Annotated in this window: 106 protein-coding genes, 2 pseudogenes and 2 riboswitches (1 of these 110 running past the window's edge); of the genes and pseudogenes, 83 read left to right on the forward strand and 25 right to left on the reverse strand. The window is 38.5% G+C overall.

Features of this window, described 5'->3' with window-relative positions; all coding sequences use genetic code 11:
• The first annotated feature begins 332 nt into the window (after positions 1-332).
• The 6 genes from AC1D0Y_RS06760 to AC1D0Y_RS06785 all read left to right on the forward strand — a co-directional run bounded on the left by AC1D0Y_RS06760 (position 333) and on the right by AC1D0Y_RS06785 (position 6,699).
• Positions 333-839 (forward strand): CBO0543 family protein, encoded by a 507-nt coding sequence (locus AC1D0Y_RS06760; RefSeq protein ID WP_063611543.1) that lies wholly within the window; start codon positions 333-335, stop codon positions 837-839.
• A gap of 228 nt (positions 840-1,067) precedes the next feature.
• Positions 1,068-1,631: an ImmA/IrrE family metallo-endopeptidase gene (locus tag AC1D0Y_RS06765; protein WP_043980266.1), complete on the forward strand. Its 564-nt coding sequence runs from the start codon at positions 1,068-1,070 to the stop codon at positions 1,629-1,631.
• Positions 1,632-1,959: 328 nt separating this feature from the next.
• On the forward strand, positions 1,960-3,264 hold the full coding sequence (locus AC1D0Y_RS06770; protein ID WP_028407583.1) for a CitMHS family transporter: 1,305 nt from the start codon (positions 1,960-1,962) through the stop codon (positions 3,262-3,264).
• A gap of 153 nt (positions 3,265-3,417) precedes the next feature.
• Entirely contained in the window at positions 3,418-5,007 is a 1,590-nt protein-coding gene (locus AC1D0Y_RS06775; RefSeq protein WP_477707392.1) for an ATP-binding protein, read from the forward strand.
• A gap of 27 nt (positions 5,008-5,034) precedes the next feature.
• Positions 5,035-5,706, forward strand: coding sequence for a response regulator (locus AC1D0Y_RS06780; protein WP_028407585.1), 672 nt, complete (start codon positions 5,035-5,037; stop codon positions 5,704-5,706).
• Between the two features lie 24 nt (positions 5,707-5,730).
• On the forward strand, positions 5,731-6,699 hold the full coding sequence (locus tag AC1D0Y_RS06785; protein WP_025749762.1) for a tripartite tricarboxylate transporter substrate binding protein: 969 nt from the start codon (positions 5,731-5,733) through the stop codon (positions 6,697-6,699).
• Positions 6,700-6,737: 38 nt separating this feature from the next.
• On the opposite strand, the gene AC1D0Y_RS06790 is transcribed toward AC1D0Y_RS06785, so the two are convergent.
• On the reverse strand, positions 6,738-6,917 hold the full coding sequence (locus AC1D0Y_RS06790) for a hypothetical protein (RefSeq protein WP_081085189.1): 180 nt from the start codon (positions 6,915-6,917) through the stop codon (positions 6,738-6,740).
• 129 nt (positions 6,918-7,046) lie between these two features.
• Entirely contained in the window at positions 7,047-7,919 is an 873-nt protein-coding gene (locus tag AC1D0Y_RS06795; RefSeq protein WP_013055563.1) for a LysR family transcriptional regulator, read from the reverse strand.
• 140 nt (positions 7,920-8,059) lie between these two features.
• On the opposite strand from AC1D0Y_RS06795, the gene AC1D0Y_RS06800 reads away from it, so the two are divergent.
• Positions 8,060-9,178 carry an AbrB family transcriptional regulator gene (locus tag AC1D0Y_RS06800; RefSeq protein ID WP_098248634.1) on the forward strand — a complete coding sequence of 373 codons (1,119 nt, stop codon included), beginning with the start codon at positions 8,060-8,062 and terminating at the stop codon, positions 9,176-9,178.
• 65 nt (positions 9,179-9,243) lie between these two features.
• The gene (locus AC1D0Y_RS06805) at positions 9,244-10,017 is read left to right on the forward strand and encodes a class I SAM-dependent methyltransferase (RefSeq protein WP_477707393.1); all 774 of its coding nucleotides are present in this window, start codon (positions 9,244-9,246) and stop codon (positions 10,015-10,017) included.
• Positions 10,018-10,055: 38 nt separating this feature from the next.
• On the opposite strand, the gene AC1D0Y_RS06810 is transcribed toward AC1D0Y_RS06805, so the two are convergent.
• Genes AC1D0Y_RS06810 through AC1D0Y_RS06820 form a run of 3 tightly spaced genes read right to left on the reverse strand, consistent with a single transcriptional unit; the run spans position 10,056 to position 12,998 of the window.
• Complete coding sequence (locus AC1D0Y_RS06810; RefSeq protein ID WP_013081885.1) at positions 10,056-10,901, reverse strand: ABC transporter permease; 846 nt, start codon at positions 10,899-10,901, stop codon at positions 10,056-10,058.
• Positions 10,894-12,099 (reverse strand): quaternary amine ABC transporter ATP-binding protein, encoded by a 1,206-nt coding sequence (locus AC1D0Y_RS06815; protein WP_028407589.1) that lies wholly within the window; start codon positions 12,097-12,099, stop codon positions 10,894-10,896. Before AC1D0Y_RS06815 ends, AC1D0Y_RS06810 begins: the two co-directional genes overlap by 8 nt.
• A 35-nt stretch (positions 12,100-12,134) precedes the next feature.
• Positions 12,135-12,998 (reverse strand): glycine betaine ABC transporter substrate-binding protein, encoded by an 864-nt coding sequence (locus tag AC1D0Y_RS06820; RefSeq protein WP_477707394.1) that lies wholly within the window; start codon positions 12,996-12,998, stop codon positions 12,135-12,137.
• Positions 12,999-13,592: 594 nt separating this feature from the next.
• Here AC1D0Y_RS06820 and AC1D0Y_RS06825 point away from each other — a divergent pair.
• The 14 genes from AC1D0Y_RS06825 (at position 13,593) to AC1D0Y_RS06890 (ending at position 29,766) form a co-directional block, all read left to right on the forward strand.
• The gene (locus AC1D0Y_RS06825) at positions 13,593-14,180 is read left to right on the forward strand and encodes a TetR/AcrR family transcriptional regulator (protein ID WP_097824250.1); all 588 of its coding nucleotides are present in this window, start codon (positions 13,593-13,595) and stop codon (positions 14,178-14,180) included.
• Between the two features lie 135 nt (positions 14,181-14,315).
• Positions 14,316-15,803 carry an aldehyde dehydrogenase family protein gene (locus AC1D0Y_RS06830; RefSeq protein ID WP_060744883.1) on the forward strand — a complete coding sequence of 496 codons (1,488 nt, stop codon included), beginning with the start codon at positions 14,316-14,318 and terminating at the stop codon, positions 15,801-15,803.
• Between the two features lie 25 nt (positions 15,804-15,828).
• Positions 15,829-17,205, forward strand: a complete 1,377-nt coding sequence (locus AC1D0Y_RS06835; RefSeq protein ID WP_028407593.1) for a putrescine aminotransferase — start codon at positions 15,829-15,831, stop codon at positions 17,203-17,205.
• 122 nt (positions 17,206-17,327) lie between these two features.
• The gene (gene speB / locus AC1D0Y_RS06840) at positions 17,328-18,263 is read left to right on the forward strand and encodes an agmatinase (RefSeq protein WP_477707395.1); all 936 of its coding nucleotides are present in this window, start codon (positions 17,328-17,330) and stop codon (positions 18,261-18,263) included.
• Between the two features lie 320 nt (positions 18,264-18,583).
• On the forward strand, positions 18,584-19,963 hold the full coding sequence (locus tag AC1D0Y_RS06845; protein WP_028407595.1) for an APC family permease: 1,380 nt from the start codon (positions 18,584-18,586) through the stop codon (positions 19,961-19,963).
• A gap of 113 nt (positions 19,964-20,076) precedes the next feature.
• The gene (locus AC1D0Y_RS06850; RefSeq protein WP_477707396.1) at positions 20,077-20,736 is read left to right on the forward strand and encodes an HAD family hydrolase; all 660 of its coding nucleotides are present in this window, start codon (positions 20,077-20,079) and stop codon (positions 20,734-20,736) included.
• Positions 20,737-21,043: 307 nt separating this feature from the next.
• The gene (locus AC1D0Y_RS06855; RefSeq protein ID WP_477707397.1) at positions 21,044-22,429 is read left to right on the forward strand and encodes an LLM class flavin-dependent oxidoreductase; all 1,386 of its coding nucleotides are present in this window, start codon (positions 21,044-21,046) and stop codon (positions 22,427-22,429) included.
• Entirely contained in the window at positions 22,426-23,607 is a 1,182-nt protein-coding gene (locus AC1D0Y_RS06860) for an acyl-CoA dehydrogenase family protein (RefSeq protein ID WP_217598945.1), read from the forward strand. Before AC1D0Y_RS06855 ends, AC1D0Y_RS06860 begins: the two co-directional genes overlap by 4 nt.
• 107 nt (positions 23,608-23,714) lie before the next feature.
• A complete protein-coding gene (gene ssuD, locus AC1D0Y_RS06865) occupies positions 23,715-24,848 on the forward strand; it encodes an FMNH2-dependent alkanesulfonate monooxygenase (RefSeq protein ID WP_477707398.1) in 1,134 nt (377 codons plus the stop codon).
• A gap of 15 nt (positions 24,849-24,863) precedes the next feature.
• Positions 24,864-26,054 (forward strand): acyl-CoA dehydrogenase family protein, encoded by a 1,191-nt coding sequence (locus tag AC1D0Y_RS06870; RefSeq protein WP_477707399.1) that lies wholly within the window; start codon positions 24,864-24,866, stop codon positions 26,052-26,054.
• A 342-nt stretch (positions 26,055-26,396) separates the two neighbouring features.
• The gene (locus tag AC1D0Y_RS06875; protein WP_477707400.1) at positions 26,397-27,341 is read left to right on the forward strand and encodes an ABC transporter substrate-binding protein; all 945 of its coding nucleotides are present in this window, start codon (positions 26,397-26,399) and stop codon (positions 27,339-27,341) included.
• 79 nt (positions 27,342-27,420) lie between these two features.
• A complete protein-coding gene (locus AC1D0Y_RS06880) occupies positions 27,421-28,455 on the forward strand; it encodes a FecCD family ABC transporter permease (RefSeq protein ID WP_028407601.1) in 1,035 nt (344 codons plus the stop codon).
• Between the two features lie 5 nt (positions 28,456-28,460).
• Positions 28,461-29,477, forward strand: coding sequence for a FecCD family ABC transporter permease (locus tag AC1D0Y_RS06885; RefSeq protein WP_477707401.1), 1,017 nt, complete (start codon positions 28,461-28,463; stop codon positions 29,475-29,477).
• Positions 29,478-29,601: 124 nt separating this feature from the next.
• Entirely contained in the window at positions 29,602-29,766 is a 165-nt protein-coding gene (locus AC1D0Y_RS06890) for a hypothetical protein (protein WP_165918632.1), read from the forward strand.
• Between the two features lie 34 nt (positions 29,767-29,800).
• On the opposite strand, the gene AC1D0Y_RS06895 is transcribed toward AC1D0Y_RS06890, so the two are convergent.
• Entirely contained in the window at positions 29,801-30,802 is a 1,002-nt protein-coding gene (locus AC1D0Y_RS06895; protein ID WP_217598943.1) for a DUF3231 family protein, read from the reverse strand.
• A 249-nt stretch (positions 30,803-31,051) separates the two neighbouring features.
• On the opposite strand from AC1D0Y_RS06895, the gene nei reads away from it, so the two are divergent.
• The 13 genes from nei to AC1D0Y_RS06960 all read left to right on the forward strand — a co-directional run bounded on the left by nei (position 31,052) and on the right by AC1D0Y_RS06960 (position 43,563).
• On the forward strand, positions 31,052-31,870 hold the full coding sequence (gene nei, locus AC1D0Y_RS06900; RefSeq protein WP_477707402.1) for an endonuclease VIII: 819 nt from the start codon (positions 31,052-31,054) through the stop codon (positions 31,868-31,870).
• A 104-nt stretch (positions 31,871-31,974) separates the two neighbouring features.
• On the forward strand, positions 31,975-32,352 hold the full coding sequence (locus tag AC1D0Y_RS06905; RefSeq protein ID WP_013055587.1) for an FAS1-like dehydratase domain-containing protein: 378 nt from the start codon (positions 31,975-31,977) through the stop codon (positions 32,350-32,352).
• Positions 32,353-32,563: 211 nt separating this feature from the next.
• Positions 32,564-33,949 (forward strand): DUF6612 family protein, encoded by a 1,386-nt coding sequence (locus tag AC1D0Y_RS06910; protein ID WP_477707403.1) that lies wholly within the window; start codon positions 32,564-32,566, stop codon positions 33,947-33,949.
• A 157-nt stretch (positions 33,950-34,106) separates the two neighbouring features.
• Positions 34,107-35,012, forward strand: coding sequence for an N-acetylmuramic acid 6-phosphate etherase (gene murQ, locus AC1D0Y_RS06915; protein WP_477707404.1), 906 nt, complete (start codon positions 34,107-34,109; stop codon positions 35,010-35,012).
• 12 nt (positions 35,013-35,024) lie between these two features.
• Positions 35,025-35,879: a MurR/RpiR family transcriptional regulator gene (locus tag AC1D0Y_RS06920; RefSeq protein WP_013081906.1), complete on the forward strand. Its 855-nt coding sequence runs from the start codon at positions 35,025-35,027 to the stop codon at positions 35,877-35,879.
• Between the two features lie 88 nt (positions 35,880-35,967).
• Complete coding sequence (locus AC1D0Y_RS06925; RefSeq protein WP_050689257.1) at positions 35,968-37,329, forward strand: PTS transporter subunit EIIC; 1,362 nt, start codon at positions 35,968-35,970, stop codon at positions 37,327-37,329.
• Entirely contained in the window at positions 37,326-38,336 is a 1,011-nt protein-coding gene (locus AC1D0Y_RS06930; RefSeq protein ID WP_477707405.1) for a MupG family TIM beta-alpha barrel fold protein, read from the forward strand. Before AC1D0Y_RS06925 ends, AC1D0Y_RS06930 begins: the two co-directional genes overlap by 4 nt.
• Positions 38,337-38,555: 219 nt before the next feature.
• Positions 38,556-38,658: riboswitch (TPP riboswitch) on the forward strand.
• 114 nt (positions 38,659-38,772) lie between these two features.
• Positions 38,773-40,050 (forward strand): acetylornithine deacetylase, encoded by a 1,278-nt coding sequence (locus AC1D0Y_RS06935; protein WP_272767598.1) that lies wholly within the window; start codon positions 38,773-38,775, stop codon positions 40,048-40,050.
• 5 nt (positions 40,051-40,055) lie between these two features.
• Positions 40,056-40,727, forward strand: a complete 672-nt coding sequence (gene tenA / locus AC1D0Y_RS06940) for a thiaminase II (protein ID WP_060744898.1) — start codon at positions 40,056-40,058, stop codon at positions 40,725-40,727.
• A complete protein-coding gene (locus AC1D0Y_RS06945; RefSeq protein ID WP_060744899.1) occupies positions 40,720-41,484 on the forward strand; it encodes an ABC transporter ATP-binding protein in 765 nt (254 codons plus the stop codon). The genes tenA and AC1D0Y_RS06945 overlap by 8 nt, the downstream gene beginning before the upstream one ends.
• Complete coding sequence (locus AC1D0Y_RS06950) at positions 41,481-42,224, forward strand: ABC transporter permease (protein WP_028407613.1); 744 nt, start codon at positions 41,481-41,483, stop codon at positions 42,222-42,224. The genes AC1D0Y_RS06945 and AC1D0Y_RS06950 overlap by 4 nt, the downstream gene beginning before the upstream one ends.
• Positions 42,221-43,231 carry an ABC transporter substrate-binding protein gene (locus tag AC1D0Y_RS06955; RefSeq protein WP_060744901.1) on the forward strand — a complete coding sequence of 337 codons (1,011 nt, stop codon included), beginning with the start codon at positions 42,221-42,223 and terminating at the stop codon, positions 43,229-43,231. The genes AC1D0Y_RS06950 and AC1D0Y_RS06955 overlap by 4 nt, the downstream gene beginning before the upstream one ends.
• An 86-nt stretch (positions 43,232-43,317) precedes the next feature.
• Positions 43,318-43,563, forward strand: coding sequence for a ferredoxin (locus AC1D0Y_RS06960; protein WP_060744902.1), 246 nt, complete (start codon positions 43,318-43,320; stop codon positions 43,561-43,563).
• Between the two features lie 111 nt (positions 43,564-43,674).
• On the opposite strand, the gene hxlB is transcribed toward AC1D0Y_RS06960, so the two are convergent.
• The 3 genes from hxlB to hxlR form a co-directional block, all read right to left on the reverse strand.
• A complete protein-coding gene (gene hxlB / locus AC1D0Y_RS06965; RefSeq protein ID WP_217598938.1) occupies positions 43,675-44,232 on the reverse strand; it encodes a 6-phospho-3-hexuloisomerase in 558 nt (185 codons plus the stop codon).
• A gap of 10 nt (positions 44,233-44,242) precedes the next feature.
• Positions 44,243-44,872 (reverse strand): 3-hexulose-6-phosphate synthase, encoded by a 630-nt coding sequence (gene hxlA, locus AC1D0Y_RS06970; protein WP_028407617.1) that lies wholly within the window; start codon positions 44,870-44,872, stop codon positions 44,243-44,245.
• Positions 44,873-45,140: 268 nt separating this feature from the next.
• Positions 45,141-45,506: a transcriptional activator HxlR gene (gene hxlR, locus AC1D0Y_RS06975; RefSeq protein WP_028407618.1), complete on the reverse strand. Its 366-nt coding sequence runs from the start codon at positions 45,504-45,506 to the stop codon at positions 45,141-45,143.
• 252 nt (positions 45,507-45,758) lie between these two features.
• Here hxlR and AC1D0Y_RS06980 point away from each other — a divergent pair, with 252 nt between their 5' ends.
• Complete coding sequence (locus tag AC1D0Y_RS06980) at positions 45,759-46,340, forward strand: hypothetical protein (RefSeq protein ID WP_028407619.1); 582 nt, start codon at positions 45,759-45,761, stop codon at positions 46,338-46,340.
• Positions 46,341-46,356: 16 nt separating this feature from the next.
• On the forward strand, positions 46,357-46,680 hold the full coding sequence (locus AC1D0Y_RS06985; RefSeq protein WP_013055602.1) for a DUF3243 domain-containing protein: 324 nt from the start codon (positions 46,357-46,359) through the stop codon (positions 46,678-46,680).
• A gap of 43 nt (positions 46,681-46,723) precedes the next feature.
• On the opposite strand, the gene AC1D0Y_RS06990 is transcribed toward AC1D0Y_RS06985, so the two are convergent.
• From AC1D0Y_RS06990 to AC1D0Y_RS07000, 3 genes are read right to left on the reverse strand one after another with little or no spacing between them, the layout of a single operon-like run.
• Entirely contained in the window at positions 46,724-46,909 is a 186-nt protein-coding gene (locus AC1D0Y_RS06990; protein ID WP_013081918.1) for a FeoB-associated Cys-rich membrane protein, read from the reverse strand.
• A gap of 15 nt (positions 46,910-46,924) precedes the next feature.
• Complete coding sequence (feoB, locus tag AC1D0Y_RS06995) at positions 46,925-48,895, reverse strand: ferrous iron transport protein B (RefSeq protein WP_377254295.1); 1,971 nt, start codon at positions 48,893-48,895, stop codon at positions 46,925-46,927.
• A complete protein-coding gene (locus tag AC1D0Y_RS07000) occupies positions 48,892-49,122 on the reverse strand; it encodes a FeoA family protein (protein WP_013055605.1) in 231 nt (76 codons plus the stop codon). The genes feoB and AC1D0Y_RS07000 overlap by 4 nt, the downstream gene beginning before the upstream one ends.
• Before the next feature lie 175 nt (positions 49,123-49,297).
• Between AC1D0Y_RS07000 and AC1D0Y_RS07005 the strand changes: the two genes are divergently transcribed.
• The 3 genes from AC1D0Y_RS07005 to AC1D0Y_RS07015 all read left to right on the forward strand — a co-directional run bounded on the left by AC1D0Y_RS07005 (position 49,298) and on the right by AC1D0Y_RS07015 (position 53,337).
• Positions 49,298-49,783 (forward strand): GNAT family N-acetyltransferase, encoded by a 486-nt coding sequence (locus AC1D0Y_RS07005; protein ID WP_028407621.1) that lies wholly within the window; start codon positions 49,298-49,300, stop codon positions 49,781-49,783.
• 187 nt (positions 49,784-49,970) lie between these two features.
• The gene (locus tag AC1D0Y_RS07010) at positions 49,971-52,388 is read left to right on the forward strand and encodes a YhgE/Pip domain-containing protein (RefSeq protein WP_098525484.1); all 2,418 of its coding nucleotides are present in this window, start codon (positions 49,971-49,973) and stop codon (positions 52,386-52,388) included.
• Between the two features lie 97 nt (positions 52,389-52,485).
• Positions 52,486-53,337, forward strand: a complete 852-nt coding sequence (locus AC1D0Y_RS07015) for a class I SAM-dependent methyltransferase (RefSeq protein WP_477707406.1) — start codon at positions 52,486-52,488, stop codon at positions 53,335-53,337.
• Positions 53,338-53,394: 57 nt separating this feature from the next.
• Here the strand turns inward: AC1D0Y_RS07015 and rpoN are convergent, their stop codons facing one another.
• Together rpoN and AC1D0Y_RS07025 are read right to left on the reverse strand one after the other, a co-directional pair.
• Positions 53,395-54,732, reverse strand: a complete 1,338-nt coding sequence (gene rpoN / locus AC1D0Y_RS07020; RefSeq protein ID WP_477707407.1) for an RNA polymerase factor sigma-54 — start codon at positions 54,730-54,732, stop codon at positions 53,395-53,397.
• A 212-nt stretch (positions 54,733-54,944) separates the two neighbouring features.
• A complete protein-coding gene (locus tag AC1D0Y_RS07025; protein WP_034668472.1) occupies positions 54,945-55,292 on the reverse strand; it encodes a winged helix-turn-helix transcriptional regulator in 348 nt (115 codons plus the stop codon).
• A gap of 163 nt (positions 55,293-55,455) precedes the next feature.
• Between AC1D0Y_RS07025 and AC1D0Y_RS07030 the strand changes: the two are divergent.
• Positions 55,456-56,413 (forward strand): annotated as a pseudogene (locus AC1D0Y_RS07030) (zinc-binding dehydrogenase).
• A gap of 335 nt (positions 56,414-56,748) precedes the next feature.
• Here AC1D0Y_RS07030 and AC1D0Y_RS07035 read toward each other — a convergent pair.
• Both AC1D0Y_RS07035 and AC1D0Y_RS07040 read right to left on the reverse strand, forming a co-directional pair.
• Positions 56,749-58,533: an ABC transporter ATP-binding protein gene (locus AC1D0Y_RS07035; RefSeq protein WP_477707569.1), complete on the reverse strand. Its 1,785-nt coding sequence runs from the start codon at positions 58,531-58,533 to the stop codon at positions 56,749-56,751.
• A gap of 16 nt (positions 58,534-58,549) precedes the next feature.
• Positions 58,550-60,292: an ABC transporter ATP-binding protein gene (locus AC1D0Y_RS07040; protein WP_477707408.1), complete on the reverse strand. Its 1,743-nt coding sequence runs from the start codon at positions 60,290-60,292 to the stop codon at positions 58,550-58,552.
• A gap of 126 nt (positions 60,293-60,418) precedes the next feature.
• Between AC1D0Y_RS07040 and AC1D0Y_RS07045 the strand changes: the two genes are divergently transcribed.
• Positions 60,419-60,904: a DUF6985 domain-containing protein gene (locus AC1D0Y_RS07045; RefSeq protein ID WP_013055615.1), complete on the forward strand. Its 486-nt coding sequence runs from the start codon at positions 60,419-60,421 to the stop codon at positions 60,902-60,904.
• Between the two features lie 40 nt (positions 60,905-60,944).
• Here the strand turns inward: AC1D0Y_RS07045 and AC1D0Y_RS07050 are convergent, their stop codons facing one another.
• Positions 60,945-62,495 carry a solute symporter family protein gene (locus AC1D0Y_RS07050; RefSeq protein WP_098433448.1) on the reverse strand — a complete coding sequence of 517 codons (1,551 nt, stop codon included), beginning with the start codon at positions 62,493-62,495 and terminating at the stop codon, positions 60,945-60,947.
• Positions 62,496-62,511: 16 nt separating this feature from the next.
• Entirely contained in the window at positions 62,512-62,847 is a 336-nt protein-coding gene (locus tag AC1D0Y_RS07055; RefSeq protein WP_034275644.1) for a DUF485 domain-containing protein, read from the reverse strand.
• 496 nt (positions 62,848-63,343) lie between these two features.
• Here AC1D0Y_RS07055 and AC1D0Y_RS07060 point away from each other — a divergent pair, with 496 nt between their 5' ends.
• The 4 genes from AC1D0Y_RS07060 (at position 63,344) to AC1D0Y_RS07075 (ending at position 66,367) form a co-directional block, all read left to right on the forward strand.
• Entirely contained in the window at positions 63,344-63,652 is a 309-nt protein-coding gene (locus tag AC1D0Y_RS07060; RefSeq protein ID WP_013055618.1) for a hypothetical protein, read from the forward strand.
• Between the two features lie 216 nt (positions 63,653-63,868).
• Positions 63,869-64,624, forward strand: a complete 756-nt coding sequence (locus AC1D0Y_RS07065; protein WP_013081930.1) for an IclR family transcriptional regulator — start codon at positions 63,869-63,871, stop codon at positions 64,622-64,624.
• 32 nt (positions 64,625-64,656) lie between these two features.
• On the forward strand, positions 64,657-65,484 hold the full coding sequence (locus AC1D0Y_RS07070; protein WP_477707409.1) for an aldo/keto reductase: 828 nt from the start codon (positions 64,657-64,659) through the stop codon (positions 65,482-65,484).
• A 121-nt stretch (positions 65,485-65,605) separates the two neighbouring features.
• Positions 65,606-66,367, forward strand: coding sequence for an SDR family oxidoreductase (locus AC1D0Y_RS07075; RefSeq protein WP_028407631.1), 762 nt, complete (start codon positions 65,606-65,608; stop codon positions 66,365-66,367).
• Positions 66,368-66,460: 93 nt separating this feature from the next.
• Here the strand turns inward: AC1D0Y_RS07075 and AC1D0Y_RS07080 are convergent, their stop codons facing one another.
• On the reverse strand, positions 66,461-66,916 hold the full coding sequence (locus tag AC1D0Y_RS07080) for a MarR family winged helix-turn-helix transcriptional regulator (RefSeq protein WP_043980161.1): 456 nt from the start codon (positions 66,914-66,916) through the stop codon (positions 66,461-66,463).
• A gap of 352 nt (positions 66,917-67,268) precedes the next feature.
• Between AC1D0Y_RS07080 and AC1D0Y_RS07085 the strand changes: the two genes are divergently transcribed.
• The 17 genes from AC1D0Y_RS07085 to AC1D0Y_RS07165 all read left to right on the forward strand — a co-directional run bounded on the left by AC1D0Y_RS07085 (position 67,269) and on the right by AC1D0Y_RS07165 (position 83,850).
• Complete coding sequence (locus tag AC1D0Y_RS07085) at positions 67,269-67,907, forward strand: biotin/lipoyl-containing protein (protein WP_013055624.1); 639 nt, start codon at positions 67,269-67,271, stop codon at positions 67,905-67,907.
• A gap of 42 nt (positions 67,908-67,949) precedes the next feature.
• Positions 67,950-69,575 carry a DHA2 family efflux MFS transporter permease subunit gene (locus AC1D0Y_RS07090; protein WP_028407633.1) on the forward strand — a complete coding sequence of 542 codons (1,626 nt, stop codon included), beginning with the start codon at positions 67,950-67,952 and terminating at the stop codon, positions 69,573-69,575.
• An 18-nt stretch (positions 69,576-69,593) separates the two neighbouring features.
• Positions 69,594-70,124, forward strand: coding sequence for an NAD(P)H-dependent oxidoreductase (locus tag AC1D0Y_RS07095; RefSeq protein WP_014461382.1), 531 nt, complete (start codon positions 69,594-69,596; stop codon positions 70,122-70,124).
• An 8-nt stretch (positions 70,125-70,132) separates the two neighbouring features.
• Positions 70,133-70,555 carry a hypothetical protein gene (locus AC1D0Y_RS07100; protein ID WP_060744913.1) on the forward strand — a complete coding sequence of 141 codons (423 nt, stop codon included), beginning with the start codon at positions 70,133-70,135 and terminating at the stop codon, positions 70,553-70,555.
• A 163-nt stretch (positions 70,556-70,718) separates the two neighbouring features.
• Positions 70,719-71,144 carry a MarR family winged helix-turn-helix transcriptional regulator gene (locus AC1D0Y_RS07105; RefSeq protein ID WP_013055628.1) on the forward strand — a complete coding sequence of 142 codons (426 nt, stop codon included), beginning with the start codon at positions 70,719-70,721 and terminating at the stop codon, positions 71,142-71,144.
• 116 nt (positions 71,145-71,260) lie between these two features.
• Positions 71,261-72,250: a LacI family DNA-binding transcriptional regulator gene (locus AC1D0Y_RS07110; RefSeq protein WP_013081939.1), complete on the forward strand. Its 990-nt coding sequence runs from the start codon at positions 71,261-71,263 to the stop codon at positions 72,248-72,250.
• Complete coding sequence (rbsK, locus tag AC1D0Y_RS07115; protein WP_060744914.1) at positions 72,243-73,121, forward strand: ribokinase; 879 nt, start codon at positions 72,243-72,245, stop codon at positions 73,119-73,121. The genes AC1D0Y_RS07110 and rbsK overlap by 8 nt, the downstream gene beginning before the upstream one ends.
• Positions 73,122-73,511, forward strand: a complete 390-nt coding sequence (rbsD, locus tag AC1D0Y_RS07120; RefSeq protein WP_060744915.1) for a D-ribose pyranase — start codon at positions 73,122-73,124, stop codon at positions 73,509-73,511.
• A 14-nt stretch (positions 73,512-73,525) separates the two neighbouring features.
• Positions 73,526-75,007 (forward strand): sugar ABC transporter ATP-binding protein, encoded by a 1,482-nt coding sequence (locus AC1D0Y_RS07125; RefSeq protein WP_050689236.1) that lies wholly within the window; start codon positions 73,526-73,528, stop codon positions 75,005-75,007.
• A gap of 1 nt (position 75,008) precedes the next feature.
• Positions 75,009-75,968: a ribose ABC transporter permease RbsC gene (gene rbsC / locus AC1D0Y_RS07130; protein WP_025749709.1), complete on the forward strand. Its 960-nt coding sequence runs from the start codon at positions 75,009-75,011 to the stop codon at positions 75,966-75,968.
• 11 nt (positions 75,969-75,979) lie between these two features.
• On the forward strand, positions 75,980-76,900 hold the full coding sequence (gene rbsB, locus AC1D0Y_RS07135; protein ID WP_013055634.1) for a ribose ABC transporter substrate-binding protein RbsB: 921 nt from the start codon (positions 75,980-75,982) through the stop codon (positions 76,898-76,900).
• A 439-nt stretch (positions 76,901-77,339) separates the two neighbouring features.
• A complete protein-coding gene (locus AC1D0Y_RS07140) occupies positions 77,340-78,608 on the forward strand; it encodes a PcsB-like coiled-coil domain-containing protein (protein ID WP_477707410.1) in 1,269 nt (422 codons plus the stop codon).
• Between the two features lie 413 nt (positions 78,609-79,021).
• Positions 79,022-79,633, forward strand: coding sequence for a flavin reductase family protein (locus AC1D0Y_RS07145; RefSeq protein WP_060744916.1), 612 nt, complete (start codon positions 79,022-79,024; stop codon positions 79,631-79,633).
• Between the two features lie 351 nt (positions 79,634-79,984).
• Positions 79,985-81,262: an ABC transporter substrate-binding protein gene (locus AC1D0Y_RS07150; RefSeq protein ID WP_114324413.1), complete on the forward strand. Its 1,278-nt coding sequence runs from the start codon at positions 79,985-79,987 to the stop codon at positions 81,260-81,262.
• 72 nt (positions 81,263-81,334) lie between these two features.
• Entirely contained in the window at positions 81,335-82,189 is an 855-nt protein-coding gene (locus AC1D0Y_RS07155; RefSeq protein WP_014461372.1) for a carbohydrate ABC transporter permease, read from the forward strand.
• A 68-nt stretch (positions 82,190-82,257) separates the two neighbouring features.
• Positions 82,258-83,064 carry a carbohydrate ABC transporter permease gene (locus AC1D0Y_RS07160; RefSeq protein ID WP_013055640.1) on the forward strand — a complete coding sequence of 269 codons (807 nt, stop codon included), beginning with the start codon at positions 82,258-82,260 and terminating at the stop codon, positions 83,062-83,064.
• Between the two features lie 51 nt (positions 83,065-83,115).
• Positions 83,116-83,850 carry a sugar phosphate isomerase/epimerase family protein gene (locus tag AC1D0Y_RS07165; RefSeq protein ID WP_060744919.1) on the forward strand — a complete coding sequence of 245 codons (735 nt, stop codon included), beginning with the start codon at positions 83,116-83,118 and terminating at the stop codon, positions 83,848-83,850.
• Positions 83,851-83,880: 30 nt separating this feature from the next.
• Here the strand turns inward: AC1D0Y_RS07165 and AC1D0Y_RS07170 are convergent, their stop codons facing one another.
• Positions 83,881-84,396 carry a GNAT family protein gene (locus AC1D0Y_RS07170; protein WP_060744920.1) on the reverse strand — a complete coding sequence of 172 codons (516 nt, stop codon included), beginning with the start codon at positions 84,394-84,396 and terminating at the stop codon, positions 83,881-83,883.
• Between the two features lie 484 nt (positions 84,397-84,880).
• Between AC1D0Y_RS07170 and AC1D0Y_RS07175 the strand changes: the two genes are divergently transcribed.
• From AC1D0Y_RS07175 to AC1D0Y_RS07220, 10 genes are all read left to right on the forward strand, one after another.
• Positions 84,881-86,488: a response regulator gene (locus AC1D0Y_RS07175; RefSeq protein WP_060744921.1), complete on the forward strand. Its 1,608-nt coding sequence runs from the start codon at positions 84,881-84,883 to the stop codon at positions 86,486-86,488.
• Positions 86,489-87,538: a HEAT repeat domain-containing protein gene (locus AC1D0Y_RS07180; RefSeq protein WP_060744922.1), complete on the forward strand. Its 1,050-nt coding sequence runs from the start codon at positions 86,489-86,491 to the stop codon at positions 87,536-87,538.
• Positions 87,528-88,937, forward strand: a complete 1,410-nt coding sequence (locus AC1D0Y_RS07185) for a glycosyltransferase family 2 protein (RefSeq protein ID WP_034275527.1) — start codon at positions 87,528-87,530, stop codon at positions 88,935-88,937. Before AC1D0Y_RS07180 ends, AC1D0Y_RS07185 begins: the two co-directional genes overlap by 11 nt.
• Positions 88,934-92,182, forward strand: coding sequence for a hypothetical protein (locus tag AC1D0Y_RS07190; RefSeq protein ID WP_477707411.1), 3,249 nt, complete (start codon positions 88,934-88,936; stop codon positions 92,180-92,182). The genes AC1D0Y_RS07185 and AC1D0Y_RS07190 overlap by 4 nt, the downstream gene beginning before the upstream one ends.
• 2 nt (positions 92,183-92,184) lie before the next feature.
• Positions 92,185-92,553, forward strand: a complete 369-nt coding sequence (locus tag AC1D0Y_RS07195) for a response regulator transcription factor (protein WP_025749698.1) — start codon at positions 92,185-92,187, stop codon at positions 92,551-92,553.
• Positions 92,543-95,416 (forward strand): ATP-binding protein, encoded by a 2,874-nt coding sequence (locus tag AC1D0Y_RS07200; RefSeq protein WP_060744925.1) that lies wholly within the window; start codon positions 92,543-92,545, stop codon positions 95,414-95,416. Before AC1D0Y_RS07195 ends, AC1D0Y_RS07200 begins: the two co-directional genes overlap by 11 nt.
• Positions 95,417-95,870: 454 nt before the next feature.
• A complete protein-coding gene (locus AC1D0Y_RS07205; protein WP_028407648.1) occupies positions 95,871-96,245 on the forward strand; it encodes a DnaJ family domain-containing protein in 375 nt (124 codons plus the stop codon).
• A 36-nt stretch (positions 96,246-96,281) separates the two neighbouring features.
• The gene (locus tag AC1D0Y_RS07210; protein WP_013081956.1) at positions 96,282-97,088 is read left to right on the forward strand and encodes an alpha/beta fold hydrolase; all 807 of its coding nucleotides are present in this window, start codon (positions 96,282-96,284) and stop codon (positions 97,086-97,088) included.
• A gap of 12 nt (positions 97,089-97,100) precedes the next feature.
• Entirely contained in the window at positions 97,101-97,688 is a 588-nt protein-coding gene (locus tag AC1D0Y_RS07215) for a histidine phosphatase family protein (protein ID WP_028407650.1), read from the forward strand.
• A 360-nt stretch (positions 97,689-98,048) separates the two neighbouring features.
• Complete coding sequence (locus AC1D0Y_RS07220) at positions 98,049-99,368, forward strand: aspartate aminotransferase family protein (RefSeq protein WP_028407651.1); 1,320 nt, start codon at positions 98,049-98,051, stop codon at positions 99,366-99,368.
• A 168-nt stretch (positions 99,369-99,536) separates the two neighbouring features.
• Positions 99,537-99,636, forward strand: a riboswitch (SAM riboswitch).
• Positions 99,637-99,879: 243 nt separating this feature from the next.
• Here AC1D0Y_RS07220 and AC1D0Y_RS07225 read toward each other — a convergent pair.
• Positions 99,880-100,509 (reverse strand): hypothetical protein, encoded by a 630-nt coding sequence (locus AC1D0Y_RS07225; RefSeq protein ID WP_060746024.1) that lies wholly within the window; start codon positions 100,507-100,509, stop codon positions 99,880-99,882.
• A 53-nt stretch (positions 100,510-100,562) separates the two neighbouring features.
• Positions 100,563-101,132 carry a YkoF family thiamine/hydroxymethylpyrimidine-binding protein gene (locus tag AC1D0Y_RS07230; RefSeq protein WP_028407653.1) on the reverse strand — a complete coding sequence of 190 codons (570 nt, stop codon included), beginning with the start codon at positions 101,130-101,132 and terminating at the stop codon, positions 100,563-100,565.
• Between the two features lie 522 nt (positions 101,133-101,654).
• Between AC1D0Y_RS07230 and AC1D0Y_RS07235 the strand changes: the two genes are divergently transcribed.
• Both AC1D0Y_RS07235 and AC1D0Y_RS07240 read left to right on the forward strand, forming a co-directional pair.
• Positions 101,655-102,998: a 5'-deoxyadenosine deaminase gene (locus tag AC1D0Y_RS07235; protein WP_477707412.1), complete on the forward strand. Its 1,344-nt coding sequence runs from the start codon at positions 101,655-101,657 to the stop codon at positions 102,996-102,998.
• 433 nt (positions 102,999-103,431) lie between these two features.
• Complete coding sequence (locus tag AC1D0Y_RS07240) at positions 103,432-104,757, forward strand: NCS2 family permease (protein WP_028407655.1); 1,326 nt, start codon at positions 103,432-103,434, stop codon at positions 104,755-104,757.
• Between the two features lie 74 nt (positions 104,758-104,831).
• Here the strand turns inward: AC1D0Y_RS07240 and AC1D0Y_RS07245 are convergent, their stop codons facing one another.
• Together AC1D0Y_RS07245 and AC1D0Y_RS07250 are read right to left on the reverse strand one after the other, a co-directional pair.
• The gene (locus tag AC1D0Y_RS07245; protein ID WP_025749688.1) at positions 104,832-105,383 is read right to left on the reverse strand and encodes a shikimate kinase; all 552 of its coding nucleotides are present in this window, start codon (positions 105,381-105,383) and stop codon (positions 104,832-104,834) included.
• A 117-nt stretch (positions 105,384-105,500) separates the two neighbouring features.
• Positions 105,501-105,674, reverse strand: a pseudogene (locus AC1D0Y_RS07250) (YvzF family protein).
• A 199-nt stretch (positions 105,675-105,873) separates the two neighbouring features.
• Here AC1D0Y_RS07250 and treP point away from each other — a divergent pair.
• The 7 genes from treP to AC1D0Y_RS07285 all read left to right on the forward strand — a co-directional run bounded on the left by treP (position 105,874) and on the right by AC1D0Y_RS07285 (position 113,876).
• Complete coding sequence (gene treP / locus AC1D0Y_RS07255) at positions 105,874-107,337, forward strand: PTS system trehalose-specific EIIBC component (protein ID WP_028407660.1); 1,464 nt, start codon at positions 105,874-105,876, stop codon at positions 107,335-107,337.
• A gap of 15 nt (positions 107,338-107,352) precedes the next feature.
• The gene (gene treC, locus AC1D0Y_RS07260) at positions 107,353-109,038 is read left to right on the forward strand and encodes an alpha,alpha-phosphotrehalase (RefSeq protein ID WP_477707413.1); all 1,686 of its coding nucleotides are present in this window, start codon (positions 107,353-107,355) and stop codon (positions 109,036-109,038) included.
• 88 nt (positions 109,039-109,126) lie between these two features.
• A complete protein-coding gene (gene treR / locus AC1D0Y_RS07265; RefSeq protein WP_013055666.1) occupies positions 109,127-109,843 on the forward strand; it encodes a trehalose operon repressor in 717 nt (238 codons plus the stop codon).
• Between the two features lie 357 nt (positions 109,844-110,200).
• Positions 110,201-110,923 carry a 5-oxoprolinase subunit PxpB gene (pxpB, locus tag AC1D0Y_RS07270; RefSeq protein ID WP_028407662.1) on the forward strand — a complete coding sequence of 241 codons (723 nt, stop codon included), beginning with the start codon at positions 110,201-110,203 and terminating at the stop codon, positions 110,921-110,923.
• On the forward strand, positions 110,913-111,911 hold the full coding sequence (locus tag AC1D0Y_RS07275; RefSeq protein ID WP_477707414.1) for a 5-oxoprolinase subunit C family protein: 999 nt from the start codon (positions 110,913-110,915) through the stop codon (positions 111,909-111,911). The genes pxpB and AC1D0Y_RS07275 overlap by 11 nt, the downstream gene beginning before the upstream one ends.
• Before the next feature lie 12 nt (positions 111,912-111,923).
• Positions 111,924-112,679, forward strand: coding sequence for a LamB/YcsF family protein (locus AC1D0Y_RS07280; RefSeq protein ID WP_477707415.1), 756 nt, complete (start codon positions 111,924-111,926; stop codon positions 112,677-112,679).
• 9 nt (positions 112,680-112,688) lie between these two features.
• Positions 112,689-113,876: an NRAMP family divalent metal transporter gene (locus AC1D0Y_RS07285; RefSeq protein WP_028407665.1), complete on the forward strand. Its 1,188-nt coding sequence runs from the start codon at positions 112,689-112,691 to the stop codon at positions 113,874-113,876.
• 42 nt (positions 113,877-113,918) lie between these two features.
• On the opposite strand, the gene trhA is transcribed toward AC1D0Y_RS07285, so the two are convergent.
• Positions 113,919-114,569, reverse strand: a complete 651-nt coding sequence (gene trhA, locus AC1D0Y_RS07290) for a PAQR family membrane homeostasis protein TrhA (RefSeq protein WP_013055671.1) — start codon at positions 114,567-114,569, stop codon at positions 113,919-113,921.
• Between the two features lie 382 nt (positions 114,570-114,951).
• On the opposite strand from trhA, the gene AC1D0Y_RS07295 reads away from it, so the two are divergent.
• Positions 114,952-115,343 carry the 5' portion of a DUF1643 domain-containing protein gene (locus AC1D0Y_RS07295; RefSeq protein ID WP_225049547.1) on the forward strand. It continues 247 nt past the right edge of the window, so the window shows 392 of its 639 coding nt (coding positions 1-392); it begins with the start codon at positions 114,952-114,954; the stop codon falls past the right edge of the window.

The following is a 115,343-nucleotide window of genomic DNA, read 5'->3' on the forward strand; positions in this document are numbered from 1 at the left end:
AGTTGAAAGAAGATCCGAACGCTGAATTGAGATTCTTGATAGAGAATCCAACTCGTTCGGAACTTTTATTGTGATGGTGAACGTAGATTGTATATATTTGCTTCTAGCTGTTGATTAGAGGGTAAGGCGAAGACTCCGGGAGGAAAGTGGAGTGGCTGAGACCCCGCAGAAGGGTAAGTGAAGTTTTGCACGAAAATCAACAGCGGTGTACCACGCAGTCCAAATCATTTATCCTATTTGTTCGTATTTAGATTATCTTGACTTCGTTATGCTTCAATCTCTTTTTTTACGAAGTCTTAATTTTTTAGCCTTCAGAATGAATTTAATATCCAATGGGAAAGCTGTTTCTATCTCCTATAGAAAACGAGGTTCTCAGCGTGGTGCTCTTAATTCTTACAACGGTGATTTCTATTTTGAGTGTACTAGTTATGCCAAAGCGTATCAGCTGGATAGAAATGTATACAACTTCTTTGTTTGTCATGTTTTTAGGATCGGTAGCAGATATATATCTTGATGTTAAATATGATCTTTATGGATTCTTCACAAAAGGAGTAGATTTTGAATATCTTTTAATTTTTATTTTTGTTTATCCTGCAACGAATAGTGTATTTTTAAATTTTTATCCACAGAGCAAGAGTTTGGCTAAAAAAGCTTTATATATTACAGTGTGGGTAATTCTTACAACCCTGTTTGAATACATTTCTGCCCAAACAGAAGTGTTTTATTATAACGAATGGAAGACGCTATACTCGTTTTTTTGCTATCCTTTTCTTTATATAGCAATGGTTTTAAATTTAAAAATGATACGGAGGCTTCAGATTATCGATAAACAAAAATAGAAATAAAAAAAAGTAATGATAAATCATAAAAAAATGATATTTTATTAATGGCTACATATGTAATATAGTAAAAATAGAAAATAAACGAAGCAGCATATAAGCAGGGTTAAAAAACATCAAAACGGGAATCTTGACATTAACTTCATGTTTTTAACCATGTATTGTGAATGAATATACTTATTGCTAAATAATATGTTGTAGAAGGAATTTAGCAAAGGAGGCAAGAAGATGTTTAAGCGTAGTGAAAAAATCCAAATTCATGGCGTAACGTTTCATGGAGTCATGAGTGCGAAGCAAAAAGCCGCCCTGCAGGAAATTGCTAATGTAACAGACGAAAAAGACTGGGATGGGCTAAAAGGCGTGTATTGCTTAGGCAGTGTAAAAGTGCAAGGGAAAGATGTGCTAGGCGTGTACTATGGCCAATTTAATGATAACCTTCCAAAAGATAAGCGCAAACTTCAGTTTGAAATTGACTATATTAAATATACAGTAACGGAATGTCCTATTGTCTTTATCGATACAACAAAAAATAAAAAGCCTCATCAATTTGCTTTTATCATTCTGCATGAATTAGGCCATCATGTGGATCGTATGACAAATGGAACGCTTTTAAAAGAAGGAAATAGAACGCAAGAAATGTTTGCTAATACGTATGCTTTAGAGAAATATTCAAAAATAGAAAAGTTCCAAACAAAGAAGTTGAAAAACATTCCATTTTTAGAGGAGTCTCTTACTCAATGGAATAAAACTCCTCATTCTGGAGCTTATTCTCTTAGAGTTCAAATTGAATAATTCACGAGAATAGTTCCTCTCTCTCCGTTTTTTATTTTCCTATCTTTTTTCCTCTTCCTTTCTTTTATTCTTCCAATGAACAAAAAGGATTTAATTACCCATAAAGTTTTAAAAGTTTTTATAGTACGAATTATTTACACTATACCCTCCTGTAAATTATGATTATTTTAAGAAAAAACAGAAAATTTTAAAGTTTTAAGGTACAACTTAATAGTGAACAAGCGATGTTGTAATCGTATAGACGAACTGGCATACATATGCGAGTCATACATACAAACGAATCGCTTCCACTGTTATGAAAGCGGATTCAAAAATAGGAGGGGTAATAATGTTAGCTATTCTTGGGTTTTTGATGGTTTGTACATTTATGTTTCTAATTATGACAAAACGATTAACGCCGCTTATTGCTTTAATGGTTATTCCAGTATTGTTTGCAATCATAGGGGGATTCACAAGTGATATTGGAGAAATGGCTTTAAATGGTGTAAAAGAATTAGCACCTACAGGCGTTATGTTAATGTTTGCTATTTTATATTTTGGGATTATGATTGATGCTGGTTTGTTTGATCCAGTTGTAGGAAGAATTTTAAAAATCGTAAAAGGTGATCCACTAAAAATCACAATTGGTACAGCTATTTTAGTTCTTATTATCTCATTAGACGGAGACGGAACAACAACATATATGATTACGCTCTCAGCGATGCTTCCGCTTTATAAAAAGCTAAACATGAAGCCTATGATTTTAGCCTGTATCGCTATTATGGGCAGTGGAGTTATGAACTTAACGCCTTGGGGCGGACCTACTGCTCGTGTGATGAGCGCATTGAAGTTAGATGCTTCACAGGTGTTCACACCACTGATTCCAGCCATGATTGGTGGAGCTGTTTGGTTATTATTTACGGCTTACTATTTCGGGAAAAAAGAGCGCCAGCGCTTAGGTGTTATTGATATTCAAGACGTTACAAATGCTCAAGTAGCTTTTGCAGAAGCAGCCGCTGCTGAAGGAATCGAGTACAAGCGTCCGAAGCTTTTATGGGTAAACTTTGCTTTAACAGCTCTATTATTAGTAGGACTTATCACAGCAGTTATGCCGCTTCAAATCCTGTTTATGATTGGATTTGCAATCGCTATCATGATTAACTATCCAAATTTAGAAGTTCAAAAAGAGCGTATCACAGCACATGCCGGTAATGTACTTGCTGTTGTATCTCTTGTATTCGCAGCAGGCGTATTCACAGGCATTTTATCAGGTACAAAAATGGTAGATGCAATGGGTAATAGTTTAGTAGGATTAATTCCAGATGCGTTAGGGCCTTACATGTCTGTGATTACAGCCATCACAAGTATGCCATTTACGTTCTTTATGTCAAATGATGCTTACTACTATGGAATTTTACCAATTATTGCTCAAGCAGCTTCAGCATACGGTATTGATGCTGCAGAAATTGGCCGTGCTTCATTGATTGGTCAACCTGTTCACTTACTAAGTCCTTTAGTTGCTTCTACGTATCTATTGGTCGGTATGGCAAAAGTCGAGCTTGGTGAATTCCAGCGCTTTACTTTAAAGTGGACGATTGGAACAGCGATGGTGATGCTTTTAGTAGCTATTATTACAGGAGTTATTACGCTGTAAAGATCATGAACCTAAAAACTTATCAATTCCGCTTTTGGGATTGATAAGTTTTTTTGTCTAAAAAGCTTTTGGAATAAGGAGCGGATATACAAAAAATTTTGATAAAATAAAAGAGGAATAGAACTATAAGGTAAAGGCTAAAGGTGCGATGAAATGAAAAAATGGTTTCAAGTATCGCTGCAAACAAAAATCGTAGGTTTATCCGCAGCATTAATCATAACTGTTATTGTTCTTTTAGCGAGTATTTTCTCTTACATGCAGTTTGTAGAATCTAAAAGGCAAGCCGAGCAGCTGGCTCTTCAAGCAGCCAAATCAATATCATTTATGCCGGAAGTCAAAGCTGCTTTTCAAAAAAAACAGCCGAGTCGCTACATTCAGCCGCTTGCCGAGCAAGTGAGGGAACAAATCGGAGCAGCAAGTATTGTGGTTCAAAACCGTGAGCAACTCATCTATTCTCATTCTAATCAAAAATGGATAGGAAAGAAAAACAAAGAGGCGGTTAACGATAGAGCACTGCTGTTTGGCGGATATTATACGCTTGACGGAGAGGGAACCACAGGTCCTGCAATTATGGGGAAAGCGCCTATTGTTATCAGTCACGGAAAGTATACGGAGGTCGTGGGAGTAGTGACGGTTGAGTTTTTAAAGTCTCATGTTCATGCTCAGCTCATTACGCGTATTCAGCAAATTATCCTATTTTCACTAGCGGTTTTATTGCTTGGTATGATCGGGGGTATTTTTTTAGCTAAAAGTATTAAAAAAGATACTCTCGGTCTTGAGCCCCATGAAATCGCTTCTTTATACCGTGAACGAAATGCGATTTTACTGTCGATAAAAGAAGGAATTATTGCTATTGATCATCAAGGCTTTATTACGATGATGAATACATCAGCTAAAAATATGCTAGGACTACAGACGGAATATTTACATCATCATATCATTGAAGTATTTCCTTATACGAATATGATTGAAGTGCTAGATACGGGAATAGCCCGAAGCGACCAAGAGATTTTTTTGAATGAAAAAACGTTTATCTTAAACTTAACACCTATTATTGAACATCAGCGAATTGTAGGAGTGGTCGCTAGTTTTCGTGATAAGACAGAATTAAAAAGCTTAATCAATACGATTTCAGAAGTACGAAAGTATTCAGAGGATTTACGAGCTCAAACCCATGAGTTTACGAATAAGCTGTATGTTTTGTCGGGTTTGCTGCAGTTAGGGCAGTACAAAGATGCATTTGAGTTTATTCAAAAAGAATCGGCCGTACACCAAACACAAAATCGTATTCTATTTGATCAGATACTAGATTCTAAAGTCCAAGCAATATTGCTTGGGAAGATTGGAAAAGCATCTGAAAAGAAAATTCACTTTTCGGTTGATTCGGAGAGTACACTCGATACGCTCCCAGAACATATTGAAATTTCTCATCTCATTATCATTATTGGGAATTTAATTGATAATGCATTTGAAGCAGTGAGTAAGCAGTCTGAAAAAGAAGTGTCGTTTTTTATTACCGATATTGGTCATGATTTAATTATTGAAGTGATGGATAACGGACCTGGTATATCAGAAGAAGTACTAAATCAAATTTTCACAAAAGGTTTTTCAACCAAAGGTACAGACAGAGGATACGGACTGGCAAATATAAAGAAAATGGTAGATGAGCTTGGAGGATCTATTGAAGTATATAATCAGCCAGAAGGAGGAGCCATTTTTTCAGTTTACCTTCCAAAAAACTGAATCATGAGAAGTAAGGGGAGAGTCGAAATGTTAAGAGTCGCAATTGCAGAAGACGATTTTCGAATTGCTCAAGTTCAAGAGCGATTTTTATTAGAAGTAGATGGTGTGGAAGTTGTAGGTAAAGCGTTGAATGCAAAAGAGACGCTTGAAATGCTAAAGGAGAAGAAAGTTGATTTACTTCTTTTAGACATCTATATGCCAGATGAAATGGGAACAGATTTACTGCCAAAAATCAGAGCGCAGTTTCCACACGTTGACGTTATCGTGGTAACGGCTGCCACCGAAAAAAACATTGTAGAAATCTGTTTGAGAAACGGCGTCGTTAATTATTTGATTAAGCCGGTTATGATGGAATCCTTCATTAATGCTATTAAACAGTATCAAGAGAAAAAGGAACTGTTTAGTACGCGTGAAGAAGTTGATCAATCATTTATTGATGCGTACTTTGGACATGTCAGAACAAAGCCAAAAGCGGATAAATCTCTTCCTTCAGGTATTGATGGTATCACGTTACAAAAGTCAAAAGACATTTTAAAAAGCATCAAAGGAATTACGATCGAAGAGATGGGGCAACACATGGGAGTATCTAGAACGACAGCTAGACGATATTTAGAGTATCTAGTATCAACTGGTGAATGTCACGTTGAGTATGATTATGGGATTATTGGACGGCCGGAGCGCAAGTACTATTTAGCGTAGCATTAGCCTTGAAGGATGGTATATATGATCAAAAAGCTCATGATAGTGTTTATAAGTGTATTGCTTGTTAGCTGTTCTTCTCCCTCTAAAAAAGACCGTATTGATATGGGGGAAATTGAAATTGTGGCAGCCGGTGCAAAAGGCGGAGGAGCAGATGCAACAGTAAGAGCCATTCAACAAGTGCTAACGGAAAAGAAGATTGTGAAGGTACCCGTTTCTGTTAGTAATAAAATAGGCGGGCAAGGTGAAGAAGGATGGAAATATATTAAACAGAGAAAAGAAGGGAATATTGTTTCCGGAAATTCCAGTTTGCTGATTACAAATAATTTGCTAGGGCAAAGTCAATTAACCTATAAAGACTTTACTCCGCTCGCTATTTTAACATCTGAATGGGAGGTCATCGTAGTTCCTGCTAACTCTCCTATATATAATTTAAAACAGCTCATACGCACGTTAAATCAAAGTGAATCCAGCATGAAAGTAGGAATATCACCTCGCTTAGGAAACGACGATCATTTATCGTTCATGCAGCTGAATAAAAAAGCAGGCGTAGACTCTTCCAAGCTTGAGTTCTTCGTTTACAACAGCAGTCATAAAGTGATCGATGCGCTCGTTCATCATCAGCTAGATGTAGCACCTATGTCATTATCAGAAGTAAAAAAGCAGTATGAACAAGGGCAGGTAAGAATACTCGCCGTTTCTTCTCCCAGCAGGCTAGAAGAGTTAAAAGAGATCCCAACGTGGAAAGAAGCGGGAATTGACGTAACATTTAGCCATTGGAGAGGCCTAATGGGACCGCCTAATATGACCAAAGAGCAGGTAGCATATTGGAATAAGACAGTGTATGAAATGGTTCATACAAAAGAATGGGAACAGCTGCTTAAAGATAACGATTTAACCTCTTTTTATAAAAATAGCAGCGGTGCTAAAGTCTTTCTTGAACAGCAAAGCAAGCTGTATTCTGACTTAATGGGCGGAACAAATGACGAGTAGACATGATAAAGAAAAGGTTGAGGCATGACGAAATGAATCTAATCTAAAGATGAACAAATGGGATATATGAGCTGAACTGCTTGAGACACCGCAGTTGATTTCCGTGCAAGACTTCGCTTTCCGCGGGCGGGCGATGAGCCTCCTCGTCGCTTACGCTCCTGCGGGGTCTCACCTGTCCCGCTTTTCCCGCAGGAGTCTTCGTCTTGCCCTACAATCAACTGCTAGAAGGAACGAAACAGATGAAACCTATGTTTACTACAACAAAAAATGAACCACTAATCAAACATTTTGATTAATGGTTCATTTTTTCATCTCGGCTATACTACGTTTGTTTCAACCTCTTTCTATCAGTGTACATCTTTTAAATCCAAGTTTTGAATGAACTCAATAAAAGCTTTTACGATGTTAATTTTTAATGAATCCTCATGATAAAACATCCATGTACTGCGCGTTAAAGGCTGCTGGTCTTTTGTTTTTAACGTGTATCTGTAAATCTCTGCTGCGTCATCAAGCAGCATACTCGGCAAAATCGCATAACCGAGTCCGTTTACAACCATCTTTTTGCATGTTTCTGCTTTATCCACTTCAATACTGACAAGGGGAGGCTGAGAGTAATTTTCAGCCCACCAGTTATCAACAGATGTTTTTAAAAAACGATCTTGGTGATAGTCAATTCGAGGTATATTGGGAAGGTTGTTTATGTCAACAGGCTGTGCAGACGCAATGCAAATCGTTTCTTTAAAAAGCAGCTCTTTCTGATCCTGCCAGTTATAATCACCTTTTACAAACGCAATATGAACATCGTGCTTATAAAGTAAGTGAGCCATGTCACTGCTCCATCCGGTGGTGACTTTGAATTCAACGTCAGGAAATCGCTCTTTAAATAACCGTAATAGTCCAGGTAGCTTGTAGTCAGTGAAAAAGTTAGACACTCCTAGACGTAAAGTACCGGTTAATTGATCATCCATGTTTAACACATTTTCTTTTATTTTTTGAAGCGTGAGCAGCATTTCTTCTGCGCACTTCACTAAATATTCCCCCTGCGGTGTAAATTGAACGCCGCGGCGTCCTCTGTTCACAATCTGAACATGAAATTCCTTCTCCATCTGCTGCAGTCTATGCGTAAGCGCAGGCTGAGAGATAAACAGCTCCTTGGCTGCTTTTGTAATGTTTTTTTCTCGATACAACACTTGTAGAATAAGCCAATCTCGATCGTCCATACTACCCCTCCAGGAATAAAAAAAATGAATGGTTTATAATAAAATTTCGATATTTTAATTATCTCTAAAATTATACTATAGTTAAGAAGAAGAATGTTCGGTGTAAGAAAGAAAAGCCTTGTAGAAGGAAGGAAGTAGATATGAACGCAAGAATTATTTTTTTACAATCTATATTTTTTATTTTATTAACAAGCGTCGGAGGATTTCTTTTATCGTTAACAGGTTTATCCATTGGCTGGATGCTTGGGACCCTCATTTTAGCTGCTATTCTAGCTTTCCGAAAGCCGCGTTTTTTATCTCAAACAAGCAAAAAAGGTATTCCAAAATATTGGCTGTACGCAGGACAGTGTATTTTAGGGATTGAATTAGGTCAAAAGATTAACTTGTCTGTATTAACTACGTTTCAATCTCACTGGTCCACCATTACGATCATGCTTTTGCTGTCCGTTGTTTTTTCTCTTTTATCCGGTTATTTGCTATGGAAGTTCAGTTCCACAGACTTATTAACAAGCTTTTTCGGCACGACTCCTGGAGGAATGAGCGCAATGCCAGGCATGGCTGAAGAGGTAGGGGCTAATACGGCAGTTGTAAGCATCATTCAAACAATGCGCGTGTTTTTAGTTGTGCTTGCTGTTCCTTTATTTGTGGTCTATTGGGGAAGTAATACAGGTCGGCATGCAGTGGCAGCTACTCCAAGTATTTTTGGGTGGGAATCACTGCTATGGACAGGCGTTTTAATCGTTACAGCAGTAGTAGGCTATTATATAGGAAAAAAACTAAAATTTCCTGCTCCTTGGTTAGTAGGGGGAATGCTTACTGTTGCGATTGTTCAAACAGCTGCTTCATCGTACGCGGGCTATAATCTTCAAGCATACTGGCCTCATTCTGTGATGATTTTATCGCAAATTTTTATCGCGTCAAGCATTGGTTCTCGCTTTCATAAAGAAATGTTTATCGGCGTAAAAAAAATTATAGTTGTTGCGCTTATTAATACAATCGGCTTAATTGCTGCTATGTTTGTTTGTGCACTACTCGTCTCCAAAATAACTGGAATCGGGCTTATTACGTCTATTTTAGCGTTTGCTCCTGGAGGCATTGCAGAAATGGCGACTACATCAATTGTACTGCAAGCTGATTCGACGTTGGTAGTAGCCGTCCAAGTACTTCGAATTTTAACCATTTGGCTGCTTCTTCCTCCGCTGTTTCGCATGTTTCATCAATGGGGAGAAAGAAAAAGAATACATTCACACGTTTCCTAATAAATATGTGAATGCACTAGGCAAAGTAACAGAGAGTTTTAAAGAGGAAAATGGGGGGAGAATAGATGAGTAATAAAGAAATGGTGGTCAGTCAGTTCGGGGGGAATGCTGGAAAGTACGTCAAAAGTAAAGGTCATGCGAAAGGCAAAGATTTAGCTGTTTTAGCGGAAATTGCTGAAGAAAATAGAGGAGGAAAGCTGCTTGATGTAGCAACAGGAGGAGGACACGTGGCAAATAAGCTAGCACCTGTTTTTCAAGAAGTAACGGCTTTTGACTTAACTCCTCAAATGCTGCAAAGTGCTGAAGGCTTTATTAAAGAAAATGGTCATGAAAATGTATCGTTTGTTCAAGGAGATGCTGAAGATATGCCATTTCAAGATGACGAGTTTGATACGGTAACGTGCAGAATTGCACCTCACCATTTTCCTAATATTAAACAGTTCATCAAAGAGGTATACCGAGTGTTAAAGCCAGGCGGACAGTTCTTGCTTATTGATAATGTAGCACCGGAAGTGAATGCTTATGACGAGTTTTATAATCGAGTTGAAAAGACAAGAGATCCAAGCCATTATCGTGCTTATAAAAAAACAGAGTGGCTTTCTATGCTTGAAATGCAAGGGTTCCGTGCAGAAGTGCTGACAACTTTTCCAAAGCGCTTTTTATTTGATGACTGGTGCGGGATGATGAATGTTCCGGAAGAGACAAAGCATGAGCTTACTCAATATATGCTGAATATACCAAGGGGATTTAAGCAGTTTTTTGACATCAAAACGAATCAACAAAGAATTGAATCGTTTCAAGGGGAAGCAATCTTTGTAGCGTGTTACAAAAATAAATAAAAAGAAGCCAACTCACCGGAGTTGGCTTCTTTTTTTACTTATGCTCGTTGGTTTGAACGATTTCCAAAATATTGCGTAATACGATCTAAAATAATCGCTAATATAACGATTGAAATTCCAGCTTCAAAGCCCGTGCCGACTTCAAGTCGAGAAACTGCACGGTATACTTCCGCACCAAGTCCCGGAGCACCTACAAGAGAGGCAATAACAACCATTGAAAGAGATAGCATGATGCTTTGGTTAATTCCGGCCATGATGGTTTTTGTAGCTAATGGAAGCTGTACTTTAAATAATTTTTGTTTTGTTGTTGAACCGTAGGCATTTGCTGCTTCTACTAAGTCAGCGGGTACTTCGCGAATACCTAGGTTCGTTAAGCGAATCGTCGGAGGCATTGCAAAGATAACAGATGAGATAACACCTGGCACTACACCGATTCCAAAAAAGAAAAGTGCTGGAATCAAATAAACAAATGCGGGCATTGTTTGCATAAAGTCTAAGATTGGCGTAATAATTCGAGCCGTCTTTTCGCTTTGAGATGCCCAGATGCCAAGCGGAATTCCTACTATAATCGAAATCAGTACGCTTGTTAAAACGAGGGCTAGTGTGTCCATGGTTTCTTGCCAGTAGCCAAGATTAAGAATAAATAACAGGCCAATCATTGATAAAATAGTAAATGACCATTTTTTACTTGAAAACCAAGCAATGATTCCGACAATTAAGATTAAAATTAATGCTGGTGGAAAAGTTAACACTAGTACAATAAAACTTACAATACCATCGACAATAGCTGAAATAACATCAAAAAAACCTTTGATATTATCATTTAAAAACGTGACAAAATGGTCAATCCAATTGCCAACGGGAATTTTAGGAATACTATTCATTTACGTTCACCTCATTACTATCAGTACCGGCGAGTGCTTCAATCACTCGTTCTTTTTTAATGATGCCGCGCAGACGATGGTTTTCATCTACAACCGGTAGCGGAAAGCGGCTGATAACCATTTTGTCGTACAAGTTTTCTAGTAGCGTATCTGTTGTAACAGTTGGAATATCCGTATCTAATACGTCTGCTGTCAGTTTATCTTGTTTAATGGCACGGCTAATATCATCTGCAGTTACAACTCCTAGAAGAGTTTTTTTCTTGTCTACGACGTAGATGCTTGAATAACCAGCTTCTTGCATGATTTTAAGAGCCACGCGCGGACCTCGGTCTACGGTAATAGATTCGGCACGATTCATCACGCTTTCAGCTGTGTATACTTTAGCTACATTAACGTCTTCCACAAAGCGCTCAACATAATCATTGGCAGGGTTTGTCATAATTTCTTCAGGTGTTCCTACCTGAACAACACTGCCGTCTTTCATTAAAACGATGCGATCTCCGATCCGAAGAGCTTCATCAAGATCATGGGTAATAAAAATGATTGTACGTTCCATTTTTTCTTGAAGCTCCAGTAAGAAATCTTGCATGTCTTTACGAATAAGCGGATCTAGTGCACTGAATGCTTCATCCATTAATAAAATATCAGGGTCATTGGCAAGTGCTCGGGCCAGTCCGACACGCTGCTGCATACCGCCGCTCAGTTCACCAGGGTATTGATTTTCGTACCCTTTCAAACCTACTAATTCAAGCGCTTCTTTTGCTTTCTTTTCACGTTCGGCTTTTGGTGTACCTTGAACTTCTAGTCCGTATTCTGTGTTATCAAGAACCGTACGGTGAGGGAATAGGGCAAAGTTTTGAAAAACCATGCTCATTTTTTTTCGGCGCATGTCGCGGAGTTCATCTTTGTTCATTTTTACTACATCGTCACCGTCCAAAATAAGGGATCCAGATGTTGGTTCAACAAGGCGATTAAACATACGAACTAAAGTGGATTTACCACTTCCAGACAGGCCCATAATAACGAAGATTTCACCGGATTTGATTTCGAAGTTTGCTTGATTAACCCCTATTGTCATTCCTGTTTCTTCTAGAATTTCTTTTTTTGTTTTTCCTTTTTGAAGTAAATCAATCGCTTTTGACGGATTCTTACCAAACACTTTGGTTATATTTTGTACTTTTAATTTTACGTGTTCCATATGTCCACCTCAATTGTTGTTTTCTTTTACGTCCATTAATCTTTTGTCCAACTGTCAACTAGCTTTTTATGCTTTTTTACCCATTCTTGCGCTGCTTCTTCAGGATTCGAAGATTTTTCAACTTGTGATAGAAGAGGACTGATTAATTTATCATTCATCTGTGCATTATTCATCCATTTTATGACTTGAGGATTTGTCTTTTTAAATTCCTTGCTTGTCATTGTGTAAATGTTGTCAGGGTCTCCAAACGAATTTTTAGGATCTTTTAAGTATTTGATATCAAAGTCTGCAAAAGCCCAGTGAGGATTCCACATAGTAACAACAATTGGTTTTTTGGCATCATAGGCTTTGCGCAGTTCACTGAGCATAGCTGCCTCAGACGATTTTACAAGCGTATAGCTTTTAAGGTTATAATCTTTTAACGCCTGTTCGGCCAATCCATTAATACTGGAGCCTGGGTCAATTCCAATTACTTTGTTATCGACATCAGAACCAACCTTAGCAAGGTCTTCCGTTGTGTTCACATCTTTCATATAGGCGGGAACTGCGAATCCTAAGCGCGCGTTTTTAAGCCAAGGGTCTTCGATGTTCACTTGATCTTTATACTTTTTGTAAAAAGGCGCATCTGTTGTAGGCAGCCATGGTGCAAACGAAATATCAATGTCGTCATTGGCCGTTCCTACCCAAACACCGGCTTTCTCTAAGAAAACAGTTCTAACCTTATAACCTCGATCTTCTAAAATCTGTTTCCATACGTATGTGTAGGCGATGTTTTCAGTATAGTTATTCATGCCGATGGTAATGGTTTTTTTATCTTTAAATGCGCCATTACCGTTGCCGCAAGCCGAAGTAATAACTAGAAGAAAACAAATCATGCTGATTAACAATAGTTTCTTCATGTAATGTAACTCCTTTATAAAGTTTTAAATCAATCTGACTGATATGTAGAACGAGTGCTAAACACAACGAAGTGTATACCCGGTTTTTTTAGGTGGTAAACATAGAAAATATAAAATGTGAAATAGAGTGGTTGATTTTTCGGCGTTATAAAGTTATTTTTAGCTAAAAATGTACATCGTAGTTAAGAGAAATTATGGGAAATAAATGGATAAAATAAGTGACTGTAGAATCAGTTTTACATGTTACCACTCTTTTTTTTACTCCGTCAACTTCGAGTGAAGAGTAATTAAGCGATAAAGCTTTATAAATAAACGCAGAAAAGTATCTTTCTATTAAAGATACTTTTTCAGAAAAATAGTTGCTTAAAGAGCGTTGTATCAGCTTTTACTTTGGATGGTGAAAGGAAGAGAAATAACAGTGAGACATATAAAAAGAGCGAGGGTAAAATGATAAAATAAAAAAATATTTTGAAGGCGGCATGCGACCGATTTTTCAATTAAATTTAAAGATTCAGAAAATTTTATCTTGCATAATTTGTGTTACTTATAGTAAAATGAATGAAAGTCATTCATTTTATAGGTGGAGGGAAAGAGTTGGTTACAAGCACAAGTGAAAAATACGATAAAATCTTACAGGCAGCGATTGAAGTTATATCTGAAAAGGGGCTTGATAAAACGTCAATTTCAGACATTGTAAAGCGTGCAGGCGTAGCTCAAGGAACTTTTTATCTTTATTTCAGATCCAAAAATGCCCTTGTTCCTGCGATTGCAGAAAACTTACTTTCTTTGTCGCTTGAAAAAATTAAAGAAAGAGCTAAAACAGCAACGGATTTTTTAAGTACATTAGAGGTAATGATTGACGAAACGTATAAAACAACTGATGAATATAGAGATGTTCTTGTTTTATGCTATTCAGGGCTCGCTTTTGACTATTCATTAGAAACATGGGAAGCTATTTACTTACCTTATTACAACTGGTTTGAAGAGGTATTAAACGAGGCTGTTAGAAAAGAAGAAGTCATTAAGCAGCTTAACGTTAAATGGACAGCTAAAACGATGATCAATTTGATTGAAAATGCTGCGGAACTTTTTTATATCGGGCGAGAGCAAGATGTCACACTTGAACAATCGAAGGAAGAACTTTTTCAATTCTTAAAGCGTTCTCTTGTGCCATCCGTGTAATATTAGCACTGCTGATATTACACCTATCAAAATGACTGACATTCATTCAAAATATACAATTAATTATCAGAATTATAAGTTTTTTAAAGTTTAAAATGACTGACAATCAGTCGTTATTTAATAAGGAGGTATCTTATGGATCGTACAGCCGTTAAAACGTTAACTTTAAATATGTACATAAACGGAGAATGGAAAAAAGCAGAGAAGCAGCGTCCTACTGTTAATCCAGCGACAGGTGAAGTAATTGGATATGCTGCAGAAGGCAGCGCAGAAGATACGAAAGCAGCAATTAAAGCTGCACGGGAAGCCTTTGACAGCGGAATTTGGTCTGAGACTTCTGCATCTGAAAGAGCAGCTATCTTATTTAAAATTGCCGATAAGCTTGAAGAAGCGAAAGAGGAATTAGCAGCGCTAGAAACAATGGATAACGGAAAGCCCTATCGCGAAGCTGAGGCTGATGTGGAAGATGCAGCTGCTTGTTTTAGATATTACGCTGGATTAATTACAAAGCCAGACGGTCAAACGTACAGTGTTCCTGCACCTATGCAAGCAATGGCTATAAAAGAACCAATTGGAGTGTGCGGATTGATTGTACCTTGGAATTATCCGCTGTTGATGAGCGTGTGGAAAATTGCACCTGCTTTAGCTGCAGGAAATACGATTGTATTTAAACCTTCTGAAGTGACACCGGTTACTCCTACAAAACTTTTTGAGATCTTAGAAAGCGTAGGATTGCCAAAAGGAGTAGCAAACCTTGTTATGGGAGCCGGAGATACTGTAGGAAATACGCTTATTCAAGATAAGCGTGTTGATAAGATTTCCTTTACAGGCGGAACGGTAACTGGAAAACACATTATGCGTCAAGCAGCAGAGAATGTAACAAAAGTCTCTTTAGAACTTGGAGGAAAGTCACCGAACATTATATTTGCTGACGCTGATTTTGAAACAGCTGTAGATTATGCCTTATTCGGAATTTTTGCAGGTAGCGGCCAAATTTGCGCTGCAGGTTCTCGTATTTTAGTAGAAGAAAGCATCGCTGAGAGATTTATCGAACGTTTTGCAGAGCGCGCTCAAAAAATTAAAGTAGGAAATGGAATGGAACAAGAGATTGAAATGGGCCCTCTTGTAAGTGAAGAACATATGGAAAAAGTATTAAAGTACGTCGAAATTGGAAAGCAAGAAGGCGCTCACCTTGTATGCGGAGGCAATCGAATCACTAGCAGTGGATTGGAAAAAGGATTCTTTGTAGAACCTACGGTTTTTAGTAACGTTACGTCAAATATGAAAATTGTGCAAGATGAAATCTTTGGTCCGGTTGTTGTTATTCAAACGTTCAAAGATGAAAAAGAAGCTATTAAGCTTGCAAATGATACGGAATACGGTTTAGCAGGCAGTGTGTTTACAACCGACGGCGCAAAAGCTCTTCGAGTGATTAAAAAGCTGCGTGCGGGCATCACTTGGGTAAACACGTATCATTTTACATTTAACGAAGCGCCTTGGGGCGGATATAAGCAGAGCGGAATTGGCCGAGGACTGGGCACGTTTGGATTGGAAGAATTTCAAGAAGTAAAACAAATTAATATTAATTTACAAGTAGAGCCAATCGGCTGGTTTAAAAATTAAAAAGTAGAGAAGGAGCGATATTAAAATGAATACAGTGACGAAAAATCAAGAGGTAAACAAAGCATATGGTGAAGTAAACGAATATATCAACAAAGTGCTGGGGCTTATTGAAAAAAGCGAAGTGTCAGCTGAAGAAGCACAGTGGATTACGAAAGAAACAGTAGACGGATTTCGTGAGCATGTCAACCCAGGCTTTTTAGAATATCGCAAAACAGTAACGGTGGATACGCAGTTCGCAGCTGTTGAATGGTCAGATGAAGGCTCTTGTTTTACGGATGTAAACGGTAAAAAATACATTGATTGTTTGGGCGGATTTGGAATTTATAACGTGGGGCACCGCCATCCTAAAGTAGTCAAAGCTGTTCAAGATCAGCTCCAGCGTCAAGCGCTCCATAGCCAAGACTTATTAGATCCACTTCGTGCGATGCTTGCGAAAATTTTAGCAGATATTACACCGGGGGATTTGAAGTATTCCTTTTTCACAAACAGCGGAACAGAAAGTGTAGAAGCCGCTTTAAAATTAGCGAAAATGTATAGTGATCGAACAACGTTTATTTCCACAACACGTTCTTTTCATGGAAAAAGTCTAGGTTCTTTATCAGGTACGGCAAAAGGAATGTTCCGTAAACCATTTCTGCCGTTAATTCCAGGTTTCCGTCACGTACCGTTTGGTGATATTGACATGATGCGCAAAACATTTGAAACGTGCGCGCTTGTAGGGGAAGATGTGGCAGCTGTTTTATTAGAACCAATTCAAGGAGAAGGCGGCATTATTCTTCCTCCTGAAAATTATTTAAAAGAAGTGCGTGCACTATGTGATGAGTACGATGCTATCTTAATTTTTGATGAAGTTCAAACAGGTATGGGACGTACCGGTGAAATGTTTGCATCAGAACTATACGATGTTGTACCCGATATTTTATGTCTTGCTAAAGCGTTTGGAGGAGGGGTTATGCCTGCTGGGGCAGTCGTAGCAAAAGAAAAAGTGTTCTCAAGCTTCTTTGATAATCCTTTTATGCACACAACAACGTTTGGAGGCAACCCGCTTGCCTGCGCAGCCGCTATTGCAACCATTAACGTGTTGATTGAAGAACAGCTGCCAAACCGTGCGAAAGAGCTCGGAGAATATTTCCTTGCTGGTTTAAAGAAAGCAGCTGAAAAACATGGAGATAAAGTACTTGAAATCAGAGGGCAAGGTTTAATGATTGGAATTGAGTTTCACCAAGATGAAATTGGCTACGCGCTTTCTAAAGGTATGTTTGATGAAGGGATTCTAGTAGCCGGCACGCTTGTAAACTCTAAAACAATTCGTATTGAGCCACCGTTGACTATTTCAGCGGAAGAAGTAGATCAAGTCATTTCTACATTTGAAAAAGTATTAAATGAGCTGAACCACCAATAAATGTAACAAGGAGCAATGAATATGAGTCGGCAAACGTTTCTTATTCCCGTATTGCTTTCAATGATTTTAGTAGTGGAAATGCCTAGCCACTAACTGAAATCATTGAAACGGAGGAATAAATTATGAAATATCCATTGTCCCCAGATGTCAAACCAGAATTTTGTACAACGGGCTCATTTATGAGGCTGCCAGCGGAAAGAGAAAATGCAAAAGTAGGGCTAGTAGGGATGCCGTTTGATACGGCAGCATCTTTCAGAGTAGGTGCGCGCTTTGCCCCTCAGGCAATTCGGCAATCTTCCATGACGCTGTTTCCTTATCACCCGGTACACGACGTATATCCATTCGATGATACAAATGCTATCGATATTGGTGATGTGCCCGTTATTCCACATAATATTCACAGAAGCTATGAATTAATGGAAGAAGCGGTAGGCACTCTTATGGATAGAGGAATTGTTCCAATTGGAATTGGAGGAGATCATTCGATTACCTTAGCAAGCCTTCGTGCTGCTGCTAAAAGATATGGTCCAGTGGCTATGATTCATTTTGATTCTCATACAGACACGTGGGATACGTATTACGAGGAAAAATATTGGCACGGATCTCCTTTTATACGCGCATATGAAGAAGGGATAGTAGATCCAAAGAAGGTCTTTCAAATTGGTATCAGAGGAACATTAAACCACCCGGGAGATGTTCAAGAAAGCAAAGACCTCGGTTATCATGTAGTAACGGCAGGGGAGCTTGAACATCAAGGATTTTCAGTGGTTTTAGAGCAAATGAAGACAGCGATTGGAGATACGCCGTGCTTTTTAACGTTTGATATTGATTTTGTTGATCCTTCTTGCGCACCAGGAACAGGAACGCTTGAAGTAGGCGGATTCAGCAGCAGAGAAACGCTGCAAATGATTCGTTCTCTGACGGAATTTAACTATGTTGGATTTGACCTGGTGGAAGTGCTGCCTTCTTATGATCCAACTCAGATAACCTCGTTGCTTGCAGCTACAATCATTCATGATTTTGCTAGTTTAGTTGCAGTGAAAACGAAAAGAAAGTGATTGAATACTACGATTGAATAACGGCTTGTAAGCAGAAATCCCTCTTATTCAGAGGGTATTTCTGCGTTGATATAGCAGGAGATTAGGAACATATAGCTATTTAAAATAAAGCGCTTTCATAATATGATAAAAGAAAAAGATAGTTTGTTAGCAACCCTTACCAACTTAAAGAAATAAATCATATATTTGCTATAGTAAATGTAACCACTCTTTATATAAAAATGAATGAAAGTCATTCATTTTTATATAAAGAAATTAAATACAGGCATTTATGGATTTAATTGTCAGAATGTTCTTAATAAATAGAAGGGGGAAGATAAATGAAACATGAAACAGTAACATTAAAAAGGTCGTTGAAATTATGGCAGATTGTATTAATGGGGATCGGATATATGACTCCGATGGTAGTGTTTGATACGTTTGGGATTGCGTCTGATATGACGAATGGACACGTTCCCACGTCTTATATCATAGCCCTTGTCGGGATGCTTCTCACGGCAGTAAGCTACAAAAAGATGATTCAAGTGTTTCCAAATGCAGGGTCAGCTTATACATATACGCAAAAGACAATCAATCCACATTTAGGGTTCTTAGTTGGCTGGTCTGCACTAATGGATTATCTCTTTTTACCGATGGTTAACGCACTTATTTTTCAAATTTATTTATCATCTATTTTTCCTTCGGTACCATCGTGGATTTGGGTTGTCAGCTTCGTCATTATCGTTACGCTGCTAAATCTACGAAGCGTTAATTTCACCGCCAATTTCAATACGTTTCTTGTTGTATTTCAAATGACGATTTTAGTATTGTTTGTTGCTGTTTCAATCAAAGCCTTGCTAGGAGGAATGGGAGAAGGGACTCTTTTTTCTATGAAGCCTTTCTTTAATCAGAACATGACGTCATCAGGACTAATAGCAGGAGCTACACTTATGTGTTTTTCCTATTTAGGATTTGATGCAGTGGCTATGTTATCAGAAGAAACCCCTAACCCTAAAAAAACGATTCCGCGAGCTATTTTTTTAGTGGCGTTAATTGGAGGAGTCATGTTTACCGTGACATCTTATTTTATTCAAGCGGTTTTCCCGACGTTAGAAGGATTCAAGCATCCAGACGCTGCGGCTCCTGAAATTGCTATGTATGTGAGCGGTACGCTGTTTCAAATTGTCTTTTTAGCTGGAGGAATTGCAGGAACATTATCATCAGGCATGTCATCGCATGCAAGCGTTTCGCGTTTATTATACGTAATGGGACGCGATCGAATTTTACCTCAGTCATTTTTTGGTTATGTTCATCCTAAGCTGCGCACCCCTTCGCGAAATATTGTATTAGTCGGAGTTGTATCAGCAAGTGCCATTTTCTTCAGCCTGGCAACAGCTACATCATTTATTAATTTTGGAGCACTCATTGCGTTTTCTTTTGTTAATATTTCGGTTATTGCGCACTATGCTGTTCATCAAAAGCAGCACCGGTCGGCTAAGGGATTTTGGTCATACATTGTTATGCCACTATTAGGAGCAGCAGCGATTGGCGTTTTATGGCTTAACTTGGAGCGCAACTCCTTTTTACTTGGTATTGGCTGGGCGATTGCTGGTTTAGTTTATTTAGTGTATGCAACGAAAGGTTTTAGAAGGCAGCTGTCTTCCATTGAGTTTAAGGAAACAGAAGAAATGTCACCTTTGATGAAAGTCGGAGAAAAGTAAGGATAGAAACTACCTGTTTAAGCCTATCTTATTAAGGAAGCCACATTTATGGATTACGTATTTTGAACGTGTTACTATGTAAGGACGATAAGATAGAAAAAGGTAGGTAAATTATGATTAAAGCAGTTGTGTTTGATTTTGATGGATTAATTATTGATACAGAATCAGTGTGGTATAAGGTATACCGCGAAATGTTAGAAGACAGGGGAGTAGATCTACCGATTGCAACGTTTGCTTCTTATGTGGGAACGGATGCTACGGCACTTTACGATTATTTGCTTCAGCAGTTTAACAATGAGTTCACAAAAGAGGAACTAGCTCAAGAATCGTTAAGACGTCATCAAGAAAAAATGAAATCATTAGTAGCCCGAGAAGGTGTAGCGGAGTACTTGGCAGAAGCAAAAGAACTTGGATTAAAAATTGGTTTAGCAAGCAGCTCATATCGAGACTGGGTAACAGCATTTTTAAAAGAGCTAGATTTGCTGCACTATTTTGAAGTCATTCAAACGCGCGATGATGTAGAAAAAGTGAAGCCAGATCCGGCTCTTTACCGAAATGCAATTGAAAAGCTAGGAGTAGAGCCCTCTGAAGCTTTAGCATTTGAAGATTCTTCTAATGGAGCGAAAGCTGCTATGGCAGCAGGCTTGCGCTGTGTGATTGTACCAAATCCGTTAACTAAACATCTGTCATTCGAAAGATATCACTTACACATCGAATCGATGAAAGAGAAAAGTTTAAAAGAAGTGATTCAGTATCTTTGTATTGAAGACTAACGCTAAAAGCGCCACATTTTTTAAAAGAAAATGTGGCGCTTTTTTTATTGTTTTACTGCTTCCTCAGTCAAATAAAAAGGGTTATCTACAGGGGTATAGACGCTGTTGTAGTGTTTTTTTAGCTGTTGCAATAATAAGTCAATAACCTTTAAAGAAATCCTAATTCAGCATTAGTAATAGCTTCATTTATGTTTCATTATAAAGAAAGAAGTTTCGTTGACACCCTGGAAGAATATGTTTTAAGATTACTTCCAAACAGATTTAATTCTTAGTTATTTTATGTATTTAATTAGTTTTGGAGGTTTCTATGGGGAAACATATTTATTTAAATGCGTTTGATATGAATTGTGTTGTACATCAGACACCTGGTTTGTGGACGTACCCAAGTGATCAGGCGGCCGAATATAAAACGTTAGATTACTGGGTGAAGTTAGCTAAGCTATTGGAAAAAGGAAAGTTTGACGGTTTGTTTTTAGCCGATGTGTTAGGTATTTATGACGTTTATAGGAAAAGTAATGAAGGAGCTCTTAAACAAGCTGCTCAGCTTCCAGTGAATGAACCAACTGCACTTATTTCCGCTATGGCATATGCAACAAAGCATTTAGGGTTTGGGGTAACGGTCTCTACTACTTATGAGAAGCCTTATGCGTTTGCGCGAAAATTTTCGACGTTGGATCATTTAACAAATGGACGTATTGCATGGAATATTGTGACTTCATATCTTGAGAGCGGGTCAATTAATCTAGGATTAGAAGAACATTTTACGCATGAAACCCGCTATGATATTGCCGACGAATTTTTAGAAGTTTGCTATAAATTATGGGAAGGAAGTTGGGAGGAAAGAGCTGTTGTAAGAGATAAAGAAAAAGGGATCTTTACACTTCCAGACCGGGTTCATCCGATTAATCATAAAGGGAAGTGGTTTAGTGTTCCGGGTGTACATTTATCAGAACCTTCCCCGCAGCGAACTCCAGTTTTATTTCAAGCAGGAGCTTCTGCCCCAGGAAGAGCATTTGCCGCCAAACATGCTGAGTGTATCTTTACAAGTTTTCCTACCAAAAAAGTAGCCGCAGATTATGTGAAAAAAATGCGCGCTCAAATCGCCGCAGAAGGCAGAGACCCACAGAGCGTATTAATTTTTAATTTATTTACACCAATTGTTGGACGAACTGAAAAAGAGGCTGAGAAGAAGCTTGCTCAGTTTGAGAGCTATGTCAATTTTGAAGGAGCAGCTACGCTGTTTAGCGGCTGGACGGGAATCGATGTTTCTGCCTATGAACCAGAACAGCTCATTGAATTTATTGCGACGAATTCAGTTCGTTCAGCTTTAGAGAAATTTACAATAAGTGATCCCGATAGAAAGTGGACGGTAGAAGAGGTAGTGAAATTTGTCAGTATTGGAGGAATGGGACCTGTTACTGTGGGAAGTCCGGAACAAGTAGCTGATTTTATGGAAGAGTGGATAGACGATACAGGCATGGATGGATTTAATATAGCTTATGTGACCACGCCGGGAACGTTTGCTGATTTTATTGATTTAGTGATTCCTGTTTTGCAGGAAAGAGATTTATTCAAAACAGATTACAGTGAAGGAACTTATAGAGAAAAGCTATTTAAAAAATCACATTTCTTGCCTGATGAACACTATGGCGCTCAGTATCGAAAGACGAGCCAAAGGGAGAGTTTAACATGACTGCAACAACTGTAAAGGGAGAAATTTATCTTGATCAAGCAAAAAAGCTGTCCGTTTCTTTTGCGAAGGATGCAGCACAAAGAGATAAAGAAGGCGGAACACCTAAACAGCAAAAAGATGCTATTCGCCAAAGCGGGCTGTTAAATTTATTAATTCCTCAAAAATATGGCGGAGAAGGCGGGAAATGGTCAACGGCTTTAGCTATTGTTCGAGAGTTGGCGAAAGGCGATGCAGCATTGGGTCACTTATATGGCTATCACTCCTTGTTTGTCTCAGATATTCGAATCAAAGGCACAGAAGAACAGCAGGCCTATTTTTATCCTTTATCTGTTCAGCAGCAAGCTTTTTGGGGGAATGCCTCTAATCCTTTAGTAGAAAGCCTAAAAGGTGACAAGCAATCACAAGGTTATCTATTAAATGGAACGAAAGCGTTCGGTTCTGGTTCACCGGATTCTCAGTACTTATGGTTATCATTTAATGACAGAGAAACGGGGCAATATTTAAACGGAGTCGTGCCTACTGACAGAACAGGCATTACCGTCAAAGATGATTGGAATGCGATGGGACAAAGACAGACGGGAAGTGGAAATGTAGATTTTAAAAATGTACGAATAGAAGAACATGAAGTGATTCAAGATTTTGTTGAAAACCCTACTTCTTTTTCAACTATTGGAGCCTCGCTGTCGCAAATTATTTTAACGAATGTCTTTATAGGAAGCGCCTTTGGAGCAATTGAAGAAGCACAAAACTATACGGCTTCTAAAACAAGGCCTTGGTTAACATCAGGAGTAGAAAAAGCTTCGGATGATCCAGGTATACTGCGGAAATACGGTGAACTCTGGATTCAAGCGAAAGCAGCCAGTGCACTTGCAGATGAAGCAGCTCTCATATTGGATGAAGCGTGGGAAAAAGGCAGAAAATTAACGGAAGAAGAACGTGGAAACCTAGCAGTTCACGTAGCGGCTGCCAATGTTTTTGCTGGTAATGCTGCACTGGATATCACAAGTAAGATATTTGAAGTTATGGGAGCGCGTTCGGTTCATGCTGAATACGGATACGATCGATTCTGGCGTAATGTAAGAACTCATACTCTTCATAATCCAGCTGAATACAAGCTTCGAACGGTTGGGAACTGGGTGTTAAATCAGCAGTACCCTACACCTAATCCGTATGCTTGATTTAAAAATAGTAAAAAATGAAGCTATCAGACAACTGAGGCTCCTTATTGCAGTTTATTTGTAATAACGGAGTTTTTTTATGTAGCTTTAAAAAGGGGCGAATACAAGTGGAGTTATTTTGGTTTATTCCAACGTATGGAGATGGACGTTATTTAGGAAGCCATGAAGGAGCCAGGGCTGCAAGCTATTCTTATTGCAAACAAGTTGCACAAGCTGCGGATGAGCTAGGATATAGCGGGGTTTTGCTTCCAACGGGAAAATCATGTGAAGACGCGTGGATTGCTGCATCTACTTTAGTGCCAGTCACTGACAATCTGAAGTTTTTAGTAGCGGTACGCCCGGGTTTAATGTCGCCTACACAAGCCGCAAGAATGGCTGCAACATTTGACCGCTTTTCGAAAGGAAGGCTCCTTATTAATGTCGTAGCAGGAGGAGATCCCGTTGAGTTAGAAGGAGACGGAGTGTTTTTAAACCATCACGATCGCTATGAGCTGACAGATGAATTTTTAACGATATGGAGAAGGGTATTAAATGAATCCGATGTTCACTTTGACGGAGACTACTTGAGTGTTAAAGGTGGCAACGTACTTTATCCGCCAGTCCAAAAACCGTATCCTCCCCTTTATTTTGGAGGTTCTTCTCCTGTAGCGATGGACGTTGCCTCAAGGCATATAGACGTCTATTTGACTTGGGGAGAGCCTCCTGCACAAGTAAAAGAAAAAATTGAAGGCATGAAAGAAAAAGCAAAGCAGACAGGAAGAGAAATTCGATTTGGCATCAGGCTTCATGTCATTGTTCGTGAAACTGAAGAAGAAGCCTGGAAAGCTGCAGATGAACTGATTCAACATGTAGATGGAGAAGCTGTTAAATCAGCCCAAAAAGTATTTTCTCGAATGGATTCAGAAGGTCAAAAACGTATGAGCGCCTTGCATCAAGGTGACCGTTCAAACTTAGAAGTAAGCCCTAATCTATGGGCCGGTGTAGGGTTAGTTCGAGGAGGAGCAGGGACAGCTTTAGTAGGAGATGCTGATACGGTGGCACAACGAATCAAAGAATATGCAGAGTTAGGTATCGAAACATTTATTTTATCTGGATATCCCCATTTAGAAGAAGCATATCGAACAGCAGAGCTTTTGTTTCCAAGGCTTCCAGTTAAGCGTAAGCACGATGAGAACGAGCGCACATTTATCAGTCCATTTGGTGAAGTGAAAGTGAATGATAAAGCACCCGCTAAAAGGTGAGAAAGGAGGGTAATCATGAACAACACCCAAACGATTGCAGCGTCTCAAGAGAAGATCCTCAAATTGGCTAACCAGTTGGCTAAAGAGTTTTCCAAAACTGCTGCAAAAAGAGATAGAGAAGGTGGAACGCCTCTACATGAGCGTAATCTGCTTAGAAAAAGCGGTCTTTTAGCTCTCCCGATTCCTAAGGAATACGGGGGTTATGGAGCCAGCTGGCCGATTGTTTTTAAAGTCGTGAATATCATTGCGAAAGCAGATAGTTCACTTGCCCACTTGTTGGGGTATCATTATTTGACGGTTTGTTCGACGTTTCTATTTGGAAGTATTGAGCAGTACAAAACTTTTTACAAAGAAACAGCAGCTCACCAGCTATTTTGGGGCAATGCCTTTAACCCTAGAGATTCAGGACTAAAAGCAGTCCGAGAAAATGGGCGATTAATGCTTAGCGGAAGCAAGAGTTTTTGTTCCGGGGCAACCGATTCAGACCGTTTGTTAGTATCGGCTCAAGAAGAAGGAAGCGGTGAGGTATTGCTATGTGTACTTCCTACTCATAGAGCCGGAATCGTTACTGAAGATAATTGGGATGGATTTGGCCAGCGCCAAACGGATAGCGGAAGTGTAAAGTTTGAAGATGTTATCGTTTATGAAGAAGAAATGTTGCGTAAAGCAGCTGAAGAGCAAAAGGTTTTTCCTACGGTACGAACGCATTTGGCTCAGCTTATGCTCACTCACTTGTTGTACGGTATTGCTCAAGGCGCTTTGGAAGAATCAAAAGTTTACGTGAAGGCTCATACAAAGCCGTGGATAAGTTCAGACGTTGAAGCAGCAGAGCAAGATCCGTACATTATTCAGCAATACGGTGAAATGAGTTTAAACCTTCATGCTTGTTCAGCACTTATAGAAAAAGCTGTTGCAGAATTTGATCATGCATGGAAAAAAGAAGATGCGCTAACGAAACAGCAGCGGGGCGAGTCTGGAGTTGCGATTGCGTTGGCCAAAACATTTACTGTCAAAACGGCCTTACATATTACCTCTACTATATTTGATGGGATGGGAGCGAGAGCCACGTCTGATCAGTATAAATTTGATCGATACTGGCGCAACGCCCGGACAATTAGCTTACACGATCCTATTGCTTATAAGCTGCGTGACATAGGGAAATGGTGTCTTAGCAGTGAACTGCCGCCTATTACACCATATTCATAGAAAGTCTGCTAAAAAGAGGCTGGGAGAAAAATAATTTAGTTGAAGGAAGATCCGGACGATGAATCGTTCGGTTTTTTTATGGTGATGGTGAACGTAGGTTTCATATACTGAGTTTCTTCTAGCCGTGTCTTAAGCAGTTCAGCTCATATATCCCATTTGTTCGTCTTTAGATTGGAATGATGTAGCTATATCTCAATCTCTTTTTTGTAGAATAGATATAATTTTTTTAATTAAAAAATAACGAATCAGCTTGTTTAAATAGATAAAACTGATATAATGATAACGATTATCAGTTTCAAGAGTCGATTATCTACATAAAGATACAAGCAGGAGGAATGACATTTGAATAAGAAAAAAATAGGACTGCTGGCTTTTATTACAATGCTGGCAATCGGAATGCTTATCGGCTGCAGCAACACGAATAAGGAAAATTCAGCTGATGAAAAAAGTGAAAAAACAAGAGTGGTCAAGCATGAGCTTGGAGAGACAAAGGTAAAAGAGAATCCAAAGCGAGTAGTCGTATTAGAGTTAGGCTTTATTGATGCATTGTTAGATGCTGGTATCAAACCTGTAGGAGTAGCTGATGATGATAAAGCAGAACAGCTTATTGATAAAGATGTACTAAAAGAAATCAAAGGATACAAATCAGTTGGCACGCGAGCGCAGCCAAGCTTGGAATCGATTAAACTGCTGAAGCCCGATTTGATTATCGCCGATTCAGAACGTCATAAAAATGTATACAAAGAATTATCGAAAATTGCGCCAACGATTGAGTTGAAAAACTTAAATGCTAATTACGATGATTTACTAAATACAGAGTTAAAAGTAGGAGAAGCGGTTGGCAAGAAAGCAAAAGTTGAAAAAGTGGTAGAAGAGCATAAGCAAAAAATGAAGGATTTAAAAGCAAAAGCACCAAAAAATCCGGGCAATGTACTTGTTATCGCTGATGCAAATGGTAATATTAATGCTAGAACTTCAAATTTCTTTACAACGGGTGTTCTTGAGCAATTAGGCTTCAAAAATGCATTAACAGATCCTACAAAAGAGTACAGTGTAAAAATGACAATGGAACAGCTTGTAAAAGCAGATCCGGACAAACTCATTGTTATGCGAAATGAAAAAGGTCATACGCCTTTAGCAAAACAGCTATTATGGAAAGAGCTAAAAGCGGTTAAAAATAATCAAGTGTATGAAGTTGATGTATTTAAATGGTCTCTTCGCCGAAGTGTACAAGGTGCAAATGGTATTGCAGATGAAGCAGAAAAGTTATTATTTGAAGGCAAATAATAACGAAGAAAAGAACAATCCAGCGGGATTGTTTTTTTCTTTTTAATGAACTTTCAAATGAAAGGGGGCGCAGTCTACTATGAAAGCTGTTCACGGCTTATCCAAAAGAAACAAATCTCCGCTTCGTATAATAGCTATTTTTCTTGCGGTTATTATTCTTTTACTGATTTCAATGTTTTTATCTATTTCCATCGGTTCTATACATATTTCTTTTGGAACGATTAAGCAAGCTATACTAAATTTTGACGGATCAAAAGAACAGTCTATTATTCAAACTGTCCGCCTGCCTCGCTTACTGGTAACGGCATTTGTTGGCGCTAATTTGGCTGTCGCTGGAGCGTTGATGCAAGCATTAACTAGAAATCCATTAGCTTCTCCTGGTATTTTTGGTATTAATGCCGGCGCATCAGCGGCAATGGTATTTTTAACGGTTTTAGTGCCTGGTGTAAGCATGATTGGCGGGGTATTTGGTGCATTTTTAGGAGGCGCATTTGCTGCTGTTATTGTTTATGTCATGAGTTCGTTGATTAAAGGAGGCGACAGTGATGTAAAGCTTGCTTTAACAGGTGTTGCTATACAAGGTATGCTTATGTCTCTCACGCAAACGCTGCTGATTTTTAATGAAAGCAAAACAGAAGGCGTTATGTTCTGGCTCACCGGTTCAGTTATTGGGCGAGATTGGGGACATGTTCATGTATTGGTTCCTTTTAGCATCGTGGGCCTGCTTATTGCGTTTGGTCTGGGAAGAGCGTCTTCTTTATTGTCTTTAGGAGATGACGTAGCTAGAGGACTCGGGCAGCGAGTCTTTGCCATTAGAGCGTTCACTGCAGTTGTTGTGATTGTATTAGCAGGTGTTTCGGTGGCAATTGCGGGCCCCATTGGCTTTGTAGGGCTTGTTGTTCCTCATATGGTACGCTATTTAATAGGTGTAGATTACCGGGTCGTTTTGCCAATGAGCGCGCTGCTTGGTGCATCTTTATTGCTGTTAGCAGACGTATTATCACGATTTATTACATACCCGTATGAGACTCCTGTAGGTGCAGTAACAGCATTGCTCGGAACGCCGTACTTTATTTACTTAGCGAGACGCAAAAAAACAGAAAGGAAGGCATGAGTTATATGCAGACTGTCAATAAAACAAAAAAGCAGCCATCTCGATTCAAGTCTGTCGGCCTGTTTATCATTCTTTCTGTCTTAATTATAGCGCTGAGTGTGATAAGCCTTAGCTTAGGAGACATTAACATACCTCCTCTAGACATTATTACGTCTTTTATTGGTATTGGCGATCCTGACTTGACGTCCATTTTAGTAGAATTTCGTCTGCCTCGTATTTTGCTGGCTATTTTAACGGGAGTCGGCCTAGCTGTGTCCGGAGTCGTCGTACAGTCTATTATGAGAAATCCGCTCGCTAGTCCAGATACATTAGGTCTATCAAGCGGGTCAGGATTAGCAGCTGTTGCAGTCACTATTTTACTGCCTTTAGCAAGCCCATCTGTTTTATCCGTCGTTGCGTTTGCAGGAGGCTCGCTTGTCTTTGTCATCGTCTATTTGCTTGCTTATAAAAAAGGAGTAGAACCTATTCGATTTGCATTAATCGGTGTAGCAGTCAGCGCTTTTTGTTCATCCGGTATTCACTTGTTAATTTCAAAAGCAAATCCAAACGTAAATGCGGCACTGATTTGGCTGAGCGGCAGCTTATGGGGAAGAACATGGGATCAATTAATTGGTTTACTTCCCTGGATCGTTATATTAGTACCGATGATTTGGCTGTTAGCTGCCCGGTTAGATTTAATTCATTTAGGTGATGAAGTGGCTCGAGGACTAGGGGCTAGAGTAGAGTTAATTCGTCTAGTATTGCTGGCAAGCGCAGTGGCAATGACGGCTGCGGTTGTATCGGTGGTTGGGACAATTGGCTTTGTAGGGCTTATTATTCCTCACGTGGCCAAACGGTTAGTGGGACCGAGACACAAAAAATTGATTCCTACAGCCGCTTTGCTTGGCGCTTTGTTTGTACTAGCAGCAGATTTAATTGGGAGAGGAATTGCTCCTCCGATTGAAATTCCGGCCGGATTAATCATTGGCATTATCGGCGCTCCGTATTTTCTTTATTTACTGTGGAGAGAATCTAAAAAATGAGGCTGTGACAAAAGTAGTGTAGTTAAAGTTAAACACGAACTATCCATCAAAAATGGATGAATAGTTCGTGTTTTTTTGTAATTATGGTGAACGTAGGTTTCATATATGCAGGTACTTCTAGCTGTTGGTTGTAGAGCAAGGCGAAGACTCCTGCGGGAAAAGCGCAACAGGTGAGACCCCGCAGGAGCGCAAGCGACGAGGAGGCTCAGCAGGCGCCCGCGGAAAGCGAAGCCTTGCACGGAAATCAACAGCGGTGTCACAAGCAGTCCAACTCATTGCTCGTCTTTAGATTGGGTTCATTTCGTTATGCCCCAATCTCATTTTTATTCCAAATGAATTTTTGGGAATGGAATATGCGGAGGCTCTTCTAGCCATCCTTGCTCAATACTTATTCTTGATACTTCTTTGGCGTATTCCAAAATTTCATTCGTGAAGTTTGTATAGTTTAAAGCGAGATCTAAACGCGGGCTCGTTGACATCGCAAGCCCATATCCACGTACATTTTCAGTAATCATCGCAGCCAGGTGAAACATCATGAGTTTTTCTGAAAATGGAGGAACGGAAGACTTTTCTACTCCGTAATCCCACTTCATTGTGACCGGTATGTTTTCTACCATTAGCGGTTGTGACAGGGATTCAATGTGCTGCTGTACCTGCTCTCTACCCTTTAACAAAAAAGCTTGAATTTCCTGAGAAGGAGCTGTTTGAGCAAACCCTAAAATTAAATCCTTTGCAATTAAGTTCGTCTGTATGCTTGACACGATATGAGAAATTTCAATGACCGTTAACGGCCGCTTTTCATCAAAATAGCTCCCTAAGAAGAGCTCTTTGTCGTTCATATCAGATGAATCTGCAATAGGAATAGGAGGAAGCTCTATAAAAATTTGTTTTTCTAACAGCAAATCTGTAATCGTTTGGTTAAGCTTTTCCGCTTTTAGCAGTAAGCTGCGAAAAAAAGACCGTACATCATTCCTTGCGGCAACATCGACGCCCGTAGTTGCTGATAGCAGAAGGACATTTGAAATATGCTTCAAATAAAGCAAATAAAAAGAATCCGAAAATAATTTTGGAGCTTCAGTATCAAGGTCTTCTTCTCCGAAACCGAGCGGGATTGGCATATTTTCTTTTAAAAAGATAGCAGTGAGCGCATCACTGTTTCTTGTTGTGATGTGCAGTGTACCTTGAATCGCTTTTTGAATATCTAAATCGTCTACATGACACAGAAAATGGTTAAGCATACAAGAAATTGCTTTATCGTTCATATATTGCTTCCAAATAACAGCCATCTCGGCAGCTGATAGTGGAGAAAATGATTGATTGTTCATAATAAACTCCTCATATATAGATAATTAACAAGTTTCTAAAAGGTTATCAACTAGTATAAGTCAAAGGAAGTAAGATAAACACTATAGAAAGTAAAAAAAGGTATCAACATTTTACTATAAGAGTAACCGTCATGCATAATTTAAAGGTTCTTTTAGGAAAAGAAGAGTTCAACCGCTTCTTTCTTGCAAAGCAAAAATAAAACCGAAATAATAAATGAAGAAAGTCAGGAAAGAAAGGAGTTTCATTATATGCCAGAAGGTCCAGAAATTAGACGAGCAGCCGATGAAGTGGAAAAAGCGATTATCAGTCTTCCCGTTGGAGAGATATGGTTTGCTTTTCCATCTTTACAGCATTACGAAGAAGTATTAACGGGTGCTCGTATTAAAAGGGTAGATACAAAAGGGAAGGCTATGCTTATTCGTTTCGACAACGGCTATACCATTTATTCACATAATCAGCTTTATGGAAAATGGTATGTACGTTCATCTTACAATTATCCATCTACAAACAGACAGCTGCGTCTTGCTATTCATAATGAAAAGAAATCAGCGCTGCTCTATAGCGCTTCTGATATTGAAGTATTGCGTGATGAAGAAGTTTCTGCTCATTCTTTTGTATCAAGAGTAGGTCCGGATATTTTAAGTGAAAAAGTAATGGCAGATGAGCTTTTAGATCGCTTCTACTCTAAGCCATTTTACCGCAGAAAATGGGCGTCGCTGCTGCTAGACCAAAGCTTTATAGCGGGGATTGGAAATTATTTGCGCAGTGAAATCCTATTTGTAGCGGGAATTAATCCTGCAGCTCGTCCGGTAGACTGCACGGAAGAACAGCTTAAAAAGGCAGCTGAAGCAACCATTTCTCTTGTCAAACAGTCCTATGAAACAGGTGGCATTACAAATGATGTAAAGCTTGCTGAAACGTTAAAAAAGAAAGGCCAGAAGCGCTCTGAATACCGCCACTGGGTTTTTAACCGTGAAGGAGAAGCTTGCCGAATTGACGGCACCCCTATCTTAAAAGTGCAAGTTGCTTCTAGAAGGCTTTATTACTGTCCTACTTGTCAAAAATAGCAGGATATATTTATTCTGCTATTTTTTTGATGTGAAAATGAATGACTGTTCATTTTTGTGATATAGTTAAAAAGTAAAGTCATAATCTTAAGGGGATGGATAAGATGGAATGTAAAGCAGGAGATACATTTACGTGGCAAAGAACGTTTCAAGAGGAAGAAATCATGCAGTTTGCGGAGATGACTGGAGACCGGGGCAAACATCATATAGAACGTGACGAAAAAGGGCGGCTAATGGTGCATGGACTTATGACTGCTAGTATTGGAACGAAAATAGGAGGAGACTTAAACTACATTGCAAGAGAAATGGTGAGTGAATTTCTTCGTCCAGTTTTTGCAGGAGATACAGTTACCTGTGAATGCATATTAACTGAAGTAGAAAAAGCAGATGGTTTTCAAAAAGTGAAAATCAAATCAGTGTATCGAAATCAACAAGGTAAAGAAGTACTGATAGGGACAAGTAATGGAATTATTAGAGATTAAAATAAAAACGTTAACAAATAAGTATGAATGCTGTTAGAAAAGTCACGGATTCGTGACTTTTTTATTGTGCAATTTCCTTCTTTTGTTAGTTACTATTTAAATGTAAATATGGTAATTTAGTGAAGTTTGGTTTTGTGAATGGTAAAATTGTGTATTTACTAAGTACATAGATTCTTGTTTTTGGAAAAATATTTAAAAAGGAGTTTCTTATATGAAAAAAATAATGAATACCAGCTTAGCAATATCATTCGCTCTATTGCTTTCGGCATGTGGGATGCCGTCTTCAGAGGAATTAACGGGTGACGTGAAAGAAGCACAAGAAAAGGTGAAAAATGTTCAAGTGAAGGTCACTGGAAAAGAAGAAGGCTCCTCTGATTACCAAGTAAACGGAGTACAAGAGTTTGATTTTAAAAGTAAAGCAGGTTACATTAACACAAAAATGAACGGCGAAGAATTGAAGATGTATCATGATGGTGATGAAACGTTAGCTGTGGCTGGAGAAGAAAGCACAAAAGTACAGGGAGAAGAAAAAAAGTACGTTGCGGCTTTAATTAATAACGCTATGGAGCTTCAACAAAATCCAATACGCTACTATCAAAAATATGATAAAAATCTTCCAAATGAATTTGACGTCACCGAAAAAGACAAAGAGTATGTATTAACATTTAACGGAGGCAAGGACAAAAAGCAAAAAATTATAGCAGGTGATGCTAAAGCTTATTATAAAATAACAAATCAAGGCAGTGATACTGCTGTAGACCTTGACCAAATTAAAGGAAAAGATTTTTCGCTTGTTGTGACAATTGATAAAGAAACGAAGCAAATAAAGAAAGTAGTAAAAAATCAGTCGTATCCAGTTAAAGTAGACGGAAAAACAGAAAACTCAAAGTCTAAGCAAACGTATACGTATACGTATACATATAACCAATTAGACAATGTAACAAAACCAAAAGTGGAAGCAAAAGCCGCTGCTGCTTCTAAAGATAGCGGCAGTGAAAAGCCAAGTAAAGAAAAGCAAGCTGCTTATGCCAAGGAAGCGGGACAATACGTGGACGCTTTAATTCAAGCAACTGTTTATCAAAATACAGATCAATTTGTTGCTAAACATCCAAATCAGCAAGATAAGAAACAGGTAGAAGAAAAAGGGGAGTTCCAAAAGAGTTCGTTTGTAGAGTTTTTTGAAACGAATTTTAAAGGTGCTTTATCATCATTGAGCTCAAACATAACCGACGAGCAGTTAAACGAAGTAAGCAGCGCTTTTCTACAAGCTCTTTCATCTACAAAATATAAAATTAAAGATGCAGCGTATAGTGATGAAGATGATGCGTACGTCGTACAAGTCGAAATTCAAGGATTTAACGATGCAAGTGTATTAGCGGAAGTCATGACACCACTTGCAGAAAAATACCAGGCGGGTGAGCTGAGTAACGAGCAGTTAGTCAACGAACTTATTAACGGAGTAGCAAAACGCTATCGTGAGCCAGTTGAATTACTTCCAGCAAAAACAGTCCCTGTACACGTCGTAAGAAATGGTGAAAAAGATTACGAAGTTTTAATGCAAGATGAGTATCTGTTAACATTTGCTCAGCAATCATAGATAGACAAAAAAAGATTTCGGCTATATGCATGAAATCTTTTTTTTTATGTCTCTTTTAAAATATAATTTCAAATATAAAAATAAATTATTGAAATTATATTTCAATGGAATTATAATAACCATAAATTCACTACAAGATGAAAAAGGAGCCGAAAAGATGAATGAACAGCTTACGTTATTAACAACAGAGTCTCAAAATGAACAGACAACGAAGATCGATACAGCTAGTACAAAAGAAATTTTAAACATCATGAATAAAGAAGATCAAAAAGTGGCGCTGGCTGTACAAAAAGTACTTCCAGACGTAGAGGTGGCAGTTGAATTTGTAAGTGAATCGTTTCAAAAGGAAGGCCGGCTTATTTATGTTGGAGCAGGAACAAGCGGAAGGCTGGGAGTATTGGATGCTGTTGAATGCCCGCCTACTTTCAGTACCAATCCGGATCAAGTACAGGGATTGATGGCTGGAGGAGAAAAAGCATTTGTTAAAGCAGTTGAAGGTGCTGAAGATAAAGAAGAGTTGGGAGCAGCAGATTTACAAAAAATTTATTTGAATGAACGAGACACAGTCATTGGAATTGCTGCAAGCGGACGCACTCCTTATGTGATTGGTGCATTAAGATATGCAAAATCTGTAAAAGCTAAAACGGTGGCGCTGTCTTGCAATGGTAATTCTCTTATTGGAAAAGAAGCGGACCATAGTATTGAGGTGGTAGTAGGTCCGGAAGTGCTAACAGGTTCCACAAGGTTAAAAGCAGCAAGTGCTCATAAAATGATTCTCAACATGATTTCTACCGCGGCTATGATCAAAGTAGGAAAAGCGTATGAAAACTTAATGATAGATGTTCATGTGAGTAATGAAAAGCTTAAAGAACGAGCGATAGGTATTATTTGTAAAATTACAGGTGTTTCTTATGAACAAGCAAGCCAAACGCTTGAAGAAGCAAATAATGAGGTAAAAACAGCAGTGGTTATGATCAAAACAAATGAAAATTATGACACCGCGAAGATGTTGCTGAATAATGCGGGCGGTTATGTGAGAAAAGCGATTGAACATTACGTATAAAGGAGAGAAACGATGTCAACAGGCGGATTAACAATGATTAAAAACACGGTGGCTAAGCTTCCTGATTCGGAGAGGAAAATTGCTGAATATATTTTAAACAACCCGCATACTGTGGTAAACAGTACGGCTGGAGAATTAGGTAGACTAGCGAATGCGAGCAGTGCTGCTGTTATTCGTTTGTGTAAATCTATCGGGGTTAGCGGGTTTCAAGAATTAAAGGTAAGAGTAGCCGGTGATTTAGCTAGAGATACGGAGCAAGGATACCGCGATATTGAAACAAATGAAACGATTCAATCTATTGTCAAAAAAACGGCAAGCAACAGCATTCAAAGTCTAAGTGATACGGCCGAGCTTGTGAATTATAAAGAAGCAGAGCGGGCTGTTTTAGCGCTGATTGAAGCCAAAAATATTCATTTTTTTGGAATCGGTGCTTCACATATTATTGCGATGGATGCGCAGCAAAAATTTCTTCGAATTAATAAAAATGCCACGGCTTTTGCAGATAGCCATTTAGCAGCTACACTCATCGCAAATGCAAGTAAAGACGATGTAGTTGTGGGCATCTCTTTTTCAGGAGAGACTCCTGAAGTAAGCAACGTCTTATCTTTAGCTAAAAATCGCGGAGTAAAGACGATTAGCTTAACCAAATACGGACAGTCTACCGTTTCGTCTTTAGCAGATATCTGTTTGTATACGTCTTATTCTCAAGAAGCGCCGTTTCGAAGCGCAGCTACATCGTCTCGTTTAGCCCAGCTTTATGTGATTGATGTACTATTTTTAAGTATTGCAGCGCAGCAGTATGACCAAACGATTGAGTATATTGATAAAACAAGGGATGCCATTCAGTTTTTGAAAACTAAGAAATAAAAAAGAAAGCGATTACAAAAAGGGGATTTTGTGGTCTGTTTCCTCAGTACCGTATCCATCTAAGAGGAAAATACAAAGGGGGATTAACATGTCTTTAGATAATCATCAATTAGCAAAGGTTATTTTGGAGATGCTTGGGGGAGCATCAAATATTGAAGCGTATACGCATTGTATGACGCGGCTGCGCGTGACTGTAAAAGATGATTCAATTGTAAAAAAGGCAGATATACGAAAGCTTGAAGGCGTACTCGGATTAGTGGAAGAAGAAACGCTGCAAATCATTATTGGTCCTGGAAAAGTAAACAAAGTAACAGAGGAGTTTGAAAAGTTAATTGATGAATCTGGCGGTATTAATTTAGAAAACCGTGCGGCTCAGCGGAAATCGGAGCTGAAAGAAAAAAACGCAACTCCGTTTAAGCTCTTGCTTCGCCGAATTGCAAGTATTTTTATTCCGTTAATACCTGCTCTTGTAGCATCTGGACTTATCACCGGAGTGACAAAAGCAGCAGTTCAAGCGAAGTGGCTTCCTGCAGATTCACAGATTGCTATTCTTTTAACCGTTATCGGAAGCGGCTTATTTGCTTATCTGGGTATTTTAGTAGGTATTAATGCGGCAAAAGAATTTGGTGGTTCGCCGGCTTTAGGGGGCTTAGCAGGTATTTTAGTCATTAATCCTGCCGTAGCTGATATTAAACTTTTTGGTGAAGCACTTTTGCCGGGTCGGGGTGGCTTAATAGGAGTCTTGCTTGCAGCAATCTTTATGGCCGTAGTGGAAAAACGTGTGCGTAAATTTGTCCCTCAGTCACTGGATATTATTATTACACCAACCGTTACGGTGTTAATTACAGGCATTATTACGTATGTAGTATTCATGCCAATCGGCGGCTTGATTTCAGACGGAATCACAAAAGGCCTTTTAGGAGTTTTGGAGGTTGGAGGAGTTGTAGCAGGCTTTGTTTTAGGAGCAACATTTTTGCCGCTCGTCATTACAGGACTTCATCAAGGTCTTACTCCTGTTCATTTAGAGCTTATCAATTCAATTGGAGATGATCCGCTTCTTCCTATACTAGCAATGGGCGGAGCCGGTCAGGTCGGTGCAGCTTTTGCTATCTATATCAAAACAAAGAAAAAACGTTTAAAGCGAGCAATTGGAGGCGCTCTACCTTCAGGGCTGCTTGGAATTGGAGAGCCGCTTATTTTTGGAGTCACACTTCCTTTAGGACGCCCCTTTTTAACCGCTTGTCTTGGAGCTGGAATCGGCGGAGCGTTTCAGGCGCACTTTCATATTGCGACTGTAGCAGTGGGAGTCTCAGGTTTGCCGCTTACGTTTTTAGTTCATGCGCATCAAATTCTTCTTTATTTACTCGGGTTAGTTGTTGCTTACGCAGCCGGCTTTGTTTGTACGTATTTCTTTGGATTCAACGATGAAATGGCGAGAGAGTTTGAATGATTGGCATTTCGTTTTATTTAAATGATAGTGATGCTAAAAAAAGATTAATAGAAGCAAGTGAGTGCGGCGTCACACGTGCATTCACTTCGCTTCACATTCCAGAGGAAAAAGGAGATTTGGCTGAACGGGCAAAAGAACTGCTGTATGTGGCTAGAGATTGTGGAATAAGCGTGTATGCAGACGTATCCAAGCATACGCCGGTTCATTTAGGTATCGAAAGCCTTATGTCGCTATCTTCACTTGGCGTATCTGGTATTAGACTAGACGATGGGTTTAGCACAGCAGAAACTCTTTCGCTTGCGAATGAATTTTATATTGCCGTTAATGCAAGTACGTTATCCAAACAAGAAATTGAAGCACTCTTATGTGCAGGTCTTCATCATCATCAGCTGCTTGCATGGCATAATTTTTATCCGCGGCCTGAAACAGGGCTTGAAGAAACATTTTTTCAACAGCAGACAGATTTATTTAATGAACTTCGTATCCCAGTCTGCGCTTATATTCCCGGGGAAGGCGAAAAGAGAGGCCCTATTTATCAAGGTCTTCCTACTAGAGAAAAAGACCGTAATAGATGCCCTTTTACCTCTGCAGTAGATTTATACGGCTGCGGAGTAGCGGAGGTTTATATTGGAGATCCATATGCCGGTTCAAATTTATTAAAGCGTTTGGTTCAATATCAAGAAAGCAGCATTATTCCGCTGCGCATTCGTTCACCTCATATAGAGGGAACGTACAGCGTGCGTCCAGATGTATCAAGAGACGCTCTGCGTTTAGTTGATACACGATCTGTAAAACCGGTGCCGCCATTTCATACAGTCGAGCGCAGAATCGGAGCAATTACAATGGACAATGATGGCTACGGACGTTATAGAGGAGAGGTTCAAATAGCTAAAACGAATTTGCCTGCAAATGCGAATGTGAACGTGATTGGGTATGTGATAGAAGAAGATCATGAGCTGCTTTCGTTAGTGAAACCGGGGCAAAAACTTGAGCTTGTTCCTGTCTGAATGGAAAAACGGTGTATTTTTAAAGAAGCCGATAGCTAACTAGTAAGCTTATAAAAGTAAAGAGCACACACTGCTTAAAAAAAGTGTGTGCTTTTTATTTTACTAAAAAGGAAACTATTTTCATTGCTGAATCATGAACCTTTCTATTGAATAAAACGCTTTACTATGATAAAACTATTACAGGTAAACATATGATAATCGTTTAATTTTATAGAGATACAACGCCACTAGGGGTGCTTTCTAAGCTGAGAGAGACGAGAAGTCTTAACCCTTATAACCTGAACTAGGTAATACTAGCGTAGGAAAGAGGTATTGTAATGGATGTTTTGTATGGTATTTCCTTACGAACTCGTTATAATAATTTTTTGTATATAAACAAAAACACTTCTTTCCTGCGAAAGAAGTGTTTTTTTATGCGTAAAGGAAGGTGTCATACATGGAAGAAACAATTGATTTGCTTGTCAAACAGGTAGAGGAGCGCAAAGGGGAGCTAATCCAGTTAGTAAAAACGCTTGTTGCATATAAAACGCCAGCGCCTCCTGCACGAAATTCTAATGAAGCGCAGCGCTACGTAGCGGATTTCCTTGAAAACTGCGGTTTTTCCATCGATATGTGGGATTTATATTGCAACGATCCTATTGTAGTGGGCACGTTAAAAGGGAAAAAATCAGCTGACTATCAAAGCTTAATTATTAACGGGCATATGGATGTAGCTGAGGTACAAGAAAATGAAAAGTGGGAGACAAATCCGTTTGAAGCTGTGGTAAAAGACAACATGATAATCGGACGCGGAGTTGCTGATATGAAAGGCGGCTTGGCAGGAGCATTATTTGCAGTCCAGCTTTTAACAGAAGCAGGAATCGAACTGCCGGGAGACTTGATTTTTGAATCCGTTGTAGGAGAAGAAGTGGGAGAGGCAGGTACGCTGCAATGCTGTCAGAAAGGATATACAGCTGACTTTGCGCTTGTTGCTGATACGAGTGATTTACATATTCAAGGTCAAGGCGGAGTGATCACGGGATGGATTACGATAAAAAGCAGTAAAACCTATCATGACGGTACACGCCGAAGTATGATTCATGCTGGAGGAGGTCTGTTAGCTGCGAGTGCTATTGAGAAGATGGCAAAAGTGATCGGAGGGCTGCAAGAATTGGAGCGCCACTGGGCTGTTACAAAAAGCTATCCAGGATTTTTGCCGGGAACAAATACGATTAATCCAGCAGTAATCGAAGGGGGAAGACATGCTGCTTTTATTGCAGATGAATGCAGGCTGTGGGTCACCGTTCACTATTATCCCAATGAATCATACGGCCAAGTATCAAAAGAAGTGGAAGAATACATTTTAGCTATTGCAAAAGCAGATCCATGGTTAAAAGATAACCTGCCAACCTTTGAATGGGGAGGCACATCAATGATTGAAGACAGAGGAGAAATCTTCCCGTCATTAGAAATTGATGAAAATCATGCTGGAGTCCAGCTGCTTGCACATACTCATGAACAACTTGAAGGGAAAAAGCCCCCAATCGATGTGTCAACTAGCGTAACAGACGGGGGATGGCTAGCTGATGCGGGGATTCCGGCCGCTATTTATGGTCCGGGAAATTTAGCAAATGCACATGCTGTGAACGAACAATTAGATATAAATCAGCTTGTTCAATATACAAAAGTGATGTTGCAGTTCATTTATACGTGGCTGCATACGCATAAGGAGTGATCATCATGAAATTTAGTGAACGATTATACGAAAAGCTGCAGCCTATTTGGCGTCAAAATCATAATCATCCCTTTGTACAGGGAATGGGAGACGGAACGCTTGAAAAGGAGAAGTTTCGCTTTTACATGATTCAAGATTACCTTTACCTAATTGATTATGCAAAATTATTTGCGATTGGAGCCATGAAAGCTACTGATGTTCAAACGATGGGGAAATTTGCTGCACTTTTGGATTCTACATTAAACGAAGAAATGAGCCTGCACCGTGAGTATGCCAAGAAATTTGAAATCAGCGAAAAAGAATTAGAAAAAGCGCAGCCATCTCCTACAACGCTTGCATACACACACTATATGCTGCACGTTGGTCAAAGCGGCACATTAGCTGAATTAGTGGCGGCTCTTTTGCCTTGTATGTGGAGCTATTGGGAAATAGGAAAAGAACTCAGTGAAAAGCCTGGAGCTAACAATGAGTTTTATCGTGAGTGGATTGAAATGTACAGCTCAGAAGAATTTGGAGAACTAGCGACATGGTGTATTAATTTATTCGACTCACTTACTGAAGACAAATCAGAAGCGGAGTTAGAAAAGCTCGAAGAAATTTTCTTGAATACAACGCGTTTTGAGTATATGTTCTGGGATATGGCTTATAACGAAGCGATGTGGCCAATTCATGAATAAGTCTGTGTTATCTTTTCAAAACGTCAGTTTTACGTACAAAAACGGTGATCAACCGATTTTAACATCATTAAACTTAGACGTAAAAGAAGGCGAGTTTGTCAGTATCGTTGGAGCGAGCGGTTCTGGGAAAAGTACGTTGTTTCGTCTCATTACAGGTCTTGAACAGCAGAGTGAAGGCGATATCGTGATTAACGGACAGTCTTATGAAAAACGGCTTGGAAAAGTAGGCTACATGCCGCAGCAAGATTTGCTTCTTCCGTGGCGCACGATTTTAGACAATGCAGCTCTGCCGCTTGAGCTTCACAATGTGTCAAAAGCAAGTGCTCATAGGCAAGTATCTCAGCTGCTCGAAGAGTTTGGTTTAAAAGGGTATGAAAATCGTTTTCCAAGTGATTTATCCGGAGGGATGAAGCAGCGTGTTTCTTTTCTGCGAACGATATTAAGCGGTTCTAACGTACTGCTTTTAGATGAGCCTTTTAGTGCGCTTGATGCCATTACGCGTTTATCAATGCAGGAATGGCTGCTTGAACAATGGCAAAAGCGTAAACATAGCATCTTATTTATCACTCATGACGTAAACGAAGCCCTGTTTTTATCAGATCGTATTTTTATCTTTTCAGACAAGCCGGTAAGTCATCTTGAAGAGATTAAAGTACCGCTTAGCAGGCCTCGAACGCAAAAAGATTTGAATCAACAGCGTGTGCTTGATGTGAAAGATTATTTAATTGAACAGCTAAGATCGAAGGTGAACACATGAAAAAATACGGGGCTTCAGTTATTTTAGTCGTCATTTTGCTGGCTGCTTGGGAAATTGGAGCACGCATTGTAAACTATCCGTTTATTTTACCAACGCCCACTGGTATTTTAACGAAGCTTTGGGAGCTGCGAATGGATTTATTGTTTAAGCATTTACCAGCTACGCTATCTATTGTTGTAATTGGGCTGGTTATATCCGTGGTGCTGGGAGTTATGCTGGCTGTATGGATGAATTGGAGTCCGCTTATTGAGCGTGCTTTCTATCCGCTTATTATTGCGTCGCAAATGATTCCCACCATTGCCATAGCTCCTGTATTTGTTCTGTGGTTTGGCTACTCCATTTGGAGCAAAGTGATTGTGACCGTATTAATTACTTTTTTTCCTATTACGGTTAGCACATTTGACGGGCTTCGTTCGACCAATAAAGAGTTAAAAGAACTCATGCTGACCATGGGAGCAACAAAAAAAGATATTTTCTTTAAGTTGAACATTCCTTCTGCACTGCCTCATTTTTATTCAGGGCTCAAAGTAGCGGTTACCTTTAGTATAATAGGTGCTGCCATTGGCGAATGGTTAGGTGCACAAGCAGGCTTAGGATATTTCAGTCGTCGTATGATGACACAGTTTGATGCAGCTGGTGTATTTGCACCAATTGTGATTTTATCCGCGCTTGGTATTTTATTCTTTATTATTGTAGTAGGTTTCGAAAAACGTTCATTAAAGTGGAGGAAAACAGAATGAAAAAATGGTTTGTAATTGGTTTAAGCCTGATGCTTGTTTTGATGCTCGCTGCTTGCGGCCAGGACAAGGAAAATAAAGCTGGTGACAGTAAAAAATTAAAAGACGTTACAATTATGCTTGATTGGTACCCAAATGCAGTGCACAGCTTCATTTATGCTGCACAAGAAAAAGGATATTTCAAAAAAGAAGGGCTGAATGTGAAAGTACAGTTTCCTGCTAATCCAACAGACTCGCTTAATTTAGCAGCTGCGGGGAAAGTTACACTCGGCCTTTATTATCAGCCTGATGTAGCAATGGCACGAGCAAATGAAGATGTGCCGGTAAAGTCGGTAGGAGCAATCGTAAGGTCTCCATTGAACCGAGTTGTGGCGTTGAAAGATAGCGGTATTAAGCGTCCTAAAGATTTAGAAGGAAAAGTAGTAGGATACAGCGGAACACCATTAAGTGAATCTGTTCTAAAGAAAATGGTGAAAAGCGATGGAGGAGATCCGAATAAAGTAAAACTAGTAGACGTAGGATTTGAGTTAAATTCATCGCTGATTAGCAAAAAAGTAGATGCCGTAATAGGTGCATATATTAACCACGAAGTACCATTACTTCATAAAAAAGGATATAAAACAGTTGACATTGATCCTTCAGATTACGGCGTGCCATCTTATTATGAGCTAGTGGCAGTTACTGGGGATCAAACATGGGCAAAAGATTCTGATACGATTAAAGCGTTTTGGCGTGCCGCTACAAAAGGGTATGAGTACACAGAGAAACATCCAAAAGAATCACTTCAAATTCTATTAGATAACCAAGATAAATCAAACTTCCCCCTTGAAAAAGACGTGGAAACAAAAAGTTTAAATATTTTACTTCCGAAAATGAAGTCTGAACAAGGATTTGGCAGTCAAACGAAAGAATCATGGCAGTCAAATGTAGACTGGTTAAAAGAGTCAGGATTAATTAAGAAAAAGCCAAATGTAGATGAAATGTTTGAGAATATCGGAGAATCCAAGTAAATAATTTAAGACAAATTTAAAAAAACCTTCTTATACTGAACGTAACTTTCTGAACGAGAAAGTGAAAAGGTAAAGGAGGTTTTTTTATGGCTTTTACAATAGTAGATAAGGAAACATGTATTGCTTGCGGAGCATGTGGAGGGAGCGCACCAGGTCTTTATGATTATGATTCAGAAGGTCTTGCTTATGCGGTGTTAGATAACAACGAAGGAACAAAAGAGGTTCCTGAAGATCAGCAAGATGAGATGATGGAAGCGTATGAAGGATGCCCAACAGAATCCATTAAAATCGCAGAGCAGCCGTTTTATGGAGATGCAACAAAATTCGAATAAGTTTTTTAAAAAAGTTAACGATAAAGTACATTTAGTTATGACATAAGTGAATATTTGGTGAAATAGAAAGTTTCAAAATAAAAAAGGTCTTGCCTAGAGCAAGACCTTTTTTTATTCTAAATTTGCATGCTTTCCGTACATTGTATGGGTATCAAGTTCTTTCTTCTCCATGAAGCGAAGAATCAGCGCATCGTAAAAGAGAAGAAGCGTTTGCTCAAACAGCGACGCCATAGGCTGTACTGTTTGATAACTGCTTTGTTCTTGATCCTTAGGAGCACCAGGCAGCTTCACGATAAAGTCAGCCAGCTTGCCAAGCGTGGAGTCGGGAGAAATTGTGACTACTCCAACTTTTCCTCCAAGTTCTTTTGCTTTTTGAGCGATAGGAATCAAGCTCTTCGTCTCGCCAGAACCTGATCCGATGATTAATAAATCATCCTTTGTGAAAGTAGAAGTCACGGTTTCTCCAATGACATAAGCATCAATGCCCATATGCATCATACGCATAGCAAACGACTTGCCCATAAGACCTGAACGGCCTGCTCCAGTGACAAACACTTTTTTAGATGAGATGATGCCATTTACAAGCTGCTCAGCTTCATCATCAGCGATTAGAGCTGTTGTTTGTAAAAGCTCATTCATAATTGTTTTTAAATGTTCGCTTGTCTGCATAGAAAGCTCCTTAATTTGTAATAAGCTCTTTCATTTGAGAAGCAACTGATTTTTTATCATCTTGGCTCGTGATTCCTCCACCAACAATAACAAGATCAGGCTGTGCTTTTACTACTTCAGGTAAAGATTCTAATTTAATGCCGCCAGCAACGGCTGTTTTTGCATTTTTTACAACGCTTTTGATTGTTACTAAATCTTCAAAAGAGTTTTGACCAACTGCTTGAAGATCGTATCCTGTGTGTACACAGATATAGTCAACGCCAAATTCGTCTAGCTCTTTTGCGCGTCCTTTAATATCTTTTACCCCAATCATATCGACAAGAATTTTTTTACCTTGTTTTTTTGCTTCTTCTACAGCACCTTTGATTGACATATCTTCAGCAACACCTAAGATGGTAATGATGTCTGCTCCGGCTTGAGAAGCTTGCTGTACTTCATAGCCAGCCGCATCCATAATTTTTAGGTCAGCTAATACTTTTAAGTTAGGAAATGCTTCTTTAATTTCTTTAACGGCGCGAAGCCCTTCATTGATTACAACTGGCGTACCGATTTCTACGATATCAATATGTTCTTCAACTTCTTTTACTACCTCTTTTGCTTGAGCGATATTAACAAGATCTAATGCTAATTGTAATTCCATTCTACTCCACTCCTTAGAAAAATCTATAGATACCTTTTGTGCTTTTTTACGTAAAAAGCAGCTGGTTTAGTTATTGTACCCGCAGTTTGAGGTTCTTAAAAGTACGCACTTTTCCCGCAAATAGTGTGGGAAATGATAGTATACAGAAGTATACTAATGGACATATCAGTCTTGTAACCGCTTAATTTTCATTAAAAATGCGGATGATGTTGAGTAACATCATCCGCATAAAAAAATAAAAACTATGGAATAGAAGGAGTGGTTTCCATCATTTAATTAACGTTTCCGCCTTTTGTTCTTGATTAGCGAGCACTGTATCACGGTAATTTTTACCCCAATCGTACATAGCTGTCAAAATCGGCATTAAACTTTCTCCTTCTTTCGTAAGTGAGTATTCGACTTTAGGTGGTACGACAGGATAGACTTTACGATTAACAATCAGATCTTCTTCCAGTTCCCGCAGCTGATTAACCAGCATGCGCGGCGTAATATCAGGAATAAGCGATTTTAATTCCCCGAACCGTTTTGTTCCTTCACGTCCTAAGTGCCATAGTATCAGCATCTTCCATTTTCCACCGATAATAGCAAGCGTCAATTCTTTTTCACAGTTAAATTCCTTATTAAGCTGGCTCAATTGCTTCACCCCTATGACCAATAGTATAAAATTTATTTTAAAGTACTTCTTATTATACCGGTGCTGACAATCCTTTTACAAAAATCCGGCTTGCGCTTTTCCGTTAAAAAAGGGGAGCTTTTTTATTACATAGTTATTCTTGACTAGTGGGAGCAAAAAGGTGGCCTTTAGTCATGTTTTTTGTGTTCAATTGTTTAAATATAAAAAAAGATGGGAAATCACTCAATAACAATGCTAAAGGAGGCAGTAAAAATGGAAAGAAGTCGATCTGAATTACAAAACCCTGCTGTAAGCAACAGCGCAGGCATTAACAACGATATAGGAATCAATAACAATCCACAGACAGCTAATAGCCCTACTGCTGTTAGCAACGGAAAAAGCTGCAGCAGCAAGCTCGTAAAAGGTGTTGTTGTCGGAGCAGTTGTGGGTGGATGTATAACACTACTCGATAGCAAAACTCGTTCGTCTGTTAAAAGAAGAGCTGTTACGTTAAAGGACTCTTCTACAAACATGATTAATCAAGTAAAAGAAAATCCTCAAGAAACAAAAGAAAAAATGGTGCAGCAAATGAAAAACGCATCGAATCTTTTAAAAGATGCAATTAATGATGCTAAACATTTGTACGAGCGTGTAAATGAAGATTTCTTTAAGCAAGCAGAAGATGTGAAAAGCGTTACGCATGATGCAAAATCGACGGTAGAAGATGCTAAAAGTGATTTACAGCAAATTGGTGAAAAAGTGAAAGATGCAACTTCTGAAATAAGTAAGGAAAAGATGACGCCAGACGAAAAACCAGAAGCTGAGCGTGAAAGAACATACCAGTCTATTCACTAAAAGGGAGATGTTAACTGTGAGTCAAATGAATGAAGGAACTACAAAAGACATGAACAAAATTGAAGAAACGGCAGATAATTTAGGGACGGAGAAAAAAGAAGCAATTTTGCAGAACTTTGATACGTTTACCGATTATTTAAGTCAAAAAGTTCATGTCGGTAAAAAGCTCGGGTTAAGTGAGGAACAATTAACGGCCGCTACAAAAAAAGTGGCTAGCTATTTAGCCAAAAATGAGGAGCCTCGAAACCGAGAAGAAAAAGTCCTTCATGAGTTATGGAAAGTCAGCAGTGAAGAGGAAAAGGAAGTCCTTTCTCATCTCATTTTAAAACTAGTTGCGTAACATTAAAAAAGCATCCCATCTATCAGGATGCTTTTTTAATGTATTAAGATGATTGATTTTGAGCCTCTTGAATCGTTTTATCCCAGTCAATACCGCAATCATCCGTTGCACAAGAAGATTGCTGTGCGCAGCTTGCACATTTTCCCTGAGTACTCTTGCGGAAGAATTTTGTCATATGATAAAGAGCATATCCAAATATCAAAACCCCAATTAAAATGTTAATAATCAATGTTATTCACTCCTTTTAAGAAAAACCAAGTACTTTTCCAATAGTGTGTACAAGCAAAGCTACGAGATAAGCGACAACCAAAGGGTAGGCCACAGCAAATGCTGTCCATTTCAATGAGCCGGTTTCTCGTCGAATAACAGCGACGGTTGCTAGACACGGAACATAAAGAAGAACAAACACCATAAACGTATAGGCTGTTAGCGGTGTAAAGAATGTCTTCATTGTGTCGCCAAGCTGTCCTTCTTGTACTTTATAGATGATGCTCATAGTCGAAACAACCACTTCTTTTGCTAGGAAGCCTGTAATCAGTGATGCTACAGCTTGCCATGTGGCAAAACCTAAAGGGATAAATAGCGGAGCGATAGCACCTCCAATAATAGCCATAAAGCTATTTTCCATATCTACTCCAAAACCGCCGGGGCCAGCGTAAGATGATAGCCAGATAAATACAGAGCCAGCTAAAATAACCGTACCTGCTTTTCGGACGAAATTTCGACCTTTTTCCCACGTGCTTCTCCAAAGAGTCTTGGCTTGCGGTACGCGGTAAGGAGGAAGTTCAACAATAAAAGTTGATTGTTCGTCTTTAAGAAGCGTTACTGATAAAATTTTCGTTACAACAAGTGCTAAAATAATGCCAAGCAAGTACATAGAAAACACCACAGCTGCTCCGTTTTGTACAAAAAACGCACCTACAAACAAAGCGTATACAGGAAGGCGTGCTGAGCAGCTCATAAATGGATTTACTAAAATGGTCATAAGGCGCTCTTTTCGCTGTTCAATTGTACGCGCGGCCATGATCCCTGGTACGTTACATCCAAAGCTAATAATCATCGGAATAAATGCTTTTCCGTTCAAACCGAAAAATTCCATGATACGATCCATTACTACAGCAATTCGAGCCATGTATCCTGAATCTTCAAGCAGTGAAATGAAAAAGAACAGGACAAAAATTTGTGGTACAAATACTAGTACGCCGCCTACGCCTGCGATGATGCCGTCCACAATTAAATCATGAATAAATGGAGCGGCACCTGCTGCATTTAGAAGAGAATCAGCGCCTTTACTAAGCGTTCCGCCAAAAAAACCGTCTAGTTTATCAGAAAGAGGAACGCCTATCCAAGTAAACGTAATATTAAAAATCAAATACATTAAGCCAAGAAAAATAGGGAGACCAAGCCACTTATGCGTCACAATTCGATCGATTCGATCTGTGAAGGTTAGAGGTGTTTCGCTGCCCTTTATGATACACTCGCTGGAAATGCGCTCAATAAATGCTGTACGCACGTCGAAGAAATGCTCGCTAAGCGGCTTGGTTAATTTTTGTGCAGCCGCTTTTCGAAGTTCAAGCAGCTCTGAGTAACTCGTTTTTTCTTTTAATGTTGATTCGATTACGCTATTTTCCGCTAAAAATTGAATGGCAATCCATCTGCTGACATCCGCTTTTGTTTGAATCATACGAATTGCTTGTTCAGTGGTTTCCCCGTAATTTAATTGAAATGAAGGGGCTTTTAAATCCTGCTTCAAAGTGGAGAGAAGCTCATTAATTCCTTTTCCATTGCGGGCAATAATTGCAGAAACCGGAATATGTAATGATTTGCTAAGCTTCTCCAAATGAAAAGTCAATCCGCGTTTTTCTGCTACATCAATCATATTTAAGCCGATTACTAATGGTTTTCCATATTCCAATGCTTGAATAGTGAGATGCATGCTTCTTTCAAACTGAGAAGCGTCTACGATATTCAGCATACTGTTAAATTCTCCGGTTAACAAAAAGTTAGTTACCACTGCTTCATCTGAAGAAAGAGGAGTAAAATCATACACACCCGGCAAATCAACCAGCTGGCTGTTTTGCTTTTTAATAGACCCAACTTTCTTTTCAACGGTTACACCGCTCCAGTTTCCTACGTATTCATAGGAATCTGTTAATATATTGAATAAAGAAGTTTTTCCTGTGTTTGGATTTCCTAAAAGTGCAATTGTACTCATGCTGTCTCAACCTCAATTTTAGCCGCATCCCTTTTTCGGATGCTAATCATTTGACCTTGACATTCAATAATACAAGGTCCTCCTAAGATGGTTTTTTGCTTCATGCATAGTTCACAGCCTTTTTTTACTCCAAAAGAAAGAAGGCGGCGTTCTAGTGATCTATCTAAAAATTCAATGTTTTTAACTTTTACTTTGTCGCCAATACTCACGGTAGTTAAATTCATCATTCAGCACTCCTGTTAATGATAATCATTTTCAATTTGTATCTATCTCGATTATACATAAGGTTCTAAAATCAATCAATGCTTCTAGAGCGTTACAATTAAAAATATATATTTATAACTATATTTTTCAGATGAAATTATGTACGATTTTAGCAGCAAATTGTCAGGAGGGATGTGAGTGGAGGTAATCATTCGCAAAATGAGAAAAGAAGATATTACGTCTGTTCAATACGTCGCAAAGATGAGCTGGTATGATACATATGAAGGAATTATTCCTAGAAGCGTTCAGAATCGGTTTCTTTCAGAAGCATACTCCAATAAAAGGATGCTGTGGCGCTTGCGTAATTCGTTCATTTATGTAGCAACTATTGATGAGAAAATCGTAGGATACGCTAACTTTTTCCGATTACAAAACAGAGGGGAAATAGAACTAGGATCTATCTATATACTGCCTGCTTATCAAGGAAAAGGAATCGGTTCGCAATTGTTAGAAAAAGGAATGAAGCGCTCGAAGGAACTAAAAATCGTTTACATTAATGTAGAAAGGGAAAACGGAATAGGCCGTGCTTTTTATCAATCAAAAGGTTTCCAGCTCGTGGATGAATTTGATGATGAATTTGAAGGGCATTTGTTAAAAACGATGCGGATGAAGTTAATGATTTAAGCCTATAGCATGAATGTTATCTTAAAAAAGCTGATTTTAAACTTTCTGTTAAAATCAGCTTTTAATTACAGAATAACGATTGACCTTATTCTTGTGAATATGGTAACATTAATCAGAACTTAATGACCGAAAATGTTTTTCGGTCAAACAGTCAGGCGGAAGTAAGGATTATTGGAGGCTAAAAAACATGAATATGATTAAAGGAGAATGGAAAAAAATCTTTTCCAAACCAATGACTATTGTTGTGATTTGCGGATTGTTATTTGTTCCATTACTTTATAATGTCATCTTTTTATCTGCTTACTGGGATCCATATGGAAAAACAGATCAAATTCCAGTTGCAGTGGTAAATGAAGATAAAGGTGCTACGTTAGATGGAAAGAAATTGAATGTCGGTCGTGATTTTGTTGATGATTTAAAGAAAAATGATAAATTTGACTGGAAATTTACGAACAAAGAAAAAGCGTTAGAAGGCCTAAAAAATGAGGACTACTATTTAGTTTTAGAAATTCCAAAGAATTTCTCCAAAAATGCAACAACATTAATGGATAAAGATCCTAAAAAAATGAAATTTATCTATCATACAAATGCCGGAAAGAACTATTCAGGCGCTCAAATTAGCTCAAATGCAGTGGCTAAAATCAATGATCAGATTAAAGAAGCAGTCACAAAGCAGTATGCTGAAACGGTATTTGACAGCTTTAAGCAAGTAGCGGACGGTCTTCAAAAAGCAAGTGACGGTGCAGGAGAGCTCGAAAATGGCTCAAAAACGCTGCGAGATAACATGAAGAAATTAGCAGACAGCACGGTTACATTCGAAGACGGTACAGCTAAATTGGCAAACGGGTTAACGGATGCACGAAAAGGAGCAACAGATTTAAATGCAGGTGCAGCTAAGCTCCTAAACGGTGCGGACACAATTAATGAAAACTTAGGCAGCCTAAACAGCGGTTTAGGGAAGCTAGAAAGTGGGAGCGGGCAGCTTTATGCGGCTTCTAAAGAACTTGAAACAGGTGCCGGAAAGCTTAGCACTGGGTTAGGAAAACTACAAGATGGAACTGAAAAACTGCAAGGTGGGACCAAAAAACTCCAGGATGCTACCAAGCAACTTAATGAAGGAACAAAAACACTTCAAGGGAAACTACCCCAGTTCACAAGCGGCTTAAACCAAGTGGACGCTGAAGTGAGCAGCGTTACGCAGCAAATTAATCAAGCAGAACAGGAAATTACGCAGATTAAACAGCAGGTCGATTCAAAAAAAGCAGAGTTTGAACAGCAGCAGCAAGCTCTCATTGACAGCATTAACAGCAACGAGTCCATTCCGGATGAGCAAAAACAAACGCTGATTGCAGGAATTAAAAAACTCACGTCTCAGCAGTTTATGGATGAACAGCAGCAAAAAGCAGAGCAGCTAAAAGCAAAAGTAGATAAAGTGCAAGAGTTATCAGCAGCGCTGCAAAAGCTTTCTAAAGGCGGAGAAGACATTCAAAGCGCTATTGATAAAATTGCTGATGGGCAAAGTCAGCTGTATAATGGCCAAACTCAGTTATACAACGCACAAACTCAATTGTATAATGGTCAAACTCAACTATACAACGGTGCTGTTAAACTAGCAGACGGAGAAAAGCAGTTCAACAGCAAATTTGCGGAACTAAACAGCGGTATAGCTGACGCTCATACAGGAGCTGGAAAGCTTGCTGACGGGCAGCAGCAACTTGTGAATGGACTTAAAAAGTCTGAACAAGGAAGCGCAGCGCTAGCAAATGGCTTAACGCAGCTAGAAAACGGGGCCACCAAGTTAGCAAATGGTTCTAAAGAGTTAACAAATGGTTCGTCCAAACTATATGATGGTTCATCTAAATTATCAGATGGAACAAGCGAGCTTCATTCATCTTTAGCAGATGGTGCAAAAGATGCAAAAGATGTTAAAGCGGATGATAAAACATATAGCATGTTTTCAAATCCAACGGATTTAAAATCAGATAAACAAAACAACGTAGATAAGTACGGTGTCGGATTAGCTCCATACATCTTATGTATTGGCTTGTTTGCGGGAACGTTAATGTTCTCAGCGGTATATCCAATGAAAGAGCCATCAATTCGACCGACATCAGGCATTTCGTGGTTCTTAAGTAAGTTTAGTGTCATCACTATTGTAGGTATGCTGCAGGCAGCGATTGCTGTTACAGCTCTTCTATGGGGCTTGCATTTAAACGTAACAAGCATTTGGCACTTCTATATCTTTACCATGATTACAGGTGTGACGTTCTTTACACTTATCTTGTTCTTAACAACAGGGTTAGGAAAAGTAGGGCAGTATTTAGCCTTCATTATTCTGCTGCTTCAAATTGGCGGCAGTGCAGGTACATTCCCTAAAGCACTTGTACCGGAATTTTTCCAGGCAATTAATCCGTACTTGCCTATGACCTATGCAATTCGCGGTTTCCGTGAAATCATTTCCATTGGTGATGATTTCGGCTACGTATGGCATCAGGCTGGCGTACTTGGAATCTTTGCAGCAATCTTCATCACTCTTTCATTGATAATGTTTTATATCAATGCCAGAAAAGAGAAGCATCACAAAGAGGAACAGGCAGCAGCATAATTTAACTAATATAAAAAGAGAGTTCCAGTTTAAAAAGGAACTCTCTTTTTCTTTATGATAGTATAGGTTTACGTATAAAAGAGGGGAACGTGAATACATGCAGCTTACAAAAATTTCGGTATATGAAAGTGATCGTGTGAAAAAGTGGCAGGAAGGGCTGAAAGAATGGGACGGTTCAATATCGGAACGGATGATAAATGACCGAGCTGAAGATGAGTTTTGGCAGCGGTATGTAGAAAAAATGTCTTTTAATTCAGCAAATGACCCTGTAGTAAAACAGCTTCAACAAGAACTTCTTGCTTTTTTGAATCCAACTGACTCTGTTATGGAAATTGGCCCTGGCTGGGGAAATTATACGTTTTCGATTGCTGATTATGTAAAAGAACTTACGTGTATGGATTGTTCGCCAAGCATTATTCGCTACTTACAAACGCAATCAGAGGACCGCTCTAATCTAAAGTTCATAGAAGGTAAATGGGAGTATGAGCGTCTAACAGATAAGTACGATGCCGTAGTAGGAATAAACTGTTTTTACCGTATGCATAATATTATCGATGGTCTCTTAAATATGAATGATTCGGCTAATCGTTTGGCGGTTATAGGCATGTCAACGGGTCCAGAAAAGCCTCACTACGTAGAGTTACATAGAAAGCTTGGGTACGAGATTAAATGGCGCCGTAAGGAATATATTGACTTACTAAATATTTTATATGAACTGGGTATTTACGCGGATTGTAAGCTGGTTCCTATAACCAAAACGGTAACCTATGAGACGTACGAAGATCTCATCAAGAAGAACTCGACAAAGGTGCTTTCTAAAGATATTGACAAGTTAGAAACTGAGAAGATTATTTTACAGCATGTAAAGAAAATAAATGGCACATATGAATATACGTATCAATATCATATGGCTTTTATTTATTGGAAACCGATAAAAAGAACCCGTTGAGTAAAATCAACGGGTTCTTTTTAGTAGGGATAAAGCTGTAATTTAGGATAAGCAATATTAAAATCGTCGCCGCTTAGAAGAACTTTCAATTCCTGCTTCTTCACGGTATTTAGCTACTGTTCTTCTTGAAATCTGAATTCCTTCGCTGGAAAGAAGAGACATGAGCTTTTGATCTGAAAGAGGTTTTAATTTATTTTCTTCGGCAATTAATGTTTTAATTTTTTCTTTTATAAAGGCAGTAGAATTGCTTTGTTCGCCATCAGTTCGCTCTAAAGAATTGGTGAAAAAGTATTTTAACTCAAACAGCCCGCGTGGCGTTTGAATATACTTTCCGTTAGTCGCACGGCTTACCGTTGATTCGTGACAGTCTACTTTTTGAGCAATATCTTTTAAGGTAAGCGGCTTTAGCCCCGAAATACCCATTTCAAAAAAATCTTGCTGATGTTCCACAATGGCTTTGGACACGTTGTAAATCGTCGCATTACGCTGCTCAATACTATTGATTAGCCAAGTAACTTCATGAATTTTTTCCTGTACGTATCGATCGGTTGTTACGCATGCAGAGCGATGAACCAGCTTTTGGTAGGTACTGTTAATTTCGATGGACGGAAGCAGCTCGCTATGAAGAATAACATGATAGCGGCCGTCAATTTTTTGTACCGTTACATCAGGCGAGATGTACTTCGTAAGCGGGACGTGGAAATCTCCTGCTGGCCGAGGATTTAATGTCCGCAAGCAGTCAACAATTTCTTGTACTTCACGCATCGAAATAGAGTATTTTTTTGAAATGTTCCGATATTTTTTGTTAGCAATATCTTCAATATCGTGTTTTACCACGTCGTATAAAAGAGGAGGCTTTGACTTTTTGGCCTTAATTTGAATAAGCAGTGAATCGACAAAATTTTGAGCGCCCACGCCAATCGGATCAAAGCTTTGTAAAACGTGAATCATATCGTTGACTTCGTTAAATGAAACATTCAGCAGTTCGGCTGCCAATTTTGGCTCAATTGCTAAAAAGCCGTTTTTATTTAAGTTTCCAATTAGAAATTGAACGATGTGTTTTTGGTGTGTGTGTAAATGATTTAGCATAGACAGCTGCTCTAATAAATGACTCTCTAATGTCACAGTTTGATCAGATATATAATTAAACGGATTATACTCGTCATCGGTATAACCTTTTGAATATGAACGCTGTTCTCTAGTATCAAATGAATCTTTTTGCTGAGAGTCGCTAGCAGACAGTTTAATTACAGGATTTTCATTGACTTGCTGATGAAGATAATGAACTAAATCGGCCGTAGAATAATTTAAAATGTTGATAGACTGACGTAATTCAGGTGTCATGGCCAATTTTAATAGTTGTTTTTGGGATAAATCTAAACCTAATTGCATCATTGAATCACCTATCATTCTTGAGTTTTATTTCGACAATTCTGGCTGCATCGTTCGACATCATCATAGCTGAAAATGCGAAAGAATTCTATAGTGTTGTCAGATGTTCTTACACAGGGACTGATAGCAAGAAAGAGTAGGAGAATAGATAAAACAAAAACGAATAGCTCCTGGCAATAGCTATTCGTTTGTTTTAACAGAGCCGCTAGGAGAACTTAGCTGCAATTTGGGGTGTTTCCCATTCTTCTATCTCCCCATGCGCACATCATATTTAAAATTTCTCGTAAGGTTTCGCCTTCTTCACTGAGTGAGTACTCTACTTTAGGAGGAACTTCATTGTATACTTTTCTATTAACCACACCGTCTTTTTCTAATTCTTTTAGCTGTTGAGACAGCATTTTTTTGGTAATAGCAGGCATAGCTCGCTGAAGTTCACTAAAACGTTTTTCACCTTCTTTTAATAAGCATAAAATAACGACTTTCCATTTCCCGCCGATTACTTCAAGCGTTGCTTCAACAGGTACATTATAGTGGGGTGCTTTCACCGTTAATCCTCCATTCATAAACAGATATGAAATATGGATATAATAATTTAATATCCATAGACCTAGGTTACCGGGAAGGTACCTGGTTACATGAAAGTGCCGTCTTTTGTAAACAACATGTATTTATTATACTGAAAAAGAACTTTTAATTGAAGGAAGAAATGTAAAAGGGGAGATCTTGATGAAAGCTTTACTGCTAGAAGGCAAAGGGAAAGTAAGTGAGATGAAAGTCGGAAATATCCAAAAGCCGCGTCCGTCTAAAGGTGAAATTTTAGTTAAAATTAAAGCTACTGCCCTGAACCCTGTAGATTATAAAACAGGAAACGGCGGTAATCCTAGTTGGACATATCCTCACGTATTAGGACTTGATTCAGCGGGCGTTGTCGAGGAAGTGGGAGAAGAAGTCACTATATCATAGCGATTTATCAAAAAAAGGCGGGTTTGCACAATACGGGGTGACAACAGCCCACACAGTTTCTCTTATTCCGCAAGGGGTTTCATTCGAAGACGCTGCGGCTATTCCATGTGCGGGATATACAGCATATCAAGCATTGTTTCACAAAATGAACGCTTCAAAAGGACAAACAATTTTAATTCACGCAGGTGCTGGAGGGGTTGGAGGGTTTGCCATTCAGCTTGCTAAAAATGCAGGCCTTACAGTGCTCACAACCGCATCTTCTGCCAATCATGAGTTTGTAAAAAGTTTAGGTGCTGATTATGTAATCGACTACCGTAAAGAAGACTTTGTGAAAAAAGTGCTGGAGCTTACCGATGGAATCGGTGTGGATTTAGTCTTGGATACCGTTGGACGAGACAATGCAGACGAGTCGGTAAAGGCTCTTGCTTTTAATGGTCAAATTGCATTCATCGCAGGACCGCCTAATGTAAACGATGCGATTTCGTTTGCGCACCCACTATCATTTCATCAAGTTGCATTAGGGAGTGTACATCAGTCTAATAACGTAAAAGAACAGCAAAAACTTGCTGAGATGGGAAATAAAATGCTTTTGCTTTTACAAGAAAATACGCTACATGCACTCGTGGAAAAAGTCATTTCACTAGAAGAAGTGCCAGCAGCATTAGATGAACTGGCGACTCGTCGAGTAAAAGGGAAAATTGTAGCTGTAATAGATAAATGATAGAACGAAAAAAAGATTGAGACATAACTACATCAATTCAATCTAAAGACAAACAAATGGAAGAAAGGAGCTCGTATCGACCATTTATTACACCGCTGTTGATTTCCGTGCAAGGCTTCGCTTTCCGCGGCCGGCTGATGGGCCTCCTCGTTGCTTGCGCTCCTGGGGGTCTCATCCCTTCCGCTGTTCCCGCAAGAGTCTTCGCTTTGCCCTCCAATCAACAGCTAGAAGCAGCTAACTGGATGAACCCTACGTTTACCAGCACAATGAAAAGGTCCGAACGATTACTCGTTCAGACCTTACTTAAACTACCATACTTTTTGTTTTAGCCTCTTTTAAATCGTAAACTGCTGCGTATAGAGTTGGTGATAAAACCCTTGTTTTTCTAGCAGCTCGCGATGATTTCCTTCTTCAATAATTTGTCCGTCTTTTAAGACAAGAATTTGATCTGCATTTTCAATCGTTTTAAGGCGGTGGGCAATGACAAAGCTTGTTTTTCCTTTTAATAGATTACTCATTCCTCGTTGAATATCAATTTCTGTTTTTGTATCAATGTTGGAAGTAGCTTCGTCTAAAATTAAAATATCACAGTCAGAAAGCATGGCTCGAGCAATCGATAAAAGCTGCTTTTGACCTTCACTTAAATTTCCTCCGCCAGCTGAAATCGCGGTATTGTATTGCTGCGGCAAATGTTTGATAAACGAATGAGCATTGGCCATTTTAGCTGCGCTTTTCACTTCTTCGTCGCTGGCATCTAACCGGCCAAATCGAATGTTATCCGCAATCGTACCGGAAAATAAATAGGTATCTTGAAGAACAATGCCGATTCGGTTTCGTAAATCATGGATGTTATAGTCACTGATGGAACGTCCGTCAATTTTAATGTCTCCGTTTGAGATGTCATAAAATCGTGTGAGCAAGTTAATGATGGTTGTTTTACCAGAACCTGTGGGACCGACCAAAGCAACCATTTCACCTTTTTTTGCTGTCAGTGTAACATTTTTTAAAATCATTTTTTCATCGTTATAGCCAAATGATACGTTCTCAAAAGCAACGTCTCCTGCAAATTTTGTAACAGAAAGAGCGTTTGGCTTGTTTGTGACGTCCGGCTGCTCATCCATAATCGCAAACACGCGCTCTGCGCCGGCAATAGCCGAAAGAATGGTGTTTACTAAGTTTGCCATTTGACTGATTGGGCGAGAGAACTGACGTGAGTAGTTAACAAATGAAGCGATCATCCCAACTGTAACGCTACCTTGAACAGCCATAAATGCGCCCGCTCCGATCACTAGTGCTAAGCCTAAGTTGTTAATAAAGTTTGTAACAGGACCTAAAAAGCCTGAAAATGTTTCCGCTTTTGTTGCTGAACTTCTCAGCTGTTCATTTCGTTCATTAAAAACAGTTAAAAAGTCTTTTTCTTTACTAAAAAGCGTAACAACTTCTCCTCCAGAGATTGCTTCTTCTACAAAGCCGTTTAGCTCACCTAAGTCTTTTTGGCGTTTGACAAAATTTTCACTGCTTCGTTTTAATATTTGTCGAACGATTATAACCATCAAGGGAATAACAATCAGCGTGATAATGGCAAGAATCCAGTTGAGCGAGAACATCGCAATGGTAATGCCGACTAAAGACAAAATAGAGGACAAAGCCTGAATAACGCTTTGACTCAGAGCGCTGTTTAGATTATCAATATCATTTGTGACTCTGCTCATTAACTCTCCGTGAGCTCGTTTGTCAAAAAAGCGAAGGGAGAGAGTCTGAAGCTTTGCAAATAAATCTTGTCGAAGCATTCCAATAGTCGTAAACGAAACGTTCACCATTAAATAGGTTTGTAGCCATGTTAACAAAGATGTCGTAATATAAATTCCTGCAAGAATAAGGGACATTCGTATCGTTCCGCTGATATCTTTAGGGATAATATGCTCATCAATAATAACCCCAATTAAATAAGGGCCTAATAAATTAAGCAGGGAAGTCACAATAACTAAGATTATCGCAGCCGTAAGCGGAGGTTTTCGTTTCCCCATATATGACCAGATTCTGTACAGTGTTTTTTTCGCATTTTTTGGCTTAACTACAGGGCCTTTCATCATTCCTCTAGGGCCGCGAATAGAGCTCATTTGATTTTTACCTTGGTTATTCACTAGGCAACACCTCTTTTCCGCCTTGTGCAAGGTAAATGTCGTAATAAAGAGAGGGATAACGAAGCAATTCTTCATGAGTCCCTTGTTCAGCAATTTTGCCTTCATCCATGACGATAATGTGATCAGCGTGGAGAAGAGACGAAATTTTAGAAGCAATAATGATAACGGTCGCATCAGCAAACTCTTCTTTTAAATGTTTTAGTACCTGCGCTTCTGAGACAGCGTCTAATGCCGAAGTTGCATCATCGATGACCAGGATAGCGGGCTTTCTAACAAATGCACGCGCGATTGAAAGACGCTGCTTTTGCCCTCCTGATAAATTGGTTGCTCCTCGCGTTAAAGGATACTCATATCTTTCTGGAAGTTTTTCAATAAACTCCGTTGCGCATGCAAAATCCGCAGCATCTTCAATTTCTGAGGAAGAAGCCTGATCTTTTCCCATTCGAATATTCATATCAATCGTGCCGGTAAACAGCGTAGCTTTTTGAGGAATAAATCCAATGGATGAGCGAAGCACTTTTACGTCATAGTCCTTAAGGTTTTTTCCATCTACGAAGATTTCGCCGTCATCAGGATCATATAAGCGGGAAATAAGTTTTGCAAGCGTCGACTTCCCGCTTCCAGTAGAGCCGATAATGCCAATGGTTTCCCCGTGTCTAGCAGTGAACGAAATATCTTTTAATACGTTTTCGCCATTTTTACTATAGCTGTATGTAACGTTTTGAAACGATAGATCACCTTTAAGTCTGTTGATTTGAGCAGCAGAGTTTGCTGGAGGGATGTCTATTTTTGTTTTTAAAACAGAATCGATTCGTTCAGCTGAAGGGAATGCGCGTGTAATTTGCATCAGCACCATGCTGCTTGACATAAGTCCGTTTAAAATAATCGTTAAGTAATTAATAAAAGCTAAAATCACACCTGCTTCAATTTTTCCTGCTTCGACTTGAAGTCCTCCCAGCCATAGAGTAGCTACCATGCCGATATTTACGACAAATAAAATAACGGGCATTAACAGCGAAATAAGCTGAACAGCACTCATATTAGCTCGCGTCAAGGAGCTGTTTGCTTCTTTAAACTGATTGATTTCATAAGATTCTCTTACATACGCTTTTACTACACGCATCCCTGATAAATTTTCTTGGACTTTTGTATTTACACGATCAACGCTTTGCTGAACTTTTTTAAAAAGTTTTCCAGCTTTCGTGATCACAAACCAAATGCATAAAAATAAAATAGGGACGACCACAACGATAATAGGAAACAAAGAACGAGCGGTTAATAACACGATCACAATACTTCCTGCAAAAAGTAAAGGACCTCTAACTAATACTTTTAACGTCATATTCAATGCGTTTTGAACACTCGTTACATCATTTGTCATGACGGTAATTAAGTGACCAGTCCCTAGTTTGTCTCTGTTGCTGTTTGAGAGGTTTTCAATTTTTTCAAAAAGCGATTTCCGAATATCGGTAGAAAAATTTACTGCCGCTTTTGTGCTAAGGATGGCGCAGACGATACCGGCAGCTAAGCCAATGACTGCTAACATGAGCATAAGGATACTTCGCGTGATAACATATGTCTGATCGTTGTTTGCAATGCCATAATCAATGATATGCTGCATAATAGTAGGCTGAAGAAGGTCAGCTAACACTTCAATTACCATCAATAGCGGGGCAAACAGCGCGAGCCATTTGTAAGGTTTTAAGTAAGGGTACAAAGATTTAATTGTATTCACACATTCTGGCACTCCTTTCTGTAAAAAATATGGTAACATAGAATAAGTTTAGAAGTTTGTTTCAAGCACCATTTATTATACGCCAATGCAAGCAGAAATCCACTTTTTGAGAGGGTCAGGTATGCAATGAATCAAACATTACGAGTACATCATCCGCTTTTTGGATCTTTGTTATATGACTCGGCCTGGGTTGGAGAAAAACAGGTCACTTTCTTTGGACAAAAACAACAGGTGTTGCTGACAATTGATGGAGATAAAGAGAAGCCATTTCAAAAACGACAAGAAGAGGCCTTTCAAGCATTTTGGCTTCAAGGTGAATTATTGTTAAAGAGGACGGAAAAAGCTCTTTTTGATTATTATCAGCAGGTGCGAGATGAATACAGAACTCAAGTTGAAAAAGACGTAGTAGACTTATTAGTTCCGAATGTAAAAAAGCGAAAAGACATCGGTTTTTTAGTTGAGTGTATTCAAATCTTTGTTCCTGAAGCACCTCATGATACAAGAGAACTTGGTTTGTTTTTTGAATGTACGTGGGAAGAAGAGCATATGTTAGCTGTAAAGTTTAGAAATGAACAAATTTCCGCTATTGGTTTACAAGAAGATTTATTCTAGTAAAAAGCCTTGAAGCAACCTGCTTCAAGGCTTTTTGGCATTAATGTTTGACAGGCTCTTCGATTCCCATACCTGTATTTGCTTTTACTAAAATCTCATCAAATTTCTTTTCGTCTGCTTTTTTAGACGAAAGAAGTGTTCCTACAAAAGCAGCTAAGAAGCCTAGAGGAATAGAGATAATACCAGGGTTTGTTAGCGTGATGAGCGGTTCGCCTACGAAGATAGCAGCTCCCGGCTCAGGTGCCCACACGTTTGGACTAATGGCAACTAAAAATAGTGAGCTGAATAGCCCAACCAGCATGCCAGTGACTGCTCCTGCTGTATTAAAACGTTTCCAAAAAATAGTGAGAAGAATAATTGGCAAGTTAGCGCTCGCAGCTACCGCAAACGCAAGTGCCACTAAAAATGCCACGTTCATGTTTTGAGCAAATAATGCAAGAATAATAGATAAAATGGATACCCCAATAGAAGCCCATCGTGCAGCCACTACCTGTTCTTTTTCGGTAGCATCTCCTTTACGCAGAATATGACTATAGAAGTCGTGCGCGAATGCTGAAGCTGCTGAGAGCACCAGTCCAGCTACAACAGCTAAAATTGTAGCAAATGCTACAGCTGAAACGAACGCAAAAAGAAAGTCTCCGCCAAGAACTTGAGCGAGCAGAGGAGCCGCCATATTTCCTGCTGCATTTGCTTTGATAATATCATCATATCCTACAAAAGCAGCAGCACCGAATCCTAAAAAGATTGTCATAATGTAAAAAACGCCAATGATCCACGTTGCATAAATAACAGACTTTCTTGCGGTGATGGCATCTTTTACTGTGAAGAAACGAATAAGGATATGAGGCAGGCCTGCTGTACCAAGAACAAGAGCTAAATTCAACGAAATCATGTCCAGCGGATTTTTGAATTTATTTCCTGGATTTAAAAAGCCGTCACCAAGAGGAGTTGCAGTTTTCATCTCGGAAAACATTTTAGCTAAGCTAAAATCAAATTTTGAAAATACGATAATGGAAATAATGAACGTACCAATCATCAGAAGCAAGGCTTTGACAATCTGCACCCAGCTAGTCGCTGTCATTCCTCCAAATACAACGTAAACCGTCATCAAGACGCCGACAATCAAGACAGAGTACACGTAATCTAGACCAAGTAGTAAATGAATTAATGCTCCTGCTCCAACAAGCTGCGCAATCATGTAAAAAATGGAAATGGTGATCGTGTTTAACGCAGCAACTCCCCGCACTTTCTTTTCGTTAAAACGAGCTGCTATCATATCTGCCATCGTGTACTTTCCTAAGTTGCGAAGGGGTTCAGCTACAATGTATAACACAACCAGGTAGGCAACTAAAAAGCCGATGCTGTAAAAAAAACCGTCAAATCCAGAAAGCGCTACCATTCCAGCTATGCCTAAAAATGATGCAGCAGACATATAATCTCCGGCAATTGCCATACCGTTTTGCCAGCCGGTTAAACTTCCATCTGCTGTATAAAAGTCACTGGTCGTTTTTGTCCGCTTGGATGCCGCATACGTAATGATTAGCGTAAGACCTACAATGGCTAAAAAAAGTGAAAAAGCTAGTACGTTCATTGATTTAACCCCCTATTTAATTTGCAGCTTCTTTTTTAATCGTGTCAACAAGTTCATCGAATTTCGAGGCTCTTTTTGTGTATAGAATGCATAGGGTCCAGGTCATCACAAACTGTGCAAAAGCAAATACCCACGCCCAGGTCATAGAAGCAAAAGCTGGTTTGTTTAGGACGGTTGTGTAAGCCGTTAAGATAGGCAAGGTAAAATAAAAAGCAAGAAAAAACAGAGAGAGCGGTAAAATAAAATTGCGTTTTTGTTTCAAAAGCTTTTGAAATGAAGCAGACTGTACAATTTCTGTGTAATCAGGAGAGGAAGAAGCATTGTTTACCTTCTTTAAAGAATTTTCATTCATCGCCAAGCAGAATTCCCCCTTTAATAATAAATAGATGAAGCGAAAAGCTTCATATCACTTGAATTATATTATTTTCGGAATAAAAAGTAAATTCTGTCTTTTTGTGAGAATGGTAACTGTGTAGGTTTTTTAATATACTGAAGGTTCGTAATAAATGCATACTGACATAATAAAAAAAGAACAACATTTAATACAAAGGAAAAATCATTCGCAAAAGAAATGTTGAAATTAATCCTTAGTTTCTTATATATAAGGCTTTTCTTTATTATTTAAACGTTATTTGTTTGTTTGATCTTTTGAAAAAGAAAAGAAGATGATGATAGAATCATAAGCACACAATAATGCTTAGAGAGGAAACAGGTTGAGAAAATAAGCTATTATTTAGAGATGGTTATAAATAGACAAGATATTATGAAAGATTTCTATATGAATGATATTTTTTCTTTATAGTAAACAAATAATGTAACTACTTATATAAAAGAGAAAAGGTGAAAGAATGGCATTTGGAATTAAACGCCCGGAACTAAACGCATGGAAAGCAGCTGTTAAGCGAGGAGAGATCGCGTTTTTAACTCATTATTGGCTTGATGAGCGTTTTCCACATGCAACTACCGTAACAAAAGTAGGTTGCAGTGACTTAAATAAGCTGATTAAGTGGGGAAAAAAGTACGGTATTCCCGCTAAGTATATTGATAATCGATCCGGCTATCCTCATTTCGATTTACTAGGTGAGCGTCAGAAAGAAATTATGAAAAAGGAAAATCAGCTGGAGCAGCTGAAGCGATTTGAAGAAGTTAACGAGTGAAAAGCAAAACTAATTTCAAAAAATGTAAAAAAATTCTATTGTTAAGACTTTTTTTATGTTTAAATAGAAAAAACAGTGGAATAGATTAAGAAGAACAATCACGTTATGTATTCTCTTATATAGGGAAAATAGCTTAGTGTAGTTTCCTTATTTGATACGATAAAGAGCTTTGTTTTATAATAAAATTGTTGTTCGGATAAAAGGAGGAAGAAGGGCATGTCCGAGGTTGGAACTTTAAAAAAAGGATTAGATATCTTCTCTTTGCTTTTAAACCGTCCGAATATGACTATTCCAGAAATGATGGAAGCGCTCGGTTTTAATAAGAGTACGATGTATCGTCTTGTGAGCACGCTTGAGCAAAACGGATTTATTGTAAGAAACCCGTCTAACCGCTATACGGTTTCACCGCAACTGGTGCTGGCACTCGTGCAAAATACGATGCATACGAACTATGAAATGAATTGGCTCTCTGTTCCTGCTATGCAGAAGCTGAGTGAAGAGACCAAAGAGACCATTTATGCGGGAATTCTCCATCATAAACAAATGGTTACAACTCAGGTGGTTAACGGGCAATATAGCACTCGTACGCATTCTGAAGTAGGAAATAAAAAGCCGCTTCATGCAAATGCTATTGGAAAGTGTATTCTTGCTTATCAAGAGGACAGCGTACAAAAATCTATTCTTCATGAACTTTCGCTTGAAGCTTATACAGATCGAACGATCACCGAGCTGGACGAGCTTGAAGCTGATTTAGCTTTAAGTAAGGAAAGAGGATATGCTGTCGACGATGAAGAACGGGAGCCGGGCGTTCGCTGTATTGCAGCCCCTATTTTCAGAAAAGGAAAAATAATGGCGGCTATTGCTTTATCAGGTCCATCCTTTCGTATTTCACAAGAGAAAGACGAAGAACATGCTGCACTTGTTAAACAGTGCGCAGAACAAATTTCACAAGCAATTACTCTTTACGAATAATTCAATAGTAAAAAAAGGGGATGAACGGCAACATGGAAAACTTACAGTCAACTACGACCTTAGCAAACGGCGTTAAAATGCCTTGGTTAGGTTTAGGTGTTTATAAAGTAGAAGATGGTCAAGAAGTGGTAGATTCAGTTAAATATGCAATCAAAGCTGGATATAAAAGCATTGATACGGCTAAAATTTACGAAAATGAAGAAGGCGTGGGACAAGCGATCAAAGAATCAGGAGCTTCTCGCGAAGAACTGTTTGTTACATCAAAAGTGTGGAATGCAGATCAAGGATATGACACAACTCTTCAAGCGTTTGAAACAAGCTTAAACAAGCTAGGTCTTGAATATTTAGATTTATACTTAATTCACTGGCCAGTTGAAGGTAAGTATAAAGATACGTGGAAAGCACTTGAAAAGCTTTATAAAGACGGGAAAATTCGTGCAATCGGCGTATCAAATTTCCAAGTTCATCATTTAGAAGACTTAATTGCAGATGCAGAAGTTAAGCCGATGGTAAACCAAATCGAATTTCATCCACTTTTAACGCAAACAGAAGTGCGTGAATACTGCAAACAACAAGGAATCCAAGTGGAAGCATGGTCACCGCTTGCACAAGGTGAGCTGCTTGATAACGAAGTGTTAACTCAAATTGCTGAAAAGCACGGAAAATCAACTGCTCAAGTTATCTTACGTTGGGACTTGCAAAACGAAGTAGTAACTATTCCTAAGTCAACAAAAGAACATCGTATTATCCAAAATGCAGACGTATTTGATTTTGAATTAAATGCAGATGAAGTTGAAAAAATTAACGCATTAAATCAAAATCATCGCGTAGGTCCTGATCCGGATAACTTTGACTTTTAATTTTAAAGCAAGACTAAAACGTCTTGTAAGATAAATAATAAACAAAGCGCTATTGTCATTCATGCAGTAGCGCTTTGTTTATTAAAGAGTAAATGCGATGGTTGAACGAGGAGGAAAAGTAATGAAGATGTCAGAAAACACTATTTTAATTACGGGCGGAGCATCAGGAATTGGGTTGTCGCTTGCAGAACGGTTTTTAAATGAAGGAAATGAAGTTATTATTTGTGGAAGAAGGGAGTCAAAGCTGCAAGAAGCAAAAGAAAAATTCCCTTCATTACATACAAAAGTGTGCGATGTATCAATAGAAGAAAGCAGAGTAGAGCTAGTAAAATGGGCGACTGAAAGATTCCCGAAATTAAATGTTATTGTGAATAATGCAGGCATTCAGCAGCGCGTAAATCTTTTACACATGCACAAAGAGTGGCAGTATTACGAAAAAGAACTAATGAGTAATGTAAGTGCTCCTATTCATTTAACGTCGTTATTGATTCCTCATTTCGTTCAGCAAGAAGGTGCTGCGGTTATTAACGTTACTTCCGGGCTGTCTTTAACACCTGGAGCATGGGTGCCAATCTACAGCGCAACAAAAGCGGCATTAAGGTCGTTTACGATTAGTCTAAGACATCAATTAGAAGAAACAAATACCGAAGTGATAGAAATTCTTCCTCCAGCCGTGAACACGGATTTGGGAGGACCGGGACTTCATACATTTGGAGCACCGCTTGATGACTTTGCCGATTCGATATTTGAAGAATTGAAAAAAGGTAAAATCGAAATTGGCTATGGAGACAGCGCTAAGAGGCTTCATGCTTCCAAAGAAGAAATTGAGAAAGCTACAGCACAGGCTTGGAGTGGATTTTTGAAAAATAATCCTGAATTTTAAAGACAGCAAACAAAAAGCTTACTAAACTCGTCAATAGTAGCGGGTCATAAAAAGCGTGTGTCCATAAAATAAATGAACACACGTTTTTTAGCATTAACGATCTACAGTTTGTCTAATTCGTTTTTCCATTTTTTCAAGCATGCGGAGGTACTCATCCTGTTCTTCAGGAGTTAGAGCAAAAAGCATGTCTTGCCAAAATAAATTCCGCTGCTCAATTACATAGTTCACTAATGTTTCGCCAGCCTCTGTTAAGGATATCCATACAATTCGGCGGTCTTTTTGGTCACGTACGCGCTTAATGAGTGCATCAGCTTCTAATTGATTTAATAAAATGGTAGTAGCCCCGGAGGTTAGCTTTAGATTTGAAGAAATTTCGGCTACCATACGTTTAGAGCTGACTCCAATGAATTTTAGAATTAAAAATTTCGTAATGGTCAAATTATAGGGCTGCTCACTGATTTTATCTTCCAAGAGCTTTCGCTTGAGTTCAAATAATGAGGTTTTAACTTGGTCAAGTTTTTCTAGTTTATCTATTAACTGCTGATCCATTATAATCACCTTTTCTTTATCATTATAGGTGTTAAACAATTGCTGCTAGTTACCTATTGTGGTTTATGTATATAGGGAGTTTGTTCCAAAAAAAGAAGCTGTTTTTGTGTATAACCCTATGCTTATATATCTAACTTTAAAGTAAAGTAAAGTACTTGTAAAGAAACCAAAACTTTTAAGTTGTATTTCAGTTAAAGATGTAGTAAAGTATTCAGTCGGGAAAACTTTATGAAACATAAATGTTTAGTTTTAAAAATAAATTAAAATCAAAGTTATTTACAACTAAATATCTTTGTGATAAAGTTATCTAGCGTAATACTTAACTGAATGAAATATTAAGGAGGTAAAATAAATGTCAAGAGGGCGTTTAATTTTAATGAACTTTATCGGAATTATTGTAGTATTAGCTTTAATTATTGGTGGGGGATACTATTATATTCAAAAATCTAATTATGTATCCACAGACAATGCAAAAGTGTCCGGCGACCTTTATACAGTAGTAGCGCCAGCAGCAGGTAAAGTAGCAAGCTGGAACGTTGAAGAAGGTAAAGATGTTTCAAAAGATGATGAGGTAGCTAAAATCCAATCAGAAGATGGAGAAAAAACAGTTACAGTACCAGAAGACGGTAAAATCATCAAAACACAGGTAAAAGAAAATCAAATGGTTCAAGCTGGTCAACAAATTGCTAGCGAAGTAGATATGAATAACTTATTCATCATTGCAAACATTAAAGAAGACAAATTAAAAGATATTGAAGCTGGCGATGACGTTGATGTAACAGTTGACGGAGATACTAAAACAACAATCGATGGAAAAGTAGAAGAAATCGGTTATGCAACAAACTCAATTTTCTCATTAATGCCAAGTTCTAATTCAGACGGCAACTATACGAAAGTATCACAAACAGTTCCTGTTAAAATCTCTATTTCTAACTACTCTGAAAACGTACTACCAGGTATGAACGCAGAAGTTAAAATCTCTAAAAACTAAGAACGTACATGATTAAGAAGAGAAGAAAGGAGGAAGGAACTGATGTCAGCAAACACGATACAACCAGAGGAAAGCTCAGTTAAAAAGCATATTCCGCTGCTAGTCGTACTTATGCTTGGATTGTTCTTAGCAATTTTAAACCAAACGCTGCTAAATGTTGCGATCCCGCATCTGATTACAGAGTTTGGCGTTACAGCTAATACGGCACAGTGGTTGCTTACAGGATACATGCTTGTAAATGGTGCACTTATTCCATTATCAGCCTATTTAATTGAACGTTTTGGAGTTCGTCGCTTATTCTTATTTGCAATGGCCTGCTTTACAATAGGGGCACTTGTCTGCGGAATTGCGCCGACTTTCTCGATTATGCTAATCGGACGTCTTGTTCAAGCAGTCGGAGGCGGAGTGCTAGCACCTCTAGTTATGACCATTATCGTATTTATTTTCCCTCCTCATATGCGCGGAAAAGGAATGGGTATCTTTGGTTTAGCCATGATGTTCGCTCCGGCAATTGGACCGACGCTTTCAGGATGGGTTATTCAAAACTATGACTGGCACATTTTATTTACGGGAATGGTGCCACTAGGTGCGCTCGTATTTATTATTGCAGCTTTTAAATTAAAAGATATTAAACCACCTCAAAATGTAAAAGTAGATCTAATTTCTGTGTTTACATCTCTTGCAGGTATGGCTTTACTTCTATACGGCTTCAGTGAAGCTGGAAACGATGGCTGGACGGATTCAGTTGTATTGTCAACGATGATTGGCGGTATTGTCTTATTAATCATCTTTGTCGTGCAGCAGCTTCGACTTAAGAGTCCATTACTTGATGTGAGAGTATTTAAATACAGTATTTTCTCATTATCTAATATCATTAGTATTGCCATTACAATTAGTATGTATGCTGGTATGTTCTTATTGCCAATTTACTTGCAAAACATTCGTGGCTATTCAGCATTTGATTCAGGTTTATTAATCTTGCCCGGTGCACTTGTTATGTTAGTTATGTCACCAATTTCTGGTACGCTGTTTGATAAATTAGGACCGCGTCCACTAGGGATTGTCGGGATGTTGATTACGGTTGTAACAACATTTGAATTTACAAAATTAACGCTTGAAACACCGTTTAGTCATATTGTTATTATTTATATGATCCGTGCATTCGGTATGTCATTATTGATGATGCCAATTATGACGGCTGGTTTAAATCAGCTGCCGGCAAAATTAAGCAGCCATGGTACATCAATGGCGAACACGCTTCGTCAGGTGAGTGGTTCAATCGGTATCAGTTTAATGACTACAATCTTTACAAATCGCACAACATATCATGTGAATGAAATGAGCAGTTCCATGACTACATCCGATCCATTCTTTATGAATAACTTCCAGGCATTTGTGCAAAAAATTGCTCAAACGCTTCACCTTTCTCAAACAGAGGCGCAAAAACAAGCTTTAACAACATTAGCTGGAAAAGTTCAAGCGCAAGCAACTGTGCAAGGAATTAACGACGCGTTTTATTGGACAGTTATTATTGCCATTATTGGATTGATTTTAAGTTTCTTCCTACGTGATGTTCGTAAAGATGCAGTAGTAGAAGTAGAAGAGACAGAAAAAGAAACAACAGACGATATTCGTATGTTACCGGCACCAAAAGATATGAACTCATAAGCAACGGAGGGATAAAGGATGAAAATTTGTATCGTATATGATAGTGAAGGCGGACATACAGAAGCATTAGCAAAAGCGATTGCTTCTGGCGCCGAGCTGTCTGGAGAAGCAACTGTATATGTAAAGCATGTAGAAGAAGCAGATGTACGTGAACTGCCTGAAATGGATGCTATTATTTGGGGCTGCCCAGGGCATTTTGGAACAATCAGTTCAGGGTTAAAAACGTGGATTGATAAATTAGGTTATTTATGGGCAGAAGGTAAATTAATTGATAAAGTAGGTGCGGTGTTCTGTACAACAGCTACAACGCACGGTGGCTTAGAAGCAACGCTTTTAAATTTAATCACACCGATGCTTCATCAAGGAATGGTTATCGCTGGCTTACCAGGTAACATTCCAGAAAATGCGCTGTACGGTACTTATTACGGTGTGGGAATTACTTGTCCAATCGAAGGTGACGAATTATTAACAGAGAACGACCAAGCGCTAGGTAAAGCGTTAGGAGAACGTGTTGTTCAAGTGACTAAACGAATGACACAAGGACAGTAGGTGACAGTATGTTAGGTATTTTACTGATCGTTGTAGCTGTGATTCTGGTTGTACTAATTATTACAATGAATGCTAAAGCATCATCTTCTAAGCGCCAGCGTACAGTTCCACCTAAAAAAGAAGCGGCTGCTTCAAATGCTCCTAAAGAGCCAAAAGTAGAAGAGAAAAAAGTGGCAGAAAAAAAACCTGCAACACCAAAAGAAGCACCAAAAGAAGAGCCAAAAGAGCCACAGGCCAAGACGGAAACGAGAACATCTAGACATAAGAAAGAAAAAGATGTCATGAACGATGATATGTATCGTCAAGTGCTGCAAAAGTTTAGAGAAGGCGAAAAAGACGACACGGTTTTTACAAAAGAAGAACGTGACGTTATGAATGATGACGCTTTTCGTAAGGCTTTAAGATCGTTTAAGAAAAACGATAGTGAATGAGTTTCTTCTATTATAATAGTACGGAATAAAATAGATAGAAAATAGGTTATAAGCATTCCGCGAAACCAGCCGCTCTCCCCAGGCTAGGTTTTGCTTGGAGTGCAGCAGGGGGCTGACATGTTAACCATCGACTCCCTGATTATAAGAAAGGGGACGTCAAAACATGGAACAGCTCACATTTATTGAAGAGGTCCAGAGAATTTCGATATCCCTTAACAAAAAGGTAATGACAGAGATAAAAGAAAGGTTACTTTCACAAGGGATTACACCTTTTCAATATCATATCTTATTAATTATCGGTAAGTGCAGTCACATTGGAGTAACCAAGCTGGCAGAAGAGATGCGCGTCAAGCCTAGTGCAATTACTCCTGTTATTAATCGTTTAATAGACTTAGAGTTAGTTTCACGCTATCACTCTAAAGAGGATCGCCGCAAAGTAAACATTGAGTTAACAGCTAAAGGTGAACAAGTGATTGAAGAAGCAAATGAAATTGTGCAAAAGATGATTGCTCATTTCTTTTCTTGCTATGAACCGAAAGATCAAGAGCAATTTTTGAAATTATTTAAGAAACTAGACGCTAATATCTAATGAAAGAAAAATCACTTCTTAATGAAGTGATTTTTTTTAATAAAAAGATTGTCAACTTCACTTTTCCATGTTATCATTTGTGTAAACGGTTACATATATGAAGGGAGGGAAATAAAGTGGTAACAATTCGCGATGTAGCAAAAGAAGCAGGCGTGTCCGTTGCGACCGTTTCGCGCGTTTTAAACAGTACAGGATATGTAAAAGAAGACACGCGTGTGCGAGTAATGAATACAATTCAAAAATTAAACTACAGCCCTAACGAGGTAGCCCGTTCGCTTTATACACGTGAATCTCGTTTGATTGGTCTCTTGCTTCCAGACATTACAAACCCTTTTTTCCCTCAGCTTGCACGAGGAATAGAAGATGAAGTACATAGCCATGGATTTCGTTTAATTCTTGGCAATAGTGATGAGCAGTTAGAGAAAGAATTAACTTATCTCCAAACGTTTACGCAAAACCATGTAGTAGGGATGATCACGGCAACAACAAGTCTAGCTCAGAAACTATATGAAGGTCTTACATTTCCCGTCGTGTTTTTAGATAGAAGTTCTGATCAGTATCCATCCGTTTATGCTGATGGTTTTGAGGGTGGAAAACTTGCTGCAGAAGAAATAATCAAAAGAGGAAGTAAAAGAATTACACTTATCAAAGGTCCAGTAAATGTAAAGCCTGCTCAGGAACGTTTTCAAGGCTCTCTGTCTGTTTTGAGTCAGTCTGATGCAGACTTTTACGTATTAAATACAAATTCTCTAGCGTTTGACGATGCGCAGAAATGGGCAAAGGAAATCTTTCAAAAGTACCCGGAAACGGACGGGATTATTGCAAGTAATGACATTGTAGCCACAGCCGTTTTACACGAGGCGTTTCGATTAGAAAAAAGCGTTCCTGACGATCTGCAAGTAATTGGTTTTGATGATATTCCGCAAAGCCGCTTTTCGTTTCCAGCGCTGTCTACAATTCGTCAGCCTGCTTATGAAATGGGCAAGCAAGCAGCAGGTCTGTTAATGAAATGCATTAAGAAAGAACCTTTAATTCAAAAGCAAGTACAACTACCCGTTACGTTTATTGAACGAAATACGACACGAAAGGTTGAGGAACATGGCTAAAGTAACTGTGATTGGAAGTTCATCAATGGATTTAGTAGTAACATCAAATATTCGTCCTGGAGCTGGAGAAACAGTATTAGGAGAATCATTCAAAACCGTTCCGGGAGGAAAAGGAGCGAACCAAGCTGTTGCAGCAGCCCGTCTTGGAGCTGATGTGAGTATGATTGGGTGTGTGGGCGAAGATCATTACGGAAAAGCAATCCTGGAGAATTTCAAATCAAACGGTGTATCTGTGGAAAATGTGAAACCGGTTACAGATTCAGATAGCGGAACAGCGCACATTATACTCGCTGAAGGAGATAACAGCATTGTAGTCGTCAAAGGAGCAAACGATTATATTACTCCAGACTACGTGGAAAAAGCAAAAGAAAAAATTAAAGAAGCGGATATCGTACTTATTCAGCAAGAGATTCCAGAAGAAACGGTTGAATATGTTGCTGAGCTTTGTCAGGAACTTAAAGTACCGCTTTTGTTAAATCCGGCGCCTGCAAGACCATTAAAAGCAGAAGTGATTGAACAAGTTTCTTACATCACTCCAAATGAACATGAAGCAGAGCTTTTATTTGAAGGAAAAGAAAAAGAAGAAGTATTAAAACAGTATCCAAATAAATTGTTTATTACAGAAGGAAAACAAGGCGTGCGCTATTTTAACGGCAAGAAAGAAGTATTGGTTGCTTCTTATCAAGTAGAAACGATTGATACAACAGGAGCAGGAGATACATTTAACGCAGCGCTTGCTGTGGCACTTGCCGAAGGAATGGGTTTTGAAAAAGGAATTCAGTTTGCTAATCGCGCAGCTTCGCTATCCGTCACTAAGTTTGGTGCACAAGGCGGTATGCCGACTCGCAAAGAAGTGGAGGAGAGTCTGTAAATGAAACGTCACGGAATGATTAACAGTCATATTACGAAAATACTAACAGATCTAGGTCATACAGACACTATTGTCATTGCAGATGCAGGGTTACCTGTTCCGAGTGATGTGCCTAAAATTGATTTATCTTTAAAGCTAGGAGTGCCTAGCTTTGAAGATGTAGTAGTAGCTGTGTTAGAAGATATGGCTACAGAAAGAATAGTGATTGCTTCTGAGATGAAAGACAGAAATCAAAAGGCTTACGAGTTGATGGAAAAGCAAAACATCTTAGTAGAAGAAGTATCGCATGAACAATTAAAAATGCTGACAAGCAAAGCGAAAGTTGTGATTCGTACAGGAGAAGCAACTCCTTATGCAAACTGTATTTTACAAGCGGGAGTTATTTTTTAAAAGAGGTGAACAGCATGCATATTGCAATGAGAGGGATTCATAAAGCCTTTGGAGCAAACCGTGTACTAAGAGGCGTGGATTTTGAATTACATGAAGGTGAAGTTCACGCACTAATGGGGGAAAATGGAGCGGGGAAATCTACGCTGATGAATATTTTAACCGGCCTTCATAAAAAAGATGAAGGGCAGATTCTGATTGATGGCAAAGAGACGTATTTTCAAAATCCAAAAGAAGCAGAACAAAACGGAATTACCTTTATTCATCAAGAGCTGAACGTTTGGCCTGAAATGACGGTGCTTGAGAACTTATTTATCGGCAAAGAATTAAAAACGCCTTTAGGTTTTTTAAAAACAAAAGAAATGAAAGCGTTAGCAAAGAAGCAGTTTGAAAAATTAGCTGTGACCATTCCTCTTGATCAAGAAGCGGGACTTTGTTCTGTCGGACAGCAGCAAATGATTGAAATAGCCAAAGCGCTGATGACGAATGCAAAAGTCATTATCATGGATGAGCCAACCGCAGCGCTTACTGAAAGAGAGATTCAAAAGTTATTTGACGTAATTAATGCGCTGCGAAAACAAGGTGTATCGATTGTGTATATTTCACATCGTATGGAAGAGATTTTTGCTATTTGTGATTCCATTACGGTCATGCGTGACGGACAGACGGTAGACAAAAAGCCGATTCCAGAAACCAGCTTCGATGACGTGGTTCGCAAAATGGTAGGAAGAGAGCTAACCGATCGATTTCCTGCTAGGACATCTCCTAAAGGAGATGTTGTATTTGAAGCAAAAGGCTTGGAGAGAAAAGGTGTATTTCATGACGTTCATTTTTCAGTGCGATCAGGAGAAATTGTCGGTGTTGCGGGGCTAATGGGAGCTGGCAGAACCGAAATTATGCGCGCTATCTTCGGGCTTGATCCATTAGAAAAAGGCGAAATTATATTAAATGGCAAACGGGTCAGTATCACAAAGCCCGACCAAGCCATTAAATTAGGTCTCGGGTTCATTACAGAAGATCGTAAAACAGAAGGGCTCGTCCTGGATTTTTCTATTCGAGAAAATATTGCGCTTCCAAGTCTATTCAGCTTTTCGCCAAAAGGCTTTATTGAACAAAAAAGCGAGCAGCAATTTGTAGATTTACTTATTAAACGTTTAACGATCAAAACCGAGTCGTCTGAGACGAGTGCGGGTAACTTATCGGGAGGCAATCAGCAAAAAGTAGTGATTGCCAAGTGGATTGGCATTGGACCAAAAGTGCTGATTTTAGATGAACCAACTCGAGGAGTTGACGTCGGGGCAAAGCGTGAAATTTATCAGCTTATGAATGAACTGACAGACAGAGGCGTGGCTATTATCATGGTGTCTTCAGAGCTTCCGGAAGTGCTCGGCATGAGCGATCGCATTTTGGTTGTGCATGAAGGGAAAATAACGGGTGAACTGACAAGTGAAGAAGCAACTCAAGAAAAAATTATGACATTTGCAACAGGAGGTCAGTAAAATGAAAGCAAACACAGCTATAAAAGAAAATCGCGTTGATAACGTGATGCAAAAGCTAGGTCCGTTACTAGGTCTATTTATTCTTATTGTCATTGTATCAATTTTAAATCCAAGCTTTTTAGAACCTTTAAATATTTTAAACTTGCTGCGTCAAGTAGCCATTAATGCCTTAATTGCATTCGGTATGACGTTTGTCATTTTAACAGGCGGAATTGATTTATCGGTTGGCTCTATACTTGCTTTATCAAGTGCGTTAATGGCAGGTATGATTGTGTCAGGTGTAGATCCTATTTTAGCTATTTTAATAGGATGTGTGTTAGGAGCTGTAATGGGTATGATTAACGGCTTGCTTATTACAAAAGGAAAAATGGCGCCGTTTATTGCAACGCTAGCGACGATGACAATTTTTAGAGGGTTAACGCTTGTTTATACAGATGGAAATCCGATTACGGGCTTAGGCGAAAACTATTACTTCCAGTTATTTGGCCGCGGCTATTTTCTAGGTATTCCTGTTCCAGCGATTACGATGGTACTAGCGTTTGCTGTCCTATGGGTGATTTTGCATAAAACGCCGTTTGGCCGCAGAACATATGCAATCGGTGGAAATGAAAAAGCAGCATTTATTTCAGGAATTAAAGTACCAAAAGTTAAGGTTATGATTTACTCACTAGCAGGATTATTGGCAGCGCTATCAGGAGCGATTTTGACTTCTCGCTTGAACTCTGCTCAGCCAACGGCAGGTACGTCTTATGAGTTAGATGCTATCGCTGCAGTAGTACTGGGGGGAACAAGCCTTTCTGGAGGACGTGGACGCATTGTTGGAACGTTAATTGGTGCGTTGATTATCGGAACGTTAAACAACGGTTTGAACTTACTCGGCGTTTCGTCATTTTACCAAATGGTTGTAAAAGGAATTGTTATTTTAATCGCGGTATTAATTGATCGCAAAAAGTCAGCTTAGGAGGGAAAAACATGAAGAAAATTTGGCTCGTGCTATTATCATTTTCATTATTACTGTTAGGGGCTTGTTCACTTCAGCCTCCTGAGTGGGCGAAACCATCTGAAAGTAAAAATTTAAAAGATATTAAAATTGGTTTATCCGTTTCTACATTAAACAATCCGTTCTTTGTTTCGTTAAAAGAAGGGGTACAAAAAGAAGCAAAAAAACTGGGCATGGAAGTAGTTGTAGTAGATGCTCAAAATGATTCAGCAAAACAAATTAACGATGTAGAAGATTTAATGCAGCAAGGTGTTAACATTCTGCTTATTAACCCAACGGATTCAGCTGCTATTTCAACAGCTGTACAATCGGCTAATAATGTAGGAATTCCAGTTATTACGCTAGATCGTTCAGCAGAAAAAGGAAAAGTAGAAACACTGGTAGCTTCAGATAATGTAAAAGGTGGTCAAATGGCTGCTGATTACATTGTGAAAAAAGTAGGGGAAAAAGCTCAAGTAGCAGAACTTGAAGGCGTGCCGGGAGCTTCAGCAACTCGTGAACGAGGAAAAGGGTTCCACAACGTTGCGGATCAAAAGCTAGATATTACGGCTAAACAGTCGGCTGATTTTGACCGTACAAAAGGCTTAAACGTTATGGAGAATGTTCTTCAAGGAAATCCTGGGATCAAAGCCGTATTTGCTCATAATGATGAAATGGCATTAGGAGCTATTCAAGCGATTAACAGCTCAGGAAAAGATGTGCTAGTAGTAGGGTTTGATGGAAACGACGATGCAATTAAAGCGGTAAAAGAAGGGAAGCTAGGAGCAACTGTAGCTCAGCAGCCTGTTTTAATCGGTAAACTTGCTGTAAAGTCTGCTAAAAATGTTCTTCAAGGCAAAAAGGTAGATAAGCAAATTCCAGTGCCTTTAAAACTAGTAACCTCTGACAAATAATGGTTTTATACGTGTGTAGAAAAAAGACGCTCAATTGATTTATGGGCGTCTTTTTATGTATGTAAAGTGTAAAAAAGAAGTGAAAAAGTCACAACTTTATAAATAGTGTAGGAATTATGTAGGTGGAATTTATGTAATAAAAAGTAAAAAACACCGAAAAAAGACGGTAAAACACATAATTTTCTGTGAAAAATTTGTAATATACCTGTAATAATAAGCGTTTATTTCTATTTTTAAAGAGCAATTTTGCCCTGTTTATGACAAAAATATATCTTTTTTAATAAACAGTAAACCTCTCTATCAAGGGATTCTGGTGATGAATTCCCAGAAAGAGATTCTTGGTTATACAGATTATGGGAAACTTTTAACTGTATTGTAACATAAACAGATAGTTTTTTATGGTATAACTATGTCTATGAGGAAAGGGGACTATTACTTTATGAAAATTTTTAAGCGTATGACTCTTGCAGCAGTCACAGGAATTTTCTTCATGACCGGCATCACAGAGACTCACGCCCAATCGAATGAAGAAGCGCTCCAGAGTACTGAAAATAAAATTAAAGAAACAGAAAAGGCTGTTCAACAAAAAGAGAAAGAGAAACAGTCTATCAATTCAGATGTTCAAAACATTCAATCACAATTAAATTCATTACATACAGTAATCTCTAGCAATAAAAAAGAGTTAGCATCGACTGAAAAGCAGATTTCAGAAGCGAACAAAATGATTGAGAAAAAGAAAAAAGAAATTGTTTTGCTTCAGGAAAAAGTGTTAAGTCGTAAAGATATTATTGAAAATCGATTAGTTGCTTTGCAGCAAGACGATAAAACAAGTGTTGTTATTGATACATTAATGAATGCTGATAACTTTGGAGATTTTGTTGCACGTATGGGTGCTGTCACAACGTTATTGTCAGCAGATAATGATATTTTAAAGCAGCATCAAAATGATTTAGATCAAATTGAAAAAGATAAAAAAGAAATTGATAAGCAAGAAAAAGTATTAGAAGCAGCAAAAGGTAGCTTAGCGGCTAAACAAGCTGAATTAGATAAAAACGTTGCCAAACAAACAACAACGTTAACAACTATGCAAGAAAAGTACAGCACGGTCGTAAATGAAATTGATGCAGCTTCTTCAGAAAAAGCAAACCTTCAGTCTGAATTAACAGGCATTCAAGATAAGATTGCAAAAGAAAAAGAAGCAGCTCAAAAGCAAGCTGAGCAAGTGGCAAAACAGCAGGCAGCTGAAAAGGCTGAGGCTGATGCAGAAGCAAAGCGTCAAGCTGAACTGGCAACGGCTAAACAAGAAGTAAAAACAGAGCCAAAACAAGAAGTAAAAACAGCTGCTGCTACAGAGAAGAAAGCAGCCGTTTCTTCAGAAGCAAAAGAAACGAAAAAAGAAGAAAGCACACAAAAGCATTCTGGAAAAGAAATGTATGTAGAAGCAACAGCTTATACAGCTAATTGTGCAGGATGTAGCGGCGTAACAGCGACTGGACAAAATGTAAGTTCAGGCACTCATAAAATTATTGCGGTAGATCCATCCGTTATTCCATTAGGTTCAAAAGTATATGTAGAAGGATACGGAGTGGCAACAGCAGGTGATACGGGCGGTGCGATTAAAGGATATCGAATTGATGTATTAGTACCTTCTGAGTCAGCTGCAAAAGCATTCGGACGTCGTACAGTGAAAATCACGGTGTTAAATTAAAGAAAAAGGCTGAAAATATTTTAGTTGCAGGAAAATCCGAACGATGAATCGTTCGGATTTTTTCATTGTTGTAGTGAACGTAGGTTTCATCTAGTTAGTTGCTTCTAGCTGTTGATTGGAGAGGAAGGCGAAGACTCCTGAGGGAAAAACAGAAGTGATGAGACCCCGCAGGCCCGTAATCGACGAGGAGGCTCATCGGTCGCCCGCGGAAAGCGAAGCCTTCTATGGAAATCAACAGTGGTGTCACAAGTGATCGATACCAGCTCATTACTCCCATTTGTTTGTCTTCGGATTAGGTGGATGGAGGTATGTCTCAATCTCTTTTTTGCATATTTGGTGAGCAAGTTGCTAGCTAATCTATACTCTTTTCGTTACCATACAATAAAGTAAATGGAAGAAAAGGAGTGTGTAAAATGAAGATAGTCGATCCAGCGGTACAAAGTGCAAAAGACAATTATCATTTGTTAACAGGGGTCGTCATTCCCCGGCCGATTGCGTTTGTTACAAGTCAAAATGATGACGGTGTAGTGAATGCCGCACCGTTTAGTTTCTTTAATGTAGTTGCGGCAGAGCCTCCGCTGATTGCCGTTTCGGTTTCGAGAAGTGAAGGTCAAATGACGAAAGATACGGCAAAAAATATTAGTGCATCTAAAGAATTTGTAGTTCATCTTGTAGAAGAAAACTTAGTGGAACAAGTGAATCAAGCGGCATCTTCTTATCCTTCTTCCGTGAGTGAAGTCGAAGAAACAGGGTTAACACTAGCACCGAGCAAAAAAGTGCAGGTTCCCGGAATTCAAGAAGCCAGCATTCGGATGGAGTGTAAGCTTCACCAAATTGTTCCATTAGGAACGGATGAGGCATACAGCTCAGATTTGTTTATCGGTGAAGTTGTGATGTTTCATATTAGTGAAAAAGTGATAGAAAACGATCGCGTTTCTGCAGAACGTGTGAAGCCAGTCAGCCGACTTGCGGGTTCTAACTATAGTAAATTGGGGCAATTATTTTCCTTAGAACGTCCCAAATAAGCAAGAAAGTGTTACTTATGTAGCAAAAAAATAGTATACATTGGATTTTTTTAAATAAGCGATTGTGTTCTGTTTCAACAACGACAGTACATTCGCTTTTTTTCATGAACGAAAAAGTTAATAGAAACCATAATAACAAAATCAATTTAGAAAAAGGCAAAAATGTAAGGTTTTTGCCTTTTATATTTACCATTGAGGAAAAGGGTATTCATTCATATAATTTAGATTAAGTAAATTGTATACGCTTTCAATATACAGAATTATTTTTCAATAATTCTCTTGAGAAAGAGTCATGAGCGTTTACAAAAAAACTTGCCACACTAGGAGACGAGATTATAGGAGGGGTATTCATTGAAACGTTGGTTTAGTTTAATCAGTTTTGCACTCATTTTAACCCTAGTACTTGCAGGATGCGGAGGAAAGTCCGCTAATGAAACAAGTGGTAGCGGTGGAAAAGAAGTTGTTGCATGGGCTTGGAATATTAACGTACCGGTATTAAAGAAAGCAGCAGCAGAATACCAAAAAGAGAATCCAGGATTTAAATTAAAAGTAGTGGATATGGGACGTGAAGACGTTTATTCAAAATTAACAACAGGATTGCAAGCTGGCGGAAAAGGCCTTCCTGATATTGTATTAGTAGAAGACGATCGTTTCCAAGGATACTTGGATGCATTTCCAAAAGCATTTTTAAACCTATCTAAAAAAGGATTTGATAAGCAAGAAGATAAGTTTCCAGAGTTTAAGAAAACTCTTTTATCAAAGGATGGGGACATGTACGGCTTCCCGTTTGATGCAGGTCCAACAGGCGTTTTCTATCGCACAGATTATTTTGAAAAAGCAGGCGTAGATCCAAACAGTATCAAAACATGGGATGATTACATTGCGGCTGGTAAGAAAATTAAAGAAAAAGTTGGCGTTGATTTACTAGGTTTAGATTTTAATAATGACGATGGCTTATTCCGAATGACGCTGACACAGCAAGGTACGTTCTATTTTAATAACAAAGGAAAGCTAAATTTAACTTCTAAAGAAGCGAAAAAAGCAATGGAGTTAAATAAGAAGTTAAAAGAAGCAGGCATTGTTAAAAATACAGTGGGCTGGGATGCTTCAATCAGTGCTTTAGCAGAAGGTAAAGTAGCAAGTTCACCATCTGGTGCTTGGCTATCAGGTTCTATTACGCAGCAGGCTCCAGATTTAAAAGGAAAATGGGGAGTGTTTTTATTACCTTCGTTTGAAGAAGGAGGCAACCGTGCTTCTAACTTAGGCGGAAGCAACTATGTGATTTCAGCAACTAGTCAAAAAGCAGATGAAGCGTACAAATTTATGGAGTATTTCTCAACAACGGATAAAGTTCAAGAAGAAGCGATGAAGGGCGGATTATTCCCATCATTAAATACCGTATATTCTTCAAAATTATTCACTGCACAAGATGAGTACTTTAGCAATCAAACGATTTGGAAAACATTCGCAGATGAAATGAAAGATATTAAGCCGGTTAACTTTACGGGCAATTACTCAGTTGCAAACAGTGAAGCAGTCAAAGCTGTGTCAGAAGTAACAAATGGTAAAGGCGTTAAAGACTCGCTTGAAGCAGCTCAAAAACGCTTAGAAAACCGAATTCAAAAATAATCAAGAAGCATAGAAGGTGATTTTTAGAAAATTGCCTTCTATCTCTTCTTCTTGCGGTACTAGGAGGTCATCATGAAGACAAATAAATCGTTGCCTTACTTATTTATTGCTCCAGCACTTTTGCTGTTTGCGCTGTTTACCATCTACCCTATTTTTTCATCTTTTATTCTAAGCTTTCAGAGCATGGAAGGCGGAAAGTATGTATTTACCGGGTTATCAAACTATACACGATTGCTCGGAGATGATATTTTCTGGAAAGCGCTTGGAAATACCGGCATTATTTTAATCGTTCAAGTGCCCGTAATGATTTTATTAGCACTTGTACTAGCTAACGCGTTAAACAGTCAGCTTTTAAGACTAAAAGGTTTTTTCCGAGTTTCATTTTTCTTGCCTGCAGTAACGTCACTAGTTGCCTATTCTATTTTGTTTTCAATCATTCTTCAAGATGAAGGAATAATGAATACTATTTTAGGGTTTTTTGGTATTGATGCCATTCAGTGGCTGGGAGATCCATTCTGGGCTAAAGTCTCAATCATCGTTGCGATGACTTGGAGATGGACAGGTTATAACATGGTTATTTTTCTAGCAGCTCTTCAAAGTTTATCTCATGAAGTTTACGAAGCAGCTGATTTAGACGGGGCAAACCGAATTCAAAAGTTTTTCCACGTAACGGTTCCACAATTAAAACCCGTTATCTTATTTGCTACTATTTTATCAACAATTGGCACGCTTCAATTGTTTGACGAACCTTTTAACTTAACAAAAGGCGGCCCTGCTGATTCCACGATGACGCTAGGCTTGTATATTTATCAAAATGGCTTTAAATACTTTGATTTTGGATATGCTTCAGCCATTGCGTACGTTGTTGTATTATTAGTTGGTATTTTAACGTTCTTCCAATTTAAATTTACGGGTGATAAATCATGAGTGTATTAGAGAGAGTAGAAGCAACCGCAGTAGCTACCGTGCCTAAAGTTAAAAAGAAAAGTAACATCATGCGCAAAATAGGATTATACAGCATGCTTGGGCTGTTCACGATTATTTCTATTTTTCCTTTTTACTGGATGATTATCGGCGCTACGAATGAATCAGGAAAAATGTTTACAAACCCTCCAACGCTGAAGCCTGGCGATCAATTTATGACAAATCTACAAAATTTAAATGCTTCAATTGATTTAGGGCGCGTCTTTTTTAACTCAGTATTTGTTTCAGTCGTGTATGTGATTGTAGCTTTAATGGTCTGTTCTACAGCTGCATATGCGCTGTCTAAATTTGAATTTAAAGGCCGAAACGCAATTTTTACCACGCTTTTATTGTCTATGATGATTCCATATCAAGCAACGCTCATTCCGCTTTTTCAGCTGATGTCGAATTTTAATTTGCTTGATACGTATTTTGCTCTTATTGTTCCGCAGCTGTGCTTTCCGTTTGCTATCTTTTTATTACGTCAGAACTTTTTAGCTTTTCCAACGGAACTTATTGAAGCAGCTCGTTTAGACGGAGCTGGAGAGATGAGAATCTTTTTAACTATTGTGCTTCCTTCTATGAAGCCTGCTATGGCTGCAGCAGCTATTTTCTTATTTATGACACAGTGGAATAACTTTATGTGGCCTCTAGTTGCGACTACATCAAACGAAATGGCTACATTGCCAGTTGCTCTTTCAAGCTTAATTGGCTTATCGATTATTGATTACGGTCAAGTAATGATGGGGGTAACGATTGCAACCATTCCAATCATTGTCTTCTTCCTAGCACTTCAGCGTCATTTTATTTCAGGAATGCTTGGAAGTGCAGTAAAATAAAAGAAGAAGATCCTATTATAGGAGCTTTCTCAATGAACAGGGGGAGAGAAGATGGGAGAAATACCTGTAGGAGTTCAGCTTTATACGCTGCGTGAAGAAACGAAAAAAGATTTTAAAGGAACGCTTCAAAAAGTAGCTGCTTTAGGATATCAAGGGGTAGAATTTGCAGGGTACGAAGGATATACAGCAAAAGAAGTAAAAGTATGGTTAACGGATTTACAGTTGAAGCCGGCTTCTAGTCATGTGCCGCTTGAACAATTAGAATCTAATTTAGAACAAGTGATTCACTTTGAACAGCAAGTTGGAAATTCACATATTGTTTGTCCTTATTTAATGCCTGAACGTCAAACGGAAAAAGGGTATTATGAACTTATTGATTCTTTAAATTCTATTTACATGTATTGTAAAAAAGAAGGCATGTCGTTTAGCTATCATCATCATGATTTTGAGCTGAAGAAATTGTCAACTGGAAAGTCAGCTCTCCAAACGATTCTAGAAGAAACTGAGGTAAACGTAGAGCTGGACATTTATTGGCTCACTAAAGCAGGCGAAGATCCAGTTGAGTGGATGAAGCACTATCGAAATCGTACGCCTTTTATCCATTTAAAAGATATGACAACAGACGGCGAGCAATTCTTTGCTCCTCTTGGTACTGGAGGGGTAGATGTAAAGGCTGTCATGGAAGAAGGCACTAGAGCAGGAGTAAAATGGTGGATTGTTGAACAAGACCAATGCAAAGAAAATCCTCTTAGCAGCATAAAAAAAAGCTTAGCATATATCAAATAAAAAAACGAACAGACGCTGTCTGTTCGTTTTTTATTGATAAGCCGGAGTCCACTCAATTTCTCCGCACTTATTCGTATAATCAATATTTACCTCAAAATTATGTTTTTCGTAAAAATGAATCAATCTTTCGAGATGATCCCAGTCGCGCTCAGCGATATCTCCTTTTATGACATGAACATTTTGATCCACTGCGACTTCTTTTAAATAGTTCATGCATACCGAGCCATATCCTTTATTAGCAGGTCCTTTAATGTCACCAATAAAAATCGTGTGATTATCTTCATATACGCCATCGATGGCAAAATCCCAAGCCCCTCTATAAGCTTTTGTGCATTCGTTTAGCATAATTTTACATGCGCTTCCGTCATTTTGTGCCGATACAATAACTAACTGATTATCTTCAGGCTGATCGACACCAATAACTTCATACTTTTTAGCAATTTCTTTTAAATTATCCTGCATGCGAAATAGCTGAAACTCTAAATCATCAAGTGTTTCTTTTAGTTCTTCTGCATTCTGGTTTTTTTCTGTAAGCTGAGTAAACATTTTATACTCCTTTCCGTCTGTTTTCGGTCTAAGTGCGCCTATGACAAAGAGGACACGGTGTATAAAGCGAAACTTTATTTGGCAAAGTATCTACCTTAGTAAAAATATAAAAAGGAAAGAACCTGATTTGATTGATCGTTCATCAAAACGGCTGCTTTCCTTAACATTCACTTTTAAATTTTTCACAACGTGTATAAGGGTAACAAAGACTCATTAATTTTGTCAATAAGGTTGCAGGTCTATTTATAAAGAAGGTAACAGGTCATTTTACTTATGGGGAGGAAAAATAATAGGTGAAAAAAGAATCATTTTAAAGTAAAATCATTGGAGGAAAAGTATGGTTAAAGAGTAATTACTTTTCATTTAGAAAAAACATACTTAAAATAAAAGTAAGAAAATATTTCATTTACTTACAAAATATTATAAAAAATGGATGGAGTAATATGGGGTAAGTGTTAACTATATCGAACAAAGGGTGTATAAGATGGATAAATATCAAATTACATTATTAGCTAATGTCCGCAAACAGCTGCAAGAGTGGACTGATCAAACTGAAGAAATACCTCATGAAGAGGTGTATCGCTTTTTGCATTCAATTTCTGGGACGTCCGCGACCATTGGACTGCATTATTTAGGAGACCGCTCCCGCGAGTTAATGGAAGCTTTGGAAAAAAAACAGAAAAAAACCTGGGATTACGCGGAGTTAAATGCTTTTTTATTAGATATTATTAAAATTTCTTATCAAGATGAAATTCAATCGGTAGAAGATATAAATAAACCGCTAGAAATCAATGAAAAAACAGCTAATATTTTACTTGTGGACGACGATCTTTCAATGCTGATGTATTTAAAAGAACATTTTGAAAAACAAGGCTGGTACGTATTAGCAACTGCATCTAAAGAAAAAGCTATTACGGCATTTTACGAATGGAAGCCTGATTGTTTTGTTGTAGATGTACATATGAAAGACGGTACGGGTTTTGACATTCTTTCATTTTTGCGTGATAAAACAAAGCAAATGTTCATTCCAATTGTCATGATGAGTGTTGATAATCAAAGAAAGACGCGCTTGCAGGCCTTTAGATTAGGAGCTGATGACTTCTTTGTTAAACCTCTGGATATGGAAGAAAGTGTACTTCGAATTGGGCACCATATTGAGCGAAAGAAGCTGCTTAACTCTTTTTCAATGGTTGATGAATTAACAGGAGCCTATAACCGAACGTATTTAAAAGAAATTTATAGTCAACAGTTATCTAGCTACGCCCGCTCAAAAGAGCCTTTTTGTTTAGCTCTTTTGGATCTAGATTTATTTAAGAGAGTAAATGATCAATACGGACACCTTATGGGAGACCAGGTCCTGCAAGCATTTGTAGAGTATATGAAGCATGAAATTCGTCCAACAGATCACATTTTTAGATATGGAGGCGAAGAATTTATTCTTTTACTGCCAAAAACCAATATAAAAGAGGCAGAAACAGTATTAAATAGACTGTTGGATTTCTTTGTGAAAAAAGTGTTCACATATCAAAGCAATTCGTTTTATTGCAGCTTTTCCGGCGGAGTTGTAGAAGTGCATAACAATGAATGGCCGTTAGAAAAAGCTCTTCATCAAGCTGATGAGGCATTATATATAGCGAAGGAATCAGGACGTCAAAAAATTGTAGCTTCTTCTCAAAGCAAGCTAGTTAAAAAGCGAACGCTTCGTATGGCTATTATTGATGATGATTCTATCATTCGAACGATGCTAAAAGAGCTTTTAAGCAAGATTGATGTAGGAGATCGCTATGAAGTGAAAATAGAAGTGTTTAAAGACGGCATCGAATTTTTTGAGTCTCAATGGATTCACTCTAGCGATCAATACTTTGTTATTTTAGACGGAATGATGCCTAAAATGGATGGCTTAGAAGTTCTGCAAAAATTGCGCCAGCAGAAACGTCATGATCAGTACACGGTTGTTATGCTTACATCGAGAAACAGCGAACAAGATATTCAAAGAGCATTAGAGCTTGGAGCAGATGATTACATGACAAAACCATTTAAGTTAATGGAGCTTGAAGCTCGCGTACGTCATTTAATGAAGAAGGTGAAATAAATGGCGATATCAATTCAAGTGGTATATGTCTTATTTGGCGGATTGCTATTGCTTTTAGTCTGTTTTTTAAGTTACTTACTTATTCAAAAGGCACGTTTAAACGCTTTTCGAGCAAAAGTAGAATCCTATAAAGATAGTATAAAAGAATCTCTTTTTATTTATTTATACAGAAAAGATGAAGAGCATCGGGTAGAGCCTAAAAATAAAATAGAGCTGGCGGGTGTAGAGGAACTATTAAGCGGTTTTTCTGCAGCTGTGCAAGGCGATGAAATTCTAAATAACATTACGCTCTATGCGGAGAAGGTTTTTACTCCTAAATATAAAAAAGAGCTGCATCATTCTAGGTGGAGTGTCAGAATGAATGCTCTTTATGCTATTGAAGACTTCGGTCTACGTACGCTAACAGACCAATTAATAGAAATGTATGAGAAAAAAAAGAGTACAGCGGCTGAAAAAAATCAAATTTTAAAGATTTTGGTTAAGCTGAACCGCCCTGAGTTTGTTGTGTACATGACGAACGCTTCTAGACCGCTGTCTGAATTTATGTACCGCTCTTTGTTTGGAACTATGAACAGTGAACAGTTTCAGCAATTTATTAATAAATTTGAAGACCTGCAAGAAGAAATTCAGCTGCCTCTTATCGATATGATCGGTATCAATCATAAGTTAGAGTATATAGATTTCTTAAAAATGCACATGAAAAGTTCATCAGAAGAACTGCGAATTCGTTCGTTGAAATCACTTAATGCTTTATCTTTTCCATTAAGAATAGAGGAGCTCACGAACCATCTTCAGTCAGGTATTTGGCAAGAAAGAATGATGGCTACAAAACTAATAGGTAAAACGAGAGATGAGAAGGGGTTATCAATTCTCGAGCAGTCGCTAAAAGATTCTCATTTTCTTGTGCGTTCGAATGCTGCTCAGTCAATGATGAAAATCCCAACAGGTAAAGAATACTTAGTTCATGTATACAAAACGACTGATGACAAGTTTTCGAAAGATATGGCAGCAGAATGGCTTGAAAAAGGAGGAATTACGGTTGTGGAATAATGTTTGGCATCTTTTATTGTCCATTTGCGGATGGGCTGTATTTGCTTATATGATTTTTGTGCTTTGTTTTTATTTTATGATGTTTATCATCTCTGCTTTTCAACTGCGAAAGCAATATCAATTAAACGATGAAGAACCTTATGAAGATTTGCTTGCGGTTAGCTATACAACGCCGTTATCTATATTAGTTCCCGCTTATAACGAATCTGTCGGGATTATTGGGAGCGTACGTTCGCTGCTTGGAATTGAATATCCGGAATATGAAGTAATCGTAGTAAATGACGGATCTTCAGATGATACGTTAGAAAAGCTTATCGAAGAGTTTTCTCTTGTGAAAATGAATCGAGTTGTGAGAAAGCAAGTAGAGACGAAAGCAGTAAAAGCTGTATATCGTTCTAAATTATACGATTATTTATATGTAGTCGATAAACAAAATGGGGGAAAGTCAGATGCATTAAATGCAGGAATTAATTTATCCAACTATCCTTATTTTTGTTCGATCGATGGCGATTCAGTGTTAGAAAGAGATGCTTTTTTAAAAGTTATGAAGCCAATTATTGATTCAGACGGAGAAGTAATTGCTTCAGGGGGAAGTATTCGAATTGCAAATGGATGTAAAATCGAAAACGGTGCGGTCGTATCGATTGGACTTGATACACAGCCGCTTGTTGTGATGCAGATTATTGAATATTTACGTGCCTTTCTTATGGGGCGCATTGGTCTCAGTCGCCATAATTTATTGCTTATTGTGTCAGGAGCATTTGGCGTATTTTCTAAACGCTGGGTGATTGAAGCTGGGGGTTATTCTCATACGGTCGGAGAAGACATGGAGCTCGTTGTTCGCCTGCACCGACTGATTAAACAGAAAAAAACCAACAATCAAATTGTTTATATTCCAGATCCCGTATGCTGGACAGAAGCACCCGATGAAATCAAATATTTGCGAAGACAGCGAAACCGCTGGCACCGCGGTTTATTTGATAGTCTTTGGAAGCATAAAGAGATGCTTTTTAATCCGAAATACGGAAGCATCGGACTGATTTCTATGCCTTATTTTGTGTTTATTGAACTAATCGGGCCGGTCATGGAAATGTTAGGCTATTTGTTTATTGTTATTTCCCTAGTTGTAGGCGGGATTTATGTGGAATTTGCTTATTTGCTTTTTCTTTTAATGGTTGTATATGGTTCTCTTTATTCGATGGCGGCCGTTTTGCTAGAAGAGTGGAGCCTTCGTAAATATCCAAAAGTATCTGATATTGCTAAGCTGTTTGTCTTTTCCCTGACTGAATCCTTTTGGTATCGCCCTCTAACTGTTATATGGCGCTGTCATGGATTGTTGGATGTTATTCGCAATAAAAAAGGCTGGGGAGACATGCAGCGAAAAGGAGTTTCACAATGAAAAAATGGTTATTAATCGGCGGTATTATTTTGGTTATGGCGATAACGGCTTCTCCATTTCTTATTTGGCAGCTAAAGAAACCAACTGATTTGAATATGCTTGTCATTGATAAAACAGTGCCAGATCAAACGTTTCGAGAGCATCAAGGCTTAATGTGGATGCTGAATCAAGCGAAAGTACGCAAAGACGGGAAGCCTTATGAAATCTCAAAAGATTATGCAGGGTTTTACCCGAAAGGAGATAAAACATACAGCATTAAATCTCTGCCAAAAACAAACTCTGCAGATATGATTTATATCACGGACACGTATGGTGTATACAAAGAAGATTTAGGCGTAAAAGCTAAAAGAGGAGATCGCTCTCAATTGGTGTATGGCGGCATGACTTCTGAAGACGTGAGCTACGTTAAGAAAGCATTGAATGGACGTACAAAAACGCTGATTGGAGAGTTTAATACATTTGGAAGCCCTACTTCCTTAGACGTTCGCAAAGAACTGTATGAATTGTACAATGTGACATGGTCCGGCTGGATTGGTCGCTATTTTGATGAATTCGGCAGTGAAGAAGTTCCTGCTTGGGTGAAGAGTGCTTACAAAAAGCAGTACAACAAAGAGTGGAGCCTTACAGGAAAAGGCTTATTATTCGTTAATGAATCCAATAAGCTCGTTATTGTAACGGAAAAAGAATTAAAAGAAAATCCAGTATGGTTTCAATATACAAAACAAGGAAAGAAAACATCGAATTTACAGGATGAATCTGCTTATCAATATTGGTTTGACGTAATTACACCCCAGCAAAAAAGTGATGTGCAGGCTCAGTTTGTCTTTCACTTGGATTCTGAAGGAAAAAACAAGCTGAAGGAAAATGGTATCCCTTTGTCCATACCAGCAGTCGTTCATCATAACAAAGAGCGATATGATACTTATTACTTTGCAGGAGATTTTGCAGATCAAGGAGAAGTACCTTCCATTTATCAAACTTCTTTTTACCCGGTGTGGAAGAAATGGACAGAGAAAATCGGAAAAGAAGATGAGTCTTCTTTTTACTGGACTGTTTATCTTCCTCTTATGAATAAGATCATCGATCAACAGCAAAATAAATCGCAGCCTGCTTCTGTTACTTTTAATAAAAATATGGAAATCTATGAAGATGCTGACCTTAAAGTAGCAGGGAAAGTAGGAAAAGATTATTTGCAAGTTTATCAAAATGGTAAATGGAAATATTTGCTTATTAAAGGAGTAAATATGGGCATTAGTAAGCCAGGCCATTTCCCTGGTGAGACTGCTATTTCAAAAGAAGAATATCTGCGCTGGTTTGAAGAAATTGGAAAGATGAATGCCAACTCAATCCGCGTATACACCATTCATCCTCCCGCCTTTTATGAAGCGCTTGCTGAGTATAACCAAAAAGCCGAAGAACCTATTTATCTTTTTCATGGGGTATGGGTGAATGAAGAAGTTTTCTATGATTCCCAAGATGCTTTTGCGAAGGAAAATACAAAAGAATTTGAAGCTGAAATGAAAAGGATTGTAAACGTTATTCACGGAAAGGCAACACTGCCAAAACGGACAGGACATGCAAGCGGAACGTATACAGCAGACGTGTCTCCTTATGTTTTAGGATGGATTATAGGAGTTGAATGGGATCCCACGGTAGCCCTTTCGACAAATGAAAAACATAAAGGCATGAAAGATTTTAAAGGGCAGTACATCTATACCGAAAAAGGCAACCCCTTTGAAATTTGGCTTGCTCAGCTTATGGAAAAAACAATTTCCTATGAGCAGGATAAATATGATTGGCAGCGGCCTATGAGCTTTACGAACTGGGTGACGACGGATTTGCTTACTCATCCATATGAGCCTTCTGAAGACGAAGATAAAGTGTCTGTTAATCCTAATTTAATTCACACAACTAAAAAATTTGAGCCGGGCTTATTTGCCTCTTATCATATTTATCCGTACTATCCTGACTTTTTAAACTATGAACCTCGTTATCTCGCTTATCGAGATCATCGAGGAGAGAAAAATAACTACGCAGGCTATTTGCAAAATATGAAAGAAGTTCATCATATGCCCGTTCTTGTTGCTGAATTTGGCATTCCGGCTTCGCGAGGACTCACCCATAGAAACGTATACGGATGGGATCAAGGTTTTCATACGGAACAAGAACAAGGAAAGATTCTGTCACGCTTATACGAAGATATTGCTGAAGAAAAAATGGCTGGCGGTATGGTCTTTACATGGCAAGATGAATGGTTTAAGCGAACGTGGAATACGATGGAGTACGACAATCCGAACCGCAGGCCATTTTGGACGAATTTGCAAACAGGAGAGCAGCATTTTGGACTGATGAGTTTTGATCCAGGAAAGAAGCTGAAAGTCAAAGTAGACGGTAAATCAGACGATTGGAAAAAGCTGAACAGCAAGTCGGTGTATAAGCCGTCTAAGAAGTTAAAAGAATTGAACATTACAAGTGATGAAGGTTATCTATATCTACACGTGAATGCAAAAGAATTGGAAAATCAAAAGCTTTATTTCTTGTTTAACACGATTAACAATCAGGGACAGTCAAAGATCCCTCAAATCCCTTCCTTAAAAACAAAAGGAATTGATTTTGTAGCAGAATTAAACGGGAAAGAAGACAGTCATTTATGGGTAGACAGCTATTACGATACGTATTATTTTTCATATGCTCATCAGCTTCAAATGATTCCGGCGGTAAAAGGAACCGATACAAAAGACAACGGCATGTTTAACCCAATCAGGCTCGCCCTTAACAAAGAGTTAGCGATTGGAGAAGGGGAAAACAAGAGAACCATTCCTTTTGACGCCTATGAAACAGGGAAGCTCAAAGAAGGAAACAGCGATCCTAACTCTTCTTCATTTGATTCGCTAGCAGATTTTAAAGTGAATGAATCAAATGGAATTGCTGAACTTCGCATTCCTTGGGCGCTTTTAAATGTAAAAGACCCGAGTCAAAAAGAAATAATGGGAGATATTTGGTCTAAAAAAGGATTGGAATCCAGCGAGAAAATAAAAGGAATTCAAGTGGGAGTCGTAGCTGTTAATAAGAAGAGCAATGACGTGGAAGATACGTTTCCGACTCAGAAAAAAGGAGAACTTTTATTAAAAGATTTTTACTTATACAAGTGGAAAAATTGGGAGTATCCAACTTTTCACGAACGAATAAAGCCGTCCTACTTCATATTGCAAAAAACGTATGGACGACTACAAGCGGAGGAATAACAATGGCAAAAATTTTATTAGCGGAAGATGAAGAAGTGCTTCGTATGTTAGTAGTAGATACGCTTGAAGATGAAGGACATGATGTGACGGAAGCAGAAAATGGCGAAGAAGCTTTGGAATTTATTAAAGAACGTGATTTTGACTTGATTATTTTGGATTATATGATGCCCGTGTTCACCGGGCTTGAAGTCATTCAGCAGCTGAAAGAAATGAAAGATAAGCGCCATACAAAAGTATTGATGCTTTCAGCTAAGAATCAAGCTGCTGATCAAAGCCGAGTGTTAGAAGCAGGGGCTGCGTATTTTATGTCTAAGCCGTTTAGTCCCCTATTACTAGCCGAACGTGTCGAGGAAATTTTAGATGAACAATAAACTAAAACGAAAAAGTATCTCAACCCAGTTCATCCTCTTAGCAAGTATCCTTTTACTTGCTTTTGCGGGGGGTTCAACTGTACTTGTTGTACGGCAAAAAGAAATTACAGCTGATTATGCCCAGTACAGGGCACAAGTACGGGAAAAGGCACAGCTGCTATCTACAATTGATAAATCAATGAACAGAGCTTTTTTGCAGGCTCGTGGGTTTATTGCGTTTGATTCAGAGGATATGTATAACGAGGCTGCAAGGCAGCAAAAAATTATCGAAGAAAATCTCAATCGACTTTCAGGTCTAGACGCAGATAGACGTGAACGTACGTTTGTAAATGAAGCGACGGTGATGCTAAACACGTATTTTAATCAAACGCTTCCTTATTTTAAAGATGTTTACGACAAAAAAGGTATTGAAGGAGTCCGCTCTAGTCCTGAGCGGAAGGCTGCTTCTAAATCAATAGAACAAATGCAAAAAGAACTTGATGACTACCAAAATGAATTAACTAAAGACTTAAATACACAGTACGATAATACGTCGAGTGAGATGCAGAAAAGTCAAACGCTTTTTATTTTGTTTTTAGCGTTTACGGTAGTGATTTTATTGTTGCTGACACGAGTACTGCTAAGTAAGTTTGTCAAGCCGCTGAGTCAGCTGGCGTATACGGCAAGCGAAATTGCTGCTGGAAAAGAAATCCCTATAGCTTTTGATGAACAAAGAAAAGATGAAATCGGCATGTTATCTCAAGCTTTTTACAAGATGGTATCAACTTTGCAAAATAACGAACAGGAGTTAACGGCTCAAAATGAAGAGCTGATTGCACAGCAAGATGAGTTGCACAGTCAGCAAGATGAACTTCAGCACGCATTAGAGCTGACAAAGGAACGAGAGGGAGAGTTAGAATTGCGCAATTTATTTGTGCATGGACTAACAAATTCTCTTCACAAGCAAGAAGTTCTAACGAGTGCTGTCACAAACATGAGCCGGGTGATGAAAGCTGATCATGGATTTATTATGCTAACCGATGAAAAGACACATGCTTCATTTGGTCTATCTTCAGCAAGTGTTCAACAGATGGTGGCAAATCTTCATAATAATTACGTTAATCATGTGCAAAAGACGAAAAAATGTATGGTAGTAAAAAGAGAGTGTATAGAACATGAGCGCCTATATCATCAGCAAACGTTTTATTTGTATGATGTTATCGTACCGGTGCTGTCTTCACAGGGAGATATGCTAGCCTATATGTTTTACAGTCGCTATGCGGATGAGTACACAGAGCATGAATTACAGACATTTGAAATACTGGCCAAACAAATCACGATTGCTCTTGAAAAAATTTATATTTACGAAGAGTCTGAGCACGACCGCCTTCTATCTCAAGATATTTTAAATTCGATTCAAGAAGGAATGCAGCTTGTAGATACAAGCGGTACGATTCTACAAGTGAATACGAAGATTAGCGAATTGTTTCAATATGAGCATCAAAGCGGGCTTCTTCAGCTCTCTCTCGATCAATGGATAGATGCTCTCTCTCAAAAAGTCGAAAATATACAGCAGCTGAGACAATACGTTGAAGCCATTTGTAAGGGAGAGCAAGTAGAAAAGTCTTTTGTTTATTACCTGCACACGGATGGTAAGCGAAAAGTTATAAAAGTTTATAGCGAATACGTGTATCGAAACCGTCAGATGTTTGGCGTATTGTTCGTTCATCGTGATATTACGAAAGAATTTGAAGTTGATCAGATGAAGTCGGAATTTGTAAGCACTGTGAGTCACGAGCTGCGCACACCGTTAGCAAGCGTATTAGGATTCACTGAGCTTATGCTAAACAAAACATTAAAAGAAGAAAGACAGAAGAAGTATTTAACTACTATTTATCAGGAAGCACAGCGGTTAACGTCTTTAATCAACGATTTTCTGGACGTCCAAAGGATGGAAGCGGGGAAACAAACCTACGATAAAAAGTATCAAGACGTTCTGCCGCTTATTAAGCAGGTGATTGAGGTCCAGAAAATACAAACAAGTAAGCATGAATTTGATATGATTTCTGATCAAGAGCATTTTACAGTAATGGGAGATAAAGATAAGCTGCTGCAATTGTTTAATAATGTAATTAGCAATGCAGTGAAATATTCGCCCGATGGAGGGAACGTTACAGTTAAAGTGTATCAAAAGGAACACGCTGTTTATATTGATATTCAAGATGAAGGAATTGGTATACCAAGTGAAGCGATAGGTCAATTGTTTACCAAATTCTACAGAGTAGATAATTCCGATATGCGCAAAATTGGCGGAACGGGTCTAGGATTAGCAATTGTAAAAGAAATTGTAAAAGCTCATGGCGGAGACATTACTGTACAATCGGAATGGAAAAAAGGAACAACATTCACGGTTGTTCTGCCTCTTCTATATGAAGTTCAGTACGATGAAGAGATGATAAATACAAATGATAACCGTAAAAGCGTAGTGATTGTAGAAGATGATAAAAGTTTAGCGACGCTTTTACAGGTAGAATTAAAAGAAAGCGGTTTTCATGTTCGGTATTTTAACAACGGAGAAGATGCATTAAACTCTATTCATCAGCAAAAGCCTGAAGTGGTTGTTCTAGATATTATGCTAGGGGAAAATAAGTTAGACGGATGGGATGTTTTAAGACACCTCAAAGAAAATACAGAGACAGAAAAAATCCCTATCTTAATCTCATCTGCTTTAGACGAAAGAAGCAAAGGGTTAGAGCTTGGAGTGTGTGAGTTTCTGATTAAACCTTATCAGCCTAGTAAATTATCCAAAACGATTCTCCAGCTCCTCTTAAAAAAACAAGAGCATGAAGGAGAAATTATGATTCCATCAGATAAAGAAGAGTAGAAATTTGGTGAGGCTTCGTTATATTTGCGGAGCCTCATTAAACGAAAAGAAAATTAGTAAAGTAATAAAAAAATGTTGAAAACGCTATCAAATTGTGGTTTTATAGTAAGTAGGCATAACATGATGACCTTAGAATTATCTTTTTCCACCTCCTTACATGCGTAAGGAGGCTTTTTTGTATAAATATAGTAAGATAAGATAACAAAATCTTATGCAGAATCGTTTATTGAATTTCAGCTAGTTAAGAAACTGCTCAAGAAAGTTTGATAATGAAAGGAGTGAAGCTCTGGAAATCATTTCACAAAGGGAGGATAGTCTATCCCAGAAGTGAAGGTAGTTCAATTTTTATAATCATAGTATAATAAAAAATACGGTTATAAAAGCTGTGTTTTTTATACATCTTTTATATAGAAGGTAAGATTGAATTTTATATTTGCTTAAAGGAGGTCTTTCCTTGGATATTGCGTATATAATTGCTGAAGAAAGAATTAGACAAGCAATAAAAGACGGTGACTTTGATAAGCTGCCTGGGGAAGGCAAACCATTAAAGTTAGAAGATTTGTCACACATACCTGAAGAACTGCGCCAAGCGTATAGGATATTAAAAAATGCAAACATGATAACGGATGAACAAGAGCTGAAACGAGATATGGCTACAATAGAAGAATTGATTTCTATATGCACGGATGCTAATGAAGAACAAAGGCTAACAGAGATGCTTACGGAAAAGCGTTTGCGCTTTGAGCAGCTCGTTGGCAAGAAAAAGATGACAAGTTCTGCAGCTTACAGGACGTATCAGAATAAAATTTACTCCAAATTTTTTTATTAATGAGTGTAGTGGACCAGACGATCGGAGGGTGAGAACTTGCGGCTGTTAATTTTATTGATCAGTATCATACTATTTATTTCGCTTTGTTTTTATATTTTTGCCCCACAAATAAAACGAGGTGCCCAATCGAAAAATGTGCCGGTTTTATTTATTCATGGCTATTTAGGCAGTCAAAAAAGCTTAGGGAAAATGATTAAACGATTTGAACAAAACGGATGGGGAACTAAAGTAGGTTACTGCGTTGTTCAAAAAGATGGAGCTATTCAGTGGAAGCATATTATGAAAGCAAAAGAGGGAAAACTTCCGCTTATTCATATCGTTTTTAAAAAGCCGGATGCCAGTATTGCACAGCAGCAAAAATGGATTGAAGCTATTATGCAAGATGTACGTGATACATATAAAGCATCTTCTGTTGATTTAGTTGGACATAGTATGGGAGGAGTAACAGCAGCAGCTGTTAGTTTGTCTAACCCTCAATATATTCAAAAGTTAGTTACGTTAGGATCGCCAATTCAAGGATTAGATTATCAGGAATTAATGGAAATGTACCCTCATGCACGCAATCATATTGAATCTATGGGTGCTCGTGATTTAGCTTTTCACTCTATAGCATTAAACAAGCTGTACGAAAGTCGTCAAGATTTCTCAAAAGAAATCGACGTTTTTTCAGGAGCAGGAGATGTGGGAGATAAGACAGATGGAGTGGTAACAGTAGAAAGTGCGTACGGACTGCAAGAGTTCACCGAACACATTCATCTCCAAACGTTTCATGAAGCACATTCGGATTTACATGAAAGCTCAGAGGTTGATAAAGCTGTCTATCAATTTTTAAAACGGGATTAAAGGGGGATTACGATGCTTTACTTAATTAGACACGGCCAAACAGATTGGAATAAAAACAAACTTATTCAAGGGCATGCTGATATTCCGCTCAACGAAGCGGGAAAGCAACAAGCTAAACGCGTAGCGGAACGTTTTCGAGATATCCATATTGATGTAATCTATACAAGCGATTTGCTTCGTGCGCAGGAGACGGCTAGGGAAATTGCAGCAGCTGCTAAAGTAGAGAAAATCGAAGTTTGTGAGCAGCTGCGTGAGCGCTCTTTTGGAGAACTAGAATCAAAGAACGTAGAAGTTCTGCATGAGCTTGTGCCAAACTATGCGACAAATTGGGGAGAAGAGCCTTTATATAATATCGAAACACTCGAAGCGGCTCAAGAACGGATGGTTCGGCGGTTAACGGAAATTATGAAGAAGTCTATCGGGAAGAAAGTAGCAGTTGTTAGTCACGGAGCGGCAATTAATACATTCATTCATCATGTAACAAGCGGAGAACAAGGAACAGGGACTACTATTTTACAAAATACATCGATTACAACTTTTGCTTATGAAAGTGGAAAATGGCGTCTTGAAACGATCAATGATGCCAAACATCTTGAATAAATATACTTAAAGAGACTGTGACAGTAGTATTTTAGTTGAGGGAAAATCCGAACGATTAATCGTTCGGATTTTTTTATGGTGATGGTGAACGTAGGTTTCATATATGTGAGTACTTCTAGCTGTTGATTGAAGGACAAGATGAAGACTCCTGCGGGAAAATCGGAAGGGATGAGACCCCGCATATTAATTTTATATATAAATATTTATACAATTGATTTTAATAAAAATGCATAGTAAAATAAGTTTTATTACTATTCTATTAAAGCGTTTAGTATAACTGAATTTCCTAATATTGTTTAATAAGTAACTATATTTCGGAATAAGATTAATTGATTTGTATAATTTCAAGGAGGATGTAGTATGTCAAAAGATTGGAGTCACTTATTTGAAAGAATGCCTGAATTGCTAGCACCGACGATGGCTAAAGACCATCCGAATCTGCCCGTTGTGAAAGAAGAAGGATGCTATTATTATGGATTGGATGGTAAAGAATATCTCGATTTTACTTCCGGAATCGCTACGACAAATGTAGGACACAGACATCCGAAAGTAGTAAAAGCAATCAAAGACGGAGCAGATCAATTATTGCACGGTCCTTCAGGTGTTATTATGTACGAATCGATATTAAAGTTAGCCGATGAGTTAGGAAAAGTAACGCCGGGCAATTTAGACTGCTTTTTCTTTGGAAATAGTGGCACCGAAGCAATTGAAGGAGCCTTGAAATTAGCGAGACATGTCACAAAGCGTCCGTATGTTATTTCTTTTTTAGGGTGTTTTCATGGCCGCTCGATGGGAGCTTTAAGTGTTACAACCTCGAAAAGCAAATATAGACAATTTCAGCAGCCTTCGGGACTGACGTATCAGATTCCATATGCCAATCCAAAAGAGTGCCCTGCGGAGCTAGACAGCGATGTGTACTTTACTGAAAAGCTTGAAAAAGATTTTGAAATACTCTTTAAGCACCAAGTCACGCCTGAAGAAGTGGCGGCCGTTATTTTGGAACCAGTATTAGGAGAAGGCGGCTATATTATTCCTCCGAAAAGTTGGATGAAGAAGTTAAGAGAGATTTGTGATCGTCACGGAATATTACTTATTTTCGATGAAGTGCAAACAGGGTTTGGCCGTACGGGTGAATGGTTTGCTGGACAAACGTTTGATGTCGTACCGGATATTATGGCTATAGCAAAAGGAATTGCTTCTGGAATTCCGCTTAGTGCAACGGTAGCTTCTCAAGAATTAATGAAGCAGTGGCCCCTTGGCACACATAGCACAACATTTGGAGGAAATCCTATTGGGTGTTCAGCAGCCCTTGCAACTCTTGAGGTGATGAAAGAAGAACAACTGCTGGATAACACAAGAAAAATGGGCGCTTATGCGTTAGAAAAGCTGTATCTTTTAAAGGACAAACATTCAGTTATTGGGGATATCCGTGGTTTAGGACTTATGATTGGAATCGAAATTGTTAATCCGGATACGGGAGAAGGCGATGGAGACGCCTTATTTGAGATTCTGGACTTAGCTTTAGAAAAAGGCGTGTTATTTTATTTTTGCGGAAATGCAAGTGAAGTTATTCGCATGGTACCTCCGCTTACTGTAACAAAAGAACAGATAGATGCCGGCATTCGTATGCTAGATGAGGCTATTACTTCTTTTGAGAAAAAGTCAGTTGTAAAAGCGTAATAAAAAAAATAAAAAATTTATCTATTTGTAACCTAGTTGTCATAGTAATGGTAGCGATATCATAGTTTTAGAGGGAAAACAATTTTCTGAAAAGTAGTTGACATCTGTTTGTGCAGCATGTAACATAATATTTATCTTATCAACAATTATCAACAAAATTCGACAAACTTCTTATCAAGAGAGGTGGAGGGATAGGCCCTTTGAAACCTCGGCAACGGACTTTATAGAACCGTGCTAACTCCCACAAGCAGTGCTTGAAAGATAAGAAGAGACCAGGCTTACTAACAATTGTGATCCCAACCTCTTCTTACAGGCACTTAGACACTGTAAGTGGAGGTTTTAATTTTATGACAAGAAGATGACATTTAGATAAAAAACAGCAGGTGAAATTACCTGCTGTTTTTATATGCTGTAAAATGATAAATAACCTACCAGAATTCCTAGTAAAAGTACTCCAATTGTAATACCAATAATCCACCACATCATTTTTTTCATTATTTATGCCTCTTTGTCAATTAACTATAGCTGTTGATCCGCCTGAAGCGCCGGAAGCTGTACCGTAAACAGTTTGTCTTTTAATTCCGGCATTTTTAGCTGCAATTTTCCACTGCCAGTCAATTTGCCCGTACGCTCGATTATTTTGCACCCAAGATTTTGAACTCTTTTTTGAAATAGACACAAGGGGGTTTACATTTTTCGTGACGACGCCTCGTACACTTTTGACTGAAGTCACCGATGAGTTTTTCGTGTAATAGTCTACATACACCGTTAGTTTTGTTGTTGTAAATCCAGCCGCTTTATAAGAAGCCGTATAAGCTGCTGTTTTGAATAAAGGTGAAGCCGTTCTTGCTCCGTATGCTGCTGTGCTTGCAGCTTCGACCGTGCCGCTAGTCTCTTCAATATCCATTTTTAACGGAGATGAATCCTTTAGTGATTGTACAACTTTTTGTTTTTGCTGACGCGACAGTTTTGAAAATTCATACAGTGAACTTTTATCACTTTGCGCTTTCAAGAACTGCGTGTAAGAAGCAACCGTTAAATGTGCAGGGTTTTCACTAGCCATAACAGAGTTTGGCACGATTAATAGACATAATAATGAACTTATCAGGAAAAAAGAAAAAAACGTTCTATTTGTAGCCATATTTATATAAATCCTTTCTAGCATTCTATCTTTATAAACAGATAAGAAGTAATTTATCGTTTTGAAGAAGGACTGTGTGCTGACATATTAACTGTCATCACGACACGAGCTTGCTGTACAGATTTCATAAAACATTCGTATAGAGAAGCGAACACTTTGTCCACATCTCCTTCTAAACCTGTTGCAAAAGGCACGGTTTCGGCAAATACTCCCTGTTGTTTAACTGCGCCAATTCCGCTTTTGATGATGTCTACATAATGCGGCGTATCTAATGGATACAAAGAAAATTGAGTGGATACAGGGAACGAAGCACAAAGCTGTTGGTTTGAAGACATGTTTTCTTTTGGTTTTATTTTTCTTTCTTCGAAATATTCTTCGTGCTGCCCTGTTGAAAACGTGGCATTCAGCACAATATGCTTTCCTGACTTTCCAGCACTTTTATAAACGGCTTGCACAACTTCAAATACGTCTTTGGCAGTTCCTTCAATAAACGTACTCACACGGTCCGTTTTTCGCTGAACTTTAGACATATCCACTTCGTTTAGTGCACCTAAAATAATATCGATGAAGTTATCACTCATAACGGAAAGCGTAAAACGACAGCCAACATTTATTTTTTCCAAGTTAATCACCCCTAAAATATAGATTTGTAGTTTTTTAATCATACAAATCATAAAATAACTTTTCTGTTTTGTATAGAAACAGAAGATAGATTCTTTATTTTTAGGAAATATTACATAGAAAAAACAAAAATAAATTGCATAACATGAAAAATAAGGGTGTTAAGAAAAGTCACATACTGAAAAAGAATAAAAAAACAATGTTAGAACTTCTGACAAAAAGCTGGTATATAGACTGAAAACACCATATTATAAATACAAGATCACATTATTCTCCTGCGATTTCGTATAACCTCTTGAAAAAGGGACTTGGGATTTTATCATAAATCCAACCTCCTAGCTGTATAATCAGCTAGGAATTTTTTTTACCCAAACTCTCTATCTCGCATGAGGTTACCTACACTTATTCAACTCAGAGCATACATCATATATATATAAGATCAGTGTAAGAAAGATTGCTTGAAGATGTTAGTGTTCGGCTTGAGCTAGAAATAGATAGATGTTACGAAAGAGGGGAAAGAAGGTATGACGCACACATTAATTAAAAATGCAGAGATTATTACGATGAATGAGAAGAATGATATTATTTACGGTGACCTTTATATTGTTGGAAATCGTATTGCAGCCATCGGGAAAAACCTGCATCCGGAAAAGGTAGATAAAGTCATTGACGCAGCAAATAAAACGATTGTGCCGGGCTTTATACATACTCATATTCATTTATGTCAAACGCTTTTTAGAGGGCAAGCAGATGATTTAGAGCTGTTAGACTGGCTAAAGAAGAAAATATGGCCGCTTGAAGCTTCACATGATGAAGAATCTATCTATTATTCAGCCCTGTTAGGCATCGGCGAACTCATTCAAAGCGGGACTACAACAATTGTCGATATGGAAACTGTTCATCATACGGACTCTGCTTTTCAGGCTATATCTCAAAGTGGAATCCGAGCCCTTGCAGGAAAAGTAATGATGGATAAAAAAGGCGATGATCTGCCAAAAGCTCTGCAGGAGACAACGGCTGACTCGATCAAAGAAAGTGTAGAGCTGCTTGAAAAATGGCATAATTCAAATAACGGTCGTATTCGATACGCATTCTCCCCAAGATTTGTGCTGTCGTGTACGGAAGATTTGCTGCGTGAAGTGAGCCATTTATCAGCTGCATATAATGTTCATATCCATACTCATGCTTCTGAGAATCAAGAAGAAATTCGCATCGTAGAAGCTGAAACGGGTATGAGAAATATCATGTACTTAGATCATTTAGGATTAGCCAATGAACGCCTTATTTTAGCGCACTGTGTGTGGCTAAATGATCAAGAAAAGCAAATTATTAAGAATCAAGGAGTAAAAGTTAGTCATTGCCCAGGCTCAAACTTAAAACTTGCATCGGGAATCGCAGATGTGCCCGGTTTATTAGAGCAAGGTGTATTTTTAAGTCTTGGCGCTGACGGTGCTCCTTGTAATAATAATTTGGATATGTTCAACGAAATGAGGCTGGCCGCTACGATTCATAAACCCTCGCACGGACCAACGGCCATGAATGCAAAGCACGTGCTCGAAATGGCTACAATCGGCGGAGCGAAAGCAGTCGGGCTTGAAAAAGAAATTGGAAGTTTAGAGGTCGGGAAAAAAGCGGATCTTGCTATTTTAAATTTAAATCAGCTTCATACTTTTCCATCTTACGGCGTAGACCCTATTTCCAGAGTTGTGTATTCAGCAACGCGAGGAGATGTAGAATTAACGATGGTTGACGGAGAAATTGTGATGGAAAATCGCGTGTTAAAAACAATTGACCAAGGAATTGTATTGAAAGAAGCAAATCATTCGATTGATCGTCTTTTAAAAAGAATCCCGCTTTTGATTTCATAAGATGTAAAACAAAGAAGAGGCTGGAATAAAAGTATTTTAACAAAAGTAAAACTCGAATTATTAATCGGAGTTATTGATTAATAATTCGAGTTTTTTCGTTGTCAAGGTGAACGCAGGTTTCATCTGTTTATTTGTCTTGAGAATGGATTTATTTAGTTATGTCTTAATCTCTTTTTTGTATAAATGAGTAAAAAGAGTACTCTTGCAACAGACTAAAAAGATAAGAGAAATAAATTTTCAAAATTCCAAACTAACGGAAGATAAAAATTTTTATAATGATAGCGTTTTCTACCTTTGCATATCTACAAATTAAGACTATAATAGGACAAAAGATTTTACTTTGCAACGTAAAATCCTCCTAAATCGTGTCTTTTTTAGGACATTTGAATAGGTAGGATTTTTTATTTTTTTTAGAAGTAGGGAGGCGCGCGTGTTGGAGCGTAACGGAATATTAGAGCGCTTGTTTAAACTATCAGAGCGCAACACAACACCAAAACAAGAAATACTAGCAGGACTTACAACTTTTATGACGGTCAGTTATATGGTAATTGTCAACCCCATTATCATGTCTGACGCGGGTATCCCCCGAGAAGCGGCGCTTGCAGCTACCATTTATGCCATTGTATTTAGTACGTTACTGATGGCTCTATGGGCAAATTTCCCGATTGTAACCGGTCCAGGGATGGGTTTAAATGCGTTTTTTACGTATTCAGTAGTATTAGGGCAAGGATTGTCATGGCAAACGGCACTTGGAGCAGTTTTTATATCCGGGGTCTTATTTTTTGTTTTAACGGTAACAGGAATACGCGGAAAGATTATTGATGCCATTCCGAACGTATTAAAGTCTTCCATAGCAGTTGGAATTGGTCTTTTTGTTGCGTTTATCGGTTTGAAAAACGCTGGATTAGTTGTGGCAAACGAGTCTACTTTTGTAGGGCTTGGAAATGTCATGGATAAAGGTCCCTTACTGGCTATTTTTGGGCTGATATTAGCAGCTGTACTGATGGCTAAAAATGTAAAAGGTGCTCTTATTATAAGTATTTTTGCTACGACTATATTAGCGATGATTGTAGGAGTACAAGCAGTTCCTCATTCCTTGAAAGACGTCTTTTCAGCTACGCCGCCAAGCGTTGGAGAAACATTTTTTCAAATGGATTTAAAGGGTGCAGTTGCCTACGGCATTTTTTCAGTTGTATTTTCTTTCACCATCGTAGAATTATTTGATACGCTAGCGACATTGATTGGATTATCTAAAAAAGCCAACTTGGTAGATAAAAACGGTAAAATTCCAGGTTTAAATCGCGCGCTTGCAGCGGATTCAATCGGTACAATGGCGAGTGCTATTTTTGGAAGCACTGCGTTAAATACGTATATTGAAAATGCAACAGGTATTGCAGAAGGAGGGCGTACCGGCTTAAAGGCATTAACGGTTGCCATCTTATTTATATTTACCTTGTTTTTTGCACCGCTCATTCAATTTATCCCAAGCGTTGCTACTGCTCCGGCACTCATTATTATTGGTTCGCTTATGCTGAGTGACATTCGAAACGTTAACTTCGACGACTTTACTGAAGTTGTTCCCGCTTTCTTAACAATTGTCATGATGCCGTTAACCTACAGCATTGCAGAAGGTTTAGCATTCGGCTTCATTTCATACACAGCGATTAAACTGTTTACAGGACGCCGTCGCGAAATTCATTGGATGATGTATGTGATCACAATTGCCTTTTTTATCAATTTTTATATGAGTTCGCATTAGGGATGAAAAAAGACGTAGCATTAAGCTACGTCTTTTTTTGTAAAGGCTTGTTAAGGGAACGAATTTTTATTTCATTAAGGTTGATAAATGTCCCAAGCTGTTTTTAATGAATCAACGATATAGTTAGCTACTTCTTCAATATCTAAATTATCAGTTTCAACTTTCGAATGGTGATTGGAATAGATAGCTTGACGATCGTAAAATAGCTTTTCAATATCTTCTAAGCTTCTTCCTTGTAAAACAGGGCGGCTATCAATAATTAAACTAATGCGTTCTTTCCAAGAATCCCAAGATAAATCTAAAAAGAATACGATGCAGTTAGATAAACAAATCTCTTGAATTTCTTCTTGTAAAAAAGCGCCTCCCCCTAAAGAAATGATTTTTAAACGCTGCTGTGAAAGTCGATTTATTACTTCTTTTTCTTTTTGTCTGAAGAAAGTTTCACCGTGCTCTTTAAAAATCTGAGAAGTAGGCATATTAAATTCTCTTTCGATTTCTTGATCTATATCAACAAAATCTCTATACAATTTTTTGGCAACCATTTCTCCAATAGTTGTTTTTCCTACCCCCATAAAGCCGATAAATACAATACTTTTCTCTCTAAGAGATATGTCGTTATATGCCATTTTTAAGCCTCTTTCTGATTTTTAAATACAAATCGGATGTTATAGTAAATACTGAAATTATAATATAAATCCTTTAGTTTGTAAAAGCTACTATTCTTCTCTGAAATAAACCGGAAATTATTTTTTAGGATGCATGGAAAGATACACCCGAGTATCTTTTTTGCGCTCGTACTTTGGATTAGCGCTTCGCGTATATTATTTTGACTGATGTTCTATATGGTAGTTTTGTTCAAACTGTTTGATCGCTTCATTAATTTCTTCTTGTTTTCCCATTAATCTTACTTGCAGCATTGTAACGTCTCCTTCCATATACTTTGCTTTTTGACTATATCATGAAATGAAAAAGAAGTAATTTTATTTTTGTTGACGAACCTGTATATACAGGTTAGAATAAAAACATAAAACTTGTATATACAGGTTTGCGGTGAGATTTATATGGGGGATAGGAAATACAGGAGTAAAATGAAAACGGAAACAAGGGGGAAAAGACATGAATCGAGAATCTGTGGAGCGCATTGTAGAAGCCGTTGGCGGAAAAGAAAATATCTCTGCTGCAACGCATTGTGTAACGCGTCTTCGACTTGTTTTAAAAGATGAAGGTAAAGTCAATCAACGTATGCTAGATGAGCACGAATTGGTAAAAGGATCTTTTTCTACAAACGGCCAGTTTCAAGTTGTTATTGGTCAAGGCACGGTTGATAAAGTATATAAAGAAATGGTGGCGCTTACAGGGATAGGTGAACTGTCAAAAGAGGAAGTGAAGAACGAAGCGGCTAAAAACTTAAATCCGCTGCAGCGCGCAATAAAAACATTAGCTGACATTTTTATTCCCATTTTACCGGCCATCGTAACCGCGGGTTTATTAATGGGAATCAATAATGTATTAACAGGAGCCGGAATTTTTTACGATGATAAATCAATCGTAGATGTTCATACACAGTGGAAAGACTTCGCGAGCATGATTAATTTAATTGCCAATACGGCTTTTGCCTTTTTGCCGGCTCTTATTGGATGGTCAGCTGTTACGCGTTTTGGAGGAAGTCCTTTATTTGGAATTGTCCTTGGGCTCATGCTGGTCCATCCTGATTTGCTAAATGCCTGGTCTTATGGAGAAGCATTAAAAAAAGGAAGTATCGATACGTGGAATTTATTTGGTCTGCACGTTGAGAAAGTTGGCTATCAAGGGCAGGTTTTACCTGTGCTAGCTGCTTCGTTTGTACTGGCAAAAATCGAATTGTTTTTACGAAAACGAATACCGGATGGTTTTCAGCTTTTAATTGTAGCGCCTGTAGCTCTTTTAGTAACAGGGTTTCTCGCTTTTATTGTGATTGGTCCAATTACATTTGCAATAGGAAATGTTATTACAGGTGCAGTTGTATGGCTTTTTAAAACGGCTCCATTTATTGGAGGGCTTGTATACGGAGGCTTATATGCTCCTCTTGTTATTACGGGCATGCACCATACATTTTTAGCTGTAGATTTACAGCTGATTGGAAGCGTGGGAAGTACGTTCTTGTGGCCAATGGTAGCATTATCTAATATTGCACAAGGCTCTGCGGCTTTTGCGATAATGATTCTTTCAAAAAATGATGAGAAATTAAAAGGACTGTCTTTAACGTCAGGGATTTCAGCGTGGCTTGGCATTACGGAACCTGCAATGTTTGGTGTGAATTTACGCTTTAGATTTGCTTTTATTTCTGCAGTGATTGGTTCAGCTATTGCAGGTGTCGTCATATCCGTGGCGGGAGTGAAAGCAGCATCGGTGGGAATTGGGGGTATCCCTGCTCCGTTATCAATTGTTCCACAGAGCTGGCCAGCTTTTATTATTGGAATGGTAATCGTAATTGTGGTGCCGTTTCTTTTAACGTTAACGCTTGGAAAGCTTCAGAAAAAATCAACCGTTACATCAACTGTCGCGGCTACAGAATCGTTTCAACATAATCCAAAGAATTAAATGGTGGTGTTAAAAATGCAAGAACCTTGGTGGAAAAAATCGGTTGTCTATCAAATTTATCCTAAAAGCTTTTACGATACGACTGGCAACGGCGTGGGTGATATAGCTGGTATTATTGAAAAGCTAGATTATTTGAAAAAGCTTGGCGTAGACGTTGTGTGGTTAACGCCAATTTACAAATCGCCGCAGCGGGATAATGGATATGATATAAGTGATTATTTTGTTATTCAAGAAGAATACGGAACAATGGAGGACTTCGATCGTTTAATAACAGAAGCGCATAAGCGGGATCTTAAAATCATCATGGATATTGTCGTTAATCATACGTCAACTGAACATAAATGGTTTCAAGAAGCTAAAAAATCGAAAGATAACCCGTACAGAGATTTTTATATTTGGAAAGATCAAAAAGAAGATGGAAGTGCTCCGACGAATTGGGTTTCAAAATTTGGAGGTTCGGCGTGGGAGCATGATAAGCTGACAGAACAATCCTATCTGCATTTGTTTGATGTCACGCAAGCGGATTTGAACTGGGAAAATGAGCGTGTGCGCCGCAGCGTGTACGATATGATGACGTTTTGGTTTGAAAAAGGAGTAGATGGATTTCGTCTGGACGTTATTAACTTAATTTCAAAAGATCAGCGCTTTTTAGATGATGATGGTTCTATCGCGCCAGGAGATGGACGGAAATTTTATACCGACGGTCCTCGCGTTCACGAATATATGCGGGAAATGAATCAAGAAGTTTTTTCAAAATACGATAGCATGACCGTTGGGGAAATGTCGTCGACAACTGTTGACCACTGTATTCAATATTCTCATCCGGACCGGGGCGAGCTTAGCATGACGTTTAACTTTCATCATTTGAAAGTCGATTACCCAAACGGAGAAAAGTGGGCGCTAGCAGATTTTGATTTTATTAAATTAAAAGAGATTCTATCAACTTGGCAAACGGAGATGAATAAAGGAGGGGGATGGAATGCACTATTTTGGTGCAACCATGATCAGCCTCGCGTTGTTTCCCGCTATGGAAACGATGAACTCTATCATAATAAATCTGCCAAAATGCTCGCTGCAACGATTCATCTGATGCAGGGAACACCTTATATTTATCAAGGGGAAGAAATAGGTATGACAAACCCGAAGTTTTCTTCTATTGATGAATATAGAGATGTGGAGTCATTAAATGTGTATGAGATAAAACGTGCACAAGGAATGGACGAAAATGAAATTTTGGAGATTTTAAAACATAAATCAAGAGATAATTCCCGTACACCGGTGCAATGGAGCGATGAGCCAAATGCAGGTTTTACAAAAGGAAAGCCGTGGATTAATCCAGCCGATAACTACCGTGAAATTAATGTAGAAAAAGCGTTAGATGATGAAGATTCAATTTTTTATTTTTATCAAAAGCTTATTGCACTGCGCAAGCAGTATGAGATTATCACCTATGGAAACTATGAATTAATTCTTGGAGAAGACGAGCAGATTTTTGCTTATATCCGAAATGGAGCAGATGAAAAGCTGCTCGTGATAAACAATTTCTACGGGAGTGAAACAATTTTTCAACTGCCACAAAATCTAACTTTTGAAGGATATCATAGTGAAATATTGCTGTCTAACTACGAAGATTCATCAAAGGAATTAAAGCGAGTCTTGCTTCGGCCGTATGAATCGATCGTGTATCATTTAAAAAAATAGAGAAAAAAGTACAAAGAACGATGGGTGACAATCTATCGTTCTTTTTATACAATTGGGTATATATAGAAAGTGAAATAGGTGATGGCAATTGAAAGAAAATAAATTTATCAGCATTTACGAACAGTTAGTCGATAAAATTAAACGCGGTGACTGGCGTCCTAATACAAAACTTCCTTCCGAAAATGAGCTTGTTGAACAGTATCAAACGTCTCGTGAAACGATACGGAAAGCGTTAAATTTACTTTCACAAAATGGGTACATTCAAAAAATGAAAGGAAAAGGCTCATTTGTATTGGACGTATCACGCTTTGATTTTCCAGTATCAGGACTTGTTAGCTTTAAAGAAGTAGCGGAAAAGCTAGGACATACATCGACTACTATTGTAAAAGAGTTTGAATTAGTCAAGGCCGATCAAGATCTGTGCACACAGCTTGGGGCGACGAAAAAAGATCTCATATGGAAAGTAGTTCGAGCGCGTGAAATCGATGGAGAAAAAATTATTTTAGATAAAGATTTTTTTCATAAAAAGTATGTTCCTCACCTCACAAAAGATATATGCAAAGGCTCTATTTATGAATACTTAGAAAAAGATCTTGGGCTGAAAATCAGCTTTGCCAAAAAAGAAATTTCCGTTGACGAGCTGACGGACGAAGATAAGTGTTACTTAGATTTAAAAGACTATGAACATATTGTGGTAGTAAGAAACTATGTGTATTTAGAAGATGCAAGCCTTTTTCAATATACGGAATCACGTCATCGTCTTGATAAGTTTCGTTTTGTAGATTTCGCTCGCAGAGGTATATAATGGTTTACTGCCCATGAGTTTTGCCTTTTTGTACATGTTTACAAAAAAACTGCTTTGGTATAAAAAACAAAGCAGTTTTTTTATGGGGAAAATTGAAGAAACGTGATCCTTTTGACGATAAAATTTTAAAAAGGTTGAATTTTTCTTTGGAGTTTGTTTTAGTAGAACATAAGATTATTTTATATTTATATAATGTTATCCATACAGGATAGGGATTTATTGTTCTTTTTTTTATTAGATATATAAGAAATTGTTATTCAAAAACAATAATTTCATTAGTAATTCTAATGGATGTATCTAATTACAGCATTAAAGGGAGCTGCTCAAACAATACTAAGTAAAAAAGGAGGAGACGGAATGAGCCACGATTATCGACTTTATCCTCTTGGTGACAGCGGCATTGTCGTTTCATTTGGAGACGAAATTAATTTCGGCATACATAAACGTATTCAGCAATTTACTGAGGTGCTAGAGCAATCATTATGTAAGGGGATGATTGAATATGTGCCGGCTTTTACAACAGTTACAATCTATTATGACCCTTGGATAATGAGTGAAAAAGGAAGAAGAAATCCTTACACAGCAATATCTACATATATTGAAGAGCTGCTTTTCCGCCAGGAAGAAAAATCTGAAGCGGTCGCTAGACAAATTGAAATTCCGGTGTGCTACGGAGGAAAGTACGGCCCGGACTTAGAGAGGGTAGCTGCTTTTCATTCATTAACGCCTGATGAAGTTATCTCCATTCATACAAATGGAGAATATTTGGTGTATATGCTAGGCTTTGCTCCTGGTTTTCCTTACTTGGGTGGGATGAGCGAAGAAATTGCGACTCCAAGAAAAGAATCACCGAGAAACAGCATCCCAAAAGGGTCAGTTGGCATCGCAGGAATGCAAACCGGCGTGTACCCAATTGAGACACCTGGAGGATGGCAGTTGATTGGGCGTACTCCTCTTACACTATTTAACCCCAAAAAAGATTCGCCAAGCTTGCTTCAAGCAGGTGATCGTGTCCGATTTGTTTCTATCTCTGAAACGGAATATGAAGCCCAAAAGGAGGTGGACGAAGATGAGTATTAAAGTGATACGTCCCGGTTTATTAACAACGATTCAAGATACCGGCAGACATGGATATCAAAAGGACGGCATGATTGTCAGCGGAGCAATGGACAAAGTTGCTTTAAGGATTGCCAACTTATTAGTAGGAAATCAAGAAAATCAGCCGGTTATTGAAATTACGTTAATGGGACCAAAAATTGAATTTCAGCAAGATGCTTTGATTGCCCTGACGGGAGGGGATTTATCGCCAACTGTTAATGATGAAGCCGTAAAGATGTGGCGGCCTTTATATGTGAAAAAAGGGAGCGTGCTACAGTTTGGTGTTCCGACTTTAGGGTGCCGTTCTTATTTATCGGTTTCCGGTGCTTTTAATGTTCCTGCAGTTATGGGAAGTACATCTACTTCACTTCGCGCTCGGATAGGCGGGCTGCACGGTAGAGCACTACAGTCAGGGGACGAAGTATTAAGCCGCCCTCCTACAGAAACGGGGGAAGCAATTATAAAGAAACTGATGAAAAAGCAAACGGACCGCTCTTTTCAGCAGGCTTTTTGGACGATTCATCCTAAACTTCTTCCTTCATACGAGACGTCTATTATCCGCACGATGAAAGGTGCGGAATTTGATTGGTTTACAAAAGAAAGTCAACAACATTTTTTTAATCAAGAATTTGACGTTACCCCTCAATCTGACCGCATGGGCTATAGGCTAAAAGGGAAGAAATTAGTCCTTGGTCAAGAAAAAGGGCTGCTCTCTAGCGCTGTGACGTTCGGTACGATTCAAGTACCAAAAGAAGGACAGCCCATTGTTTTATTAGCAGATCATCAAACGACAGGAGGATATCCTAGAATCGGACAGGTAGCAACTGCAGATTTTTCAGCGCTGGCGCAAATTTCTCCAGGAAAAAAGGTTTCTTTTCAAGCAATTTCACTGGATCAAGCGCAGCATTTATATATGGAGCAGGAAAAGAAAATAAATCATATTAAAAGAGCACTTCGAATGAAAATATAAGGAGAGAAGAAGATGGCTACCGTTGATTTGAACTGTGACTTAGGGGAGAGCTTTGGGAACTATAGATTAGGAAATGATAAAGAAATTTTACGCTATGTAACGTCTGCAAACATTGCTTGTGGCTTTCATGCCAGAGATCCTTCGGTTATGAGAGAAACAGTAAAGCTGGCTTTGAGTGAAAATGTGGCGATTGGCGCGCACCCCGGATTGCAAGATTTAGCTGGATTTGGACGCAGATATATGAAAATTATGCCTCGAGAAGCTTATGATTTAATGGTGTATCAAATGGGGGCTCTTTCAGCTTTTATACGTGCAGAAGGAGGGACCCTTCATCATGTGAAACCTCATGGCGCTTTATATAATATGGCTGCAGGGGATCGAGACATAGCTAAAGCTATTGCTGAAGCTGTTTATAATGTTAGTCAGGAAGCTATTCTATATGGTTTGGCTGGAAGTGAATTGATTAAGGCTGGAAACGAAATGGGCTTGCGTACGTCTCAGGAAGTATTTGCAGATCGAACCTATCAACAGAACGGCATGCTGACGCCGAGAAACGTTGAAAACGCCGTGATTCAAGATGAAGAAGCGGCTATTTCTCAAGTAATTAAAATGGTCAAAGAAAAGAAAGTATTCACTGTGCAAAATGAAGAGATTCCCATTCAAGCAGATACCGTTTGTATTCATGGAGACGGTGCACATGCTGTTGAATTTGCCAAAGCTATTTGTGACAAGCTAAAAGAAGAACAAATCATTATTCAACCACAATGAGGTGACATCATGAAAAAAGAACGCAACTGGAGCGTGCTGCTCGGAGCAGCATTTTTAATGGCTACTTCAGCAGTGGGGCCAGGTTTTTTAACTCAAACAACGGTCTTTACACAAGCTCTCGCCGCAAGTTTTGGTTTTGTCATTTTACTGTCGATTTTATTAGACATTGGCGTTCAGCTAAACGTATGGCGTATTATTGCCGTTTCAGAAAAAAGAGCACAGGATATCGCTAACAATGTTTTGCCAGGCCTCGGCTTATTTATTGCTATTTTAATTGTAATTGGAGGCTTAGCATTTAATATTGGAAACGTAGGAGGAGCCGGTCTTGGCTTCAATGCGCTATTTGGTATTTCTCCTAAAGCGGGTGCAGTCATTACAGCCATCATTTCTATCGCAATTTTTTTAGTCAAAGAAGCGGGAAAATTAATGGATCGATTTGCTCAATTAATGGGCGGAATATTAATTATTTTAATGGTGTATGTGGCTATTTCGTCCGCTCCCCCAGTAGGAGAAGCAGTCTCTAAATCATTTTGGCCGGAGCACATTGATGTAATGGCGATTGTTACTCTTGTAGGAGGAACGGTAGGAGGATATATTACATTTGCAGGAGGTCACCGTTTATTAGATGCAGGAATTAAAGGAAAAGCCGCGATTCCTGAAGTAACAAGAGGAGCAGTATCTGGTATTACGATTGCTTCGATCATTCGAATTTTTCTATTTTTAGCGACATTAGGTGTGTTGAGTCAAGGGTTAAAACTGAATCCTGACAATCCACCAGCCTCTGTTTTTCAGTTAGCCGCAGGGGATATTGGCTATAAATTATTCGGCGTCGTCATGGCAGCAGCGGCTATCACTTCAGTTATTGGTTCAGCATATACATCGGTTTCCTTTATTAAATCCTTCAGCAAACGGATTGAGAAATATGAAAACTGGATTATCATTGCATTTATTACGATTTCAACCCTGGTTTTCTTGACGATTGGCCAGCCGGTCACTCTGCTTATTTTAGCTGGAGCATTAAACGGGTTAATCTTACCTATTACACTCGGAACAATGCTTATAGCGGCGTATAAAAAGAAGATAGTAGGCGATTACAAGCATCCGACTTGGCTTACCGTTTTTGGCGGTTTTGTGGTCGTTATTATGGCTGTGCTAGGAGTCTATACGCTTGTGACTCAAATGGCCAAACTGTGGTAAGGAATTCTATAACCAATTAAAAAAGGGCCTGCTGGCCCTTTTTTAATTGGTTATAGGCAATACATATAAAATGATTGCTAAAAAGTGGAGTACGGTTCCGCCAAGAACAAACATATGCCAAATCATATGATGAAAACGAAATCCTCGCCATACGTAAAAAACGGCCCCGATTGTATACAACACGCCTCCAACTACGAGAAGGACAATTCCTTGATGGGCAATGTTTTGAGTTAACGAATCCCAAGCAAACACAATCATCCATCCCATAAATACGTAAAGAATAGTGGAAATAAAAAGGAATTTCTTCACAAAAAAAGCTTTGAATACAATTCCTGCAAGAGCGATGCCCCATACAATTCCAAAAAGTGTCCAGCCGGTGGTTCCCTTTACTGCGATAAATAAAAATGGAGTGTACGTACCGGCAATAAACAAATAAATAGAAGAGTGGTCAAATATCTCAAAAAGATCTTTTACCTTACCTTCCGGAAAACTATGGACAAGCGTAGAGGAGACATAGAGAAGCAGCATGGTTACTCCGTAAATAGTAAAACTGATAACATGCCAAGGCGTTCCTTCTAACGAAGAAAGTACGATTAAAAGCGTTAATCCAACAATGCTGAGTACGGCTCCAACGCCGTGTGTAATCGCATTTGCAATTTCTTCTCCTCTTGTAAATGTGTGTGTAGTAGCCATTTACAAAATCCTTTCTTTACACAAATTTATCTTCTATTTTCTCAGAGGGTCAGGTTTGAATATACCTGCTGAGAAAAAATCCGTAACTGTCAAAAACATGAGTGAAAAGGTCATTGGTTATTTCTTTATTATAGACCATTCTTTTGATTTTATCTATTTTGACCGGAGGTCCGAAAAGAGGAAAGATGTATATGTGAATGTTCACTAGCTGTAAAAAACATGTATAGAAGAAAAAATGGCTTTTTGAAAAAATGGCAGAAAAGTTGTCATGAAGGCATGATTTTGAAATACATATAAAATAAAACTTTTAACAGTCAAGGTTACGATTACTGCTTAGCTCATTTGCAATAGATAAGTAACAAGATTGTAAGAAGGCAGGGGGATGGAAGCAGTGAAAAAAGAAGTTATTTTTGATGAAACAGGCACATACAAATATTCTCTATTATGCAAATGGAGTGAAGTAAACGAACGTAAACTTACGTTTATCTTGTCATTCCCAGAAAATACGTATGAATATAGCGACGATACAGCTGTATCCAAATGCATAGAACTGGCGCAAAAGTGGGGATTTGGAGTCTTAGAAATCGTTTATTTATTCAGCTATCAAACGGACCATGTTTCGTTTTTACGCATGCTTTCAAAAGAAGAAGCTGTTGGAACAAGAACAGGTGAATATATTCAAAAAGCAGTGGAAGATGCTGAACTGGTTGTGGTAGCTTGGGGTGATCATGGAAGCATTTATAACCGGCAAGAGGAAGTAGAACGCTTTTTGAA

This window comes from Priestia sp. P1_B12_1, from assembly GCF_056406695.1.

Coding starts and splice junctions, on each gene's coding strand:
- AC1D0Y_RS06760 (WP_063611543.1), top strand. CDS start 333: ATGGGAAAGCTGTTTCTATCTCCTATAGAAAACGAGGTTCTCAGCGTG.
- AC1D0Y_RS06765 (WP_043980266.1), top strand. CDS start 1,068: ATGTTTAAGCGTAGTGAAAAAATCCAAATTCATGGCGTAACGTTTCAT.
- AC1D0Y_RS06770 (WP_028407583.1), top strand. CDS start 1,960: ATGTTAGCTATTCTTGGGTTTTTGATGGTTTGTACATTTATGTTTCTA.
- AC1D0Y_RS06775 (WP_477707392.1), top strand. CDS start 3,418: ATGAAAAAATGGTTTCAAGTATCGCTGCAAACAAAAATCGTAGGTTTA.
- AC1D0Y_RS06780 (WP_028407585.1), top strand. CDS start 5,035: ATGTTAAGAGTCGCAATTGCAGAAGACGATTTTCGAATTGCTCAAGTT.
- AC1D0Y_RS06785 (WP_025749762.1), top strand. CDS start 5,731: ATGATCAAAAAGCTCATGATAGTGTTTATAAGTGTATTGCTTGTTAGC.
- AC1D0Y_RS06795 (WP_013055563.1), bottom strand. CDS start 7,919: ATGGACGATCGAGATTGGCTTATTCTACAAGTGTTGTATCGAGAAAAA.
- AC1D0Y_RS06800 (WP_098248634.1), top strand. CDS start 8,060: ATGAACGCAAGAATTATTTTTTTACAATCTATATTTTTTATTTTATTA.
- AC1D0Y_RS06805 (WP_477707393.1), top strand. CDS start 9,244: ATGAGTAATAAAGAAATGGTGGTCAGTCAGTTCGGGGGGAATGCTGGA.
- AC1D0Y_RS06810 (WP_013081885.1), bottom strand. CDS start 10,901: ATGAATAGTATTCCTAAAATTCCCGTTGGCAATTGGATTGACCATTTT.
- AC1D0Y_RS06815 (WP_028407589.1), bottom strand. CDS start 12,099: ATGGAACACGTAAAATTAAAAGTACAAAATATAACCAAAGTGTTTGGT.
- AC1D0Y_RS06820 (WP_477707394.1), bottom strand. CDS start 12,998: ATGAAGAAACTATTGTTAATCAGCATGATTTGTTTTCTTCTAGTTATT.
- AC1D0Y_RS06830 (WP_060744883.1), top strand. CDS start 14,316: ATGGATCGTACAGCCGTTAAAACGTTAACTTTAAATATGTACATAAAC.
- AC1D0Y_RS06835 (WP_028407593.1), top strand. CDS start 15,829: ATGAATACAGTGACGAAAAATCAAGAGGTAAACAAAGCATATGGTGAA.
- speB (WP_477707395.1), top strand. CDS start 17,328: ATGAAATATCCATTGTCCCCAGATGTCAAACCAGAATTTTGTACAACG.
- AC1D0Y_RS06845 (WP_028407595.1), top strand. CDS start 18,584: ATGAAACATGAAACAGTAACATTAAAAAGGTCGTTGAAATTATGGCAG.
- AC1D0Y_RS06850 (WP_477707396.1), top strand. CDS start 20,077: ATGATTAAAGCAGTTGTGTTTGATTTTGATGGATTAATTATTGATACA.
- AC1D0Y_RS06855 (WP_477707397.1), top strand. CDS start 21,044: ATGGGGAAACATATTTATTTAAATGCGTTTGATATGAATTGTGTTGTA.
- AC1D0Y_RS06860 (WP_217598945.1), top strand. CDS start 22,426: ATGACTGCAACAACTGTAAAGGGAGAAATTTATCTTGATCAAGCAAAA.
- AC1D0Y_RS06870 (WP_477707399.1), top strand. CDS start 24,864: ATGAACAACACCCAAACGATTGCAGCGTCTCAAGAGAAGATCCTCAAA.
- AC1D0Y_RS06880 (WP_028407601.1), top strand. CDS start 27,421: ATGAAAGCTGTTCACGGCTTATCCAAAAGAAACAAATCTCCGCTTCGT.
- AC1D0Y_RS06885 (WP_477707401.1), top strand. CDS start 28,461: ATGCAGACTGTCAATAAAACAAAAAAGCAGCCATCTCGATTCAAGTCT.
- AC1D0Y_RS06895 (WP_217598943.1), bottom strand. CDS start 30,802: ATGAACAATCAATCATTTTCTCCACTATCAGCTGCCGAGATGGCTGTT.
- nei (WP_477707402.1), top strand. CDS start 31,052: ATGCCAGAAGGTCCAGAAATTAGACGAGCAGCCGATGAAGTGGAAAAA.
- AC1D0Y_RS06905 (WP_013055587.1), top strand. CDS start 31,975: ATGGAATGTAAAGCAGGAGATACATTTACGTGGCAAAGAACGTTTCAA.
- AC1D0Y_RS06910 (WP_477707403.1), top strand. CDS start 32,564: ATGAAAAAAATAATGAATACCAGCTTAGCAATATCATTCGCTCTATTG.
- murQ (WP_477707404.1), top strand. CDS start 34,107: ATGAATGAACAGCTTACGTTATTAACAACAGAGTCTCAAAATGAACAG.
- AC1D0Y_RS06920 (WP_013081906.1), top strand. CDS start 35,025: ATGTCAACAGGCGGATTAACAATGATTAAAAACACGGTGGCTAAGCTT.
- AC1D0Y_RS06925 (WP_050689257.1), top strand. CDS start 35,968: ATGTCTTTAGATAATCATCAATTAGCAAAGGTTATTTTGGAGATGCTT.
- AC1D0Y_RS06930 (WP_477707405.1), top strand. CDS start 37,326: ATGATTGGCATTTCGTTTTATTTAAATGATAGTGATGCTAAAAAAAGA.
- AC1D0Y_RS06935 (WP_272767598.1), top strand. CDS start 38,773: ATGGAAGAAACAATTGATTTGCTTGTCAAACAGGTAGAGGAGCGCAAA.
- tenA (WP_060744898.1), top strand. CDS start 40,056: ATGAAATTTAGTGAACGATTATACGAAAAGCTGCAGCCTATTTGGCGT.
- AC1D0Y_RS06945 (WP_060744899.1), top strand. CDS start 40,720: ATGAATAAGTCTGTGTTATCTTTTCAAAACGTCAGTTTTACGTACAAA.
- AC1D0Y_RS06950 (WP_028407613.1), top strand. CDS start 41,481: ATGAAAAAATACGGGGCTTCAGTTATTTTAGTCGTCATTTTGCTGGCT.
- AC1D0Y_RS06955 (WP_060744901.1), top strand. CDS start 42,221: ATGAAAAAATGGTTTGTAATTGGTTTAAGCCTGATGCTTGTTTTGATG.
- AC1D0Y_RS06960 (WP_060744902.1), top strand. CDS start 43,318: ATGGCTTTTACAATAGTAGATAAGGAAACATGTATTGCTTGCGGAGCA.
- hxlB (WP_217598938.1), bottom strand. CDS start 44,232: ATGCAGACAAGCGAACATTTAAAAACAATTATGAATGAGCTTTTACAA.
- hxlA (WP_028407617.1), bottom strand. CDS start 44,872: ATGGAATTACAATTAGCATTAGATCTTGTTAATATCGCTCAAGCAAAA.
- AC1D0Y_RS06980 (WP_028407619.1), top strand. CDS start 45,759: ATGGAAAGAAGTCGATCTGAATTACAAAACCCTGCTGTAAGCAACAGC.
- feoB (WP_377254295.1), bottom strand. CDS start 48,895: ATGAGTACAATTGCACTTTTAGGAAATCCAAACACAGGAAAAACTTCT.
- AC1D0Y_RS07000 (WP_013055605.1), bottom strand. CDS start 49,122: ATGATGAATTTAACTACCGTGAGTATTGGCGACAAAGTAAAAGTTAAA.
- AC1D0Y_RS07010 (WP_098525484.1), top strand. CDS start 49,971: ATGAATATGATTAAAGGAGAATGGAAAAAAATCTTTTCCAAACCAATG.
- AC1D0Y_RS07015 (WP_477707406.1), top strand. CDS start 52,486: ATGCAGCTTACAAAAATTTCGGTATATGAAAGTGATCGTGTGAAAAAG.
- rpoN (WP_477707407.1), bottom strand. CDS start 54,732: ATGATGCAATTAGGTTTAGATTTATCCCAAAAACAACTATTAAAATTG.
- AC1D0Y_RS07025 (WP_034668472.1), bottom strand. CDS start 55,292: ATGAATGGAGGATTAACGGTGAAAGCACCCCACTATAATGTACCTGTT.
- AC1D0Y_RS07035 (WP_477707569.1), bottom strand. CDS start 58,533: ATGAGCTCTATTCGCGGCCCTAGAGGAATGATGAAAGGCCCTGTAGTT.
- AC1D0Y_RS07045 (WP_013055615.1), top strand. CDS start 60,419: ATGAATCAAACATTACGAGTACATCATCCGCTTTTTGGATCTTTGTTA.
- AC1D0Y_RS07050 (WP_098433448.1), bottom strand. CDS start 62,495: ATGAACGTACTAGCTTTTTCACTTTTTTTAGCCATTGTAGGTCTTACG.
- AC1D0Y_RS07055 (WP_034275644.1), bottom strand. CDS start 62,847: ATGAATGAAAATTCTTTAAAGAAGGTAAACAATGCTTCTTCCTCTCCT.
- AC1D0Y_RS07060 (WP_013055618.1), top strand. CDS start 63,344: ATGGCATTTGGAATTAAACGCCCGGAACTAAACGCATGGAAAGCAGCT.
- AC1D0Y_RS07065 (WP_013081930.1), top strand. CDS start 63,869: ATGTCCGAGGTTGGAACTTTAAAAAAAGGATTAGATATCTTCTCTTTG.
- AC1D0Y_RS07070 (WP_477707409.1), top strand. CDS start 64,657: ATGGAAAACTTACAGTCAACTACGACCTTAGCAAACGGCGTTAAAATG.
- AC1D0Y_RS07075 (WP_028407631.1), top strand. CDS start 65,606: ATGAAGATGTCAGAAAACACTATTTTAATTACGGGCGGAGCATCAGGA.
- AC1D0Y_RS07080 (WP_043980161.1), bottom strand. CDS start 66,916: ATGGATCAGCAGTTAATAGATAAACTAGAAAAACTTGACCAAGTTAAA.
- AC1D0Y_RS07085 (WP_013055624.1), top strand. CDS start 67,269: ATGTCAAGAGGGCGTTTAATTTTAATGAACTTTATCGGAATTATTGTA.
- AC1D0Y_RS07090 (WP_028407633.1), top strand. CDS start 67,950: ATGTCAGCAAACACGATACAACCAGAGGAAAGCTCAGTTAAAAAGCAT.
- AC1D0Y_RS07095 (WP_014461382.1), top strand. CDS start 69,594: ATGAAAATTTGTATCGTATATGATAGTGAAGGCGGACATACAGAAGCA.
- AC1D0Y_RS07100 (WP_060744913.1), top strand. CDS start 70,133: ATGTTAGGTATTTTACTGATCGTTGTAGCTGTGATTCTGGTTGTACTA.
- AC1D0Y_RS07105 (WP_013055628.1), top strand. CDS start 70,719: ATGGAACAGCTCACATTTATTGAAGAGGTCCAGAGAATTTCGATATCC.
- rbsK (WP_060744914.1), top strand. CDS start 72,243: ATGGCTAAAGTAACTGTGATTGGAAGTTCATCAATGGATTTAGTAGTA.
- rbsD (WP_060744915.1), top strand. CDS start 73,122: ATGAAACGTCACGGAATGATTAACAGTCATATTACGAAAATACTAACA.
- AC1D0Y_RS07125 (WP_050689236.1), top strand. CDS start 73,526: ATGCATATTGCAATGAGAGGGATTCATAAAGCCTTTGGAGCAAACCGT.
- rbsC (WP_025749709.1), top strand. CDS start 75,009: ATGAAAGCAAACACAGCTATAAAAGAAAATCGCGTTGATAACGTGATG.
- rbsB (WP_013055634.1), top strand. CDS start 75,980: ATGAAGAAAATTTGGCTCGTGCTATTATCATTTTCATTATTACTGTTA.
- AC1D0Y_RS07140 (WP_477707410.1), top strand. CDS start 77,340: ATGAAAATTTTTAAGCGTATGACTCTTGCAGCAGTCACAGGAATTTTC.
- AC1D0Y_RS07145 (WP_060744916.1), top strand. CDS start 79,022: ATGAAGATAGTCGATCCAGCGGTACAAAGTGCAAAAGACAATTATCAT.
- AC1D0Y_RS07155 (WP_014461372.1), top strand. CDS start 81,335: ATGAAGACAAATAAATCGTTGCCTTACTTATTTATTGCTCCAGCACTT.
- AC1D0Y_RS07160 (WP_013055640.1), top strand. CDS start 82,258: ATGCGCAAAATAGGATTATACAGCATGCTTGGGCTGTTCACGATTATT.
- AC1D0Y_RS07165 (WP_060744919.1), top strand. CDS start 83,116: ATGGGAGAAATACCTGTAGGAGTTCAGCTTTATACGCTGCGTGAAGAA.
- AC1D0Y_RS07170 (WP_060744920.1), bottom strand. CDS start 84,396: ATGTTTACTCAGCTTACAGAAAAAAACCAGAATGCAGAAGAACTAAAA.
- AC1D0Y_RS07175 (WP_060744921.1), top strand. CDS start 84,881: ATGGATAAATATCAAATTACATTATTAGCTAATGTCCGCAAACAGCTG.
- AC1D0Y_RS07180 (WP_060744922.1), top strand. CDS start 86,489: ATGGCGATATCAATTCAAGTGGTATATGTCTTATTTGGCGGATTGCTA.
- AC1D0Y_RS07190 (WP_477707411.1), top strand. CDS start 88,934: ATGAAAAAATGGTTATTAATCGGCGGTATTATTTTGGTTATGGCGATA.
- AC1D0Y_RS07195 (WP_025749698.1), top strand. CDS start 92,185: ATGGCAAAAATTTTATTAGCGGAAGATGAAGAAGTGCTTCGTATGTTA.
- AC1D0Y_RS07200 (WP_060744925.1), top strand. CDS start 92,543: ATGAACAATAAACTAAAACGAAAAAGTATCTCAACCCAGTTCATCCTC.
- AC1D0Y_RS07215 (WP_028407650.1), top strand. CDS start 97,101: ATGCTTTACTTAATTAGACACGGCCAAACAGATTGGAATAAAAACAAA.
- AC1D0Y_RS07220 (WP_028407651.1), top strand. CDS start 98,049: ATGTCAAAAGATTGGAGTCACTTATTTGAAAGAATGCCTGAATTGCTA.
- AC1D0Y_RS07225 (WP_060746024.1), bottom strand. CDS start 100,509: ATGGCTACAAATAGAACGTTTTTTTCTTTTTTCCTGATAAGTTCATTA.
- AC1D0Y_RS07235 (WP_477707412.1), top strand. CDS start 101,655: ATGACGCACACATTAATTAAAAATGCAGAGATTATTACGATGAATGAG.
- AC1D0Y_RS07245 (WP_025749688.1), bottom strand. CDS start 105,383: ATGGCATATAACGACATATCTCTTAGAGAGAAAAGTATTGTATTTATC.
- treP (WP_028407660.1), top strand. CDS start 105,874: ATGAATCGAGAATCTGTGGAGCGCATTGTAGAAGCCGTTGGCGGAAAA.
- treC (WP_477707413.1), top strand. CDS start 107,353: ATGCAAGAACCTTGGTGGAAAAAATCGGTTGTCTATCAAATTTATCCT.
- pxpB (WP_028407662.1), top strand. CDS start 110,201: ATGAGCCACGATTATCGACTTTATCCTCTTGGTGACAGCGGCATTGTC.
- AC1D0Y_RS07275 (WP_477707414.1), top strand. CDS start 110,913: ATGAGTATTAAAGTGATACGTCCCGGTTTATTAACAACGATTCAAGAT.
- AC1D0Y_RS07280 (WP_477707415.1), top strand. CDS start 111,924: ATGGCTACCGTTGATTTGAACTGTGACTTAGGGGAGAGCTTTGGGAAC.
- AC1D0Y_RS07285 (WP_028407665.1), top strand. CDS start 112,689: ATGAAAAAAGAACGCAACTGGAGCGTGCTGCTCGGAGCAGCATTTTTA.
- trhA (WP_013055671.1), bottom strand. CDS start 114,569: ATGGCTACTACACACACATTTACAAGAGGAGAAGAAATTGCAAATGCG.